Source organism: Streptomonospora sp. PA3 (assembly GCF_009728995.1).
GTDB lineage: Bacteria > Actinomycetota > Actinomycetes > Streptosporangiales > Streptosporangiaceae > Streptomonospora.
The window spans coordinates 57,672-173,014 of the sequence record NZ_VTZW01000008.1 but is presented as its reverse complement, the minus strand read 5'-3'; the positions used below and the strand labels follow the sequence as shown (position 1 = coordinate 173,014).

Sequence of the window (115,343 nt, the reverse complement as noted above, 5' to 3'; positions counted from 1 at the left end):
GCGCGTACCCCCGAGGAGACCGCGGTCTCCATCGCCGCCGAGCTCATCCAGACCCGGTGGGGCGGCAGCGGGCGGCCGCTGTCCGCGACCAGCGGACGCATCCACACCGAACCGATCGCGGCCCGGGGCGCCGCCGGCGCCGACCGGCCCGTGTCGGCGGCGCAGTCGGGGTGACGCCGCCGGCGTCACCCCCGCGCCGGCGCGCTGGGCGACACGCCCGGACGGATCGGGGGCAGACGGCCGGAAGCGGACACCGTCCGGTGTAATCCCCGGTGCCGACCCGCCCGGATCCGCCGCGGCGCCGCCGGTGCCGCGGGGTGTGAGTTTCCTCCGCTCGGAAGTGGCGGACACCGCGAAGGTCCGGCGTGGCATCATCGCGGCATGACGACACGCAAGCGGGGCGAGGGCGCCGAACGCACGGCGCCGGTCGCCGGGCTGCTGCTGGCCGCGGGGAAGGGCAGCCGCCTGGGCCGCCCCAAGGCGCTGGTGGAGATCGCCGGCGAGCGGCTCGTCGACCGGGGCGCCCGGACCCTGCGCGAAGGCGGCTGCGCACCCGTCTACGTCGTCACGGGCGCCGTCGAGGTCGAGACCGCGGGCGCGGCCGCCGTGCACAACCCGGGGTGGCAGGACGGCCTGGGATCGTCGCTGCGGGCGGGGCTGGCGGCCCTGGGCGAGGAGACCGACGCGGTCGTCGTCGCACTGGCCGACCAGCCGCTGGTGACCGCCGCCGCCGTGCGGCGGCTGCTGGCGGCCCACGCCGAGGGGGCCCGCGCGGCCGCGGCCACCTACGCCGGCAACCTGCGCAACCCGGTGCTGCTCGGCCGCGAGCACTGGCCCACCGTCCACGCCCTGGCCGAGGGCGACGTGGGAGCGCGCCCGTTCCTGCGCGCCTACTCCCACCTGGTGACGACCGTGCCCTGCGACGATGTGGCCAGCCCCGACGACATCGACACCCCCGACGACCTCCTGCGCCTGCGCGCCTCCCTCGACGCCGGCTCCGCCGCCCCGCCTCCCGCCTGAGCAGGCGCCGGCCGCGCCGGTTCCAGGAGAAGCCGCGCAGCTCTCCCGAGCGGGCCCGAGACCCGCGACCGCTTACGTCCTGATTAAGAAGACGGTCACCACAGGAGGTTGCGGCAATGGGGCTGTGATGCGCGAAGCGCTGTGCGCCAGCTTGCCGCCGAGCGGCGGTGCACCCTTGTTTCGGAGGCCCGCCACCAATGGTGCGGCTCCATCTGCGAAGAACTGCGGGCCCGGTCGGCCGCAACCGGAGTCAGCACCGCCCCGTCACCGACCACACAATCACTGCCGCAACCCCGATGGCGACCGCCCCAGGCGGTACCCGGTGGGTTCCTGGAACAGCCAGCGCCCCCGCTGTTCTTGAACACGGCCTCTAGAGGCGGGTGATGCCGAACCGCGAACTCGTCTCCTCGCCCGGCTCCAGGACCGTCAGATCGGTGCCGGAGTTGAAGGCGTCGGGCGGGCAGGTCATCGGCTCCACGGCGAGGCCGGTGCGGTGCCGCCCGCCGGGCACACCCTCGGCGCTGAACACCTGCAGCCAGCCCATGGAGGCGTCGGCCCACACCCCCACCGTCTGGCCGCCCGAGCTGAGCACCGTCCAGGCCAACCCGTCGGAGCCGCGCTCCAGGTCCGTGAAGGCGGTGTCGAAGACGGTCGCCCCGATGGGCCGGGACGTGCGGAAATCGTGCTCGGTGCCCTCCACCGGCTCGGGCTCGCCCGAGGGGAGCAGCCGGGCGTCGACGGGCAGCCGCCGGGATGCGGGCAGCTTGAGCACGGCGTCGTCCATGGGCCCGGCCACGGACAGGAACGGGTGGGCGCCGGTGCCGTAGGGGGCGGCGGAGTCGCCGGTGTTGCGCGCCGCCAGCGTCACCGACAAGCCGCCCGAGGCGTCCAGCGCGTACTCGGCGGACAGCTCCAGGCGGAAGGGGTATCCCTCGGCGCCGTCCAGCAGGCAGGTCAGCCGCGCCCGGTCGGCGGAGATCTCCGCCGGCAGCCACGCCTTGGCATAGGCCAGCCCGTGCAGGGCCGCGCCGCGGGAGGGCTCGGTGACCTCCAACCGGTGCTCCACGCCCTTGAAGGAGTAGTGGCCGTCGCGGATGCGGTTCGGCCAGGGCGCCAGCACCAGGCCGTGGGAGGCCGGGGGCGGCTCGTCGGGCGGGACGCTCCAGGTCAGCTCCCGCTCCTTGAAGGCCAGTCGGCACAGCGCCGCGCCCCGGCGGCCCACCGCCGCCCGGTACTCGCCCGCCGCCAACTCGATCGCGTCGCCCACCGGTATGCCGCCCTTTCCACGCCGTTCTGCGGTCCCGGGCGATGATAGTGCCCGCCGCCGCGCCCTCGGCGGTGCGACCCCGCGCGGCCCGGAACCGGGGACGAAGGTCCCTGCGCCGCCGCGGGGCCGGCCCCGCTCAGCCGAAGACGTTGTACAGCGGGATGAGCACGCCGGCGCCCGCCATCAGCAGCCCGCTGGACAGCAGGACCAGGAGCGCAAGCACCGAGCCGGCCACCGCCAGCCGGTAGGCCACCAGCCGCGTGCGCGCCCGCGCCCGGCCCGCAGCCGTGCGGCCCAGCAGCACCAGCAGCGCCCCCAGCACCACCGGAAGCCACCACTGGTCCTCGATCCGCGCCGGAAGCAGCCCGACCACGGCGTCGGCGGCGCCCGCGACCGCGGAGACCACCGGGCTGCGGGAGAAATCCACCACACCGGTGTAGGCGTCGGCGATCGGGCCGGCCTGCTCGGGATAGAAGCCGTCTGCGCGCAGCACGCGGCCCAGGCCGTCCACCAGGCCCGCCACCGCGGCGGGGTAGGCGAACCTGCGGCACCGCCCGGCCCCCTGCGCCCGCTCGATCTGGCGCATGCTGCGGTTGACGCGCCTGCGCTCCTTCTCCTCGCGGCGGCGCGCCCTGCGCTGCTCGGCCTCGGTGAGGGGGCGGCCGTAGGGGGAGCCCGCCCGGCCGTAGGGGGACGTGCCCCAGGGCGGGGCCGCCTGCTCGGGCGGCGGGGCCTGCGGGCCGCCGACGCGCTCGCGCACCCGCTGCCAGCGGTCGGAGGCGGCGTCGGAGAAGGCGGCCCAGCGGTCGCGCCGCCGCGCGCGGTTCTCCTGCTTCTCGCGGTCGCGTTCGGCGGCGCCGAGCCGGGCGGCGACCGGCAGCAGCAGCGATGCGGTCACCAGGGCGGCGTTGGCGGCCAGCGCACCGGAGCGGCGCCGCAGCCCGATGTCGCGCTGCCTGCGCCACCAGTCCACGTGCGGAGCCGGGCTGCGGTGGCGCGGATGCCAGGACTGGGCGCGCAGCCGCCCCCGCTCGCGCCCGGCCGCATCGGGGTCCAGGGCCAGTTCCGCCGCCAGCGCCCAGGCCCCGTCCCAGGCGTGGCGGGGCAGGTCGGCGGCTCCGGCGGCCCCGGCCGGGCCGCCGGAGAGGCCCTGTACCGTGGCCTCGACCTGGCGCATGATCAGCGGCGCCTCGTGCTGGACGTGCTCCAGCAGAGCGCAGCGCCCCGCCCCCTCGGCGCGGCAGCCGGGATGGCCGCACCAGTGCCGCGCCGCCAGGCCCAGCGCCCCCAGTTCCAGGGCCTCGCGCAGCACCGCGTGCCGGCTCGCCCCGCCCCGGGCCAGCGCGAGCACGCCCTCGGCGCTGACGTCCAGGCCCCGAAAGCGCGGCGGCATGCCCGGTACGAACCGGGCCGCCAGCGCGCTGATGGCCAGGTGCACCCGCTCGGGGCGGGCGTCGAGGTCGGTGAGGTAGGTGCGGTCGAAGGTGTAGTCGTTGACCTCCCGGTCCAGCCAGGTGCGCAGGGTCGGCCAGTGGGTGCGCAGCCACACCTCGCCGCGGTCCCACCGGTCCATCAGGTCGAAGGCGAGGCTGGGCGGGTCGTCGTGGGAGGCGTCGGCGAAGCGGATGGGCGCGTACCTGCGGGCCCTGGCGATGCTCGGCCGCTCGCCCGCCAGCCACTGGCGCACCTCGGCATGGCCCCAGCGCGCCGAAGGGGCGGGGGTGAGCAGGCCGCGGACCAGCAGCCGCCAGGACTCGTCGGCGACGGCCGAGACGTCGACCTCGGTGCTGCGCGCCGTCAGCCAGCTCTCGCCGCGCTCTGGGCGCCGCCCGGTCAGCAGCTCGTGCACCATGACACCCAGCGACCACCACGCCGCGGGAGCCTCGCGCCGGCCTTCGACCACCTCGGGGGCGGCGTAGGCCTCGGTGACCGCCAGGCCCCCGTAGACGCGGCTCATCGTGGCCCGCACCGCGCCGCCGAAGTCGGTCAGGGCGAACACGGGCGGGTCGCTGGAGCGGATCAGCAGGTTCTCGGGCTTGACGTCGGTGTGGTTGTGCTGCAGCGCGTCCTGCCAGTGGTGCAGGCACTCGGCGACGGCGGCCACCACGGCTCGGGCGGTCTCCTCGTCGACCGGGGCGCCGTCGATCACCGAGCGCAGCGATCCCTCGGGAAAGTACTCCTGGGCCTCCCAGGCCACGTCCTCGCCCCAGGAGCTGCGCGCGTAGCCGTAGCCGTGGATCGCGGGCGTGTGCGGGTCGCCCTCGCCGCGGGCGCACAGGCGGTCGAGCAGTTCGCGGTTGATGTCGTGTCCGGGGCGGTAGACCTTCAGCGCGACGCGGCGTCCCCGCTCCCGCTGGGCCGCGTTCGTGCGGCCCTGCCTGCGCCCGGCCCCGGCGGGTTCGGCGAGGTAGACGACGGCCTCGCCTCCGGCGCCGATGCGCTCCAGCACGGTGTAGCCGCGCCGCAGCTCGGCGGGCACCGCGTAGTCGATCTCTCCCGCCGGGCCCACCACCACCCGCGCGACCAGCCGCGGGAACCAGGACACCAGGGCGAGCGCCAGGCGGCGCCACCAGGAGGGAGCCGGCCGGGCGGGCGAACCGCCGCCGGCGGCGGGGCCCGTGCGCCTCAGGGCGCGGGTGCGGGCGGCGGGAGCGGCCCCGGCCACAGTGGGGGAGGAGTCGGGCGACCCCGCGTCCTGCGGGCGCAGGACGCGGGTGATCCACCGGGTGCGGGCGCGGTCGGAGTCGAGCCGGGTGGTCGCTGCGGCCGGCTCGATGTTCCGGGTGGGCGAGTCGGGGTCTGCGGACTCGGGATCGACCATCGTGGTGGCGGCGCTCTCAGGGGGATCTCGCTGATGCCCAAACGGCGCCCGAGGGCGCCGGGCCTGTGCCGTCCAGAGTAGGGGAGGCCGGCGGGCCCGAGGGCGCGGCGCGACCCGGATTCGTCCCTGATCCCTGCGGGGCGCCGCAGAGGTCAGTGCCCGCCGTCGTCCTCGCCGACGGGCGCGGTGCCCAGCAGCTCGCAGGCCTCGCGGTACATCCGCACGACCTCGCGGCGGACCTGGGCGCGCTCGACGAGGCGCTGCGACCACGGGATGCGCACCGCGGCCTCGGCACCGTCGACGACGGCGACGTAGTCGCCGCCGGCCTCGTCGACGCCGGTCATCCGCGCCGCGCTCGCCCGGGGCACCCCGCCCAGGGCGCGGCAGATCGCGAGCGTCTCCTGAGGGTGGTCGCGGTTCATGTGGCCGGTGATCGCCGAGACCGCCTCGGGTGTGAACGGTGTATCGGGCACGGCGCTCCTTGGAAACGTGCTGCGGGCCGCGGGAGGCGGGCGCGGGGCCGCCGCCCCGCGGCTCCACGAGCATAGCCCCGGCCGGCGGGCGCGGGCCGGGGCGGCTACTCCTCGTCCAGGGTGAACTCGGCGTCGAGCTCGATCCTGATCCGGTCGGCGACCACCACGCCGCCGCCGTCCATGGGCATCTCGATGTCGACCCCGTATTCGCTGCGGCTGATCTCGGTCTCGGCGTGGAAGCCGACCCGCAGCAGGCCGTAGGGGTCGCGGGTGACGCCGTTGAACTCCAGCCGCAGCTCCACCGGCCGGGTGTTGCCCTTCACGGTGAGGTCCCCGTCCAGCAGGAAGTCCTCGCCGGAGGTGCGGATCCCGGTGGACTCGAAGATCCACTGCGGATGGGTGGCGGTGTCGAAGAAGTCGGCGGAGCGGACGTGGTTGTCGCGCTGCTCGTTGTCGGTGTTGATGGAGTCGGCGTCGATGGTGGCGCGCACCGACGACTGCATCGGGTCCTCCGGCACGGTCAGCACCGCGTCGAATCTCTCGAACCGGCCGCGCACCCGGCTGACCATCATGTGGCGCACCGAGAACCCGATGATCGAATGCGCGGTGTCGATCCGCCAGGTCCCCGGCTTCAGCTCCGCGTCGGACATGTCTCCCCCTGCTTGCGTCATCGCCGATGTTCGTGGCTCAGTGTAGTGACGTGTGCCTGAAGAGCGACGGTCCGTGCGATCGGCGCCGCCCGCGCGCCGCGCCCGTGTCGCCGCCCGACGGCCGCAGCGCTTCACCTAAGCTGGTCACGACGTCCCGACCGGGGCGGCGCACCCCGAGGAGCAGGAGCCTGGACCCGTCGTGACCCGCCCCACCATCACCGGAGCACAGCGTTTCCGCGACGACGACGGTTCGCCCGATCCCAAGGTCGCCGCCCGGCTGGCCGCCTACGCGCGCGGCGAGGCCGGCGACCGGCAGGTGCTCGCCGCGCTCGGCGAGTCGCGCGTGCTGGTGCCGGTGGTGGCCGTGGCCGGCGAGACCGAGGAGGACGACTCCGGCCTCACCCGCGACAAGACCAGCGACATCGCGCTGCCGCTGATGATCGGTGAGGACGGGCGCCGCGGCGTGCTCGCGTTCACCTGCGTGGACTCGGCCCGCGCCTGGCGCGCCGACGCCCGCCCGGTGCCCGTCACCGCGGCCGAGGCCTGCCGCGCCGCCGTGGACGAGGGCGCCGACGCCGTGGTCGTCGACGTCGCCGGACCGGTCACCTACGCCGTCCAGGGCCGGTTCCTGACGACCCTGGCCGAGCACGGCACCGTGCCGGCGCCCAAGGACGACCCCCAGGTGCTCGCGCGGATCTACCGCGTCACCCACACCGAGTTCGGCATCGAACGGGTGCGCGTCCACGAGTCCGACCGCGCCGACCTCGGTATCCGCCTGGAGCTGGAGCGGCGCGACGACGAGTCGCTGCGCCGCGTCGCCGACCGCCTCACCACCGAACTCGCCCCGCTGCTGCCCGGCGGCGTCGAGCTCAGCGCCGTGGTGCGCGCCGACCGCAGGGCCTGAACCGCCGCCCCCGTCCCCAATCCCGCACCCGCACTGGGCGCCGCACCCGGCGATCGGCTAGGTTCCGGCCATGCCCGGATTCGCCGACATAGCGCTGGCGCTGCTGCTGGGGGCCGCGGGCGCGGGGGCGGGCGCGGCGACCGGCCGGATGGTCCCCCTCTTCGCCCGCCACGAGCCCTCGGCCGAGGACGACGACGCCCCGCCGCCCCCGCCCGCCTGCCCCCACTGCGGCGCCGCCATCCCGTTCCTGCCGTGGCTGCCGGCCGTGCGGGTGCGCGGGTTCGCCCGCAGCGGGCGCTGCCCGGCCTGCGGCGAGCGGGTGCCCTCCTCGTTCGGGGCCGCCGCGGCGACCGCCCTGCTCTTCGCCGCGGTCGGGCTCGCCGTCGGGGTCTCCGGCGCGGCGGCCAACCCGCTGTGGACCGCGGCGCTGCTGTTCTTCGCGGCCGTAGGCGTGCCGCTGGCCGCCGTCGACATCCGCGTGCACCGGCTGCCCAACGCGCTCGTCGCACCGGCCTATCCCGTCGCCGTCCCCCTGGTGGCCGGAGCCGCCGTCTGGCGGCACGCCGCCCGCACGCCCGCCGCCCCCGGCGCGCCGGCGCTCGCCGGCACCGACCTGCTCGCCGTGCTCGGTCCGCTCGGCGGCATGGCCGGCCTCGCCGTCCTGTACTGGCTGCTGTGGTTCATCAACCCGGCGGGCATGGGCTGGGGCGACGTCAAGAGCGCCGGGCTGGTCGGGCTGTACCTCGGCTTCGCCGGAGCCGGCGCCGTGGTGGCGGGCACCCTGGCGGCCTTCCTCTGCGCGTCGGTCTTCGGCCTGGTCCTGCTGGCGCTGCGCCGCGCCACCCGCCGCACACCGATCCCCTTCGGCCCGTTCATGCTCGGCGGCGCGCTGGCGGTGCTGCTGGCGGGCGTGCCCTCCGCGCTGACGGGCTGAGGCGGCCGCCTCGATGTGCCTGCGGGCGGCGGCACGTGACATGATCGGAGCATGTTGCGCTGGCTGACCGCGGGGGAGTCCCACGGACCGGCACTCGTCGCGATACTGGAGGGCCTCCCGGCCGGCGTCGCCGTCACCTCGGACGACATCGCCGCCGCGCTGCGCCGCCGTCGCGCCGGGTACGGCCGGGGCGCCCGGATGAAGTTCGAGCAGGACGAGGTGACCCTGGTCGGGGGCATCCGGCACGGCCTGACCCAGGGTGGGCCGGTGGCCGTGCAGGTGGCCAACTCCGAGTGGCCCAAGTGGGAGCGGGTGATGTCGGCCGACCCCGTCCCGGCCGAGGAGTTGGAGGGCGTGGCGCGCAACGCCCCGCTGACCCGGCCCCGCCCCGGCCACGCCGACCTGGTCGGCATGCAGAAGTACGGCCACGACGAGGCCCGGCCGGTGCTGGAGCGCGCCAGCGCCCGGGAGACCGCCGCGCGCGTGGCCATCGGCGAGGTCGCCCGCGCCTTCTGCCGCCAGGCGCTGGGCGTGGAGGTGCTCAGCCACGTCGTGTCGATGGGCACCGTCAGCGTCCCCGACTCGGTCCAGCCCGAGCCCGGCGACCTGGAGCGCATCGACGCCGACCCGCTGCGCTGCTTCGACCCCGACACCAGCGCCCGCATGGTCGCCGAGGTCGACGACACCAGGAAAGCCGGCGACACCCTGGGCGGCGTCGTGGAGGTGCTGGCCTACGGCCTGCCGCCGGGCCTGGGCAGCCACGTCCACTGGGACCGCCGGCTGGACTCCCGCCTGGCGGGCGCCCTGATGGGCATCCAGGCCATCAAGGGTGTGGAGGTCGGTGACGGCTTCCGCACCGCGGCCCGCCGCGGCTCGGCCGCCCACGACGAGATCGAGCCCGAGCCCGGCAGCGCGGGCGTGCGCCGCCGCAGCAACCGCGCCGGCGGCGTGGAGGGCGGCATGACCACCGGCGAGCCGCTGCGGGTGCGCGCGGCCATGAAGCCCATCGCCACCGTCCCGCGGGCGCTGGAGACCGTGGACGTGGCCACCGGCGAACCCACCCGGGCCCACCACCAGCGCAGCGACGTCACGGCGGTGCCCGCCGCCGGCGTGGTGGCCGAGGCCATGGTCGCGCTGGTGCTGGCCGAGGCGGCGGTGGAGAAGTTCGGCGGCGACTCCCTGGCCGAGACGGCCCGCAACGCCCGCGCCTACCTGGATACGCTGGAGATCCGCTAGCAGGCGGGCGCACGGCCGGGCGCGGGGCCCGCCCCGGCCGCCGAGGAACGTCGAGGAGACACCGATGAGCACACCGGTCGCGGTCCTGATCGGCTCGCCGGGCGCGGGCAAGACCACGGTCGGCCGGGCCCTGGCGGAGCGGCTGGGCGTCGCGCTGCTGGACACCGACACCGAGATCGAGGCGCGCGCCGGCAAGCCCGTGGGCGACATCTTCGTCGAGGACGGCGAACCCGCCTTCCGCGCGCTGGAGCGCGAGGTCGTCGCCGCGGCGCTGGCCTCCTGGGAGGGCGTCGTCGCGCTGGGCGGGGGAGCCGTGCTCGACCCCGCCACCGCCGCCGACCTCGCCCACCACCACGTCGTCTACCTGCAGGTGGAGTTCGCCGACGCCGCCAAGCGGGTCGGGCTGGACACCCCGCGCCCGCTGCTGGCCGGCAACCCCCGCACGCGGCTGCGCCGACTGCTGGAGGAGCGGCTGCCGGTCTACGAGGGCCTGGCGCGGGCGACGGTGCCCACCAGCGGCTACCACCCCGAGGAGGTCGTCGACGCCATCGTCGAGGGCCTGCCCCAGCACCACCGGGGCGGCACGCGATGAGCGCCACCCGCATCGCCGTGGGCGGAGCCGCCGAGCCCTACGACGTCGTGGTCGGCAGCGGGGTGTTCGCCGAGCTTCCCGGCCTGGTGGGCGAGCGGGCCGAGCAGGTCGCCGTCGTCCACCCCGAGAACCTCGCCGAACTCGCCCGCCCGGTGGTGGAGGCGCTGGCGAGCGCCGGCCGCACCGCCCACCCCATGCCCGTGCCCGACGGCGAGGCCGCCAAGACGGCCGAGGTCGCCGCCGGGCTGTGGAGCCGGCTGGGCCGGGCCGGCTTCACCCGCAGCGACGCCGTGGTGGGCGTGGGCGGCGGCGCCGCCACCGACCTGGCCGGGTTCGTCGCGGCCACGTGGCTGCGCGGGGTCCGCTGCGTCCTGGTGCCCACCACCCTGCTGGGCATGGTCGACGCCGCCGTGGGCGGCAAGACCGGAATCAACACCCCCGAGGGCAAGAACCTGGTCGGCTCCTTCCACCCGCCCGCCGGGGTGCTGTGCGACCTGGACACCCTGGCCGGCCTGCCCGCGGCCGACTACATCGGCGGCCTGGCCGAGATCATCAAGGCGGGATTCATCGCCGACCCCGCCATCCTCGACCTGGTCGAAGCCGACCCCGAGGGCGCGGCCCGGCCCGGCGGGCCCCACACGCGCGAGCTCATCGAGCGCGCCGTCGCCGTCAAGGCCGAGGTCGTCTCCTCCGACCTGCGCGAGAGCGGCCGCCGCGAGATCCTCAACTACGGCCACACCCTCGGCCACGCCATCGAGCGCGCCGAGCGCTACACCTTCCGGCACGGCTACGCGGTGGCCGTGGGCATGGTCTTCGCCGCCGAGCTGGCCCGGCTGGACGGCCGCATCGACGCCGCCCTGGTCGAGCGGCACCGCAAGGTGCTGGCCTCGGTCGGGCTGCCCACCGCCTACGACGGCGCGGCCTGGCCCGAGCTGCGGCAGAACATGCGCATCGACAAGAAGGCGCGCGGCGCCGTGCTGCGCTTCATCGTGCTCGACGGCCTCGGCGAGCCCGCGGTGCTGTCGGGCCCGCCGCAAGAGCTGCTGGACGCCGCCTACGCGGCCGTCGGCACGACGTGAACCCGGGAAACCCGACGTGAACGCCCCCGCCGGCCAGACCCACTAGACTCGGTGGCGACGACGGCGGCCGACCGCCCCCGCGGCGGCCCGCAGCGGGCACCCGCCCGCCACCGACCAAGCCCGACCCTCTGGAGAGACGACCCAAGTGGCCTCGACGAACGATCTCAAGAACGGCACGACCCTGAAGCTCGACGGCGGTGAACTCTGGAACGTCGTGGAGTTCCAGCACGTCAAGCCCGGCAAGGGCGGAGCGTTCGTCCGCACCAAGCTGAAGAACGTGACCTCGGGCAAGGTCGTCGACAAGACCTTCAACGCCGGCGCCAAGGTCGAGATCGCCAACGTGGACCGCCGCGAGATGCAGTACCTCTACAGCGACGGCGAGTCCTACATCTTCATGGACACCGAGACCTACGACCAGCTGCCCGTCGACGCCAAGGTGGTCGGCAAGAACGCCGACTACCTGCTCGAAAGCGCGATGGTCACCGTCGCCGTCAACGAGGGTGTGCCGCTCTACATCGAGCTGCCCGCCGCCGTGGAGGTCGAGGTCTCCCAGACCGACCCCGGCGTGCAGGGCGACCGCTCCACCGGCGGCACGAAGCCGGCCACCATCGAGACCGGCGCGGTCATCCAGGTCCCGCTGTTCATCACCACCGGCGAGCGCGTCAAGGTCGACACCCGCACCGGCGACTACCTCGGCCGCGTCAACTGATGGCGCCGACTGCGATCGGCGGTCCGGGCGCCCGGGCGGAGAAGCGATGAGCAGCGGTGGCGGCGCGCGGCGCAAGGCGCGCAGACGCGCGGTCGAGATCCTCTACGAAGCCGAGGTGCGCGGCGCGGGCGTGCAGGCGGTCATCGAGCGCCGCCGGGCCCAGACCGAGCCGCCGATCAACGAGTTCACCGAGCAGCTGGCGCTGGCCGTCGACGAGCACCGCGAGCGCATCGACGCCCTGCTGGCGGACTACGCGATCGGCTGGACGCTGGAGCGCATGCCCGTGGTCGACCGCAACATCCTGCGGATGGGCGCCTACGAACTCCTGTGGGCCGACGACATCCCCGACGGCGTGGCCATCTCCGAGGCCGTGGCGGTGGCCCGCCAGCTCTCCACCGACGAGTCGCCGGTTTTCATCAACGGCCTGCTCTCGCGGCTGATGGAGAACAAGGCCCGGCTGGCGCCCTGAGGCCGCGCGGCCTCTGTCAGCAGGCCCGAACAGCAAGCAGGAGGGGAGCCGGTGTGAGCGACAAGCCCCACGGCGCCGTGCGAGGCGAGCACTGCGCGGGCTCCGGCCCGCACCGGGCGGCCAGCGCCGCCCGCACCGAGGTCGTCTGGGAGGTGCTGCGCACCGCGCTGGCGGAGCAGGAGCCCGCCGGCGAGTCCGACGGCCTGGACATCGTCGACGCCGGCGGCGGCACCGGCGGCGCGGCCGTCCCGCTGGCGCAGCTGGGGCACCGCGTCACCGTCGTCGACCCCAGCCCCGACTCGCTGGCCGCGCTGGAGCGCCGGGCCGCCGAGGCCGGGGTGCGGGTGCGCGCGCTGCAGGGCGAGACCGGCGACCTGGCCCACCTGCTGCCCGCCGCCCACGCCCACCTGGTGCTGATGCACAACGTGCTGGAGTACGTCGAGGATCCGGCCGACGCCCTGGCCGACGTCGCCGCGCTCACCCGCCCCGGTGGCGCGGTGAGCGCGATGGCGGCCAACGCCGTAGCGGGCGTGCTGCACCGGGCCCTGACCGGCCATCTCGCCGACGCCCGCCGCCTGCTGACCGACGCCGAGGGCCGCTGGGGTCCCGGCGACCCCATGCCCCGCCGCTTCACCGCCGGCCAGCTGGTCGACCTCGCCGAGCGGGCCGGGCTCGAGGGCGCCGACATCCGCGGCGTCCGGGTCTTCGCCGACCTGCTGCCGGGCCGGGTGCTGGAGAGCGACGCCCATGCCGGCGAGCAGCTACTCGAACTGGAGAAGGCCGCCGCGGTGCACCCGGCGCTGTCCGGCATCGCCACCCAGATCCACCTGCTGGCCCGCAAGCCGCTGTGAAGCCCCGTGAGCGGGGGCTGGGTGGCGCCGGCCGCGGCGGGAGCGGCACACTGGTGGCATGAGCCGACGCCAGCTTGAGCGCGGGCAGGCGCTACGGGGGATGATGGGGCCCGGCGGGGTCGAGCCGCTGCCGGAAGAGGACACCGCGGCCACCGCCGACTGCACCGTCCTGCACATCGACATGGACGCCTTCTTCGCCGGCGTCGAGCGGCTGGAGCACCCCGAGACCCGCGGCAAGCCCATCATCGTCGGCGGCACCGGCCCGCGCGGCGTGGTCTCCTCGGCCGACTACATCGCCCGCTCCTACGGCGTCCACTCGGCCATGCCGATGGTGCGCGCACTGCGGCTGTGCCCCGACGCGGTGGTGTTCCCGCCCGACGGCGCCGCCTACAGGCGCGTCTCCGAGGCGGTCATGGACATCCTGCTGTCGGTGACCCCCGAGGTCGAGCCCGTCTCGCTGGACGAGGCCTACCTGGACGTCTCCGGCGCGCACCGGCGCCTGGGCAGCCCGGTGCGCATCGCCGAGCTGATCCGGCGCCGGGTGCGCGAGGAGCAGAACCTGACCTGCTCGGTGGGCGCGGCGGCCACCAAGTTCGTGGCCAAGCTCGCCTCCACCCGGTGCAAGCCCGACGGCCTGCTGGTGGTGCCCACCGACCAGGTGACCGCGTTCCTGCACCCGCTGCCGGTGGGATCGCTGTCGGGGGTGGGCGACAAGACCGAGCAGACCCTGACCCGGCTGGGCCTGCGCACCGTCGGCGATGTGGCGCGCGTCTCGGCGGCCACCCTGCGCAGCGAGTTCGGCTCGGCGCTGGGGGAGCGGCTGGCGGCGCTGGCCCAGGGCCGCGACGAGCGCCGGGTCGTGCCCTCGGCCCCGGACAAGAGCATCGGGGCCGAGGAGACGTTCCCCCGCGACGTCGACGACCCCGCGGCGATCCGGCGGGAGCTGCTGCGGCTCGCCGAGAAGGTCGCCCGGCGGATGCGCGCCGCCGGGCAGGTGGGCCGCACCGTGGTCGTGAAGCTGCGGAGGGCCGACTTCACCACCGTCACCCGCTCGCGCACGCTGGCCGAGCCCACCGACGTCGCCCACGAGATCAACGCCGCCGCCCGCGAGCTCTACGCCGCCGCGGGCATGGAGCGGGTGCGGCTGCGGCTGGTGGGGGTGCGCGTCGAGGGGCTGGCGCCGGTCTCCGAGGCCCACCGCCAGCTCAGCCTGGACGAACCCGAGACCGGCTGGCGCGAGGCGGAGCGGGCCATGGACGCCGTCACGCGGCGGTTCGGGGCCGATGCCATCCGACCGGCCGCCTTGGCCAAGCGTGAGGAGAATGACGTATAGTACTGCAACTTTCAGGTGATTGAATCTGTTATACGGGGCAGGGAAGCCCAGGCCGGTCGGCCGCCCCGGGTCGGCGGCTTCCCTCGGCAGTGCAGGGGACAGCAGAAGGGCGAGCGCAGCGGTGTTGCGGTTAGACGGTGAGGGTAATGTGGCCCGTGTGGGCCACCCAGACGCTCATCTTTTCTTTTCAGTAGGCGCTAACGCGCCTTATTCTGGGCATACCACTGAACAACGGCCTGTTGGTCAGCACACCTCACCCCACTCAGGGACAGTCATTGGGAGGCGCCGTGCCGCTCTCTGAACACGAGCAGCGTATGCTCGACCAGATCGAGCAGGCGCTCTACGCCGAGGATCCGAAGTTCGCCAACACTGTGCGCCAGACGAACCCCGCTGTGCATTACAAGCGGTCGATCGTCCAGGCCTCGATCGGGTTCGTCGTCGGGATCTCGCTCCTCATGGGCGGCGCGATCTTCCAGCAGGTCATCGTCGGTGTCATCGGATTCATCGTCATGCTGGCCTGCCTGCTGTGGGGGCTGTCCGCCTGGCGCCGGGTCGCCGGCGGCGGCGATGCGGCCCAGGAGCAGTCGGGCAAGGCTGCTGAACCCAAGCAGCGCCGGCGCCAGCAGCGGCCCGGAATGATGCACCGCTTCGAGGAGCGGTGGCGCCGCCGCCAGGAGGGCGGCGACAAGTAGCCGTACCCGCAGGTCGGCCGACCGACCGCGACGCAGCACGAGAACGCGCCCGCCGGAGCCTTCCGGCGGGCGCGTTCTCGTGCGGTGGGGCAGCCGCGCAGGCGCCCGGACGGCCAGGAACCCTCCGGGGCCCACTCGGGGCGGCCACCGCACAGGCTGCGGCAATGGGCGCGTCTCGCGTAGCGCGGTCCGCCCGCCCGTCAGCCCGCCACCACCTCGACGGAGACGCTTCGCGTCGCAGTATTTCTCTGCCGCCGAGCGCACGGCGCGTCTTTCAGGGAGGGCTGGTTCACCGATTGCTGGCCGGGAACCCTCCGGGGACCATTTGGGGCGGCCACGACAGAGGCTGCGGCAATGGGCGCGTCTCGCCTAGCGCGGTCCGCCCGCCCGTCAGCCCGCCACCACCTCGACGGAGACGCTTCGCGTCGCAGTATTTCTCTGCCGCCGAGCGCACGGCGCGTCTTTCAGGGAGGGCTGGTTCACCGATTGCTGGCCGGGAACCCTCCGGGGACCATTTGGGGCGGCCACGACAGAGGCTGCGGCAATGGGCGCGTCTCGCGTAGCGCGGTCCGCCCGCCCGTCAGCCCGCCACCACCTCGACGGAGACGCTTCGCGTCGCAGTATTTCTCTGCCGCCGAGCGCACGGCGCGTCTTTCAGGGAGGGCTGGTTCACCGATTGCTGGCCGGGAACCCTCCGGGGACCATTTGGGGCGGCCACGACAGAGGCTGCGGCAATGGGCGCGTCTCGCGTAGCGCGGTCCGCCCGCCCGTCAGCCCGCCACCACCCCGACGGAGACGCTTCGCGTCGCAGTATTTCTCTGCCGCCGAGCGCACGGCGCGTCTTTCAGGGAGGGCCGCACCGCAGATGGCGCGGCTCCTGCGCCAAGGTGCTGCGTGCGCTCGGCGGCAAGCTGGCTCTGAATAGGTAGGTGGCGCGAAGCGCCTCCGTTGGGGCGGTGGTGGGTGACGGGCGGGCGCTTCGCGCATCACAGCCCCATTGCCGCAGCCCACCCCCTTGGGTCGGCCGTGGCGCGGGGGTTTTCCCCTTGGGGTGGCCGTGGCACGGGTTCCGGGCCGGGCGCGGCGTGACGGGGTGCTAGCCCGCGGCGGGGCCGGGGCGGCGGGACAGCGGGGAGTCGGGCGGGAGCTGCGGGGCGGGCAGCAGCGAGGCGGGCAGGACGCTCGCCCGCAGCGCGGACCGTCGCCCGCGCGACGCCCGCAGCGCGGCGCGCACCCGGCGGCTGTCGGCGGAGGCCGAGCCCTCCTGGACGATCTCGGGCGCGTAGCGGGCGCTCTCCTCGGCCATCGCCAGGCGCCACAGCCCCTCTCGCGCCGGTGCGTCCAGGGCATGGTCGGCTTCCAGCCGCCGGGCCACCGCCCGCGGCGACTCCGCCGGGCTCCAGGCGAGATCCAGATCGCGGCAGTCGTCGCGCAGCTCCCGCCACGCGGCGTGGGCGCGCTTGGCAGGCGAGCCCGCGCGCACCCACCGCACGCGCCGCACCAGCAGACGCGCGAGCGCGGGCAGCACGGCGCCTACCAGGGCCGCGGGGATCAGGGCCGCCCACCACCAGCCCGGGCCGCCGCCGTCCCGCGGACCGCCGGCCAGCCCGCCCTGGTCCTCCTCCTCGGCGGTACCGGGGGTCTCGGACTCCTCGGCGGGCTGCTGCGGCGCACCGGCCGGAGCCGAGGGCGCGGGCCGGCCGTCCTCCTGCAGGCCCTCGGAGCCGGGCGCCTGCTGATCCTGCGGTCCCGAGGAGAGGCCGTCGGCGTAGTCGGGGACCGTGGCCGTGCCCTGACCGCCGGCGGAGGCGGGGGTGGGCTCGAACCGCAGCCACCCGGCTCCCTGGAAGTACAGTTCCGGCCAGGCGTGGGCGTCGGACTCCGTCACCTCCCAGGTCCCCTCGCCGGTGCGGGTGCCGGCGGTGTAGCCGATGCCCACCCGCGCCGGGATGTCCGCCTGCCGCGCCAGCAGCGCCATCGCTCCGGCGAACTGCTCGCAGTAGCCCACCCGGCTCTCGAAGAGGAAGTGGGTCAGCGGGTCCTCGCCCGCCGGGACCGAGGGCGGCGTCAGGTCGTAGGTGAACCGGCCGTCGGTGAACCACTCCTGCAGCGCCATGGCCCGCTCATAGGCCGTGTCGGCGCCGGCGGTGATCGACTCGGCCAGCCGCCGGGTGCTCTCGTCGACCTCCCCGGGAACCTCCAGGTAGCGCTCGTCCAGCTCGTCGCCGGGCTCCAGATCGGCGGCGAGCACATCGGGGTCGGGCTCGTTGACCAGGGTGGTGACCTCGTAGGACTCCCCCCGGGCCGGGGCCTGGGTGGTGAACACCATCAGGGTCGCGTCGTCGGCGTACCACTCGCCGGCGACCGACAGCCGCCGCGGCGGGTAGGGCATCGGCAGGAAGTCCGCCTCGAAGTGGTCGGCCAGCGTGATGCGGGTGGTGGTCCGTTCGCTGCTGATATGGCTCTGGCCCGGCGGCGAGGGCAGCATCTCGTCGTTGAGGTCGCCGTCGCCCTGGGCGCGCAGCCGCGACATGGTCCAGTTCTGCCCGTCGAAGGAGTCCAGGGAGTACATGCGCAGGTAGTCCGGCTGGGCGGCGTCGGTGCGGTAGGTGAGCACCGGGCGGTCCGAGGTCGAGGTCAGATCCCGGCGCAGGCTGACGAGGGGATGGGTGGTGGTGATGGTCTCGCCGCCGAGGCGGCTGCCGTCGGCCAGGGCGTAGAGGGAGTTGGACGACAGGCCCGGCACGGCCGCCGGGACCAGCAGCGCCAGCGCGACCGCGGCCGCGGCCACGCCCGCCGTGGCGGCGATGTGCTGCAGGCCGCCCAGCACCGGCGCGGCGGTGTCGTGGGCCGCGCGCACCGGCACGCCCCACCCGCTGCCGCGCACCCAGCCGTCCACCGCCAGCAGCACCACATAGCCCACCGCGGCGCAGGCGAAGGCGAGGGCGTCCACACCCCGGTCGTCCACCAGCAGCGGAACCAGCAGCAGCCCGGCCAGCGGCAGCGCCATCACCGCGGCCGCCCGTGCGGTCACCGCCAGGAAGTCGGCGACGACGGCGAGTACACCCATCGCCGTCGCGATCACCAGGGCCAGGGCCGGCGTCGCCGGGATGGGCGTGGTCTCCGCGCCGATCTGCATCCGGCCTTCGGCGAACACGGCGAGCAGTTCGCCCAGAGCCGCCGGGGAGGGGACGAAACCCAGGGGCGCGGCGTAGGGCACGAACGTGCCGGTCAGCACGCACAGCACGACCGCGGCTTGGGCGAGGGGGATGAGCACCACCGTCAGCCGCGCGGCCCGCAGGCCCAGGCCCGCCAGGGCGCAGGCGGCCACCGCGGCGGCGGAGGGGCCCCACCACGTGTCTCCCGCGATCACCGGCGCCAGCGCGGGCAGCGCGAGCAGCAGCGCGGCAGCGGTCACCAGGGTGAGGGCGGCCTTTGCGATCATCGTGTGCCGGCGGCTCCGCCGGGTGCGGCGGCGGGGCGTGCGCCGTTCCTCCTAACCGGTGGTGCGGAGCGGACGGGGGACGGTAGGCCGCCTACCCGGGAGCACGGGAAACAAGGGGACGCGGAGCACCCCTGCCGGGGTGGTGGCGGGTGACGGAGGAATCGGTGTATGGCGGGCCGGCCCTCGGCATCGGTGCGCTCCTCTCATCGGCCGGCCGTGTCGGCGCGGCCCAGGGCGGCGGCGCTCCAGGCCCGCGGCAGGTCGTGGAGGGAGCCGATCTCGGCCACCAGCCAGCCCGCCTCGCGCAGCGCGGTCGCCGAGCGGTGCCCGGCCTCGGGATCGGGCCAGGCGGCCCGGGTGCACAGCAGCGCGACGCAGGTCTGCGCCCGGCCGCCGGGCAGCCGTGTCAGCGCGCCGATGTCGGCGGCCGAGAGCGCGCCCAGCACCGCCACCAGCAGGCCCTGGCCGCTGACGTGGGACCGGGCGACCTCCTCGGCGGCGCCGGAGAGATCGGCGGCCGAGGAGGGCGGGGCCACCGCCAGGGCGTCGAGGATGTCGGCCCCGCCCGCGGCCGCGACCTCGCCGCTGTCGGTGTAGAGCCCCGTCTCGTGCCCGCGGCCGGAGAGGTGCAGGGCGACGGACGCCGCCGCGCTGACCGCGGTTTCCTGCGAGGAGTCCGGACCTGCGCCGGCGTGGGCCCGGGCGCGCAGATCGGCCAGCACCGCGCTGCGGTCGCTGAGGCGGTGCTCTTCGCGGCGGACCATCAGTTCGCCGTGGCGGGCCGTGCTGCGCCAGTGCACCCGCCGCATGTCGTCGCCGTGCCGGTAGCCGCGCGGGACCGGGTCGTTGTCGGTTCCTCCGGCCACCGACCGCGTCGCGCTGTCGCCGTCCTCGGCCGCGCCTCCGGGCACGGGGACATGGGGCAGCGCGACCACGGGCGGGGTGACCAGCAGCGTCATCGGGGCGCCGACGGAGCGCCCGCGGCGCAGGCAGTTGAGCGGGTCGGTGACGGTCAGCGCCAGCGGGCCGACGGGATAGGAGCCGCGGACCCGGGTGGGGACCCGGTAGGTCAGGTCGCGCACCGCGCGCGGCCCCAGGAACCCGATGTTGAACAGGGGAGCCCTGCCCAGCGTGCCCGGAAGCGCGTCCTGCACCTGCAGGCCGCCCACCGGCAGCGCGGGAGCCGCGTTGGCGACCCGGACCAGCACGCGCACGTCGGCGCCGGCCGGGGTGCGGGCCGGCTGGAGGGCCCTGCTGTGCACCACCCGGCCGGGCGCGCCCCACAGCGTCAGCGCCGACAGCAGCGGCAGCGCGAACACCAGGACGCCGAACCCCACCAGGTCGCGTTCACCGATGATCAGGCCGCTGGCGATCAGCGCCGCCCCGCCGCTGAGCAGGCCCCAGCCGCGGACGGTGAAGGCCGGCAGCAGTCTCACGAGCGCCCCCGGCCCTCAGCGCGGACTGGGAATGGGCAGGCGGGCCACGATCTCGGACACGACCTGCTCGGGCGCGCGGCGCTCCATGCGGGCTTCGGGGCTGGGCAGCAGGCGGTGGGCCAGCACCGGCACGGCCAGCGCCTGCAGGTCGTCGGGGACGACGTAGTGGCGGCCCTCCAGCGCGGCATAGGCCCGTGCGGCCCGCACCAAGTGGATCGTCGCGCGTGGCGAGGCGCCCAGCCGCAGCGCCGCGGAGGAGCGGGTGGCCGTGACCAGGTCGACGGCGTAGCGCCGGACGCCGGGGGCGACGTGGATGGTCTTGACGTGATCGACCATGGTCCGCACGTCGGCCGCCGAGGCCACCGGTTCCAGCCGGTCCAGCGGCGACTCCGCGCTGTGGGAGTCGATCATGTCCAGTTCGGCCTGCGGCGTGGGGTAGCCCACCGCGATGCGGGCCATGAAGCGATCGCGCTGCGCCTCGGGCAGGGGGTAGGTGCCCTCCATGTCGGCGGGGTTCTGCGTGGCCACGACCATGAAGGGGCGCTCCAGCGGGCGGGTCTCGCCGTCGACGCTGACCTGCATCTCCTCCATGCACTCAAGCAGCGCCGACTGGGTCTTGGGCGAGGCCCGGTTGATCTCGTCGCCCAGGACGATGTTGGCGAAGACGGGGCCGGGGTTGAACTCGAACTCGCGTCGGTCCTGGTGGTAGACGCTGACACCGGTGATGTCGGCCGGCAGCAGGTCGGGCGTGAACTGTACGCGCTGCACCGAGCAGTCGATCGCGCGGCCGAGCGCCTTGGCGAGCATCGTCTTGCCCACGCCCGGAATGTCCTCGATGAGTAGATGGCCCTCGGCGAGCAGGACCGTCAGCGCGATCCGCACGACATCGGGCTTGCCCTCGATCACGGTCTGGATGGCTTCGCGGATGCGCTCCGCGACGGCGATGACGCCGTCGCCGTCCGGGAGTCCGTCTCCCTGCGTGTTCTGCCGCGTGCCCAGTGACACGTGTCCCCTCTCGACAGGAGCCGGAGCCGATGAAACCGAGGCTAGAGCCAAAGTCCGAGAAAGCAAACCAAATCCCAAAAAGTGTGCCGCCTCACGCTGCGTCGACGGCGCCGCACTCCTGTTATCCGCGGGCCTGTGGGGTGCTTCGACGCGCCGTCTTCCCTCCTCGCTCAGGTCGTGTTCAAGAACGCCGGGGGCACCGCTTCCCAGGAACCCACCGGGATGCCACCTGGGGCGGTCACCATCGGGGTTGCGGCAATGGGTGCGCCTCGCGTAGCGCGGTCCGCCCGCCCGTCACCCGCCGCCGCCCCATCGGAGACGCTTCGCGTCACGTGCCCGCCCGCCGGCCCGCCGCCGCCCCATCGGAGACGCTGCGCGTCACGTGCCCGCCCGCCGGCCCGCCACCACCCCAGCGGAGACGCTTCGCGTCACGTGTTTGCTTGCCGCCGAGCGCACGTTGAACTTTTCAGGCGGAGCCGCACAACCCGTGGCGGGCCTCCGGTGCAATGGTGCGCCGTGCGCTCGGCGGCAAGCCGGCTCTGAACAGGTACGTGGCGCGAAGCGCCTCCGTTAGGGGCGGTGGTGGGTGACGGGTGGGATTCGCGCACCCCGGCCCCATTGTCGCAATCTCTGTGGTGGCCGACTTCTTAACCGCTTATGCGGGGGCGGGCGGGCGCGCCCCGGCGGGCGCCCCCGGCCCTCGGCCCTCCACTCCGCACCACCCATGCTGACCTGCGGTTTTCTGCGCGGTTGTGCGCCGCTGCGGCGATTGAAACTGTTGACCGTGGGGAAGAGTGGAGTACAGTGGAGCATCGTGGAGCAGGAGACTGCTCTGCTGGGGGCTTGGGAGGTGGGCCTTGTTCCTCGGGACCCACGAACCGCGCCTCGACGAGAAGGGACGCCTGTTCCTTCCGGCGAAGTACCGCGACGAACTGTCGGGGGGACTGGTGATCACGAAGGGACAGGAGCGCTGCCTCTACGTCTTTCCGATGGCGGAGTTCCAGCGCATCACTGAAGCCCTCCGCTCGGCGCCGGTCACCGCCAAGGCGGTCCGCGACTACAGCCGGGTGTTCTTCGCCAGCGCCTCCGACGAGGTTCCCGACAAGCAGGGGCGCATCACGGTGCCCGCCGGTCTGCGCGCCTATGCCGGCCTGGAACGCGACTGCGTCGTCATCGGGGCCAATACGCGGCTGGAGATCTGGGACGCCGCGGCATGGGCCCGCTACGAAGCCGATCAGGAGCAGGCATTCGCGGATCTGTCGGAGGAGGTGTTGCCGGGGGTGCTGTGACTGGCGCGACCGCGGTGCCGGCATCGACACCCGCGCACACCGGTCCGCCACGCCGCATCGACCAAGTCCTGTCCGGATGTCGGCCTTCAGGTGCGAGCCGCAGTCAGCTGACGCATCTTCCCCGGCGCCAGGTGGCGGCCGCGTCTCGGCGCGGTGGGCGGCCCCGCGCCTGGAGGCCAATCCGGGCCGGTCGTGCATGCGGCCGTGTCCGACGCACAGCACAGGACCTATGGCCGACTCCGGCGACGCAGCCGGCAGCAGAGACGACGGCCGCCGACCGCGCGAGCGCCCCGCAGGGAGCACGGCGGGTCCCGGCGGCAGCAGAACACCCGGTCACCGCGGCACCACGGGGGGAGTCCGCGTGCGGCCGACTCGCGCGGCGGCACCGGGCGGTGAGTGAGGAGGGGGCACTGTGCTCATGGCAGACACCGGCAGCGAGCCCGGAGCGGGCCACACGCCGGTCATGCTCGACCGCATCGCCGACCTCCTGTCTCCCGCCCTGACCGAGCCCGGAGCCGTCCTCGTCGACGGCACCCTGGGGCTGGGCGGCCACGCCGCCGCTCTGCTGGAGGCCCACCCCCGCCTGCACCTCGTCGGCGTCGACCGCGACCCCACCGCGCTGGAGCGCAGCCGCGCCCGCCTCGCCCCATTCGGCGACCGGGTCGAGTTCGCCCACGCCGAGTACGACGAGATCCCCGCCGTCCTCGACGACCTCGGCCACGGCGAGGTCCAGGGCGTGCTGCTCGACCTCGGCGTCTCCTCGCCCCAGCTCGACGAGGCCGAGCGCGGTTTCGCCTACTCCCACGACGCCCCCCTGGACATGCGCATGGACCGCACCCAGGGGCGCACCGCGGCCGACGTCGTCAACACCTACTCCGTCGCCGAGCTGACCCGCATCCTGCGCGAGTACGGCGAGGAGCGCTTCGCCGGCCGCATCGCCCAGGCCATCGCGCGCCACCGCGCCGCCCAGCCCCTCGAATCCACCCGCGTCCTGGCCGAGCTGGTCCGCGACGCGATCCCCGCCGCCACCCGGCGCACCGGCGGCAACCCCGCCAAGCGCACGTTCCAGGCGCTGCGCATCGAGGTCAACGCCGAGCTGGAGATCCTCGCCCGCGCACTGCCGGCCGCCGTCGAGCGCGTCGCCGTGGGCGGGCGCATCGCGGTGCTGTCTTACCACTCGCTGGAGGACCGCATCACCAAGCGGACCCTGACCGGGTTGGCCACCGACACCACCCCCGCCGACCTTCCCGTGCCCCTCCCCGACCACCGCCCCCAGCTGCGGCTGCTGACCCGCGGCGCCGAATCCCCCACCGACCAGGAGAACCGAGCCAATCCGCGCGCCGCCTCTGCGCGGTTGCGGGCCGCCGAACGCATCCGCCGGCCATGAGCGCGGCCGGGGCGGCGCCCGCCGGCCCGCCGCGGACCCAGTGGGAGACACAGCGGGGAGGACCCAGATGAGCAGCGCCACCGAGGAGAGCGCCCGGCGCCGGCGGACCGCCGCCGCGGCCCCGGCGCGCACGCCCGCGCCGCCCCGCAGGCCGCCGGCCCCCGCGCGCCGGACGAAGAAGGGCGCCGCGCCCCGACCCGCGCCCCGCGCCCCGCGCATGCCCTTCGTGCTGCTGGTACTCGGCCTGCTCGGCGGTGCCCTGATCAGCCTGCTGGCGCTGCGCACCGTACTGGTGGCCGACTCCTTCACCATCTCCGAGCTCCAGCAGCACAACGAGCAGCTCGCCCACCAGGAGGAGGCGCTGCGCGAACAGGTCGTGCGCCTGGAGTCCTCCGAGCGCATCGCCGAGGAGGCCGAGGAGATGGGCATGCGGCCGGGCGAGGCGCCGCTCTTCCTGCACCTTGAGGAACGCCGCGTCACCGGCGACGACGGCGGCGCCGACTCCGGCCTGCCCGGCACCGGCCCCCAGCCCGAGGCGGGCGCCCGATGAGCCCGCTGCGCAGACGCCCCGGCGGGGCCGCCCGCGCCCGCGGCTTCGCCCGTCCAGGCCGCGGGGGGCGCGGTTGAGCTCCTCCCGCGACGGCCGCTCCCGTGATCCGCGCCGCCCCGGCTCCTCGCCGCGCCCCGGCCGAGGCCCGGCGCCCCGCGAACGCCCGGCCCGCCCGCGCGGCGGCGAGGGCCGGCGCGCCCCCCGCGAGACCCCGCCGCCGCGGCGTCCGCGCTCGGGCCCGCCGCCCCGGCGCCCGGGCGGCGGGCCGCCCGGACCGCCGCCGCGCCGCCCCCTCAGACGCGGCAACCCCCGGCGCCGCCTCCGGGCCGCCGGGGTCCTCATGACCGTGGTGCTGCTGGTCTTCGCCGGCCGCCTCGTGCAGATCCAGGCGTTTCAGGCCTCCCAATACGCCGCGAAGGCCGAGGAACTGCGGCTGACCACCATCGACATCCCCACCACGCGCGGCGCCGTCACCGACGCCTCGGGCAGCCCCCTGGCCCTCTCGGTCGAGGCGCGCACGGTCTTCGTCGACCCGGTGACCGTCCAGGACGACGAACGCGACCGCGTCATCGACGAGCTGACGGAGCGCTTCGACCTCGACCGCGCCGAGGTCGCCGCGAAGGTCGGCGCCGAACCCAGCCGATACGAGGTGGTCGCCGAGAAGGTGCCGCCCAAGCAGTGGGAGGACCTCCAGGACCTGGGGCTGGCCGGCGTGGGCGCGCTGACCGACTACAAGCGCGTCTACCCCGACGAGACCGGCGCCGCCGACATCGTCGGGTTCACCGGCGCCGACGGCCACGGCCTCGAAGGCCTCGAAGCCGTCATGGAGGACACGCTGGCGGGCGAGCCCGGCAAGCAGCGGGTCGAGGTGGGCGCGTCGGGCGTGCAGATCCCCATGGCCGGCGGGCTCGTCCAGGAGCCGGTCCCCGGCAAGGACGTCCGGCTGACCCTCGACCGCGACATCCAGTGGCACGCCAGCCAGGTGCTGGCCGAACGCGCCGAGGAGCTGGAGGCCCAGGGCGGCAGCGCGATCGTGATGCGCCCTACCGGCGAGATCCTGGCGATGGCCGACTACCCCACCTACGACCAGTCCGACTACGCCGACGCCTCCGCGGGTGCGCGCCTCAACGGCGCCGTGGCCGAGGCGTTCGAGCCCGGCAGCACCAACAAGGTCATCACCGTGGCCGGCGCCCTGGAGGAGGGCCTGACCACCCCCGAGACCGTCTACACGGTGCCCTACTCGATGCGGATCCACGACCGCACGTTCTCCGACAGCCACTTCCACAAGACCCAGCGGCTGACGCTGAACGGCATCATGGCCCAGTCCAGCAACGTGGGCACCATCAAGGTCGGCCAGGAGCTGGGCGCCCAGCGGCTCTACCGGTACCTGCGCAAGTTCGGGTTCGGCGAGCCCACCGGGCTCGACCTGCCCGGCGAGAACGCCGGCATCCTCGCCAAGCCCGAGGACTGGTGGGGCACCCAGCTCCCCTCGATCTCCTTCGGGCAGGGGCTGTCGGTCAACGCCGCCCAGATGGCCAGCGTCTACGCCACCGTCGCCAACGGCGGCGTGCGGGTGGAACCCACCATCGTCGCGGGGACCTCCAGCGATGAGGGCGGTTTCACGCCCTCCCCGGAGCCGCCGCGCGAGCGGGTCATCAGCAAGGAGACCGCCAAGGAGCTCACGCGGATGCTGGAGGCGGTCACCGGCGAGCACGGCACCGCCGAGGCGGCCCAGATCCCCAACTACCGCGTCGCCGGCAAGACCGGCACCGCCAACCGGGTCGACCCCGAGACCGGCACCTACAACGGCGGGCACACCTCGATGTTCGTGGGGTTCGCCCCCGCCGACGACCCCGAGCTGGTGGTCCAGGTGGTGCTGCACGACCCCAAGCACGAGTACTACGGGGGCGAGGCCGCCGCGCCGGTGTTCACCGACATCATGTCCTTCGCGCTGAAGTCGGAGAAGGTCCCTCCCACAGGGACCGAGCCGCCCAACATCCGCCTGTTCGGCGATGGGTGAGCCCGCCGCCCGCGCGCCCCGCCCGCCGCCGGGAGCACGGATTTACCCGTCGACCGCCACAGCCGATAACCTCTCGACGTGCCACCGGTAATGCGACCTGATCAGAACCCGTCCCGCCCGCTGTCCGAGCTCGCCCGGCTGCTGGGGCCCGAGGCGTTCGTCACGTGTGTCGAGGCCGCCGACGCGCCGGGTGCCGGCGGCGACGCACCGGCCGCCGAGGGCACCGACCCCGGCGCCGTCGCGATCAGCGGCATCACCCACGACTCCCGGGCCGTGCGCCCCGGCGACCTCTACGCCGCGCTTCCCGGCAGCCGCGCCCACGGCGCCGACTTCGCCGCGCAGGCGGCCGAGTCCGGTGCGGCGGCGGTGCTGACCGATCCCGCCGGCTACGACCGCGCGGCCGCCACCCGGCTGCCCGTGGTCACCGTCGCCGATCCCCGCGCCGAGCTGGGCCGCGTCGCCGCCTGGGTCTACGGGCGTCCCGGCGACGACCTGCTGCTGATCGGCACCACCGGCACCAGCGGCAAGACCACGGTGACCTACCTGGTGGAGGCGGGCCTGCGCGCGGCCGGCATGGCCACCGGCCTGATCGGCACCGTCGAGATGCGCGTCGGCGGGCGGCGCGTCGCCTCGTCGCTGACCACCCCCGAGGCCACCGACCTGCACGGCCTCTTCGCCCGCATGCGCGAGGAGGGCGTCACCGCCGCCGCCATGGAGGTCTCCAGCCACGCGCTGGCCCTGGGGCGCGTGGGCGGCGCCCACTACGACGTCGCCGTCTTCACCAACCTCTCCCAGGACCACCTGGACTTCCACCGCGACCTGCGCGACTACTTCGACACCAAGGCGCGGCTGTTCACCCCCGAGTACTGCCGCATCGCCGTGGTCAACAGCGACGACCGATTCGGCCGGGTGCTCATCGACCAGGTGCGGGCGCGCGACGACGTGCCGGTGACCACCTTCTCCACCGAAGGCGACCCCGACGCCGACTGGCGCGCCTTCGACGTGCACGTGGGCGCCGAGGGCAGCACCTTCCGCATCGAGGGGCCGGGCGGCATGCAGGCCGACGCCTCGGTGGGGCTGCCCGGAGCCTTCAACGTCTCCAACGCACTCGGCGCCGTCGTGGGACTGGTCGAGGCGGGGATCCCGCTGCACACCGCCATCGAAGGCGTTGCGGCGGCGCCCGGCGTGCCTGGGCGCATGGAGCGCGTCAACGCCGGCCAGGAATTCACCGCGGTGGTGGACTACTCCCACAAGCCCGGGGCGATCGAGGCGGTGCTGACCGCGCTGCGCGGCGTCGCCAAGGGCCGGCTGACCATGGTGCTGGGCTGCGGCGGCGACCGCGACCGCGCCAAGCGCCCGCTGATGGGGGAGGCGGCGGCACGCCTCGCCGACGCCCTCGTCATCACCGACGACAACCCGCGCACCGAGGACCCGGTCGCCATCGCCGCCGCCATGCTCGACGGTGTCGCCAAGGTGCCCCGCGACCAGCGGGCCCGCATCACCGTCGAACCCGACAGGGCCGAGGCCATCGACCTCGCTGTGCGCCGCGCCGAACCCGGAGACGTCGTGGTCGTGGCCGGGAAAGGCCACGAGACCGGCCAGTACGTCGCCGGCGAGGTGCTGCCCTTCGACGACCGCGACGTGCTGCTGGCCGCGCTGCGGCGGCGCACCGCCCACTGAGGCAGGGAGGCGCCACCACGCACGGACGACACAGGCACACCCGCGCGCAGGCAGGTCAGCGCCGGGGCGGCGGGTCCCGCCGCAGCCGCGGGGGCGCCGCCCCCGCAGCGCCGCCGCACCGCCGCGCCGCGGCGGTCCGGCCGCGGACGTGCGCGGCCGCGGACACGCGGCGGGCCCGCCCACTCCGGTCTGCGCACAACGCGGGCAATCAAATGTTCTAAGGTAGGTCCGGCAATCGCAGCCCGGCCCGCGGCACATCCCCGCCGCCTCAGGGTCGACGGATCGCGCCATCCCCTGTAACCGCGCCGTCGCCTTGGTCGAGGCGCTCCTGGCGCAATGGGCCGGGCCAGACATGAGGAGTGGATTTGATCGCGCTGACGCTCGATCGGATCGCTGAGATCACCCAATCCCGGATAAGCGGACCGGCGCGTCCCAGCGACGTCGTGTTCGGACCCGTCGTCATCGACTCCCGGCGGGCCGAGCCCGGTTCGCTCTTCGTCGCCCTCGGCGGCGAACGGGTCGACGGGCACGACTACGCCCGATCCGCTGTCGCCGCGGGCGCCGCGGCCGTCCTGGGATCCCGGCCGGTCGCGGCGCCGCAGTTGCTCACCGACGGAGGCGACGAGGGGGTGATAGCGGCACTGGGCCGCCTGGCCCGGGCCGTGGCCGGCGAGCTGACCGGCGCGGACATCGTCGGGATCACCGGCTCCTCGGGCAAGACCACCACCAAGGACCTGATGGCCCAGGTCCTCGGCGGTCTGGGCCCCACCGTCGCGCCCTCGGGGTCCTTCAACAACGAGATCGGCCACCCGCTGACCGTGCTGCGCGCCGACGCCGACACCCGGTTCATCGTGCTGGAGGTGGCCGCCCGCGGGATCGGCCACATCGCCCATCTGTGCCGCATCGCCCCGCCGCGCATCGGTGTGGTCCTCAACGTCGGCAGCGCCCACATGGGCGAGTTCGGCAGCCGCGAGGCCATCGCCCAGGCAAAGGGTGAGCTGGTGGAGGCCCTGCCCGCGGCCGACGAGGGCGGCGTCGCCGTGCTCAATGCCGACGACGACGCCGTGATCGGCATGGCCGGGCGCACCGCCGCCCGCGTCGTCTCCTACGGGCTGGCGCCCGGCGCGCACGTGCGCGCCGAGGACGTCGAGCTGGACGCCGCCGGGCGGGCCGCCTTCACCCTGCACATCGGCGGGCGCTCGGCCCCGGTCCGGCTCGCGCTCGTCGGCGCCCACCAGGTGCACAACGCGCTGGCGGTGGCCGCCGTCGCCGCCGAGACGGGCATGGAGCCCGCGGACATCGCCGCCGCCCTGGCAGAGGCGGGACCGCTGAGCCGGTGGCGGATGGAGGTCGCCGAGGCCCCGGGCGGCGTCACCGTCGTCAACGACGCCTACAACGCCAACCCCGAGTCCGTCGCCGCGGCCCTGAACACCCTGGAGGCCATCGGCGGCCAGGGCGCGCGCCGCACGCACGCCGTGCTGGGCGTCATGGCCGAGCTGGGCGAGAAGTCGGCCGAGGAGCACCGCCGCGCCGGAGCGCTGGCCGCCCGCAGCGGCGTGGCGACGCTCGTGGTGGTGGGCGAGGAGGCCGCCCCCGCGGCCGAAGGCGCCGGCGCGGAGCCCGACTGGGCGGGGGAGGTGCTGCGGGTCCGCGACGCCGACGAGGCGGCCGCGGCCCTGCGCGCGCGATTGCGGCAGGAAGACGTCGTCATGGTGAAGGGATCGCGCGTGGCAGGGCTGGAGAAGGTCGCCGAGCTGCTGACGGAGGGCGACCCGCCCGCCGAGCCGGCTCCCGGGATGTCCGGGGAGGACGCCAAGTGACCGGCATTCTTGTCGCGGCGGGCCTGTCGCTGCTGGTCTCGCTGCTGATCATGCCGCTGGTGATCCGGATCCTGTTCCGGTTCAAGTTCGGCCAGGAGGTCCGCGACGACGGCCCCGAGGGCCACAAGACCAAGCAGGGCACGCCGACCATGGGCGGCATCGTCATCATCCTCGGCGCCATCATCGGCTACTTCGCCTCGCACCTGGTGCTGATGACCCGGCCCACGGTCTCGGGGCTGCTGGTGATGTTCCTGTTCGTGGGCATGGGCGCGGTCGGCTTCCTCGACGACTTCATCAAGATCTACAAGCGGCGCAGCCTGGGCCTGCGCAGCGGCGCGAAGATGCTGGGCCAGACCATCGTGGGCGTCGGGTTCGCCGTGGGCGTCACCCAGTTCCCCAACGGCTACGGCTACACCCCGGCCTCCCCGCAGCTGTCGTTCCTGCGCGACTTCGGGCCGCCGCTGCTGCTCGTCGTGTTCGTGGCCTGGGCGCTGTTCCTGATCGTGGGCTTCTCCAACGCCGTCAACCTCACCGACGGCCTGGACGGCCTGGCCACCGGCGCCATGATCCTCTCGCTGGTCGCCTACGTGATCATCGGCAACTGGCAGCTGCGCCAGAGCTGCGTGGCCTACCTGGCCCCCAGCTGCTACCCGGTCCGCGACCCGCTGGACCTGGCCGTGGTGGCGGCCGCCTGCCTGGGCGGGTGTATCGGCTTCCTGTGGTACAACGCTCCACCCGCCAAGATCTTCATGGGCGACACCGGTTCGCTGGCCCTGGGCGGGCTGATCGTGGGACTGGCCATCACCACCCGCACCCAGCTCCTGCTGCTGATCATCGGCGGCCTGTTCGTGCTGATCACCCTGTCGGTGATGGTGCAGATCAGCTCCTTCCGGCTGACGGGCAAACGCATCTTCCGCATGGCGCCGCTGCAGCACCACTTCGAACTCAAAGGCTGGGCCGAGACCACGATCGTCATCCGGTTCTGGATCATCCAGGGCCTGATGGTGGGGGTGGGCATCGGCCTGTTCTACCTGGAATGGATGCCGCGATGAGCCCTGCCGGCGGCCCCTCCCGCACGCCCGTCCCCAGCGCCGCGCCGGCCGATCCGGCCTTCGGCGCCGCTCTGGCGGACCTGGACGTGTGCGTGGCCGGGCTGGGGGTCTCCGGCCCCCCGGTCGCCCGCGTCCTGCTGGCCCACGGGGCCCGGGTCACCGTCGTCGACGCGCGCGAGGACGAGGCGGCGCTCGCGCTGGCCCGCGAGCTGCGCGCCGAGGGCGCCCGGGTGCTGCTGGGCGAGCACGGCCCGCCCGAGCCCGCGCGCCTGGTCGTCACCTCGCCCGGCTGGCGTCCCGACGCGCCGCTGCTGGCCGCGGCCGCCGCGGCCGGTACCGAGATCATCGGCGACGTGGAGCTGGCCTGGCGGCTGCGCCCGGCCGGCCAGCGGTGGCTGGCCATCACCGGCACCAACGGCAAGACCACGACGGTGCGGATGCTGGAGGCCATGCTGCGCGCCGACGGGCGCAACGCCATGGCGGTGGGCAACGTCGGCACCCCGATCGTGGAGGCCGTGCTGCCCGGCGGGTCCGGCAGCGCCCCCGAGCTGCTTGCGGTGGAGCTGTCCAGCTTCCAGCTGCACTGGTCCTCCACCGTCGCCCCGCACGCCGCGGCCGTGCTCAACGTCGCCCCCGACCACCTCGACTGGCACGGCGGCCTGGAGCCCTACGCCCAGGCCAAGGGCCGCATCTACGCACCGGGCACCCTGCGTGTCGCCAACGCCGACGACCCCTGGTCGGCGCACCTGGCCCGCAGCGCCGGCGACCCCGGCACGCCCCTGCACGAGTTCACGCTGGGCACACCCCGCGCCGGCCAGCTCGGCGTCGTCGAGGACCTGCTGGTCGACCGCGCGTTCGTGGCCGATCCCCACGGCGGCGCGGCCGAGCTCGCCGCCCTGGCCGACGTGGTGCCCGCCGCCCCGCACAACGTGGCCAACGCGCTGGCGGCGGCGGCGCTCGCGCGCTCGGTGGGCGCCGATCCCGGTTCGGTGCGCGCCGGGCTGGCAGCCTTCGCACCCGAACCCCACCGCATGGCCCGCCTGGGCGCCGTCGGCGGTGTCGACTACGTCGACGACTCCAAGGCCACCAACCCGCATGCGGCCGCGGCCGCCCTCTCGGCGTTCGACTCGGTGGTATGGGTGGCCGGCGGCCTGCTCAAGGGCGCCGAGGTCGACGACCTGGTGCGCCAGGCCGCGCCGCGGCTGCGCGCGGCGGTGCTGCTGGGCCGCGACCGCGACCTGCTGCGCGCCGCCCTGGCCCGCCACGCCCCCGGCTGCGCGGTGGTGGAGATCGGCGAGACCGGCGCCGAGGCCATGGCCCGCGTCGTGGCCGCGGCGGCCGAGGCCGCCCGCCCCGGCGACACCGTGCTGCTGGCGCCCGCCGCGGCGTCGATGGACATGTTCACCGACTACAAGGACCGCGGCCGCCGGTTCGCCGCCGCCGTGGCCGCGCTGGGCTGAGGCCGGGCCGGTGGGGCGGCCGGGCGCCGCCGCTCCACCCCGCCGGGGGCGCTATCGCAGGGTGCCGCCGAGCCGGCGCGCCGCGAAGCACCCGACACGCGCGATATGTCCGGGGCTTCGCGCGCCCGAACCGCCAGACTTGGTCGACGCTGGAGGAACTGCGGCGGGCGGAGGTCGCCAATGGCGGTGTCGACATCGGTCCCCTCGGCCAAGCGGGCCGAAGGGAGCGGGAGTGCACGGGGTGGTGCGCGCTTCTGGCTGCGCGAACTGCCCGGCGTCCTCGACCGGCCGCTGACCTCCTACTACCTGCTGGCCGGGACCACCGCGCTGCTGACCGCCCTGGGCCTGACCATGGTGCTGTCCTCGTCCATGGTCGACTCCTACACCGAGACCGGCTCGGCGTTCTCCCTCTTCCAGAAGCAGGCCCTTGCGGCGTCGATCGGCCTGCCGCTGCTCCTGCTGGCCGCGCACCTGCCCGTGGCCGTGTTCCGGGTCGTGGGCTACCCGGCGCTGCTGATCTCGGTCGGGCTGCTGGTGCTCACCGTCTTCCGCGGCGACGCCTACGGCAGCGGCGCAGTGCGCTGGCTGGAGATCGGCGGCGTGACGCTCCAGCCCTCCGAGCCGGGCAAGCTGGCGTTCGCGCTGTGGGGCGCCAACGTGCTCGCCCGCAAGGAGGAGCTCAAGCAGCTGGCCGACTGGCGCCAGCTGCTGATGCCGCTGCTGCCCGGCTGCGGGACCCTGGTCGTGCTCGTGCTGATCGGCACCGACCTGGGAACCTCCTTCGTGCTGCTGTCGATCTTCCTGGCCCTGCTGTGGGTGGTGGGGGCGCCCGGCAAGCTGTTCGCGGCGATGATGGGGATGGTGGTGTGCCTGGCCTCGATCATGATCGCCGTCGAGCCCTTCCGGGTGGCCAGGCTCATGTCCTTCCTCAACCCCCAGACCGATCCGACCGACTCCAACTTCCAGCTGCTGCACGGCCTCTACGCATTGGGCACCGGTGGCCTGCTCGGTGTGGGCATCGGCGGCAGCCGCGAGAAGTGGGGGTTTCTGCCCCACCCCGAGAGCGACTTCATCTTCGCGATCATCGGCGAGGAGATGGGTCTGATCGGCACCCTCTCCGTCGTGGGACTGTTTGGGGTTCTGGGCTACGCTGGGCTGCGCGTGTCTTCACGCGTCAGCGACCCCTTCGCCCGGCTGGCAGCGGCCGCGATCACCGCCTGGATCGTCATCCAGGCGATGGTCAACATCGGCACCGTCATCGGCGTCATGCCCGTCACGGGAATCCCGCTGCCGCTGGTCTCGGCCGGCGGGTCCGCGCTCATCCCCACGATGATCGCGCTGGGCATCCTGATGGCGCTGGCCCGGTCCGAGCCGGACGCGCGGGCGGCGCTGGCCGCGCGCGGTCCCGGCCGCGTGCAAAGGGCCCTAAGCTGGCTGGGCCTGGACCTCGCGGCATCCGGCGCCGCCCCCAAGCGCCCCGCTGCCGCTGCCCAGGCCGGCAACCGATCGCGCCCGACGCAGGCGCAAGCGAGGAGGAATCGGCGACGATGAGGGTAGCCCTCGCCGGAGGCGGCACGGCCGGGCATATCGAGCCCGCGCTCTCCCTGGCCGATGCGCTGATGCGTATCGACCCGCAGACCCAGATCATGTGCCTGGGGACCGAACGAGGACTCGAGACCCGTCTCGTCCCCATGCGGGGCTATGAGCTGGGCACCATTCCGGCCGTCCCTCTGCCGCGCCGGCTCACCCCCAAGCTGCTGTCGGTCCCCGGCAAGCTGGCCAGCGCCATAAGCGCCGCGGGCGGGCACCTCTCCCGCCTGGGCGCCGACGTCCTGGTCGGGTTCGGCGGCTACGTCGCCACCCCCGGCTACCTGGCCGCGCGCCGGCGGCGCATCCCCGTGGTCGTCCACGAGGCCAACCCGCTGCCGGGCCTGGCCAACCGGCTGGGCGCGCGCCTGACCGGCCACGTCTACACCGGCCACCCCCACTGCGACATCCGCAACGGCCGCTTCATCGGCATCCCCCTGCGCGAGCAGATCTCCTCGCTGGACCGCCTGGCCATGGGCGACAAGGCCCGCGCCCACTTCGGGCTGCGGCCCGAACTGCCGACCCTGCTGATCTTCGGCGGCTCCCAGGGCGCCCAGGCGGTCAACGCCGCCGCCTTCGCCGCCGCCGACCGCTTCACCGCAGCCGGAGTGCAGGTGCTGCACGTGGTGGGCCCCAACAACGCCGACGAGCCCGAAGACCGCACCCGTGACGGCGTGCCCTACGTGGTCGTGCCCTACGTCGACCGCATGGACCTCGCCTACGCCGCCGCCGACGTGGCAATGTGCCGCTCAGGCGCGCTGACCTGCGCCGAACTGACGGCGGTCGGGCTTCCCGGCGCGTTCGTGCCGCTGCCCATCGGCAACGGCGAGCAGCGCCTCAACGCCGAGCCCATCGTCGACGCCGGCGGCGGACTGCTGGTGGAGAACAACGACCTCACCCCCGACTGGATCGGGCAGAACCTCATCCCGCTGCTGACCGACACCGACAAGGTGGTGGCGATGTCGGAGGCCGCCTCGCGGATGGGCCGCCGCGACGCCGACATGGAGCTCGCCCGCGAGGTGCTGGCGGTCGCGCGCGGCGAGCGCGGCGACCCCGCCCCCGAGCCGGTCCCCGACGACATCGAGGCCGACGAGGACGAATCCTTCGTCGACGACGGGAAGGACGCGCGGTGAGCCTGATCCCGCACGCCGACCCGGTGCCCGTGGACAAGCTGGGCCGGGTGCACTTCATCGGCATCGGCGGCGTCGGCATGTCGGGCATCGCCCGGGTGCTGCTGCAGCTGGGCGCCGAGGTGACCGGCAGCGACGCCAAGGACGGTCCGCTGCTGCACGAGCTGGAGGCCCTGGGCGCCGCCACCCACGTGGGCCACGACGCCGCGCACGTGGGCACCGCCGACACCGTCGTGGTCTCCTCGGCCGTGCGCGAGGACAACCCCGAGCTCGCCGAGGCGCGCGAGCGGGGCCTGCGCGTGATCCCGCGGGCCGCGGCGCTGGGCGCCCTGCTGCTGGGGCGCCGCGGCGTGGCCGTGGCCGGCACCCACGGCAAGACCACCACCACCTCCATGCTCACGGTGGTGCTGCAGCACGCCGGCGCCGAGCCGGGCTATGTGATCGGCGGCGCCCTGGTCACCACCGGGACCGGGGCCGACGCCGGCGCCGGAGACGTGCTGGTGGCCGAGGCCGACGAGAGCGACGGCTCGTTTCTGATGCTCTCGCCCGAGATCGCCGTGGTCACCAACGTCGAGGCCGACCACCTGGACAACTACGGCGGCCTGGACGAGATCCACGCCAACTTCGCGGCGTTCGCCGAGCGCGTCGGCGACACCCTGGTCGTCGGCGTCGACGACCCCGGCGCCCGCCGCGTCGCCGAGACCGCTCGCGGCCTGGGCAAGCGGGTGCTCACCTACGGCGAGGCGGCCGACGCCGACTACCGGGTCGCCGGGATCTCGGCCGACGGCTTCCGCACCGCCTTCACCCTCAGCGCCTTCGGCGGCGAGCCGCTTCCCGCCGAGCTGGCGGTGCCCGGACGGCACAACGTGCTCAACGCCGCCGCGGCCGCGGCCGTCGCCGACGTGCTCGGACACGACACCGAGGTGGCGCTGGCGGGACTGGCCTCCTTCACCGGCGCCGCCCGCCGCTTCGAGCTCAAGGGCGAAGCCGGGGGAGTGGCGGTCTACGACAGCTACGCCCACCATCCCACCGAGATCGCCGCCGACCTGCGGGCGGCGCGGGCCGCCCTGGACACCCGCGGCGGCGCGGACGCACCGCCGGGGCGGGTCGTGGCGGTCTTCCAGCCCCACCTGTACAGTCGCACCCGGATCTTCGCCGACGAGTTCGCTTCGGCGCTGTCCTTGGCCGACGAGGTCGTGGTGCTGTCGATCTACGCCGCCCGGGAGGATCCCGAGCCCGGCGTCAGCTCCGAGCTGATCACCCGCGGGATCACCCACGGCAGGGTCAGCCACGAACCCGACCGGGCCGAGGCGGTGGCGCGGGCCGCCGCCGCGGCCGAACCGGGGGACATCGTGCTGACGATGGGCGCGGGCGACGTCACCGAGCTGGGGCCGAGGATCGTCGAGGCGCTGTCGGCACTGGAGCAGGTCGGCGATTAGCGCGCGCGGGCGCGCACCGGGGCGAAGGGCGGCGAGAGCAGCGTGAGCGCGACCACCGAGGAGACCGCCGCACCGCGCGGCGGATCCGCGGAGCGCTCGGGCACCCGCCGCTCCGATCCCTGGAAGATCGCCTTCGTCGTGCTGCTGATCGTGGGCCTGCTGACGGTGGTCACCTGGGTGCTGCTGGGCTCGCGCCTGCTGGTGGTGCGCCAGGTCGAGGTCGCCGGCACCGACCGGCTCGATCCCGACCAGGTGGTGGCCGCCGTGGACGTGGCGACCGGCACCCCGCTGGCGCGCGTCGACACCGGCGCCGCCCAGCGCCGTGCCGAGGAGCTGCGGCTGGTGGAGTCGGCGCGGGTCAGCCGCGGCTGGCCGGCCACCCTGCGCGTGGACGTCGTCGAGCGCACCCCGGTGCTGGGCATGCGCGCCGGCGACGGGTTCCGGCTCATCGACGGCGACGGCGTGCGCATCGCCGACACCGACAAGCGGCCGCGGAACTACCCGCTCATCGGCGTCTCCGGCGAACCCGAGGGCAGTCCGGCCGTGGCGGCGGCGGCCGCGGTCGTCGAACAGGTCCCGGCCGCTGTCGGCGGGCGCATCGACACGATCGACGCGGGCAAGCGGTCGGCGATCGAGCTGACGCTGCAGAGCGGCGCCACCGTCGACTGGGGCACCACCGAGCGATCCGAGCGCAAGAGCACGATCCTGACCATCCTGCTCAACGAGCACCCGCCGGGCCCCGACCGGCACTACGACGTCAGCGCACCGGAAATGGCCGTTGTCGAGTAGGCCGCAGGAGCCCGCGGCGCCGGGGTGCGGTGCGGCCCGCGGGGGCCCGCGCACCCCGACATTCCAGACGCGACGCGCCGGGAGGGGACATCGCCTCGCTGCGCGACACGCCGTTAGGCTGAACTCATGGTTAGTTGCCCGCAGGCAGGCAGCGGCTTACTGTCGGGAAGCAATACCGTTGGTTGACATAAGTATGAACCTGAGACTTTAGGGCGGTTACGGCGGGAGCACCCGGAGGGGGGACCGCCCGGCTGCGAGCCCGAAGCCCTGAATGGGAACCCGATCGGCACCGCGCCGGTCTGAGGGGGCCCAGTGGAAAGACTGTAGAACCGGACGGCCGATCGATCCGTGCGCGCCGCTGACGGCGGGTTCCGCCGAGGTGGGACGGCACGGGCGGCACGATCGGCGGATGCGAGCGGAAAGGCCCCTCGTCGTGGCAGCACCGCAGAATTACCTCGCGGTCATCAAGGTCGTCGGCATCGGCGGCGGCGGCGTCAACGCCGTCAACCGGATGATCGAAGAGGGACTCAAGGGCGTCGAGTTCATCGCCATCAACACCGACGCTCAGGCGCTGCTTATGAGCGATGCCGACGTCAAGCTCGACGTCGGCCGCGAACTCACCCGCGGACTCGGCGCGGGCGCCAATCCCGACGTCGGGCGCAAGGCCGCCGAGGACCACCGCGAGGAGATCGAGGAGGTCCTCAAGGGCGCCGACATGGTCTTCGTCACCGCGGGCGAAGGCGGCGGCACCGGCACCGGGGGAGCCCCCGTGGTCGCCGACATCGCGCGCTCGCTGGGCGCACTGACCATCGGCGTCGTCACCCGCCCGTTCGGGTTCGAGGGCAAGCGCCGCGCCACCCAGGCCGAGTCCGGTATCGCGATGCTGCGCGACGAGGTCGACACGCTCATCGTGATTCCCAACGACCGGCTGCTGTCCATCTCCGACCGCCAGGTCAGCGTGCTCGACGCCTTCAAGGCCGCCGACCAGGTGCTGCTTTCGGGTGTGCAGGGCATCACCGACCTGATCACCACGCCGGGCCTGATCAACCTGGACTTCGCCGATGTCAAGTCGGTGATGCAGGGAGCGGGTTCGGCGCTGATGGGCATCGGGTCGGCGCGGGGCGACGACCGCGCGGTCGCGGCGGCCGAGATGGCCATCTCCTCGCCGCTGCTGGAGGCCAGCATCGACGGCGCCCACGGCGTGCTGCTGTCCATCCAGGGCGGTTCGGACCTCGGCCTGTTCGAGATCAACGAGGCCGCCCAGCTGGTGGCCAACTCCGCCGCGCCCGAGGCCAACATCATCTTCGGCGCGGTCATCGACGACGCCCTGGGCGACGAGGTCCGCGTCACCGTGATAGCGGCCGGCTTCGACGAACCGCGCGGCGAGTCGGCCTCGCCGCCGCAGAGAGCCGCGGCCCCGCCGCCCGAGCCGCCGGTCCGCGAGCAGCCGGCGGCTCCGGCCGCCGAATCGCGGCCGGCCGTGCGCCCGGTCGCCGAGGAGCCGCGGCCGCAGCCCGCGGCGGAGCCGGCGCCCAGGGCGGAGCCGGTCCGCGAAGACCCCGCGCCCCGGTACGAGGCCGCCGCCGAACCCGAGCCCGCGCCCGAGCCCGCCCCGTCCCCGGAGCCCGAGCCCGTGCGTTCGGCCGAGCCCGTCGACGCCTTCCAGCAGCGCGAGCCCGAGCCGGAGCAGGCCGAGACCGAGCCCGAGGTCGAGGAGGGCAACCGCGCCCGCAACATCCGCCCGGTCGGCGAGAACGACTACGGCGAGGTCCGCGGCACCGGGACCGACGGCACGTTCTCGCGCTCGGGCGAGATGCCCGCGCCTCGGCGCCGCGTGGTCTTCGACGACCCCGACGACCTCGACGTACCCGACTTCCTGAAGTAGCGCCGGAATGGCGCACGAGCCGACCGGCGGCGGGGCCACCCGCCGCCGGTACGCTTTTCCGCGTCCCCTCGACACCTGCGGAGGATGCGGAGGAACTGCGCACCGATGAGTGCCGTGATCGAGCTGGGGCCGGGCGTGCGGGCCGGCTTCACCCAGCGCTACGACGGCGGGGCCAGCGCCGCGCCGTTCGACACCCTCAACCTCGGCCGCGGAGTCGGCGACGACCCCGACGCGGTGGCCGAGAACCGCCGGGTGGCCGCCAAGCGGCTCGGATTCGGCCACGAGCGCGTGGTCTGGATGGACCAGGTGCACGGCGCGCAGGTTGCGGTGGCCACCGAGCCCGGCACCGCCGGGCGGGTCGACGCCGTGGTGTGCGACCGCTCCGACCTGGTGCTGGCCGCGCTGGCCGCCGACTGCCTGCTGGTGCTGGCGGCCGACGCCGAGGCCGGCGTGATCGGCGCGGCCCACTCCGGAAGGCTGGGGACGCAGGCCGGCGTGGCGCCGGAGCTGATCGCCGCCATGGCGCGGCTGGGCGCCGACCCCGCCCGCATCAGGGCCCTGCTGAGCCCGGCGATCTGCGGCGGCTGCTACGAGGTCGGCGCCCGGGTCCAGCAGGAGGTGGCGGGCAGCGTTCCCGAGGCGGCCGTCTCCACGCGGGCGGGCACCCCGGGCATCGACATGCGCGCAGCGGTGACCGCCCAACTCCGCGCGGCCGATGTCGGCCACATCGCCTCCGACGACCGCTGCACGCTGGAGAGCCCCGAGCTGTTCTCGCACCGCGGCGGCGCGCCCACCGGCCGGTTCGCCGGTTTCATCTGGCGGCAGCCGTGAGCGCCGGCGGCATCGGGGGCGCGGGCGCGCCCGGCGAGGCGGCCGGCGGCGCGGAGCGCCGCGAGCGGATCCGTGCCAACCTCGCCGCGCTGCGCCGGCGCGTCGACGCCGCCTGCGCAGCCGTCGGCCGCAGCCCGCAGGAGGTGACGATTATCGCGGTGACCAAGACGTTTCCGGCCTCCGACGTGCGCATCCTCGCTGAGCTGGGGATCACCGACGTGGGTGAGAACCGCGACCAGGAGGCGGCGCCCAAGGCGGCCGAATGCGCCGATCTGGGCCTGCGGTGGCACTTCGTCGGGCAGTTGCAGACCAACAAGGCCCGGTCGGTGGCCCGCTACGCGGACGTGGTCCACTCGGTGGACCGCACCCGGCTCGCGGCGGCGCTGGGGGCGCGCGCCCGCGCCGAGGGGCGCGAAGTGGGCTGCCTGGTGCAGGTCAACCTCGACCCCGACTCGGCGGCCGGCGTGCTGGGGCTGCGCGGCGGGGCCGATCCGCGCGACGTTCTCGCCGTGGCCGACGCCGTGGCGGCCGAGGACGGGCTGGCGCTGGGCGGGGTCATGGCGGTCGCGCCGCGCGGGGGCGATCCCGCCGAGGCGTTCGCCCGGCTGAATGCGGTCGCCGCCGAGGTCCGGGATCGCTACCCTCAGGCGGTAGCGGTTTCGGCGGGGATGAGCGGGGACCTGGAAGCGGCTGTCGGCCAAGGGGCGACACACCTGCGTGTGGGAACGGCGTTGCTCGACGATCGCGGCCCGAACGTCGGGTAATGTCCCCACATGGACCTTGGCGCCCAACTGTCGAGTTCGCCCTTCCGGCGAACTTGGGCCGGGCCCGACACGGACTGAGTCATCTGCGGTGCCGCACCACAGGGACGACGGAGGACAAGAGATGGCCGGCGCGATGCGCAAGATGGCGGTCTACCTCGGCCTCGTGGAGGACGACCGCTACGATCACCGCTATGCGGACGAATATGATGACTTCGACGACTTCGACGAAGGCGTTGACGGCCGGCGCGACCGGGATCTCGGTCATCAAGGCGGCGATCCGCGTGTCGACTCCGTGACGGATGCGGATGACTACACCATGTCTCCTGCAGAGAGGCGCACCCCGACGCACACGACCCCTGCTACGGCAGACCTTGCGCGCATCACTACGCTCCATCCCCGGACGTACAACGAGGCGCGTACCATCGGAGAGTACTTCCGAGAAGGTGTACCGGTGATCATGAACCTGACCGAGATGGTCGACAGCGACGCCAAGCGGCTGGTCGACTTCGCGGCGGGCCTGATCTTCGGGCTGCATGGCAGTATCGACCGCGTGACCACCAAGGTGTTCCTGTTGTCCCCGGCCAATGTTGAGGTGACTGCTGAAGACAAAGCACGCATCGCTGAGCGAGGGTTCTTCAACCAGAGTTAGATCATCACAGATGTCCAGAGATTGGGTCGGGGAACGGCCGTGAGTATCGTCCAGTCCGTCGTCATCATCCTGCTGAACCTGTTCATGCTGGTGTTGATCGCGCGGCTCGTCTTCGAGCTCGTGCAGGCGTTTGCGCGGTCGTGGCGACCGACCGGGTTCGTGCTGGTACTCGCTGAGACGGTCTACACGATCACCGATCCGCCCCTGAGGTTCCTGCGTCGGTTCATCCCACCCATACGCCTGGGGGGTTTGGCGCTTGACCTGAGTTTCACCGTGCTCTTCCTCTTCGTGGTGATCCTGCTCCAGATCGTAAGTTCGATCTCGTTCATCTAGAAGGTCACAGATGTCGGAAAGGTCAGCTTTGCTTCCGATATGTGGCCTTGGTCATGATCTGGATTGCCGTAAGGTCACGATCAGGTAGCGTCCCTACGGACACAGTCCAAGCGCGCCAAGGAGACGAACATGCCGCTGACACCCGCGGATGTGCGGAATAAGCAGTTCAGTACCACCCGGCTCCGGCCGGGCTACGACGAGGAAGAGGTCGACGCGTTCCTCGACGAGGTCGAGACCGAGCTCGACCGCCTGATCCAGGAGAACGAGGAGCTGCGCGGCAAGCTCGCCGAGTGCCTGCGCGGCAAGGTGCCCAACGCCGGCATGCAGGACTTCCAGCAGCAGCCCCAGGAGCAGCAGCTCCCGCCGGAGCCCCCGCAGCCCGAGCCTGTACGCCAGGAGCCCCCGCAGCAGCAGCCGCAACAGCAGCAGCCGCTGGAGCAGCAGATCCCGGCCATGGCGGCCAACATGGGCCTGCCCGGCTCCGAAGAGAACATGGACACCGCCGCCCGGGTGCTGGCGCTGGCCCAGCAGACCGCCGACCAGGCGATCTCCGACGCGCGCCGCGAGGCCGACGAGACCCTCGGCCGCGCCCGCCACGAGGCCGACGACATCCTCGGCAAGGCCCGGCGCCAGGCCGAGCAGATCGTCAACGAGGCCCGCGCCCGCTCCGAGAACCTCGACCGCGACGCCCAGGAGCGCCACCGCCAGGTGATGGGCTCCCTGGTGCAGCAGCGCGAGGAGCTGGAGCACAAGGTCGCCGAGCTCAAGGACTTCGAGCGCGAGTACCGCAGCCGCCTGAAGGACTACTTCGAGCGCCAGCTGCGCGAGCTCGCCGAAGGCGCCAACGAGCCCAACTCCGGCCAGCAGAACCCCAACACCACCGGCGGGTTCCAGACCATGTCGCCCTCCGGCGCCAACCCCGGCATGCAGCACGGCGGACCCGGCAACGGCGCACCCGCGGGCAACCCCTTCGCCCAGCCCGAGCCCGCCCAGCACGGCGGCTACCACCCCGGCGAGGTCCCGCACGAGCGCCGCTGACCTCCTCCGGACTCCAGGCGCGCACAGCGGCGATCGGGACTGTGCCGCGACTGAGCCGCAGTGCGGCCGCACACAATTGAACCCTTGAGTTGAAGGCTCTCCTTTTCCGTGTTCATCCTCAGTCTCGCCACCCTGGTGGCGGCTCTGGCGGTCATCGCCTTCGGGGTGGTGTTCGCCGAGACGGCGCTGGTCTACATCGCCCTCGTACTGGGCGGCCTCGGTGCGGTCCTGCTCGTCGCCGAGGCGGTGAGATCACGCGAGCAGCTGGGGTTGGGCTCCCGGAGGGATGCGGTGCCCGGTGCTGCCGGCGCCGGACGGAAGCGGGCATGGACGGGCGGTTTGGGGAAGGCGTCCGTCCCGGCCCCGGCTCCGTCGGGCGCATCGGCCGGATCGGCATGGCAGCGGAGCCCGGGCGGCGAAGGAGACCGGTCGGCCCAAGGGTTCGCGCCCGCGCCGGGGGGTGCCCCGGCGCGGCAGGAGGCCCCGGCACCGGGCGGCCCACCGGCCCCCGGCTACGGCGGTGGCACACCGCCGTCCGAGGCCTTCGGCACCGCGGCGACTCCCGGCCGACCGCCGGAGGAGGCCGCGGAGCGGCCCGGATCGGCGGAGCGGCCGGAGCAGCCGGCCGCAGCCGAGCGGACCGGGCCGCCGGAGAGCGCGGACAGCGCGCAGCCCCCCGGTCCCCGGCCGGTCCGGCCGCGCATCCAGCGGGTCTCCACCGCGCCCGACGACGAGGGCGCGATGCCCACAGGCGCCTCCGACGCGCCGAGCGGCACCGCCGAGGACGCGGCGGCCGCGCAGGAGCCTCCGCAGGAAGAGGAGCCCCTGCAGGAATGGGTCGCCCGGGACTTCGACGACTCCGCCGAACCGGAGCGGCCCGCCGTCGGCACCGGCTCCCAGGACGGACCTCCGGCCGCGCCGGAGGAGGCGGCGGCCGCGGATTCCGCGGGCACCGCCCGTTCCCAGGAGCCCGCCCGCACACCCGAGACCGAGCCCGCGGCGGCCGCGGAGGCGGCCGAGGACGGCACCGTCGATGAATCCGACCGCGACCTGTCCTTCAGCGCGTTCGTGAGCGGCCTGCGCCCGGACACCGAGGGCCGGGACGCTGCAGTGGAGCCGCCCGGTGCGGACGGCGCCGATGCCAATGCTGATTACGTGGCCGAGGAGGAGACCGCTGCCGCCGGAGCGGCAGCGGACGCCTCGGCGAGCCGCGCGCACGACGAGCCGCCGCAGCCGGCCGCCGCGGAGCCGGCCGAGGACGGTGCGCCCCGGGCCGGCGCGGAGCAGGACGGCCGGCCCGGCGGACAGGAGCCGCGGGCCGAACCGGCGTCCGCGTGGAACGCCGCCCCCGCAGCTTCCCAGGACGCGGCCGGCGACCCGGCCACCGAGCCGATCGACCTCCGGGCGGCCATGGCCACCGAGCCCGAGGCCGCGGAACCCGGCACCGGCGGCGAGGACGCGGCCGCCTCCGCCGCCCGCGGCGCCGAAGAGCCGGAGACCGTGGAGCCGGGCACCGGCGGCCCGGACAGGGCGGCGGTGGAGGTGGACGACCGCAGCGCCGACCGGCCGGACGCGATCGAGGGGCACGAGCACGAGGACGCGCCGGAGGCGGACGCCCCCGAGCACTCGGCTTCGGCGGAAGCCCCGGCCGGGCACACCGACCGCGCCGATGCGCCGGCCGAGGAGCAGACCCAGCCGATCGAACGGTCCGCGGCCACGGCCGCCGGCGAGCGCGACCCTGCCCCCGAATCCGCTCCCGTTGCGGATGCCGACCCCGAGGCGGCGGCCCCCGATGACGCCCCGGACGACCGTGAGCCCGGCGCCGCGACCGCCGCCGATGGGCCCGATCCCGACCGGACCGTCGTCCTGCGCCGCGACACCGCCGAGGGCGACGAGGAGGACGACCGCTCCTGACCCGCCGGTGAGGGGCTTGCCGTAGTCGTCATCGCGCACGCCGCGGGAGCGACCGGCGCCGCTTTCGAGGAACCCACCGGGTACCGCTTGGGGCGGCCGCCATCGAGGTTGCGGCGATGGGTGCGCTCCGCGTAGCGCGGCCCGCCCGTCAGCCCGCCGCCACCCCATCGGAGACGCTTCGCGTCACGTGCCCGCCCGTCAGCCCGCCACCACCCCAACGGAGACGCTTCGCGTCACGTGTTTCTTTGCCGCCGAGCGCACGGAGTCCTTTCCAGGTGGAGCCGCATCATCGGTGGCGGGCTTCTGGCGTGAAGGTGTTCCGTGCGCTCGGCGGCAAGCTGGCACGCAGCGCTGCGCGCGAGCCAGCCCCATTGCCGCAGCCTGTGTGGTGCTCGACGTGGATGGTCCCCGGAGGGTTCCTGCTGTTGAAGCCAGGGCAGAGGAGCCCGCCGGATACCGCCTGGGGCGGCCATCCCCGGGGTTGCGGCAATGGGCGCGTCTCGCGTAGCGCGGTGGCAGCTTGCCGCCGAGCGCACGCGGTTCTTTCGAGGTGGAGCCGCATCATCGGTGGCGGGCTTCTGGCGTGAAGGTGTTCCGTGCGCTCGGCGGCAAGCTGGCACGCAGCGCTGCGCGCGAGCTAGCCCCATTGCCGCAGCCTGTGTGGTGCTCGACGTGGATGGTCCCCGGAGGGTTCCTGCTGTTGAAGCCAGGGCAGAGGAGCCCGCCGGATACCGCCTGGGGCGGCCATCCCCGGGGTTGCGGCAATGGGCGCGTCTCGCGTAGCGCGGTGGCAGCTTGCCGCCGAGCGCGCGCGGTTCTTTCGAGGTGGAGCCGCATCATCGGTGGCGGGCTTCTGGCGTGAAGGTGTTCCGTGCGCTCGGCGGCAAGCTGGCACGCAGCGCTGCGCGCGAGCCAGCCCCATTGCCGCAGCCTGTGTGGTGCTCGACGTGGATGGTCCCGGGAGGGTTCCTGCTGTTGCCAGGGCAGAGGAGCCCGCCGGGTACCACCTGGGGCGGCCATCCCCGGGGTTGCGGCAATGGGCGCGTCTCGCGTAGCGCGGTGGCAGCTTGCCGCCGAGCGCGCGCGGTTCTTTCGAGGTGGAGCCGCATCATCGGTGGCGGGCTTCTGGCGTGAAGGTGTTCCGTGCGCTCGGCGGCAAGCCGGCACGCAGCGCTGCGCGCGAGCCAGCCCCATTGCCGCAGCCTCTGTGCCTGTGGTGCCCGACTTCTTGAACAGGACATGAGCGAGGAGGCAAGGCGGCGCCGCAAAGCGCCCACGCCCATCCGCGGGAAAGCACGAGCGGGCGTGCGGCGCGTCCAAGCGCCCCGCACGCCCGCGGGAAAACCCGCCTCAGGCCGGCGGCCGGCCCGTGTCCGCGGTCTTGCGCAGGTGGACCGTCACGCCGAAGTCCGCCGAGGAGACCGTGTGCGCCTCGCCCTGCGGGCTGCCCTCGGTGACGCGCACCGCCAACACCTCGCCGGCGATCGTGCGCTCGTGCTCGGTGAGCGCCTGCGCGGTCATCGGGTCCTCGGCCGACCACCACAGCTCGATCCGGTCGGAGATCTCCAGACCGCTGGACTTGCGGGCGTCCTGGATCAGGCGCACCAACTCCCGGGCCAGACCGGCGCGCTGCAGCTCCGGGGTGATCTCCAAATCCAGCGCGACGGTCTCGCCGCCCTCGGCCGCCACCGTCCAGCCTTCGCGGGGCTGCTCGCTGATCAGCACCTCCTCGGAGCTGATCTCCACCGGCTCGCCCTCGACCTCGACATGCGCCCAGCCGCTGGAGCGGATCTGCTCCACCAGCGCCCGCGCGTCGGCGGCGCCGATCGCCTCGGCCACCAGCGGCGTGCGCTTGGCGAACCGCTTGCCCAGGGCTCGGAAGTTCGGCTTGACCGTGTACTCCACCAGGTCGCCGCCCACCGCCGAGAGCGGGTCGAGCTGCTGCACGTTCAGCTCCTCGGCGATCTGGTCGCGCAACTGTTCGGGCAGCTCGGCGAACCCGGCCGCGCCCACCAGCACCCGCGACAGCGGCTGGCGGGTGCGCACGCCCGAGTCCACCCGGGCGGCGCGGCCCAGCTCCACCAGTCGGCGGGTAAGGGCCATCTGCGCCGACAGCTCGGTGTCGATCAGGTCCTCGCGGGCCTGGGGCCAGCTCGCCAGGTGCACCGACTCCGGCGCCTCCGGCCGGCGCAGCGCCGCCCACACGTGGTCGGTGATGAAGGGCACCAGCGGCGCCATCACCAGGGTCAGCGACTCCAGTGCCTCGAACAGGGTCGCGAACGCCGACGCGCCCTCGGGGGTGTCGGCGCCCGCCCAGAACCGGCGGCGCGAGCGGCGCACGTACCAGTTGGACAGGTCGTCGACGAAGGCGGTCAGCAGCCGCCCGGCGCCTGCGGTGTCGAACCGGTCCAGCGCGTCCCCGACGCCCTGGACGACCCGGTGCAGCTCGGAGAGCAGCCACCGGTCCAGCAGCGGCCGGTCGGCGGGTGCGGGCGCGGCGGCGAGCCGGTCGTGGCTCCAGGCCCCGCCCGCGCCGGCGTAGAGGGTGAAGAAGGAGACCGTGTTGTAGTAGGTCAGCAGGACCTTGCGGACGATCTCCTCCAGGGCCTCGTGGCCCACGCGCCGCGGCATCCACGGCGACCCGCTGGCGGCCATGAACCAGCGCAGCGCATCGGCGCCGTGGCGCTCCATGACCTCCATGGGTTCGAGGACGTTGCCCAGGTGCTTGCTCATCTTGCGGCCGTCCTCGGCGAGGATGTGGCCCAGGCAGACCACGTTCTCGTAGGAGGAGTGGCCGAAGACCAGGGTGCTCACCGCCATCATCGAGTAGAACCAGCCGCGGGTCTGGTCGATGGCCTCGCAGATGTACTGGCCGGGGAAGTTGGCCTCGAACGCGCCCTCGTTGCGGTGCGGCGCGCCCCACTGCGCGAACGGCATCGCGCCCGAGTCGAACCACACGTCGATGACCTCGGGCACCCGCTGGGCGCGGCCGCCGCACTCGGGGCAGTCGAAGGCCACGTCGTCGACGTAGGGCCGGTGCGGATCCAGCGCGCTGAGGTCCCGGCCGGCCAGTTCGCCCAGCTCGCGCAGCGAGCCGACGACGGTGTGGTGCTCCTGCGGGCACACCCACACCGGCAGCGGCGTGCCCCAGTAGCGGCTGCGCGACAGCGCCCAGTCGACGTTGTTGCGCAGCCACTCCCCGTAGCGGCCCTCCTTGACGTTCTCGGGGAACCAGTTGGTGCGCGCGTTCTGCTCCAGCAGCTCGTCCTTGATCGCGGTCGTCTTGATGTACCAGGACGGCAGCGCGTAGTAGAGCAGCGCGGTGTGGCAGCGCCAGCAGTGCGGATAGCTGTGCTCGTAGGGCTGGTTGCGCAGCAGCAGCCCGCGCGCCCGCAGGTCGTCGACCAGGGCGGTGTCGGCGGTCTTGAAGAACACGCCGCCGACCAGGTCCAGGCCCGCCTCGAAGGTGCCGTCGGCGCGCACGGGGTTGACCACGGGCAGCCCGTAGGCGCGGCAGACGGCCATGTCGTCGGCGCCGAAGGCCGGCGACTGGTGGACCAGGCCGGTGCCGTCGTCCACGGTCACGTAGTCGGCCAGCACGATGAAGTGCGCGGGTTCGTCGAAGTCGACCAGCTCGAAGGGGCGCTGGTAGGTCCAGCGCTCCATCTCCGCCCCCTCGAAGCGCTCGCCCGTCAGCGTCCAGCCCTCGCCCAGCGCAGCCTCGACCAGGGGCTCGGCCACAAGCAGGCGCTCGGTGCCGTCGGTGGCCACGACGTAGGCGACGTCGGGGTGCACGGCCACCGCCGTGTTGGAGACCAGCGTCCACGGGGTCGTGGTCCACACCAGCAGGGAGGTGGGGCGCTCGGGGTCGGCCAGCGGCCCGGAGGTGACGGGGAAGCGCACGTAGACCGAGGGGTCCACGACCGTCTCGTAGCCCTGGGCGAGCTCGTGGTCGGAGAGCGTGGTGCCGCAGCGCGGGCAGTAGGGGCTGATGCGGTAGTCCCTCACCAGCAGGCCCTTGTCCCAGATGGCTTTCAGCGCCCACCACACCGACTCCACGTACTCGGGGTCCATGGTGCGGTAGGCCTCGTCCATGTTCACCCAGTAGCCCATGCGCTCGGTCATGGCGGTGAAGGCGCCCACGTTGCGCAGGACGGATTCGCGGCAGCGGGCGTTGAACTCGGCGACGCCGAACTCCTCGATGTCCTTCTTGCCGCTGAGGCCCAGCTCCTTCTCGACCGCGACCTCGACGGGCAGGCCGTGGCAGTCCCATCCGGCCTTGCGGTCCACGTGGTAGCCGCGCATCGTCTTGAAGCGGGGGAAAATGTCCTTGAACACGCGCGCCTCGACGTGGTGCACGCCGGGCTGGCCGTTGGCGGTGGGCGGGCCCTCGTAGAAGACCCAGTTGGGGTTGCCCCGCGACTGCTCCAGGGAGCGTTCGAAGATCTTCTGCTCAGACCAGCGCCGCAGTACCTCGTGCTCGGCGGCGGGCAGGTCGATCTGGGCGGGCAGTGCGGGCAAGGAGCGGGCGGCGCTGTCGTCGGGCATAGTGCCTACCTCTCACCAGGGCATCGGTTGTCCTGATGGAGGGACGAGGCGGTGCGCCCCGCGGTACCACCCTCCTTGGGCGAGGCGGGCCGGCCGCCTCGTTCCCCTCTCATTTGCCGCGGCTGCCGGGTCTACTGAGCCGGCGCGCGCCGTGCGCGTCCGGCCGTTCTTCCGGCGGCTCCGGGGTGATGTTCCCGTCGGGCATGCCCCCGGGCTTCCACCGTCCCCGGGTCGCTCTGGGCTGTTTCCGGCGGTACTCGTCCCCATCCGCGCCGTGCCGTGCATCCGAGGATAGCCGAGATCGCCGCGCCTTCCGCCCGCGAACGGGCGGCGCGACGCCCCCGGTCGGCCCGCCGCCCGCCTCTTCGGAGAGGGGGCCCGGCCCTGGCGTCACCTGCGGCCGGTGGCGGGTGCATACTTGCGTGCCGGGCCGCGCGCACAGGCGCGGCCCGCCGCCGTGCGGGGCGCGGCGGGGCAGTGCGGTGATCGACGAGAGGAGGCCCATGGTGGCCGCGACCGGGCAGGAGGGCACCGTGCTGGTGACGCTCTCCGAGCGGGAGGACGCCGAGGAGCTGGCCGAGCAGTTGCGGGACCAGGGGTATGAGCCCTGCACCGTGCACCGCGACATGCTGGCCGGGGAGGACGACGCCGAGGACGTCGACTGGGTGATCGAGGTGACGACCGGCCCGCACGGCGGCCCGGCCACCTTCGACGAGCCCCACCTGGCGATGCTCGCCCAGGACTACGGCGGATTCGCGGCGGCGCAGTAGTCGGCGGCCGGCCCCCCCGCCCGCGGCGCCGAGCCCGCGGATGCGTTCACCGGTCGCCTACCGGGAACACCTGGGGGAAAGGCGCGGAAAGCCGGGTTGTTCCCCGCTGCGTTGTCGATGGTTGATTCGCTCCCGACGGGCGTTTAAGCTACCCGGCATCTTGTGCGAAGGAACCGTCCGAAGCGGCGAATTCGCACGTCAAAACGGGGTTTCGGCCGCCGCGGGCGGCCGAGGGGGAGGTGCCCGATGGCGTCGACGACCACGGCCGGCAGGTCCGGCGAAGAGTCCCGCGGGGGAGAGGACGAGGGCGGAATGAGCGTGTCGAATGCTGCCGAGCTCCCCGTCCGGCCCGGGGAGGATCCGTGGACCGAATCGGAGCTGGCCGAGGTGCGCAGCGGCCTTGAGGCCGAGATCGCCGGGCTGCGCGACGGGATCGCCGCCGCGGAGTCGCAGCTGGCCGAGCGGCTGACGGACGCGGTCGAGGGCGCCGGCGACGATCCCACCGACACGGGGGCCAAGGCCTACCAGCGCGAGCACCAGCTGGCGCTGAACTACAATAGCCGTGAGCTGCTCGCGCAGAGCGAGCGAGCCATCCAGCGGATGGACGCGGGGACCTACGGGGTCTGCGAGTCCTGCGGCAAGGCCATCGGCAAGGCGAGGCTGCAGGCGTTCCCCCGCGCCACATTGTGTGTGCAGTGCAAACAGCGCGAGGAGCGTCGCTGAGTGACGTCGAGCCCTCCGGGGCCCAAGATCAGACCGTGAACGGATCCGCCGCGCGCAAACCGCGGCGGTTCCTGCTGTTGTCGGCGGTGGCGGCCGCCTGCCTGGCGGCCGACTACGCCACCAAGGAGGCCGCGCTGGCGGCGTTCGCCCCCGGCGAGTCGATGCCGGTGGTCGGCGAGCTGCTGAAGTTCACCCTGGTGTTCAACACCGGCGCGGCCTTCTCCATGGGCCAGGGGCTGCCCTGGCTGTTCTTCTTCATCGCCGTGGGCGTCGTGGTCTACATCCTGTTCCTGGCGCGCAGGCTGGGCAGCACCGCCTGGACGATCGCCCTCGGGATGATCCTGGGCGGCGCCCTGGGCAATCTGGTCGACCGGGCCTTCCGGCCGCCGGCGCCGCTGCACGGCGCGGTCGTCGACTGGATCCAGGTCCCCGAGTTCCCGGTGTTCAACATCGCCGACTCCTGCATCGTCGTGGGCGGCGCGCTCGCGGTGCTGCTGGCCTTCCGCGGCATCAACCTCGACGGCACCCGCGAGCCGGACAAGCACGTCAAGCGGGACAAGCCCGGCGACGCGGAGGAACCCGGCGAGCAGGCCGGTGCCGGCCCCGCCGCGCGGCCGCAGGGCGCAGACCGCGCCGACGCGGGCGGCGGCGCCGCGACCGGGCCCGGCTCGGGCGCCGACTCCGCCGCTCCGGCGCACGAGGACCCGGTTCCGCCCAAGCCGGCGCCGGAGGCGCCGGAGGGCTCGGCGCCCCGGCGCGAGGACGGGGGGCGGTCGGCGTGACCGGGCCCACCAGGACCGGCGACCACCGCGGCATGCCCGTTCCCGACGGCGTCGAGGGCGAGCGCATCGACGCCGCCATCGCCCGCATGTTCGGGCTGTCGCGCACCCGCGCCGCCGAGATCATCGCCGAGGGCAACGTCACCGTCGACGGATCCACCGCCGCCAAGTCCGACCGGCTGGAGGCCGGCACCTGGCTGGAGGTCACCCTGCCCCCGCCGCCCGAGGCGCCCACGGCGCGCCCCGAGCCGGTGCCCGGACTGACCGTGGTGCACGAGGACGCCGACATCGTGGTGGTGGACAAGCCCGTGGGCGTGGTAGCGCACCCGACCGTGGGCTGGACCGGGCACACGGTGCTGCAGGGCCTGCTGGCCTCCGGAGTCGAGCTGGCCACCAGCGGCGCCGCAGAGCGGCAGGGGATCGTGCACCGGCTCGACGCCAACACCACCGGGCTGATGGTGCTGGCCAAGAGCGAGGCGGCCTACAGCGTGCTCAAGCGCGCCTTCAAGGAGCGGGTGGTCGACAAGGTCTACCACTCCCTGGTGCAGGGCCACCCCGACCCGCTGCGCGGCACGATCGACGCGCCCATCGACCGCCACCCCGCCGGCGACGGCCGGTGGGCGGTGGTGGCCGGCGGGCGGCCGTCGGTGACCCACTACGACACCGTCGAGGCGTTCCGCGCCGCCAGCCTGCTGGAGATCAAGCTGGAGACCGGCCGCACCCACCAGATCCGCGTGCACATGGCGGCGCTGCACCATCCGTGCGTGGGCGACCACCTCTACGGCGCCGACCCGATGCTGGCCGAGCGCCTGGGCATCGGCCGCCAATGGCTGCACGCGGTGCGGTTGGGCTTCGAGCACCCCACCCGTGGCGGCCGCGTCGAGTTCGAGAGCCCCTACCCGGCCGACCTGGAGGCCGCGCTGGAGCGGCTGCGCGAGGACTGATCGGGCGCGGGGACCGCGGCGGGCGGGCCGCCGGAGGGCTCAGGAGCCTTCCAGCAGCCCGGCCATGGTGGTCTCCGGGCTGATCACGTCCGGGTCGGTGCGGACGTCGATGAGCATCGGCGCTTCGGCCGACACCGCCTCGGCCAGCGCGTCGGCCAGTTCCACGGGGGTGGCCGCGGTGGCGCCCAGCGCCCCCAGCCCGCGCGCGTAGGCGGCCAGGTCCAGCGGCCCGCTGATGTCGGTGCCCGCGGTGCGCCCCAGCTCCCGGGCCTGGTGCATGGCGATGGTGCCGTACAGCCCGTTCTGGAAGACGACGACGATGATCGGCAGCCCCAGCCGGGCGGCGGTCTCCAGTTCCTGTCCGGTCATCAGCACCCCGCCGTCGCCCGCCGCGGCCACCACCGTGCGGTGCGGCGCGGCGAGCTTGGCCGCCACCGCCGCCGGCACCGCGTATCCCATGGCGCCGCTGGTGGGGGCGAGCTGGGTGCGCGGGTGGCGGTAGGTCCAGCCGCGGTGCAGGAACCCGGCGAAGTTGCCGGCGTCGTTGGTGACGACCGCATCCTCGGGCAGCGCCTTGCGCATCGCCTCGACCACCGCCCAGGGGTGCATCCGGCCGCCCGGGTGGGCCGCCGCGTCGGCGGGCGCGGTCGCGGCGCGCTCCCAGGCGTGGTGGGCCCGGCTGTAATCGCGGTCGGGCGCGGCGGCGGGCAGGGCCGCGAGGGCGTCCAGGGCGAGCCGGGCGTCGGCCACCGCACCCAGCCACACCCCGGTGACGGACCCGATCTGGTCGGGGTCGATGTCGATCTGGGCCACGGGCGAGTCCGGCCCCGGCCCGGCGGCGGTGGGCAGCCGGTAGGTCTGGCTGGTGATCTCGCTCAGCCGCGAACCGACGACCAGCACCGCGTCGGCCTCCTCCAGAGCCCGCAGCACCGGCGCTGGGCAGCCCAGCCCGAGGTGGCCGAGGTAGAGGGGGTGGTCGTTGGGGAACACGTCCTGGCGCCGCCAGGAGGTGTAGACGCCGACGTTGAAGCGCTCCGCCGCGGCCACCAGCTCCTCGCGCGCGGCGCGGGCGCCCCCGCCCGCCACGATCACCGGGCGCTCGGCCGCCACCAGCCACTCCGCCAGCCGGTCGCGGTCGTCCTCGCTCAGCGGCGGGCGCGGCGGCGCGGCCCCGGGAAGCGCGCGCGGGGAGGGGACCCGCTGCCCGAACAGGTCGCCGGGCACGGCGACGGCCACCGGGCCGGGACGGCCGGTGGTGGCCACCCGCAGCGCCTGCGCGGTGACCTCGGCCAGCCGGTCGGCGCGGGTGACCGTGGTGGCCCACTTGGTGATGGGCGCGTAGAAGGCGGTCAGGTCGACCTCCTGGAAGGCCTCGCGCCCCAGGTGGTCGGAGGTGACCTGGCCGAGGAACACCACCATGGGGGTGGAGTCCTGGCGGGCGGTGTGCACGCCCACCGCCAGGTTGGCGGCACCCGGGCCGCGGGTGGCCGCGGCCACGGCGGGCACGTCGGTGAGCTTGGCCTCCGCCTCGGCCATGAACGCCGCGCCGTTCTCGTGGCGGGTGGAGACGAGCCGCAGGTCGCTGTGCTGCTCGACGGCGTCGGCCAGCTCCAGGAAGCTCTCGCCGGGCACGGTGTAGCAGCGGCGGACCCCGGCGGCCGCCAGGACGTCGGCGACCTCCTCGGCGGCGGTGCGCCATACCCGGTCGGCGCCCTCGGCTGCGGCGCCCGTCTCCTCTGTCATCGGCGTCCTCCGGCTCGTGTGATCGGTCACCACTGGCTCCTGCCCGCCCGCGGCCGCTCCCTCACCTGGCGGACGCGGGCAGGAGGCGGTGCGGCCGCTCACGGGCGAGCCCCGGCCGCGGGGAGCGCACCCGCGCCGGCGCAGCGGTTCCCGGCGGCCGTCCGATGGGCGCGGCGGCCGCGCCTCACAGCCCCAGCAGGCGCAGCCCCGCCGCCGTCGCCGCGGCCACCACCAGCACCACCAGGAAGGGGGCCCGCAGCAGGAGGGCGATCGCGGCGGCGGCCACCCCGCCGGCCCGCGCGGGGTCCAAGACCAGCTGCTGCCCGCCGTCGCTGCCGGTCTGCACGGCGATCAGCGCCGCCAGCAGCGCCACCGGGACGGCCGCCGCGAAGCGCCGCACGAGCGGATGGTCCAGCAGCCGCCGCGGCGCCGACAGCCCCGCGAGCTTGAGCAGATAGCACCCCGCGCAGGTACCGATGATCACCAGCCACAGCGTCATGTGCGCACCTCCCCGCGCGCCGGGTCCTCCCCGTCGCCTCCGCTGCCGGCGGCCGCGCCGTCACCGCCGGACCGGCCGGAGGGGCCCCGGCCCGGGACGATCAGCGCCGCCGCGGAGGCGAGCAGCACGGGAACGCCGGGAGGCAGGAACGGCACCGCGGCGAGGGCGATGGCAGCGGCCAGCACCGCCACCGCTCGCTCCCGGTGCCCTTCCCGCAGGCGCGGCGCGATCAGCGCCAGGAACACCGCCGCGCTCATGGCGTCCAGCCCGAAGGCGTCGGTGTCGCCGATCCGCTCGGTCGCCAGCGCGCCGACGAGCGTCATCAGGTTCCAGGTGAGGTAGATCGAGGCGAAGACCGTGACGAAGGACGTGCGCGCCCAGGCCGCGGTGGGCTGGGACAGCGCTCCGGCCGCGGTCTCGTCGATGATGCCGTGCGCCGCCAGCAGGCGCCGCGGTCCGCGCCAGGGCAGCAGATCGGCCATCCGCAGGCCGTAGAGGGTGTTGCGTGCGCCCAGCAGCAGCGCTCCGGCCGCGCCCGCCGCCAGGCTCCCGCCGCCGGCGATCACGCCCACCAGCGCGAACTGCGACGCGCCGGTGAACGCGAACAGGCTCAGCACGCACGCCTGGGGCACCGACAGCCCCGCGGTGACGGCCGCCGCGCCGAAGGCGGTGCCGGACAGGCCCACCGCGACGCCCATGCCCAGCCCGTCGCGGACGGGGGGAGACAGCACTGGAGTTGAGGTGTTCACGTCCGCCGACGCTAACGGCGTCGCCGCGGCGCGGTCTTGAACGTTCTTGCACCGCGCGGATCCCGGTCACCGCCGGGCGCGCGCGGCCGAGCACGGCCTACCCCGCCGCCGGCCGGCCCAGCACGCCCTTCTGGAAGGCGCCGGGCGGCACCCCTGTGCTGCGTTTGAAGTGCCGGGTGAGGTGCGGCTGGTCGGCGAAGCCCAGGGCGGCGGCGACGTCGGCGGGCGGGACGCCGTCGGCCAGCAGGCGGCGGGCGCGCTGCACGCGGACGTTGTTGACGTAGGCGTGCGGCGGCAGCCCGTGGGCCGCGCGGAAGGCGCGCAGCAGCGCGAACGGCGGGGTGTCCACGGCCGCGGCCAGCTCCTCCAGGGCGGGCGGGTCGGTCAGCCGGGTGCGCAGCAGCTCGCGGGCCTGCTCGACGGCGCGGGCGGGGCCGGGCGGCTCCTCGGCCCGTGCCGGGGGGCGGGCCCGGGTGTGGCGGGCCAGCAGCCGGTGCAGGGCCTGGCGGGTGAGCGTCGAGGCGCTGAGGCTGTCGCCCTGCTCGGTGGCGCGGTGGGCGGCGCGCACCAGGTGTGCCGAGGCGGGGTCGCGGATCTCCTCGGGGGTGAAGGGCGGGACCCCGTCCATGCCCAGGTCGCGCGCTGCGGCGGCGACCACGTCGACATCGGGGTAGAGCACCCGGTAGCGCCAGCCTTCGGGGACCCCGGCGTGGCCGGTGTGCACCTCCTGCGGCTCGACGACGACCAGGCCCCCCGCGCCGGCGCTGCGCGTGGCCCCGCGGTAGCTGTAGACCTCCACACCCGACTCGATGAGGGCGAAGGTGTAGGTGTCGTGGGTGTGCCGGTTGAAGGTGTGCCGGACGTAGTGGGCCTTGAGCAGCTCCACCCCCGGCAGGCCGGGATGGCGCCAGAAGCGGGCGCGCTCGCCGGACTCGTCGCTCATGCCGCCAGCTTAGGCGGGTCGCGCCGGGCGCGGGGAGCGGTAGAGCGCGGCCGGTCGGGGACCGGGCTCCGGCGCGCGAGGTCTAGACTTCCCGGCGTGCTGACCATCGATCTCGCCAAGAGTCCCGAGGACCGCGCGGCCGTGTTCACCATCCGGGGCGCCGTCTTCGTCGCCGAGCAGCGGGTGCCCATCGCCGAGGAACCGGACTCCCGCGACGCCGACGCCGACCACCTGCTGGCGCGGATCGACGGCGTGCCGGCGGGGACCGGCCGCCTGGTCGCCGAGGGGGAGCTGGGCGTGCTGGGCCGCCTGGCGGTGCTCCCGGAGGCCCGCGGCACGGGCGCCGGGGCCGCCCTGGTCCGCGCGATCGAGGAGCGGGCGCGCGAGCTGGGGCTCGCCGAGATCGAGCTGCACGCTCAGACCCACGCCCTGGGCTTCTACGAGCGGCTGGGCTACACCGCCCGGGGCGAGGAGTACCTGGACGCCGGGATCCCGCACCGGGACATGCGCAAGCCGCTGCACTGAGCGACGCGGCCACCGGCCTTCGCCGCCGCGCACCGGCTCGACGCGGCCTCCCTCGCCGCTGCCGGAGCCTGCGGCGGCGGTGGACGCAGAGCCGCGATGCCGCGCGGCGATCGTGGTGCGGAGTCTCACGAAATAGCCCTCCGCGGGGTGTTCGTTGGCTGTTGTGACGGTTGTCGCGTTGCTTCCCGCGGGGGAGTGGGCGACGATAAAGCTACCAGCGAGTAACATAACCGCTCGATCGGTGTGCCGGCGCCTGCGGCGGCCCGGCCGAAAGAGCCGCCGGGGGCGCCCGCCGAGCAGAGCCCACCCAGCACAGCAAAGGAAGCCATGACGGTCGACGCGAAGCCGGTTGCCGAACTCCCCGACCCTCGCGACTTCGGTCTCCCCGTCGTCGGCGAGGAGGAGATCCCGGCGGAGTTGACGTCCCTGGTCCAGGAGGTGCGCTCCCTCGTCGACGCCGTCGCCCACACCCGGGCCGGCGGCGAGGAGCTGGCCGCGGCGCGCGAGGCCGTGGCCGCGGCCACCGCCCGCCTGCAGGGCGCCCGGCACGACATCGGCACCATGGTCCGCCACACCTGGCCCGACGGCAGAGTGGAGTACGGCACCCTCACCAACGTGGTCTCGGGTCCCACCAACCCCGCGGCCCTGCCGCTGCGCCTGGAGACGGTGCCCGAGGGCGGCCTGCGCGGCGAGGCGGTGCTGAACGGCGTCTACCAGGGGCCGCCGGGACTCGTGCACGGCGGCTGGCTGGCCGCACTCCTGGACCAGGCGCTGGGCGCCGCGGCGGGGGCGGAGGGCAAACCGGGGCTCACCGCCAACCTCGACGTGGACTACCGCCGTCCCACGCCGCTCAACGCCCCCCTGGAGATCACCTCGCGCGTGACCGGGACCGAGCGCCGCAAGGTCTTCGTCTCCGGCGAGATCCGGCACAACGGCGAGGTGACGGCCGAGGGCACCGCGATCATGGTGCGCATCGACCTCCCCGGCGACGCGGGCGCCTAGGCGCAGCACCCGCGCCCGCGGCCCGGGCACACGAAAGCGCCGCACGGGCGGAGCCCGTGCGGCGCTTGCTCGGTCGATGCTCGATGCACTCAGCGGCGGCGCAGCGCCCTGCGCAGCTGCCGGATACCCCGCTGGACCTCCGGCGGCATTCCGCCGCCCCGCGTCCGGCGACCCGGGCGCGACGCCGAGCCCATACCGCGGCTCATCCGCGCCCGCCGGACGATGCCGCTGAGGCTGCGGGCCTGCGCGGCGCCGCCCGTGCGGTGTGGGCGGTGGGTGCGGGAGACGGGGCTCCCGCTCATTCCGTCGAGCCTGCCACCGATGACCTGGCGAGCCTTGCGTTCGATCCAGTTCCTACGGGTCCCCATGGGATTGCCTCCTCGGGGGATGGGCTCTCTCGTTGTCGTCCTCAGGGAGGGGGTCTTTCGCCTCGTCCCTGTAGTGGTTACTACCCGCGACACGCCCGGTTATGGGGCGCGCGTTCGCCCAGCGGGTGCGGTCGGCACCCGCGCGCGGGCCGCACCCCGGCGGGCGCGCCGCCGGGGTGCGGCGAATCCCCTGTTCACAGCCGCTGCGAGGGGTGGAACCCGGCCAGGCGGTCCTTCGCCGGGCTCGGCCGTCCTGCGCGGACTATGAGCTAGATCATGGCGCGGTACAGCGCCGCATGGGCGGTTCGGTGCCCGATGTCCGATAAACCGGAGGTGTGACGACCAGTATTGCCAATCCCCTGCAGATCGAACTCCCCGCGCGGGGAGGGTTGGCCGACACCCTCTTCGACCGCGCCTCCGGCTTCCCCGACCGGCCCATGCTGAGCCGCCAGGTGGACGGGCAGTGGCGGGACATGTCCGCCGCCGAGGTCCGCGACGAGGTCGCCGCCCTGGCCAAGGGCCTGATCGCGCACGGCGTGCGGGCGGGCGACAGGGTGGGCCTGCTGTCGGGGAACCGCCACGAGTGGACTCTGCTGGACTACGCGATCTGGACGGCCGGGGCCGTCACCGTCCCGATCTACCCCTCCTCCTCGGCCGAGCAGGCCTCGCTGATCCTCGCCGACTCCGGCTGTGTGGCCTGCGTCGTCGACGACAGCGCCCACGCCGCCATGGTCGAGGACCTGCGCGCGGCACCCGGCGGCCCGGCGGAGTTGGCCCACGTATGGTGCTTCGACGGCGGCGCCCTGGACCGGCTCCGCTCGGCCGGCGCCGAGGTGCCCGACAGCGCGGTGGAGGAGCGGCGCGCCGGAGTCGCCCCCGACGACCCCGCCACCATCGTCTACACCTCCGGCACGACCGGACCCCCCAAGGGCTGCGTCCTGACCCACGGCAACTTCCTGGCCGAGACCCGGGCGGTCGAGGCGTCCCTGCCGGCGCTGTTCGAGCCCGAGGCCGACGGCACGCCGCCCTCCACCCTGCTCTTCCTGCCCCTGGCCCACGTGTTCGGGCGCATGGTGCAGGTGGTCGTGATCCACTCCGGCGCCCGGCTGGGCCACACCGACAGCGTCGGCTCGCTCATCGCCGATCTGGGCGGCTTCCGGCCCACCTTCCTGCTCGCGGTGCCCTACGTCTTCGAGAAGATCCACGCCACCGCGCGCAAGGGCACCAGCGGCCTGCGCCGGCGCATCTTCGACGCCGCGACCGAAACCGCGATCGCCTACAGCCGCGCCGTCGACGCGGGAGGCCCCGGACCGCTGCTGCGCCTGCGCCGCCGCGTCTTCGACGCGCTGGTCTACCGCAAGCTGACGGGTGCGCTGGGCGGGCGCTGCCGCCGCGTCATCTCCGGCGGCGGCGCGCTCGACACCCGCCTGCTGCACTTCTACCGCGGAACCGGCCTGGAGGTGTACGAGGGCTACGGCCTGACCGAGACAACCGCCGCGGTGCTGGCCAACACGCCTGGGCGGGTCCGGCCGGGCACGGTCGGCGACCCGCTTCCCGGAGTGGAGGTCCGCCTGGCCGAGGACGGCGAGATCCTGGTGCGCGGCGGCCCCGTCTTCACCCGCTACTGGAACCGGCCCGAGGCCACCGAGGCCGCCTTCGTCGACGGCTGGTTCGCCACCGGCGACCTCGGCGAGATCGACGGCGACGGCTACGTGAGCATCACCGGGCGCAAGAAGGAGATCCTGGTCACGGCCGGGGGCAAGAACGTCGCGCCGGTGCCCGCCGAGGAGCGCGTCTGCGCCCACCCGCTCGTCGAGCAGTGCATGCTCGTCGGCGACGGCCGCTCCTTCGTGACCGCACTGATCACCCTGGAGCCCGACGAGCTGGCCCGGTGGAAGCAGGAGAACGGCTACGGCCCCGAGGATCCGCGCGGGGGCCTGGACGCCGACCCGGCGCTGCGCGCCGAGGTGCAGAAGGCCGTGGACGCCGCCAACGCCGCGGTGTCGCGCGCCGAGTCCATCCGCGAGTTCCGGATCCTGCCCGAGCAGTTCAGCGTGGAGAACGAGACGCTCACCCCGACGTTGAAGCTGCGCCGCTCCCGCATCGCCGGCCGCTACAGCGAGGCGATCGAGGAGATGTACACCAAGCGCTGAGCGCACGCCGCCGGATCGGGGGCCGGAACAGGGCCCCCGAGCACGGCCGCCGCAAACGGGGGCCCGCGGCGACGGGGCGGTGCCGCGCGCAGCCGCGGAATCCGCTTGTCCTCCGCACCCGTCGCCGCGAGGGCGGACGGCCCCGACGCGGGCGGCATCCGGCGGAACCGGTCGGCGCCGGTTCCGCCCGGCGGCCGCGCGCATTCTCGCCGGCCCGGTCGACGAAATTGGCACATAAGGGTTAACCGAAAAACGGGTTCTCGGCGGACCGTAATCGGTTCGTCTCTGTGCTTTCGGGATTACTACTCGTTTAAACGAAGCGGATGCGTTTACCGCGATCTTCCGCCGAATTGGTGGCGTCCATCGCGCCGCCGCGAACGATCATGCACCGCACGCGGCCCGCACCCACTCTGGTGTCGCATGACTCGGGCACCGCTCCACAGACCGGACGAATCCATCCGGTCGTCCGGTGCATCCTCCGGTCACCGAACCGCAAACCCGCCGTGGGTTCAGCCGTCGAGGTCGGATGTCCGTACCCGGCCATCCGCATTGCCGCCGCTTCCCGGCGGGCCGATCGTGCAAGGGACACATCGCTGCGCGAAGGCCTCCCGTGCTCAGCCGCCTTCACGGCGCCGCCACCGCGACAGCGCCATGGGCGGACCGGGCACCGGCGCGGCCCGACCGTCCTCGCGCCGCAGCAGTCCGCACCTTCGACGAGGCAGGATCAGCCAGGAAAGAGGACGCCGCCATGAAGTCGACCGCCGAAACGTCCGTGGTACCCGAGCAGCGCACCGATACCGGCGTCGGGCCCAGCCGGCCCGGACCCCGGCCCCGGCGCAGCCACGGCGCCCTCCCGCGCGGGCTCGGGCACGTGCCCGAGTCGCCGATGTACGAAGGCCGGTTCGGGCGGATGTTCCGCCGCCTGCCCGCGCTCGTTCTCAGCGAAGCCGAGATCGCCGAGCTCGCCCAGCGGATGGTGGAGCGGAACCCCGGGGACGCGGGGCTGGACAACCCGGACATCCCGGCGGGCTACACCTACCTCGGCCAGTTCATCGACCACGACCTGACCCACGACCCGACACCGCTGCAGTTGCGGCGCAACGACCCCGACGCGCTGACCAACTTCCGCTCGCCGTTCTTCGACCTGGACTCGGTCTACGGGCGCGGTCCCGGCGATCAGCCCTACCTCTACGACGACGACAACCCGGGGAGGTTCCTCGTCCAGCGTCGCGACGGCCTGCTCGACCTGCAGCGCAACGCGCAGGAAACGGCGATCGTCGCCGATCCCCGCAACGACGAGAACATCTTCGTCAGCCACCTGCAGCTGACCCTGCAGCTGTTCCACAACACCGTCATGGACCGGCTGCCCCAGCTGCGGGAGTCGGGTAGCGGGCCCGACGAGGACGACTTCACGGCCGCCCAGCGCATCGTGCGCTGGCACTACCAGTGGGTCGTGGTCCACGACTTCCTGCGGCGCATCGTCGGCGAGCAGACGTTCCAGGACGCGCTGCGCAGCACGTCGCCCACCGGGCGGGGCGGCCCCGTCGAACGGCCGGACCTGCGGTTCTACCACTGGCGCAACAACCCGTTCATGCCCGTGGAGTTCTCCGCGGGGGCCTACCGCTTCGGGCACTCCCTGGTGCGCGGCCGCTACAAGCTGAACACCACGGTGCCGCCGCTGCCGATCTTCACTCCCGAGCCGATCTCCGAGAGCGATCCGCTCTCCCACTTCGGCGGCTTCCGGGCGCTGCCGCCCAACTGGCAGATCGAGTGGCGCCGGTTCTTCCCGCTGGACGGCAACGGCAGCGGGCCGCAGCTCTCGCGGGCGATCGACCCGTTCCTCGTGCCGCCGCTGACGGAGCTGCCCGAGGAGGCGGCACCGGGCGTGGGGGCGCTGGCCAGGCGCAACCTGACCCGCGGCGTGAGCCTGGGGCTGCCTTCGGGTCAGGCGGTGGCCCGCGCGATGGGCGTGGAGCCGCTCGCCGACTCCCAGCTGGAGTCGCCGCGGCGCGGGGCCGCGCCGCTGTGGTACTACGTCCTGCGCGAGGCCGAGGTACTGGGCGGCGGCCGCCACCTGGGGCCGGTAGGCGGCAGGATCGTGGCCGAGGTCTTCCTCGGGCTGCTGGCCGCCGACCCGGCCTCCTACCTGAGCCGCGATCCGGGCTGGCGCCCGACCCTGGAGGGATCGGGGGACGGCGAGTTCACGATGAGCGACCTCATCCGGTTCACCGGATTCGGGCTCGCCGAGGCCTAGGCGCTGCACCTTGCACGACCGCACCGCTGCGGCGGCCGCTCGGCCGCCGCAGCGGTCGCGTGCCGCTCACGTGCGTTCCCGCTTGTCCAGCCGCTCGGCCGCCTTGCGCGGCGAGCGGGCGCGGCGGGCCATCTGGCGCCAGGGATCGCCTCCGGCCTCCTCCAGCCGGTCGAGCCGCTCGCCCAGCGTGCGCACCGTCCACTGCCGCGGCGACGCGAGCCCGTCCAGCTCCTCCCAGGCCAGCGGCACGGCCACCGGCGCCTCCGGCAGCGCCCGCACGGAGTAGGGCGCCACCGCGTGCTGGGCGTAGGCGTTGCGCATCACGTCCAGGAACAGCCGGTCGCCGCGCTTGTCCTTGCGGAATTCGGTGGTGTAGGTGTCGGGGCGCCGCCGGGCCACCGCGTCGGCGAGGCGGCGGGCGAACCCGCGCACCGCGTCGAAGGGCTGCTCGGGCCGGATCGGCGCGACGACATGCAGACCCCGCGAGCCCGTGCTCATCAGGAAGCCGACCAGGCCGACCTCCTCCAGGCCCGCGCGGACGTCGCGCGCGGCCTCGCGCACCGGCCCGAAATCCTCGCCCGAGGGGTCGAGGTCGATGACGATGCGGTCGGGCCGCTCCACGTCATCGGCGCGGCTCAGCCAGGGGTGGAGGGTGACCACCGCCTGGTCGGCGAGCCAGAGCAGGCTCGCGGTGTCGTCGCAGACGGCCATGGTGATACTGCCGCCCTGCTCGCGGCGCACCTCGACCCCGCCGATCCAGTCGGGGGCGTGGGCGGGCAGCCGCTTCTGGAAGAAGCCCTCGGTGCCTCCGTCGGCGAAGACGCCGTCGGGGAACCGGTGCAGGGCCAGCGGCCGGTTGCGCACGTGCGGCAGCATCATCGCGGCCACGGCCCGGTAGTGCTCGGCCAGCTCCCGCTTGGTGACGCCGCCCTCGCCGAACAGCTCCTTGTCGGGATTGCCGAGCTCGACCGTGCGCCGACCGGCCTTCAGCCGCACCGGTGCCGCGCTCATCGGCCCCCCTCCTCGCGCGGGCGCCCCTTGAGCGTGCGCCCCTCGGCCTCGGCCACCTCGTCGATGACCCGCCCGGTCCGCACCGACTGCGGCTCGGCCGAGACGGGATCGCGCCGGGGGTCGGCGGCGGCGTCGCGCTGCTTGACCAGCAGCCACGCCTCCTCCTCGCCGTTCTCGCCGGAACGGAAGCGGTTGAGGGCGAAGCGGCCGGTCAGCTTCTGGCCGTGCAGCTCGAAGGAGACGTGGCCGTGCGCCAGGCCCTCGGCCATGGTCATCCGCCGCCCCTTCTTGGCGGTGGTGTTGGCGTAGGTGCCGGTGTCCCAGACGAGCATCGTGCCGCCGCCGTAGTCGCCGGCGGGGATGGAGCCCTCGAACTCGGCGTAGTCGATCGGGTGGTCCTCGGTGGGCACCGCCAGGCGCTTCTCGCCCGGATCGGTGGAGGGGCCCTTGGGCACGGCCCAGGACTTCAGCACGCCGTCGACCTCCAGGCGCAGGTCGTAGTGCTCGCGGCGGGCGACGTGGTGCTGGATGACGAACAGCGGGCCCTCGGGCCCGGCCGGCTCCGCGGAGCCGCCGCGGCCCTCGGGCCCGGCCGGCTCCGCGGAGCCGCCGCGGCCCTCGGGCTCGGCGGTGCGGGCGAAGTCGCGCCGGCGGCGGTACTCGGAGAGCGGGTCCTGCCCGCCTCCCCGCGTCGCCCCGGATCTCGCGGACCCGGCCATGGTCACCCCCGTTGCCGTCCGGCGGCCGCGGTCTGTCTGTGCAGGGCTACCCGCGCGCGGGATCGGTACACGCCGCGGCACTTTGGCCGGCCGGCGTGTACCGCACCGCGCGGTCGATGGGGACTTCCCCGCCCGCCGAATCAGCGCAGGCGCAGATCGAGCCAGACCAGGCGGTGGTCGGACGCCTGCGCGGCGGCCTGGGCACCCGGATCGCCCGCGGCGGGCCAGAACACGCCCGTGCCGCGCACCGGCAGGCCGCGGGAGGGCAGCACATAGTCCACGCGCAGGTTGCCGGGTCCGGGGACGTCGCCGAAGTCGGCGGTGTCGTAGGCCGGGTCTCCCGTGTGCTCGGCGTTGGCGCCGCCCTGCTCCGCGGCGGCCTGCGGCGCGCCCTCGCTGGCGGGCTTCAGCCCGCCGTTGACGCGGTGGGCCTCCATCAGTTGCAGGGTGGCGCGCGGGTGTCCGTCGCCGTCGTTGGGGTCGGCGTTGAGGTCGCCGGCGATCACGAACCGGGCGCCGGGCCGCAGCCCGCCGCGCCGGCCGCGGTCGTCGTAGATGTAGCCGCTGCGGTGCGGGGAGACGTAGTCGGCGAAGAACCGGTTCTCGTCGTGGTTGCGTGCGACGTTGCGCTGCTCGGGGCCGTCGAAGGACGGCGGGGTGGGGTGGGAGGCCAGCAGGTGCACGGGCCTGCCGCGGCCGATGCGGACGGGCACGTCCCAGTGGCTCTTGGAGGACAGCCGCAGCACCCGCTGCTCCTTTTCGGAGTAGAAGTCCTCGCCGGTCGCGGGGTCGGTGGGCAGCATCGCGCCGGGCATGTCGGCCCAGCGGAAGGTCTGGAAGGTGCGCACGGCCTCGCGGTCGACGGGGTACCGGGAGTAGACCGCCATCCCGTACTGGCCGGGGAACGCGCCGAAGCCGTAGGCGTCGTCGCCGTAGCCGGGGGCGCCGGGCTCGGTGACGACGCGGCCGTCGTTGTTCAGGTCCAGCCCGGAGGCCACGCCGGTGTTGCTCGGCGCGGTGTAGCGGTACCGGTAGCGGATGGGCTCGGCGCCGTTCTGCGGCCGGGAGAGGTAGTTGCGCTGGAACAGCTCGGCGGCGCGGCCGCGGGCGTCGTAGTCGAACTCGTTGACCAGCAGCACGTCGGGGCGCGTGCGCTGGATGACCTCGGCGGCGGCCTGGGCCTGCTCGTCGCCGGGCCCCGACAGGTCCGCGATCAGCTCGCCCTGCTCGGATCTGTTCAGCGAGGCGTTGAACGTCGCGAAGCGCACGCCGCCGTCGGCGTGGTCTCCGGGGCCGCCGGGGTCGGCGTGCGCGGCGGGGGAGGCGGCCGGCGTGCAGGCCAGGGCCGCGGAGAGCGCGAGAGCAGCGCAGCGGGTGCGCGAACGGGTGCGGGGCATGCGGGGGTCCTTTCCGAGCCGGGATCGCCGGTGGCGCCGGGCCGTGCGGGCCCGACGCCGTCCCACAGTGCCACCGCCGGGCGTCACCGCGAAGATCGGCGAGTGAACAGTTCCGTAGCGATGCCGGGGCGCGGGTGGCCCCCTCCCGGCTGTTGACCGACCCGAGTTATAAATATATCTTCTAAGTATCTCGATAGAACGATCGGTATCGAGATAGGTTAGACAGTGTCGATTGGTACGGGGAGACGTGATGACTGCGATGTCGATGCCGTGGGGCTGGGGGGAGCGTGCCGGTATGCGCAAGCGCGCCGCCCGCCGCCTCCGCGCGGAGTACGGCGAAGCGGCCGGCGACTGGACCGGCGAGGCCGCGAAGCTCCGCGCCCGCGCCGACTGGTGCGGCCCGCGCGGCTTCCACCGCGGCGAGGGTCCGGAGTCCGAGCCGATGGCGCACTGGGCGCAGGTCCCGCGCGGTCCGGGCGTCCCGCCGCCTCCGATGCCGCCGGGGCCGCCCTGGGGCGCGATGCCGTTCCCGCACGGGCCCTTCGGCCCGTTCGGCGGCGGAGGCGGGCGCCGGCGCCGCGGCGGGTCGCGGGTGCGCCGCGGCGACGTCCGCACCGGAATCCTGCTGCTGCTGGCCGAAGAGCCGCGCAGCGGCTACGAGATCATCCGCGAAGGTCGCGAACGCAGCGGCAACGCCTGGCGCCCCAGCCCGGGATCGGTGTATCCGATGCTGCAGCAGTTGGAGGACGAGGGCCTGGTCCGCCCCGCCGAGAACACCGGTGCGGGCCGGCGCCGCCCCTTCGAGTTGACCGACGACGGCCACGACTACATCGAGCGCAACGCCGCCGGCCTCACCCCGCCCTGGGAGGCGGTGTCGGAGGAGCACGAGGACGCCCAGGCCCGCTACGGCGAGATCAGCTCGCTGGCCTACCAGCTCGCCGCGGCCGCCGCCCAGGTCGCCCAGGCCGGAACCGACGAGCAGGTCGCGCGCGCCAAGCGGCTGCTCGCCGAGAGCAAGCGCGGCCTCTACCGCATCCTCGCCGAGGATGACGAGTCTCCGGAGGACGACGAGTCTCCGCAGGGCGATGAGCCCGCCGACGAGGACGGGGGGCCGGACGGCCCGCGCTGAGCCGCGGGGGCGTCGAGCGCGCGGATTTTGCCGGGTCAAGGGCGGACTCCGGTGATTTCCGCGCGGTCGGTGCCCCCAGCGGCGGTGATCTTGTACCTGTGACCACTTGTGATCGCTAACAATGACTACAGGTGCAAGATTGGCGCGGAGAGTTAGATTAAATCGGGCATGCGGGGTTTCGGTCCGGGAGCTCGGGTGGACGAGGCGCACCCGAACGCCACCCGGACGCGCCGCCCTCGTCGCATGCTGCACCGGCGGGCACCGGTACCGACCCGCGCGGGCTCAGCCCTCCGCCCGTCCTCGCCGCCTTCACTCCCCGGTGGTGCCGTCGGCCAGCTCGCGCAGGAGGTCCAGGTGTCCGTTGTGGCGTGCGGTCTCCTCGATCATGTGCACCAGCACCCAGCGCAGCGTCACGGTACGGCCGTCGAGCGCCCGCCCGGAGTCGTCCATCCCCAGCCGCGCGGTGATCTCCCGCGAGCGCTCGCACTGCTCGGCGTACTCCGCCAGCAGTTCGCCCAGCGGGCGCCGGCCCCCGCGCCACTCCGCGTCGGGGTCGGCGGCGGTGTAGTGTCCCCGGTCGGGGCGGCCCAGCAGGCAGATCTCGAACCAGGCGGCCTCCACCCAGCGCAGGTGGGCGACCACCCCGCCCACAGACATCAGCGGCGAGGTCGGCAGCGGGGTGGACCGAGCGAGGTCGGCGGTGAGACCGGCGCACTTCTCCCATACCGTTGAGCGGTGCCAGTCCAGCCAGGACATGAGCATGGTGCGCTCGTCGGCCGCTGTCGGGGCCGGCGATCTGGGTGCGGGCGGTGCAGGGGTGGCGGCCGCGCTGCCGGCCGGTGCGGATCGGGCCTCGCCCGCAGTCGGTGTCATGCGCGCCATTGTGGGCCGCGCTCCGGCCGGGGCACCAGGGGTTTTCCCGCCGCGGGAGCTGGAAAGGAGCTCAGCGATCGAACCGGACAAGGGGGTGCGGCGCTGGATGCTGCGCCGGAGATTCGCCGTGGGAGGGGCCGTCCTCGGCTGCACGGCGGCGCTCGGTGTTCCGCTGGGCCTGCTGTGGTGGCTGCTGGCCCCGCGGCCGCGGGTCACCGTCGGCCGCGACGGCGGGATCCTGCCCTTTCCCGTCTCCGAGACCAACTTCGCGGTCGACGGCTACTTCACACTGATCATGATGGGCGCCGGGCTGCTGTGCGGCTACGGCGTCTACCTGCTGCAGTACCGGCTGGCCGCGCGCGACGCCACGGACCTGCGGATGGCCTGCCTGCTGGGCATGGCCGCGGGGTCGGCCATCGGCTCGCTCGCCGCCTGGCAGGTGGGCACGCTGATCGACGCCGGCGACTTCCAGCGGGCGGTGGAGGCCGCCGAACCGGGTGAGGTCATCCGCTCGGGGCTGCGGCTGCACGCGCTCAGCGCCCTGGTGGCCTGGCCGTTCGTGGCCGTGCTGCAGTACGGGCTTTTCGACGCGGTGAGCCTGTGGCGCGGTGACCTGCCCGCGCAGCGCCGGTCGACAGCCCAGGACGCGCAGCGCGAGGCCGGCGCGTCCGGTGCCGAGCCGGAGACCGGGGACGGCCGCGCGGCCGAGCCCTCCGAGTCGGCCGGAACCGAACGCCGCGAGGACGGTACCGGCTGAACCCCGCGCCGCGCCGAGCGGCGACTGGCATCGCCCGCCCACGGCGCCTCCGCAGCCCTTGCGGGTGCCGCCGCGGCCGCAGCAGCCGAGCTGCCTGCGAGCACAGCGGTCGCGCACCGTTCAGGCGGCCGGCTCCGCTCCGCCGCCGGGCCGCCGCCGGGCCGCCGGGGGAGCGGCGCCCTCGCCGCCCCAGTCGCCGGTTCCGCCGTCGCCGCCGAAGTTGCCGCCCAGGCCGCTGTTGGGCTGGCCCACGCCGCTGCCGCAGGCCGCCGCGAACGACGCCACCGCGGCGAACTCCGCGCACTCCGGCGGCCGCAGCCGGCGCCCGTAGGCGCGCGGTCCGCGGCGCAGCGCACGGAAGCCCAGCAGCGCCGTGCACCGCAAGGCGGTCTCGGTCGCGCCGGCGCCCTCGGGATCCGCCTCGGCCTCCGCCAGCAGCGCGTCGCCGGCGGCGGTGCGCGGCCCCAGCTTGCCGCCCGTGAGCCGATAGAGGCCGTGGAGCAGCGACCAGCCCGCGAGCAGGCCCAGCCCGGCCGCGAGGATGCGCGGCTGCGGCACCACGGGCACCGCGGCGGCGGTGACCGCGGCCGCCGTGGCGACCGCGCCCTGCATCCCGCCGATGAGCCGCCCCAGCACATAGACCGTGGACGGGTAGACGATGAGCACCGCGGCGAACACCAGCGGCACCGCGTCGATCCGCTCGCCCTCGGGGATCATCGCCCACAGCACCGCGCCGCCGCCGGCCAGCACGCCCACCGCTCCGATGAGCATGTGCAGCCCCCAGGCGGCGTGGCGCACCACGGACACCCGCCCCAGGCGCTCGGGCGCCAGGAACAGCCCCAGGCGGCGCAGCCGCCACAGCACGGACGTGGCCGGATCGGCCTTGGCCGCCAGGCGGACCAGCAGGTCGGCCGCGACCGACCGGGACGATTCCAGGCGGACGTCCAGCAGCCGGGCAAAGGGCGCCGGCGACAGCCGCGCGGCCCGGGGCTCGGCCTGCTGGGGCCGGGACACCAGCCCGTGGCCCCGCGCGACCGCGCGCCCGCTCAGGTACAGTTCCGCCAGCGCCACCTCGCCCATGCGCTGGCGCCCGCCGGCGAGCATGGCCAGGTCGAAGGCGTCGAGGTCCTCGGGACCCACGGGCGGGCGCTGCGGTCCGGCGCGGCGGATGCGCGCATAGGACCAGCGGGTCGCGAGGTAGCAGGCGGCGATGGCCAGGTAGCCCAGCGTCGCGCTCAACACCGTCCCGGCGACCATCGCGCCTCCTTCACGCGCCCCGCTGTATTCACCTCGGTGAGACAACCGTAAGTCCGAAGGCGCACCGAGGAAAGGGGCCGCGGGCCCTCGCCCGCACACCGATCACCGCTGCGGCCGGGGTTGCGCCGGCGGCGGTGCGGGGCGCGGGAGGCCCTCAGCCGGGGGCCGCGATGGGGGCGGTGATGGCGTCGGCCGCGCGGAGCAGGTCGTCGGGGGCCAGCTCCAGTTGCAGGCCGCGGCGCCCGGCCGAGACGAACACGGTCTCGTGTTCGGCTACCGAGGAGTCGACGACGGTACGCAGCCGCTTGCGGCCGCCCAGCGGGCTTATCCCGCCGACCACGTAGCCGGTGGCGCGCTCGGCGTCGCGGGGGTCGGCCATCGCCGCGCGCTTGCCGCCGACCGCGGCCGCCAGGGCCTTGAGGTCGAGTCCGCCCGAGACCGGCACCACGCCCACCGCCAGGCGCCCGTCGACGTCGGCCACCAGGGTCTTGAACACCCGCCGCCGGTCGGCGCCCAGGGCGTCGGCGGCCCCGGTGCCGTAGGAGGAGCCCTGGCCGGCCGCACCGCCGGCCTCGTAGGTGTGGAGCCGGAACCCGATTCCGGCGCGCCCGGCCGCGACCGTGGCCGGGGTCTGCTTGGCGCTCAGCGCGGCCTCCGCTCTGCGGGGGCGGCGGCGCGTGCCGGCCGCCCGGTCGGCGTTTTCAGTTCAGGCTGACCTCGGGCTGCAGCAGGCGCGCGGCCGGGAGGACGGGCAGGGAGGTCAGCACGCGGTTCTCCCGGCGCAGCAGGTCGGCGGCCAGCCGCAGCCGCTCGGCGGCGTGGTCGGCCTCCAGCAGCCGCTGCTTCTCGCCCCGGTCGATGATCATAGCGGCGGAGACCGCGTAGGACAGCGGCAAGGGGGCCGCGGGGGACTCCCGCCGCGGCTCGGCCGAGAGGCCCATGCCGCGCAGGCGCTCGCAGTAGACGCCGAACAGGCGCCCGACCCGCTCGGCGTACTCGTCGGCGCCGTCGCCGACCTCGTCGGGCAGGAACGTGGCCTCGGCCCGCATGTAGCCGTGCTCGCCGCCGGTCTCCTCGACGGCGTCCAGCCGGAAGCGGGAGCCGCCCTCGACCACCAGGTCGAAGGTGCCGTCGGCGTGCCGCCGCGCGGTGCGGATCTCGGCGGTGCAGCCCACCTCCGCGAGCTGGTGCGCGGAGGATTCGCCCACCTCGTGGCCCAGTTCGATGCCCACCACGCCGAAGGTGCCCGCTGCGGCGTCCTCGGGATCGTCGAGCACGTCGGCCATGAGCCGCCGGTAGCGCTCCTCGAACACGCGCAGCGGCAGGGGCGTGCCCGGAAAGAGCACGCTGTTCAGCGGAAAGAGCGGCAACCGGTGTGGCATTGCACAAGTATGCCCGACTCCGCGGCACCCACCCCCGGCGATCCGGGGCGGGCGCCGCCGGGCCGGACCACGCGCCTCCGGCGGCCGGGCGGCCTCAGCCGACCGAGGGGCCCGCGGTCTCGGGGGCGCCGGCGGCGTCGCCGTGGTCCGACAGCTCGCGGTTGACCCAGGTCTCGACGTCGAACATGTTGCCGTTGCCCCGGTCGACCACGTTGAGCAGGGTCGACATGGTCGAGACCTCCTCGACCTGCTCCTGCAGGAACCAGTCGATGAACTGCTCGCCGGTGTAGTCGTGCTCGTCGCGGGCCGCCTTGGCCAGTTGCCGGATCTGCTCGGTCACCTGCTGCTCCTGGCGCAGGGCCAGGGCCACGAGTTCGCGCGGCTCGGTGAAGTCGGTCTGGATCGCGCCCACATCGGGAATGTCGGGGGAGACGTTGTTGTCGAGCAGATAGCGGACCATCATCGTGGCGTGGTCGCGCTCCTCCAGCGACTGGCGGTAGAACACCCGGGCGAGTCCGGGAAGGTCCCTGTCGTCGAACCAGGCCGCCAGCGCGAAGTACTGGTGCGAGGCGGTGAATTCGTGTCCCACCTGGTCGAGGAGGAGGCGGTGGAACTTCGAAAGGCCGTGTTCGGAGGTTCGAGTAGTCGCGTTCATGTCATTGACAATAGCGCCCGGGAATTCCGCTGTCGAATTATTGCGGAGTAATCTCCGGCACTTAGGAAAACCTTGCCCAGGGTGGTTCAGGTTAGGCATTCCGAACTTAGGTGAAGCTAAATTCCGCGGTATTCGGCAGGGCTTTCCGTCGCCCCGGCCGCCCGAACGCCGGCCGGCCCGCGCGAGCGCCCGCGGGCTCCCGGGCGCGGCAGCCGCCGGCCCCCGCACGCCCCCTAGAATGAAGCCGTGATCTCCCGAATCGACCTCCGAGGAAGCGCCGGCGACCCGCGCGCCCTGCTGCCGCGCGCCGAGACCGACGTCGCGGCGGCCCTCGACCGGGTGCGCCCCATCTGCGAGGACGTCCGCGTGCGCGGTACCGAGGCGCTCGTCGAGCTCACCGAGCGCTTCGACGGCGTCCGGCTCTGCGGCATCCGCGTGCCCCGCGCCGAGCTCGACGCCGCCCTGGCCGCGCTGGACCCCGACGTCCGAGCCGCCCTGGAGGAGTCGGTCGAGCGCGCCCGGCGGGTGCACGCCGACCAGCGGCGCCGGGACACCACCACCCGCGTTGTCCCGGGGGGCACCGTCACCGAGCGCTGGGTGCCCGTGGGACGCGTCGGCCTCTACGTCCCCGGCGGCCGCGCGGTCTACCCCTCCAGCGTCGTGATGAACGCCGTGCCCGCCCAGGAGGCCGGCGTCGCCTCGCTGGCCGTCGCCTCCCCGCCCCAGGCCGAGTTCGGCGGGCTGCCCCACCCCACCGTCCTGGCCGCCTGCGCCCTGCTGGGCGTCGAGGAGGTCTACGCGGTCGGCGGCGCCCAGGCCGTGGCCATGTTCGCCTACGGCGCCGGCGAGTGCGAGCGGGCCGACATGGTCACCGGTCCCGGCAACATCTGGGTCGCCGCCGCCAAGCGGCTGCTCAAGGGCGTCATCGGCATCGACGCCGAGGCCGGCCCCACCGAGATCGCCGTCCTTGCCGACGACACCGCCGACCCCGGCTACGTCGCCGCCGACCTCGTCAGCCAGGCCGAGCACGACGTGGTGGCCGCCTCCGTGCTGGTCACCCCCTCGACCGAGCTCGCCGACAAGGTCGAGACCGAGCTGGCCGCCCGCGTGGCCGCCACCCGCCACCGCGACCGCGTCGCCGAGGCATTGGGCGGCCGCCAGTCCGGCATCGTGCTCGTCGACGACATCGCCCACGGGCTGGCCGTGGTCGACGCCTACGCCGCCGAGCACCTGGAGATCATCACCGCCGACGCCGCCGCCCACGCCGCCGCGGTGCGCAACGCCGGCGCCGTCTTCGTGGGCCCCTACTCGCCGGTGTCGCTGGGCGACTACCTCGCCGGCTCCAACCACGTGCTGCCCACCGGCGGCAGCGCCGCGCACACCGCCGGGCTCAGCGTGCAGACGTTCCTGCGCGGGATACACGTCGTCGAATACGACCGCGACGCCCTGGCCGCGGCCGCCCCGCACGTCGTCGCACTGGCCGAGGCCGAGGACCTGCCCGCCCACGGCGAGGCCGTGTCCGCGCGCGTGGGCGGCGGCCGGGAGGGAGCCAGGTGAGCCCCGAGACCGGCGGCCCCTCCGCCCGGGAGCCGATCACCATGGAGGACCTGCCGCTGCGCGAGGACCTGCGCGGGCGCGCCCCCTACGGCGCGCCGCAGCTGGAGGTGCCCGTCGCGCTGAACACCAACGAGAACCCCTACCCGCCCTCGCCCGCCCTGGCGGCGGAGCTCGCCCGCAACGTCGAGCAGGCCGCCGCGGGCCTCAACCGCTACCCCGACCGCGACGCCACCCGGCTGCGCGCCGACCTCGCCACCTATCTCGGCCACGGGCTCGGCGCCGACCGCGTCTGGGCCGCCAACGGGTCCAACGAGATCCTGCAGCAGATCCTGCAGGCCTTCGGCGGCCCCGGCCGCACCGCCATGGGGTTCGAACCCTCCTACTCCATGCACCCGGTCATCTCCCGGGTCACCGCCACCGAGTGGCTGCCCGTGCAGCGCTCCGCCGGCGACTTCGGCATCGACACCGCCGACGCGGTCGCGGCCGTGCGGCGCCACCGGCCCGACGTCGTCTTCCTGACCTCGCCCAACAACCCCACCGGCACCGCGCTGGGGCTGGAGACCATCGCCGCGATCGCCGAGGCCGCCCCGGGCATGGTCGTCGTCGACGAGGCCTACGCCGAGTTCCGCCGCGAGGGCACGCCCAGCGCGCTGACCCTGCTGGAGGAGCACCCGCGGCTGATCGTCTCGCGCACCATGTCCAAGGCCTTCGCGCTGGCGGGAGCCCGCGTGGGCTACCTCGCCGCGCACCCGGCCGTGATCGACGCGCTGCAGCTGGTGCGCCTGCCCTACCACCTCTCGGCCGTCACCCAGGTGGTCGCCGCCACCGCCCTGGAGTACGCCGACGAGCTGCTGGGCCAGGTCAAGCAGCTGCGCCAGGAGCGCGACGCGCTGGTGGAGTGGTTGCGCGAGTGCGGCTTCGCGGTCGCCGACTCCGACGCCAACTTCGTGCTCTTCGGCGACTTCGCCGACCGGTCGGCGGTGTGGCGGGGCCTGCTGGAGCGCGGGGTCCTGGTGCGCGAGGTCGGGCCGCCGCAGATGCTGCGCGTCACCGTGGGCACCGCCGCGGAAATGTCGGCGTTCCGCGAAGCGTTGCTGCAGGTGAGCCCCGAACAGCTGCTGTAAGCCCCAGTGATAGCACGAGCCGGACGCAACGCCCACCGCCACCCTCAGGAGAATCCGCCAGCCATGAGCCGCACCGGCCGCGTCGAACGCGCCACCAAGGAGACCAAGGTCGCCGTCGAGATCGATCTGGACGGCAGCGGGGTCGCCGACATCTCCACCGGTGTCGGCTTCTTCGACCACATGCTCGACCAGCTCGCCAAGCACGGCCTGTTCGACCTGACCGTGCGCACCGAGGGCGACCTGCACATCGACTCCCACCACACCATGGAGGACACCGCGCTGGCGCTGGGCGCCGCCTTCGCCGAGGCCCTCGGCGACAAGGCCGGCATCCGCCGCTTCGCCGACGCCAAGGTGCCGCTCGACGAGGCGCTGGCCGAGGTGACCGTGGACGTCTCCGGGCGCCCCTACCTCGTGCACAGCGAGCCCGAGGGCATGGCGCCGGTGATCGGGCGCGACTACGACACCACGATGACCCGCCACATCTTCGAGTCGTTCGTCGCCCAGGCCCGCGTGGCCCTGCACGTCCGCGTGCCCTACGGCCGCAACGCCCACCACATCGTGGAGTGCCAGTTCAAGGCGCTCGCGCGGGCGCTGCGCCAGGCCTGCGAGCGCGACCCCCGCGTCAGCGGCGTCCCCTCGACCAAGGGCGCGCTGTAGTGACCGAGGTGTGGGGTGTGCTGCTGATCGCCCTGGGCGGGCTGCTGGCCGGGGGCACCGTGCCGATGTGGCGCGTCAACCGCGTGCTGGCGGGCGGCCTCGCGGTGTGTGCGCTGCTGGCGGTGGCGGCCGGTGCGCTGCGCCTGGGCTACCTCGGCGGCTAGGCCATGTTTGGTGGATCACTGTCCTACTGCGCGGCGCCCCAGCACCGCTCTCGCTGCGTTCTCGTCAGTCGACAGGGGGCCCGCCCTGACTCCTTCCTCGGCCTTGCGAGAGCGGCACTGGTCCCTATGGCGGCGCCCCGCGCCGGAGATCGGCGCTTCGCGCGATCGGGCGCGGGGCGCACACGAGTGCGCCGCTCGCTACGGACGGACCCACCAAACACGGCCTAGCTCGACCGGGCGCCCTCCACCCGGACCACGGCGGTCCGCGACCCGAAAGGCGGGATCACCATGACGAAGAGCGTCGTCATCCTCGACTACGGCTCGGGCAACCTGCGCTCGGCGCAGCGCGCCCTGGAGCGCACCGGCGCCGATGTCGCCGTCACCGGCGACCCGCACGCCGCCCTGGAGGCCGACGGATTGGTCGTGCCGGGCGTGGGGGCGTTCGCCGCCTGCATCGAGGGCCTGCGGGCCGCCGGCGGCGACCGGGTGATCGGCAAGCGCCTGGCCGGCGGGCGGCCCGTCCTGGGCATCTGCGTGGGCATGCAGGTGCTCTTCGAACGCGGCGTCGAGCACGGGGCCGCCAGCGAGGGCTGCGGCGAGTGGCCCGGCACCGTGGAGCGCCTGCAGGCCCCCATCGTGCCGCACATGGGCTGGAACACCCTCCGGGCGCCCGAGGGCACCGCGCTGTTCGCGGGCATCCCCGCCGACGAGCGCTTCTACTTCGTGCACTCCTACGGCGTGCTGGACTGGACGCTGCAGCCCGCCTCCAGCCGCATCGCCCCGCCGCTGGTGACCTGGAGCACCCACGGCACCCCGTTCGTGGCGGCCGTGGAGAACGGACCGCTGTCGGCCACCCAGTTCCACCCCGAGAAGTCCGGCGAAGCCGGGGCCCGGGTGCTGGCCAACTGGGTCGGCACCCTGTGACCGGCGCTCGCGGCGCCCATCCGCCCCCGTCCCCGACCCACGAGTAAGGCCGCGCATGTCCTCCACGCTTGAACTGCTGCCCGCCGTCGACGTCGCAGACGGCCAGGCCGTCCAGCTCGTCCAGGGCAAGGCCGGCTCCGGCGGCCGCTACGGCGACCCGCTCCAGGCGGCGCTGGGCTGGCAGGAGGCCGGCGCCGAATGGATCCACCTGGTCGACCTCGACGCCGCCTTCGGCCGCGGCCACAACCGCGACCTGCTCGCCGAGATCGTCGGACGCACCGACGTCCGCGTCGAGCTCTCCGGCGGCATCCGCGACGACGACTCGCTCGACGCCGCCCTGGCCACCGGCTGCACGCGCGTCAACATCGGCACGGCCGCGCTGGAGAACCCCGACTGGTGCGCCCGCATCATCGCCGAGCACGGCGACCGCATCGCCATCGGCCTGGACGTGCGCGGCACCACCCTGGCCGCCCGCGGCTGGACTCGCGACGGCGGCGACCTGATGTCCACCCTCGACCGCCTGGAGGCCGAGGGCTGCGCCCGCTACGTCGTCACCGACGTCACCAAGGACGGCACGCTCAAGGGCCCCAACCTGGAGCTGCTGCGCACCGTCGCCCGCCGCACCGACAAGCCCGTGGTCGCCAGCGGCGGCATCGCCACCCTGGACGACCTCACCGCCATCGCCTCGCTCACCGGCGAGGGCGTGGAAGGCGCGATCATGGGCACCGCCCTCTACGAAGGCGCCTTCACCCTGCAGGAGGCGCTGAAGGCGGTGCGCGAGGCATGACACTGGCCGTGCGCGTCATCCCCTGCCTCGACGTCGACGCCGGGCGGGTGGTCAAGGGCGTCAACTTCCAGAACCTGCGCGACGCCGGCGACCCCGTCGAGCTGGCCGGCCGCTACGACGCCGAAGGCGCCGACGAGCTGACGTTCCTGGACGTCACCGCCTCCAGCGGCGACCGCGAGACCACCTACGAGGTCGTGCGCCGCACCGCCGAGCAGGTGTTCATCCCGCTGACCGTGGGCGGGGGAGTGCGCACCCCCGCCGACGTCGACCGGCTGCTGCGCGCCGGAGCCGACAAGGTCGGCGTCAACACCGCCGCCATCGCGCGCCCCGAGCTGATCCGCGAGATCGCCGAGCGCTTCGGCAGCCAGGTGCTGGTGCTCTCCGCCGACGTGCGCCGCGCCACCGGAGAGCACACCACTCCCAGCGGGTTCGAGGTCACCACCCACGGCGGCCGCCGGGGCACCGGCATCGACGCGGTCGAGTGGGCCGCGCGCGGCGCCGAACTGGGCGCCGGCGAGCTGCTGCTGAACTCCATGGACGCCGACGGCACCCGCGCCGGCTTCGACCTGGAGCTGATCCGGGCGGTGCGCGCGGTGGTGGAGATCCCGGTGATCGCCAGTGGCGGCGCCGGCAAGGTCGAGCACTTCCCGCCGGCTGTCGCCGCCGGCGCCGACGCCGTTCTCGCCGCCAGTGTGTTCCACTTCGGCGAGTTCACCGTCGCCGACGTCAAGGCCGAACTGCGCGCCTGCGGCCACCCCGTCCGGTAGCCGCCTCCGGCCCCGCCTTTCGGGCCGCACCGGGCAGCACCGGGCAGCACCGGGCCGTGCGGTCCGAAAGGCGGGGCGTTGGGGCGGCATGACGCGATACCACGGTCACCGGTTGTCACCGAATCGTTTCGTGACCGACAGTGGCCGATCATGTCGTTTCTGGAAACACCGCAGCTCCCAGGGGCATCCTCCTGTGTGTACGCACCACACGAGACGAAGGAGGAGCGTGCTGATGGCACCCGCAACGGGGGCACGCAGAGTAGCGGCGGTCATCGCCTCGGCCGGGCTCGCACTGGCGGCGGGGTTCGGGGCCGCGCCGGCGGCGTCGGCCGACCGCCTGGGCGAGGACAACCCGCAACTGCAGGCCGAGATCAACGCCCTGCCCTGGCCCACCTACACCGAAGGCGACACCGGTTTCATCGTGCGCGGCATCCAGTACCTGATGACCGGCGCGAACAAGTACGACCCCGGCGGCAACGGCTACGACGGCGTCTACGACACCGGGCTCAGCAAGTCGGTGACGTCCTACCAGAAGAAGAACGACATCCCGCTCAGCGGCGACGTCGGGATCGAGACCTGGGCGCAGCTGCGCGACTGGTACGGCCAGACCCTGCAAGGCAGCAGGGGGCCCAAGGTCGCGGCGGTGCAGAGCATGCTCGTCGAGCGCGGCCACCTGAAGGAGTCGGGCATCGACGGCATCTTCGGGCCCGTCACCGAGCGGGCCGTCAAGCGGTTCCAGCGGGAGACCTGCAACGACCAGGGCGAGTGCCTCGACGACGACGGCATCGTCGGCCCGCTCACCTTCCGCGCCCTCGTGGCGGGCGGCATCTGACCGGCTCCCACCCGGCGTACCCCGAGGGGGCCGGACCGTGCGGGGGCGCGGTCCGGCCCGCGGCGCCCACCCGTCACCCGCCGCCCCGGAGAAGTACCGCACCTACAGCCGTTGAGGGGGTTGGCTGCGGCAATGGGCGCGGTCCGCGTAGCGCGGGGCGCTTCGCGCATCTCAGCCCCATTGCCGCACCCCCGGTGGTGGCCGGCTCCAGTCGGTTCCGGGGGCCGCGGCGCTTGCGGGGCGCTCGCCGCGCGTCCGCATGCGGACACGGGCCGCGCGGGAAACCGCCGCCACCGGGCGGAATAGTCCGTCCGCGCCGACCGCTGAACCTAATCGGCTACGGCCTGCCCGGTACGCCGGAGTAGGTTGTAGCGGCGGTGCCGTCCGGTCATGGGACGGCACACCAACCGCTGCGATTCCGGGCTTACGGGCAGGGGGACCTATGCCGCACGACAGCACGAGCAGCCGCAGACCGGGACAGGCGGTGTTCAGGCGCGGAATGTATGTGCTGTGGGTGGCCATCCGCACCGAACCCCTCGTCTTCCTCGTCGCGGTCGCCGGCGCCGGGCTGCACGCCGCCTTCAGCGTGGGCTCCGCATCGGTGATGGGCGGCATCACCGACCGCGTCGTGCTGCCCGCCTTCGAACACGGCTCCACCACCGCCGCAGCCCTGCTCGCGGCCGGCGGCCTGCTGCTGGGCGTGGGGCTGGCCAAGGCCGTCGGGCTGGCCTTCCGCCGGCTGTTCGCCGGGCTGATGCAGTTCCGCATGCAGGCGCGCTTCCGGCGCTCGGTCGCACGCACCTACCTGCGCCTCCCGCTGTCCTGGCATCACCGCCACGCCACCGGCCAGCTGCTGTCCAACGCCAACGCCGACGTCGAAGAGTCCTGGCGGCCCCTGGCCCCGCTGCCCATGGTGATCGGCAGCATCGCCATGCTCGCCATCGCCGCCGCCGCGATGGTGATCACCGACCCCGTCCTGGCGCTCATCGGGTTCGTGGTCTTCCCCGTCCTGGCCCTGGCCAACGTGGTCTTCCAGCGCCGCGTCTCACCCGTGGCCACCCGGGCGCAGGCGCTGCGCGCCCACGTCAGCGAGGTCGCCCACGAGTCCTTCGACGGCGCTCTGGTCGTCAAGAGCCTCGGCCGCGAGGACACCGAGACCGAGCGCTTCACCGAGGCCGCCCACCGGCTGCGCGACGCCCAGATCCACGTCGGCCGGATGCGCGCCGTCTTCGACCCGGTGATGGAGAACCTGCCCAACTTCGGCATCCTGGCCGTGCTGCTGGTGGGCATGTGGCGGCTGTCCACCGGAGCCATCACCCCCGGCGACCTGGTGCAGGTCGCCTACCTGTTCACGCTGCTCACCCTGCCCATCCGCTCCTTCGGCTGGATCCTGGGCGACCTGCCCCGCACCGTCGTGGCCTGGAACCGCGTCCAGGCCGTCCTCACCGCCCAGGGCACCATGCCCTACGGCGACCGCCGCGTCCCCGAGGGCCGAGGCGGCCTCCGCCTCACCGCCGAAGGCATCGGCTTCTCCTACGAGGACGGCTACACCGGCGGAGGGCGCGACCTGTCCGACACCGAGCACACCGCCGCCGGCCACAGCACCGTGCTGCACGACGTCGGCCTCGACATCGCCCCCGGCCGCACCGTCGCGCTCGTCGGCCCCACCGGCGCGGGCAAATCGACGCTCACCACCGTGCTGATGCGCCTGGTCGACCCCGACACCGGCACCGTCCGCCTCGACGGCGTCGACGTGCGCGAGTTGGCCAAGGGCGAGATCGCCCGCGCCGCCGCCCTGGTGCCGCAGTCGGCGTTCGTCTTCGAGGACACCGTGCGCGGCAACATCACCCTGGGCGCCGGCATCGACGACGCCGAGGTCTGGGCCGCCCTGCGGCTGGCCTGCGCCGACTCCTTCGTCGCCGCCCTGCCCGAGGGCCTCGACACTCCCCTGGGCGAGCGCGGCACCAGCCTTTCCGGCGGCCAGCGCCAGCGGCTGGCCCTGGCCCGCGCCGTGGTCCGCAAGCCGCGCCTGCTCATCCTGGACGACGCCACCTCGGCGGTCGACCCCCAGGTCGAGGCGCAGATCCTCGCCGGCCTGCGCGAGACCGACCTCGCCGCCACCGTGATCGTGGTCGCCTACCGCCGCGCCACCATCGAACTCGCCGACGAGGTCGTCTACCTGGAACGGGGCACGGTCTCCGACCGCGGCACCCACGCCGAGCTGCTGGAGCGCTCCCCGGGCTACCAGCGCCTGGTCACCGCCTACGAGCGCGCCGCCGCCGAGCGGGCCGCCCGGCTCGAACCCGGCGAGGGCGGACCCGAGCCGCACGGCCTGCGCCCCTCCCGCCCCGCCGCGGCCGGCGGCGCGGCCCAGGACACCGACCAGACCCGGGAGACCGTGCGTTGAGCCCGCCGCCGGACGACACCCCGAGGGCCGCCTCGCCGACCGCCCCGCAGCCGCGCCGCGACCAGACCCGCTTTGGAGGCATGCGATGACCGCCCCCGCCGCCCGACCGGAGCACCGCGCATCCGGTGCCGCCCCGCAGGAGGGCTCCGACGCGGGCGGGGCAGGGCTGCAGCGCAGCGAGGACGGCGCCATCGCCACCATCCGGCGCGGCCTGCGGCTGTCCCCGGAGTTCGCCCGCGGGTTGTGGCTGACCCTGCTGCTGGCCGTCGTCGCCACGGCGGGCAAGGTCATCGTGCCCATCGCCATCCAGCAGATCATCGACCGCGGGCTGACCACCGCCGGCGGGCGCCCCGACATCGACTTCGCGGCCGCGGTCGTCGCGGTGTGCGCCGGCACGCTCGCCGTCACCATGGTCTGCGCCTACCTGATGAACGTGCGGCTCTACCGCGCCACCGAGTCCGCGCTGGCCACCCTGCGCCGCAAGGCGTTCCGCCACGTCCACGACCTGTCGGTGCTGACCCAGAACAGCGAGCGCAAGGGAGCCCTGGTCGCCCGCGTCACCGCCGACGTCGACCAGATCAGCACCTTCATGCAGTGGGGCGGCCTCCAGCTGATCGTCAGCGTGGGGCAGCTGCTCGTGGCGACCGTGCTCATGGCCGTCTACTCCTGGGAGCTGACCCTGCTGGTGTGGGTGTGCTTCCTACCGCTGCTGATCGGCGCGCGCTGGCTGCAGAAGCGGCTCTCGCGCGCCTACCTCGCCGTCCGCGAGCGCACCGGCGACATGCTCGGCGCCATCGGGGAGACGGTGATGGGCGCCTCGGTCATCCGCGCGCACTCCACCGAGGAGCGCACCGCCCAACGCGTCGACACCACGGTGCTGGCCACCCGCACCGCCCAGGTCAAGGCGCAGCGGCTGTCCATGGCCGTCTCGCCGTTCGCCGAGATGATCGCGGCGGTGGGCAACGCGGCCGTGGTGATCGCCGGAGTGCTGCTGGGCATCGGCGGCGGCATCACCGCGGGCGAGCTGGTGGCGTTCCTGTTCCTGATGACGCTGTTCGTCGCGCCGATGATGATGGCCACCGAGATCTTCAACGAGGCGCAGAACGCCATCGCGGGGTGGCGCCGCGTGCTGGGCATCCTCGACACCGTTCCCGACATCGCCGACCCCGGCGAGGCGGGCGTCGAACTGCCTCGCGGCGCCGTCCGGGTCCGCTTCGAGGACGTCTCCTACGCCTACCCCGGCGGCCCCACGGTGCTCGACGCCGTCGACGAGGAGATCGCCCCCGGCACCCGGGTGGCCGTGGTCGGCGAGACCGGGTCGGGCAAGACCACCTTCGTCAAACTGCTCACCCGGCTGATGGACCCCGTCGAGGGCCGCGTGCTCATCGACGGCACCGACCTGCGCGACGTGGCCTTCTCCTCCCTGCGCGCCCGGATGGTGATGGTGCCCCAGGAGGGGTTCCTCTTCGACAGCTCGCTGGCGGCCAACATCCGCTTCGCCCGGCCCGAGGCCACCGACGCCGAACTGGAGGCCGCCATCGAGGAACTGGGCCTGGCCGACTGGCTCGGCGGCCTCGCCCACGGCCTGGACACCCCGGTGGGCCAGCGCGGCGAGTCGCTGTCGGCCGGCGAGCGCCAACTGGTGGCCCTGGTGCGCGCCTACGTCGCCGACCCCGACCTGCTCGTGCTGGACGAGGCCACCTCGGCAGTCGACCCCCACACCGAGGTGCGCATCCAGCGCGCCCTGGACCGGCTGACCCACGGACGCACCTCCGTGGCCATCGCGCACCGGCTGTCCACGGCCGAGGCCGCCGACGAGGTGCTCGTCTTCGACGGCGGCCGCATCGTCCAGCGCGGCACCCACGGGGAACTGGCCTCCCGGCCGGGCGTCTACGCCGACCTGTACGCCTCCTGGGTGCGCAGCTCCGCCTGACAGCGGGCCGCCCGGCGCCGGCCGCCCCTCAGCGCGCGGCCGGGCGCCGCCCCCGCTCCCGCTCGGCCCACCAGTGGGCGGCCAGCAGCTCGGCCACGACCGGCTCGGTGAGCAGGCTGACGTCGGGATCGGTGTCGCCGGGGTAGCGCACGCACAGCTGCGCGCCCTTGAGATCGCCGCCCACGGCCACCGCCGCGCCCCGCAGCTCCAGCAGGTGGTCCAGGGTGCGTTCGTCGTAGTGGGAGCCGGCGAACACCAGTGCCCGGTAGTCGCAGACCGCCGCCAGATAGCGGTCGGTGTGCGACCACTCGCCCGACTCCACCGCGTGCGCCGCCACGACCGGGCCCTGCCGCAGCGCCATCGCCCCCTGGTGCGCCGAGCAGAGCCGCTCGGCCGGGGCCACCAGGTGCAGCCCGTGCGTGGAGCCGAGCGCGGCGGCGGCCCCGGGAACCCACTGCGGCGCCTGCTCCAGCAGCCCCGCTGTGGCGTTGGCGCAGCGCCGCAGGCTCAGCGCCACGTCGCCGCCCAGGGGAGGCGCGCCCAGCCGGTAGCCCAGCAGCAGCAACAGCGCCAGCGCGTGCTGGAAGGCGCGGCAGGACAGCCCGCTGCGCTCCTCGCCCGCCAGCAGCGGCACCAGGATGTCGGCGTAGCGCGCCACCGGCCCGTCCAGGGCGTCGGTCAGCACGATGATCGCCGAACGCTCGACGTAGGCGTCCAGCATCGTGCACAGTTCGCGGTTGCCGCCGCCCGCGGCCACCGCCACCACCAGCGTGTCCGGGCCCGGCGGCAGCGACCGCTGCGCCGAGGGGTACTCGGCGACCGCGCCCAGGCCGGCCGTCCGCATCCGCGCGGCCGCCGCGGCGCACGCGTGGCGGGCGGCGCCCACCCCCAGCAGCAGGATCCCCGCCGGCTCGTCGTCCAGCAGCACCGGCAGCGCCCGGTAGGGGTCGCGGCGGGAGAGGCGGTCGGCGAGCGCGGAGAGCGCGTCGGGTTTGCCGGCCAGGTCGGCGGCGAGCAGCTCGGCGGTCACGGCACTCCTGACAACGGGTCCAGCGGGGGTTCTGCGGCGCAAGAAACCTTACGGCCCAGCGAAGGCAGGATGGCAGGCGGCGGAGCCGGCGCGGGCGCGCGGGCCGACCCCGCCGCGGCCGGTGCCGGCGGGCTCATAGGCTGGAACCATGAGCACCAGCCCGCACGCAGGCGCCTCCCACTCCCGGCTGGCACCGGAGATCGCCGCCCGGCTCACCCGCAACGCCGACGGCCTGCTGCCCGCCGTCGTCCAGCAGTACGACACCGGCGAGGTGCTCATGCTCGCCTGGATGGACGACGAGGCGCTGCGCCGCACCCTCGACACCGGCAGCGCCACCTACTGGTCGCGCAGCCGCGGCGAGTACTGGGTCAAGGGCGCCACGTCCGGCAACGTGCAGCGGGTCGTCAGCGCCGCGCTCGACTGCGACGGCGACACCCTGCTGATCCGCGTCGACCAGACGGGACCCGCCTGCCACACCGGGACCCGCACCTGTTTCGACGCAGGCGGTGCGCTGCCCCTGGGCGCCCCGAGCGCGGACGGCGCCGACCGGGAGGCGCGGTGAGTGCCGGGCGGTACCGCGCCGAGTACGCCGCCGTGCTGGCAGCCGTGGCCGCGGGCGCGGGCGCGCTCGCCGGGGCCTCCGGGCGCACCTGGGCGCGCGCCGAGGTCGCGCTGAGCGGCCCGGTGGCGGCCGCACCCGTCGATGTGACCGGCGACGACGTCGCGCCCACCGCCTTCGCCGTGGGGCTGGCCGCCCTCGCGGCGCTGGCCGCGCTGCTGGCCACCCGCGGACTCGCGCGCCGCGTCCTGGGCGCGATCATCGCCCTGTTCGGCACCGCCGGGCTGGCGGCGGTGTGGCGCGGCACCCGCCCCGCCGCGCTGGAGCAGGCGGCCGCCGACCGCGCCACCGCCCACGGCGCCGTCGAGGGGCTGCACCTGGTGGCGCTGTGGCCCGGCATCGCCGCCGCGGGCGCCGCCCTGCTGATCGCCGCCGGCGCCTACACGCTGGTCCGGGGTGCTGCCTGGCCCGCCATGGGCGGCAGGTACGATCGCCACAGCGCGCCGAGCGCCGCCCTCTCCAGCGATCCCGCCGAGCTGTGGAAGTCGCTCGACGGCGGCGCCGACCCCACCCTGGACCCCGGACCCGACACCGACCCCGGTGCCGCGGCACGATCCGGCCGCGCCGCCGGGCGGTCCGCCACCCGCACCGATCACGAGAACCAGAAGGAGCCTTGATGGCCGACGAACACCACGAGGACCACGGCAACACCGTCGCGGGGTGGTTCCTCACCCTGTCCTGGATCGTCGTGTGGACCGCGGCCGGCGTGGCGATCATGTTCGACGAGAACGTGGTCATGTGGTCCGCCGTCGCCCTGGGCGCGAGCGTGGTCTGCGCCGCCGTCGCCGGGATCATGAAGAAGGCCGGGCTCGGCCGCAAGCACCCGCGCACCGCCCCGCCCACCCGCGAGGAGTGGGAGGCCCTCCAGGCCGGCCGCCACAAGCCCGAGCCCGAGCAGGCCGAGGCCGCACAGCCCTCCGGCGGCGACGAGCACGCCGACGAGACCGCTGCGGCGCACTAGGAGCCCCACCGGTCCCACCGGGCCCTTGCGCAGCGGACGGGCCCGGTGCACGCGCTCCGAGCGAGCCTCCCCTGCGGACGTGGACGCTCCCACCCGCGGGGGAGTAGATTACCGGCACACCGCCGCTCGCCCTCGGCCCCGGTGTCGGCGCCGAAGGCACTCATCTGGCATGATGCGACTCTGCCGTGCGCAGCGGCGGTCGGCGCCGGCTGCGGGTTCCTCCGCCCGCCGGCACGCACCCGCACGCCGCACCGCACATCCCGTCCCTGATATTCCAACCCAGGAAGCCGCATCCACATGAGCTACGGTCCTCCACCCGGTCAGCAGCCCCCCAACCAGCCTCCGCCCGGCGGCTACGGCCCGCCTCCCGGAGGCTCGGGGGGATACCCCAGCCAGGCCGGGGCCACCGAACCCCCCAACGACTTCCTGGTCCCCGCGATCCTGTCGATGTTCTGCTGCTGGCCCTTCGCCATCCCCGCCATCCTCTCGGCGGCCAAGGTCAACGCCGAGTGGAACCGCGGCGACTTCGCCTCCGCCCAGGAGCGGGCCGGCAAGGCGAAGCGGTTCACGATCATCGCCCTCATCGTCGGCATCCTCTGCTACGTGATCGGCGGGATCATCTACGGCGTCTCCATCGCGTCGCTGCTGGCGTCGACGCCCACCACCACGACCTACTGATGGCCCCTCAGCAGTCCGCGGGCACGCGGCGCCGCCTCCATCCGGGGGCGGCGCCGCTGCTGCTGGGCGCGGCGGGCATCGCCGGCGCCACCCTCCTGCACTTCGTCGACCCCAACGAACCCGGGCACTACCCCACCTGCCCCTGGCTGCTGGTCACCGGCACCTGGTGCCCCGGCTGCGGCACCATGCGGGCGATCCACGCGCTGACCAACCTGGACGTGGTGGGCGCGGTGCAGATGAACGCCCTGATGACGGCGATCGCGCCGCTCGTCGCCTACAGCTACTTCCGCTGGCTGTACCGGTCCTTCCGCCCGGCTCCGCCGGGCACCGCGCCCAAGCGGGCCGTGCACCCGGCGTGGCTGTATCTGTTCCTCGCCGTCCTGCTGGCCTTCTGGCTGGTCCGCAATCTTCCCTTCGGCGCGTTCCTGGCTCCGGGATAGCGGCCCGCCCCGCCCGGGGCCGGCAATCCGGGGGACGTGGCAACACCCGCGCCCGGACTCGATACGATCGGTAGTACCCGAACGCGGGGACAGGCCCCGCGGTCCGGTGCCCGGCCCCGGCGCGCGACCGCGGCGGGTGCGCCCCGCCCGAGCACGCCGCGACCGCCTCGGCCGCGGGCACCCGGCGACCCCGAGCGCCACCCGCACGCGCGGGGACGGTTCAGGTCCACACACCGGCGACATGAGGGGGCAGTCCCACGTGAGCGTGCTCGACGAGATTGTCGAGGGAGTGCGCGCCGATCTCGCCGATCGGCAGGCGGCCACACCCCTGGAGCGGCTCAAGGAGGCGGCCGAGTCCGTGCCGCGGCCCCAGGACGTGGCCGCGGCGCTGCGCAGCCCCGGTGTCCAGGTCATCGCCGAGGTCAAGCGCTCCAGCCCGTCCAAGGGCGCCCTCGCCACCATCACCGACCCCGCGGCCCTCGCCCGCGACTACGCCGCCGGCGGCGCCGCGCTGATCAGCGTCCTCACCGAGCGCAGGCGCTTCGACGGCAGCCTGGAGGACCTCGACGCGGTCCGCGCGGCCGTGCCCACCCCGCTGCTGCGCAAGGACTTCATCATCAGCTCCTACCAGCTGTGGGAGGCGCGCGTGCACGGCGCCGACGCCGTGCTGCTGATCGTCGCCGCCCTGGACCAGGAGGCCCTGGTCTCCCTGGTCGAGCGGGCGCGCTCGCTCGGCCTGACCCCGCTGGTCGAGGTGCATACCGAAGAGGAGGTCGGCCGCGCGCTGGAGGCCGGGGCCACCGTCATCGGCGTCAACGCCCGCGACCTGAAGAGCCTCCAGGTCGACCGCGACACCTTCTCCCGGCTGGCGCCGCTGATCCCCGCCGACCGGGTGCGCATCGCCGAGTCCGGGGTCCGCGGCCCCCACGACCTGCTCGCCTACGCGGGCCACGGCGCCGACGCGGTGCTGGTCGGCGAGAGCCTGGTCCGCGGCCGCCACCCGCGCGACGCGGTCGCCGACCTGGTCACGGCCGGCGCGCACCCCGCCCTGCGGGACCGGAGCTGACCGTGGAGGCGGCGCGCACCCCCGCCCACCGGAGCGGCCTGCCCGGCCGCGCCGGCGGGCGATGGCCCTAGGGGGCCCTCGCGCATCGGCGCAGCGGCCCCCGCAGTCGTGCCGACCCCCCGGCCGGCGGCCCGGGCGCGCTCGCCCGGCGCCGGCCCCGACCGCAAAGGGCGCGCGCCGCGCGCCGACATGGAGAAGCAGATGCCATCCGCGACACCGGACTCCGTCCGATCCGACCTGCCCGACGCACGCGGGCACTACGGCCGCTTCGGCGGCCGCTTCAGCCCTGAGGCGCTGATCGCGGCCCTGGACCAGGTCGCCCAGGAGTGGGACAAGGCCAAGGCCGACCCCGCCTTCCGCGCCGAGCTCGACGCCCTGCTGCGCGACTACACCGGCAGGCCCAGCCTGCTGACCGAGGCCGCGCGCTTCGCCGAGCACTGCGGCGGCGCCCGCGTCCTGCTCAAGCGCGAGGACCTCAACCACACCGGCTCCCACAAGATCAACAACGTGCTCGGCCAGGCGCTGCTGACCAAGCGCATGGGCAAGACCCGGGTCATCGCCGAGACCGGCGCGGGCCAGCACGGCGTGGCCACCGCCACCGCCTGCGCGCTGATGGGCCTGGACTGCGTCATCTACATGGGCGAGGAGGACACCCGCCGCCAGGCGCTCAACGTCGCGCGGATGCGGCTGCTGGGCGCCGAGGTCGTTCCCGTCTCCGTCGGCAGCCGCACCCTCAAGGACGCCATCAACGAGGCGTTCCGCGACTGGGTGGCCAACGTCGAGACGACCCACTACCTCTTCGGCACCGTGGCCGGTCCCCACCCCTTCCCGGCCCTGGTGCGCGACCTGCACTACGTCATCGGCGAGGAGGCCCGCGCCCAGGTGCTCGACCTGACCGGGCGGCTGCCCGACGCGGTGGCGGCCTGCGTCGGCGGCGGCTCCAACGCGATGGGGATCTTCGCCGCCTTCGTCGGCGACCCCGGCGTCGCCCTCTACGGTTTCGAGGCCGGGGGAGAGGGCGTGCAGACCGCCCGTCACGCGGCCGCCATCACCGGCGGCGCCCCGGGGGTCTTCCACGGAGCGCGCACCTACGTGCTGCAGGACGAGCACGGCCAGACGCTGCCCAGCCACTCGATCTCGGCGGGCCTGGACTACCCGGCGGTGGGGCCCGAGCACGCCTGGCTGGCCGACACCGGCCGGGTCTCCTACCGGGCCGTCACCGACGCCGAGGCCATGGAGGCCTTCCGGCTGCTGAGCCGCACCGAGGGCATCATCCCGGCGATCGAGAGCGCCCACGCGCTCGCCGGCGTGCGCCGCATCGGCGAGCAGCTCGGCCCCGACGGCGTCATCGTCGTCAACCTCTCCGGGCGCGGCGACAAGGACGTCGACACCGCCGCGACCTACTTCGGGCTCGTCGACGGCGAAGGCGAGGAGCAGGCGTGAACGAGCGGACGAACGGCGGCACGGGCGCAGCGCCCGGCGGGGCCGACGAGCAGGGCGCCACGAGCCGGACCGCGCTGCAGGCCGCCCTGGCCCGCGCCGAGGCGGACGGGCGGGCCGCCCTCATCGGCTACCTGCCCGCGGGCTTCCCCGACCCCGAATCCTCCATCAAGGTCATCGAGGCCATGGTCGAAGGCGGCTGCGACGTCATCGAGGTCGGCCTGCCCTACTCCGACCCGACCATGGACGGGCCCACCATCCAGCGGGCCGCCGACACCGCCCTGTCGGCCGGGACCACCCCCGCCGACGTGCTGCGGGTGGTGCAGGCCACCGCCGCCACCGGCGCCGCGGCCCTGGTCATGACCTACTGGAACCCCGTCGAGCGCTACGGTCCGGCGCGCTTCTGCGCCGACCTGGCCGCCGCGGGCGGATCCGGGGTGATCACCCCCGACCTCATCCCGGAGGAGGCCGAGGAGTGGTTCGCCGCCACCGACGCCGCCGGGCTCGACCGGATCTTCCTGGTCGCGCCCTCCTCCAGCGACGAGCGGCTGCGCCTGACCGCGCGCGCCTCGCGCGGCTTCGTCTACGCCGCCTCGCTGATGGGGGTGACCGGCACCCGCGCGCAGGTCGCCGGCACTGCCGAGAAGCTGGTCGCGCGCACCAGGAGCGCCATCCCCGGCGGCGGTCCGGCGGTGTGCGTGGGCCTGGGCATCTCCAACCGGTCCCAGGCCGCCGAGGTGGCCGCCTACGCCGACGGGGTCATCGCCGGAGCCGGGTTCTGCCAGCGCGTGCTGGACGCCCCCGACCTGGAGACCGGCATCAGCGCCGTGCGCTCCTTCGCCGAGGAGCTGGCCCTGGGCGTGCGCGACGGGCGCTCCTAGTACCTGACCTCACTCACTCTCCGCCGCCGATCTTGTACCTGTGGTCATTGTGAGCGATCACAAGGGACCGCAGGTACAAGATCACCGCCGCGGGGGTGCCACCGGCGCCCACCCGCGCGCGAGGCGGCGCCGCGGGTAAAAGTTCGGTGAGAGTGTGCCCCCGGAAGGCGGCCGGGGGCATTAACCCGGTGGTCCGCTCGTTACTGTTCGGCGAGGACGCCGGGCAGTCGCGCACCGTTGCGAAGATGCTCCGACTCAGCGTGTCTCCGTGCTGACGTAGAGTAGTATCCGCACGGCGGGCACCGACCCGGTGCCCGTCCGCAGTGACCGCCACGCCCCCCGGGACACCCTTCAATGGACACCACACACCAGTCGGCCCCCGACGCCGCCGAGCCGGCCGCGGCATCGCGCCGGTGGGCGGCGATCCAGCCGTGGATCACCCTGCTCGCGCGCCTGGGCCTGGCCGCCGTGCTGGCGTATGCGGCAGTGAGCAAGCTGCCGCCGGCCCTGTCGGTGCAGTCCGTCGAGGCTTACCAGCTCTTCTCGCCCGAACTCAGCCGCTTGATCGGTTTCACGCTGCCGCTGCTGGAATTCGCGCTCGCGCTGCTGCTGTTCATGGGGTTGGCCACGCGCTACGTCGGCGCCGCCTCGGGCCTGCTGATGGTGGTGTTCATCGCGGGCATCGTCTCGGCGTGGGCGCGGGGGCTGAACATCGACTGCGGATGCTTCGGCACCGGAGGGCCGGTCGCCGAGGGCGAGACCCGATACGGACTCGACATCGCCCGCGACCTCGGCTTCCTCGCGCTGGCCGCGATCGTCACGATCTGGCCGCGCTCGCCGCTCGCGCTGGACAGGCTGTTCGGCCTCTACCGCTGAGCGGCGCGCCGCGAGCACGCCGGGCGCCGGCGCCTCCCGGGGCGGTGCACACGGGCCGCTCCGCGGCCGCGGCCAGACCAATGAACACACAACGGATCACGGTGATCGGCTGATGGGCAAGGCTGCGCGGGAAGCGTCCCGCGAACGACTCAGGCAGGAACGGGAGCAGGCCAAGAAGAGGGCCGCACGCAACAGGGTGCTGGGCGTCGTCGGCGCCGCGCTGGCCGTGGTGCTCGTCGTGGTGGGCGGCGGCTACCTCTTCTTCGCCCAGCAGAGCGCGCAGGAGCAGGCGTTCGCCGACCGCTACGAGCAGCTGCCCGCGCAGACGCTGCAGGAGGACGGCAGCGTCGTACTGGCGAAGGAGGGCGTCAAGGCGCCCGTGGTCGAGGTCTACGCCGACTTCCAGTGCCCGGCCTGCAAGCAGTTCGAGACCGCCAGCGGCCCCACGCTGCAGCAGCTCGCCAGCGAGGGCAAGGCGATCGTGCACTACCGGCCGGTCAGCATCTTCGCCCAGGCGCAGGAGCCGCTGAGCGCCAACTCGCTGCGCGCCGCGGCCGCCGCCCGCGCGGCCGCCGACCACGGCAAGTTCGTGCAGTACAACGACCTGCTGTTCGAGAACCAGCCCCCCGAGGGCACGCAGGGCTTCGCGACCGGTGACCTCAAGGAGTGGGGCGGCGAGGTCGGTATCGACGACCCCGCGTTCGCCCAGCGGGTCGAGGCCGAGAGCAAGGTCGTCGACACCTTCACCGGCGAGTACCTGCCCCGGCTCACCTCCGCGGCGCAGCAGGAGCTCAGCGGCGCCGAGATCAAGGAGATGGGCCTGTCCGGGCTGATGGAGTGGGGCGACGACAACGGCGTGGACAGCTCGTTCCTCCAGGACACCTATGTCCAGGAGGTGATCGATGCCACGGGCGCGGTCAAGGACAGGTACTCTTCCGGAGCGAACGCGTTCAACGGAACCCCGTCGGTCTACGTCAACGGTGGCAAGATGGGCGACGCCGCCTTCTCCGGCGACGGCGTCCGCGACGCCGTCGAGCGGGCCGAGCCCGGAAAGGTGAGCACCGAACCGCTTGCCGCGGGCGCCGGCGCGACCGCCGACGCCTCGCCCGAGCCCGACGTCTCACCCTGACCCCAAGGACAGATCCGCGCGATGACCAATCCGCTCACCGCCCCCGAGGGCGCGGCCGAGACCGGCCGTGCCCTCGCGGCCTTTCCCAGCCCCGACGTGAGTTCGATCTCGCTCGGGCCCGTCACCATCCACTTCTATGCCCTGTGCATCCTCGCCGGAGTCGTCGCCGCCGTGTTCTGGAGCGAGCGCCGCTGGGCCGCGATGGGGGGCGAGAAGGGCACCATCATCGACCTCGCGGTGCCCGCGGTGCTGCTGGGGCTCGTCGGCGGGCGCCTCTACCACGTCATCAGCGACTACCAGCTCTACTTCGGCCCCGGCCGCAACCCCGTCGAGGCCCTCTACATCTGGAACGGCGGGCTGGGCATCTGGGGCGCCGTCCCGCTGGGCGCGGTGGGCGTGTGGTGGGTGGCCCGGCGCCGCGGCATCTCGCTGTCCAAGCTGTCCTTCGCCATCGCGCCCACCCTGCCGCTGGCCCAGGCCCTGGGCCGCTGGGGCAACTACTTCAACCAGGAGCTGTTCGGCAAGCCCACCGACCTGCCCTGGGCCGTGCACATCTCGCTGGACTACTCCCACAACGCCCAGGGCGTACCGCGTCCGGGCATGCAGCCCATACCCGGCAGCAGCACGGAGTACTACAGCACCTACCACCCCACCTTCCTCTACGAGTCACTGTGGTGCGTGGCACTCGCGGTGCTGCTCGCCTGGCTGGGCAGGCGATACGGCGACCGCCTCGACGGCGGACGGCTCTTCGCGCTCTATGTCATGGGCTACTGTGTGGGTCGGTTCTGGATCGAGTACCTGCGCGTCGACCCTGCGCACGAGATCCTCGGCCTGCGGCTGAACAACTGGACCTCGGTCGCGGTGTTCCTCGCCGCCCTGGCCTACTTCCTCTGGGCCGGGCGGCATCTGGACTCCTTCTCCAGCCGGGTGGTCCCCCCGGGCCACGACGCCGGCACCGAGGTCTTCGACACCGACCCTGCGACCTCTCAGGACAGCGGCGGGGACGGATCCGACGGCGGCGGCACCGGAACCTCCAAGCAGACACCCACAGCCGGACGGCCGGAGAGCAGGGGGACCGCGCCGTCCGAGGACGGATGAGTAGACCGTGACCACATCGGACTCCACCGGGCGCGCCGGCCGAAGGCGCTCGCGCCGGGGCGCGCCGGCCCGCGCGCTCCGGGAGCGCTACGCGGCCGACGACGTGCACACCCAACGCGGCGACGACGCGGGCGAAAGCGGCGGGCGCCGGGGCGACCGGGCCTCGGGGGGCCGCACGGCCACCGCGACCGCCAGGCGGGCCCCGGCCGAGCCGGCCGAGGACCGCGGCGACCGCTCCGACCGCGGACGGCGCGGCGGCGCTGGCCAGAACCGCACCCGCCGCTCCGCGCGCTCGGCGCCCGGCATCGACCCCGTGTCGAAGTTCTCCGCCTCGGCGCTGCGCCGGGTGACGGTCCTGGGCGACCGGTCCAGCCAGATCGTCTACACCCTCGCCGAGCAGAGCACGCGCAAGCGGGGCACCACGATCCTGGCCACCCTGCTGGTGCTGTGCGTCACCGCACTGGTGGCTCTGCTGGGCGTCCTCGCCTACCAGCTGGCGACGGCCTCGCCCGACTCCGCCGACAGCGGCGGCAGCAGCGCCGTGGTCGCCCCTCCCCAGGGGCACTCCACCCTCGTACCCAGGCTCTACCAGGCCCAGCCCCAGGACGACGCGTTCGCGCCCATCGCCGAGCGCGGCGACGGCGGCGGCGCGCTTCCCAAGGACGAGGTCTTCGGCTCCGAAACCGAGGAGCTCAAGCTGGACGGCCACACCCTCGTCCGCGAGCAGGCGGAGGTCACCGACACCTGCACGTCGCTGGTGTGGGGCGACGGGGTCGCCCGGGCGCTCGTCGACGGCGAGTGCACCTCGGCGGCCAGCGCCGTCTACATGGGCGAAGACGACGAGTACGTCGCACAGGTCGCCCTGTTCGACCTCGCCGACGTCGAGTCCTCCGAGGCCGTCGCCCGGTCGCTGGACCCCGGCGTCTCCGCCACCGCACCCGGGTTCCTGCTGCCGCAGAAGAGCGGCATCGAAGGGCTGCACAAGGGCTACAGCCAGGCCACCGCACAGGTCATGGGGCACTACCTCGCGGTGTACTGGGTGGCCCGCACCGACGGCGGCGAACCCAGTGACAGCGACACGCTCTCCACGCTGAACGTGGCGGCGATGAACGCCTCCACCTGGGTCTACCGGCAGGTCGGCGAAGCCGGTCAGTAGGCCGCATCCGGGCACCGCGGCGCACCGCCGCGGTGCCCGTCGCGTTCGGCGGCGACCGGCGCGGGACCCGGCAGCCACCCCGGAACCGGGCGGCGGCGGGAGGGAGGCGGGCACCAGGGACGCCGCGGGTCCGCCCGCAAGCTAGGATTTGCGAACCGGCGGCATGGTCACCCGCGGCTCAGCCGTCCCCCGCCACATGAGAACACAGCCCCGCGACCGTCCGAGAGGTTCTGGTGTCTTCTAAGTCGTCTGTGTCCGGTACCCCCGGCCGGCGGAGGAAGTTCGACGAAGCCGACTCCATCGAGGGTCTGGCCGCGCCTTCCCCCGCCCGCCGCAAGGGAGCCCGCCGCCGGCGCAGGGGCCCCTCCCGCGCGGGGTCGCGCGGCAGGCTGCTGCCGATCCTGCTCGGCGCCCTCGGCGTGGCGGTCGTCGCGCTGGTGGTCGTGCTCGTCGTGCAGTTCACCGCCGGCGGTGCCACCGCACCGGAGAACCCGGTCCCCACCGCCTACGAGGTCCACGACTCCGGCAACGAGGTGCTGGCCACCCGCGAGGCCGACTCCCGGCCGCTGAACAAGGGCGAGCTCTTCGGCGAGGACAGCAAGCGGATCGACAGCGAGAGCCAGGGCATCACCTTCGAGCTGCAGACCTCGTCGCTGACCGACGACTGCGCCTCGGCGGTTTGGGGCGAGCGCGTGAGCGCCGCGCTGGCCGACGCCGGATGCACCCAGGCGGCCCGGGCCGGCTACACCTCCGACGGCTACGTCGGCGCGGTGGCCATGTTCAACCTCCGCGACCAGAAGGCCGCCAACGCCGTGGCGACGGCCCTGCAGCCCCCCAAGGACGCCGCGGCCGAGCCGGCCGGCTTCATCGAGGTCCCCGCCGCCGAGGAGGACCCCTTCTCCAGCCTGGGCGCCGGCTTCAGCGCCGCCGAGGCCACCGTCAGCGGCCACTACCTCACGGTGGCCTGGGTGCAGTCCATCGAGTCCGACGACCCCGCCGAACGCGAGAGCCTCGTCTCCCCCCTGATCACGCTGAACAACTTCCGCGACCCCCTCTACCACCGCGTCGTGCAGCTGGAGAACCTCCAGGAGGCCCAGCAGGGCACCGTCCCGACGGCCTGAGTCCACCGGGGCCGCGGCGGCTCAGCCCCGTTCCGGGCCGCGCGGCGGCCCGGAACCGGCCGCACGAGCGACCAGGTCCGCGGCGACCGCGCGCAGCCGGGGCAGCCGGTGGGCCGGAAGGTCCAGCAGCGTGTGCCCGCTCAGCCACGGTGCGGCGGCGGCGACGGCCTGGCGGGCCGTGCGCTTGTTGACCGGGGTCCCGGCGGCCGCGGCCACCCGCACCAGCCCTTCCCGCAGCGTGGCGGCGAGCCTGCCGTGCGCGCGCCGCTGGCAGTGCAGGAGCAGGTCCTCGGGCGCTCCGCCGCCCGCCGGGCGCTCGGCGGCCCGCACCGTCGTCAGCCGCCGAGCCGGGGTCCCGCGCAGAAAGCGCACCTCGAAGCGCGGCGCCAGCAGGGCGGCCAGCTCGCGCTGGCCCGCCTGGTCGCGCACCTGCGGGTGAGCGGAGCCGACAACGGCGGCGGCCTCGGGGCCGGGTGCGGCCAGCAGGGCCCGCGCCAGCAGGTCGTCCCAGCCCCCGGTCAGGTTCACCGCCGCGGGCCCGGCCTCGGCGGGGCCCTCCAGCCACGTCGCCAGCCGCACGTGCCGGAGCGCGGCCTCCGCGCCCGCGGCGGCGCCCGGTGCCCGGTTGGGGTCCACAGCAGGGCCGGGCCACTCGCCGACAGCGGTCCGGGCCGCGGTCTGGTCCAGGACGGCGCGGGCCTCGGCCTCCTCCAGCGCCCCGGCGGCCTCGGCCGCGTTGGCGCCGCGGCTGTAGACGCGCGCCCGGGCCGCCGGGCCGCGGACGCTCTGCGGCGTGCGGCCGGTGGGCCGCAGCACGTACAGGTCGGCGGCCGCCCCGATCGCCTCGGCGCCCAGGTAGCGGTTGAACTCCGGCCACAGCGCCTCGGTGACCAGCCCCAGCGCGCTCAGCCGCGACTGGGTCTTGGCGGTCAGCGCCGGGGTGGTCTCGCTGGCGCCGTAGGCCAGCAGCACCCGCCCGCGCTGGGGCGCGGCCAGGCCCTCCACGCTGCGGCGCACGAACAGCTCGACGCCCTCGGGCGTGTAGGGCGGGTCGGTGAAGGCGAGGTCGCAGGAGCCGCGCACGGCCTCGGGCAGGCCCAGGCGGAGGTCGGCGAAGTGGCAGCGGACCGGAAGCCCCAGGCGTTCGGCGGCGGCGTCGATGTAGGCCAGCATCCGCTCGTCGATGTCGACCACGACGGCCTCCAGGCCGGGGCAGACCAGGGTGGCCGCCAGGGACGTGAGGTCGTGGTCGCCCGCGCACAGCAGCCGGGCGCCGTCGGTGGCGAAGCGCGACCGCAGCAGCAGGGCGCGGCGCAGCGCGGTGTCGGCGGTGGCGGCCACGTGGTCCAGGTCGGTGCGCGGCGCGGGCGCCTCGTCGATCAGGCGGCGCAGTTCGGCGGCGGCCTCGGGGTGGCCGGCCGCCAGGTGGGCGACCGGGTCGGCGGGTTCGGGGCGGTAGGTGCCGGCGTGGTCGCCCGGCCGCAGCAGGCGAATCCGGGTTCCGCCGGCGTTCCACTCGGTCTCGTCGGCCAGGGCGTCGAGGACCTCCTGGACGACGCGGTGGGCGACCGCGGTGGAGCGCACCAGCTCGCGGGGCGACCACCAGCCTCCCTCGGCCAGGGCCGCCAGGACCCGGTGGACGCGGGGCGCCGCTATCCCGTGTTCGTCCAGCACCGCCTGGAGGGCGGGCGGCGGTTTCGGCGGGACGGGGCGGTCGGAGCCGGGATGATCGTGCACCCCTCGATCATCGCGCACCCGCGGCCGTGCCGGTGCCCGCCCCCGCGGCCTTCCCGAGCCGGCCTCGGCGTCGCGCCGCCGCGGTGTGTGGCGTGGGTCGCAGCCGATTCTGACCGCGGTTTTATGCCGGATCTGCTGCCTGCGGGTACGCTGGGCGGAAACCGGACCCCACCCCCGGTGCGCACCGCCGCGCAGGGGAGGGGGTACTGTGCTTGCGTTCCGCTGCGCCGGTCTCCGCGGAGATCGGCGCAAAAGGGATGTTTGCGGGGTTCGCCGCCTGGAAAGATCACGGCTAGCCCCGAAGGGCGGGTCGATGCCGACCCTCCCTCGGCGGGCGGACTTCCGCACCTTGTGCCGCACTGCGGCGGTACACGGTCTAGACCTTTCGATTTCACGTCGGGGCTGGACCGCCGGTATAACTGACTATTCACGAGTGCGGCCACCGATCTGGTCCGACACCGGTGACCACGAGGACGTGGCCCGTCCCGGCGACCGCGCCGGGTGCGGGACCGGGTGCCGGTCGGGGCCGCCTCAGCGTGCGACGCAGCAGGGCCAATGTCGTCCCGGATGCGCTTTTCCCGAAGCCCAGACGTACGACGACAGGAGGGTAGATGCCTGCTGGCCACGTGCAGCGTTCGTCCGTCCGACCGAGCGCCGAGACCACCCACGAGGGCCTGTACGACAGCGCCTACGAGCACGATGCCTGCGGTGTCGGCTTCGTCGCCGACCTCTCCGGCCGTCGCGGCCACGAGATCGTCGAGAAGGCGCTGACGGTCCTGCGCAACCTCGACCACCGGGGCGCCGCGGGCGCCGACCCCGAGGACGGCGACGGCGCCGGGATCATCACCCAGGTCCCCGACGCCCTCTACCGCGAGGTCTGCGGCTTCGAGCTGCCCGATGCCGGCCGCTACGCCACCGGCATCGCCTTCCTGCCCGCCGAGGAGGCCGAGCGCTCCGCGGCCGTGGCCGCCATCGAGGCCGTGGCCGCCGAGGAGAGCCTGCACGTGCTGGGCTGGCGCGAGGTCCCGGTTGACCCGAACTTCTGCGGCCCGGCGGCCCGCGAGGCCATGCCGCACTTCGCGCAGCTGTTCGTGGCCGGCCGGCAGGGCACCGCGGCCGAGGGCCTCGGCGGCATCGACCTGGAGCGCTACGCCTACTGCCTGCGCAAGCGCGCCCAGCACGAGGCCGGCGTGTACTTCCCGAGCCTGTCCCCGCGCACCATCACCTACAAGGGCATGCTCACCACGCCGCAGCTGGAGCCCTTCTACCCCGACCTGTCCGACCGGCGCTTCGCCAGCGGGCTGGCCCTGGTGCACTCGCGGTTCTCCACCAACACGTTCCCGTCGTGGCCGCTGGCCCACCCGTTCCGCTACATCGCCCACAACGGCGAGATCAACACCGTCAAGGGCAACCGGAACATGATGCGGGCCCGCGAGGCCACGCTGGCCAGCGACCTGCTGCCCGGTGACATCTCCCGCGTGTTCCCCATCATCGACCCCGACGACTCCGACACCGCGTCCTTCGACGCCGCGCTGGAACTGCTCCACCTGGGCGGGCGCTCACTGCCGCACGCGGTCCTGATGATGATCCCCGAGCCCTGGGAGAACCACACCGAGATGGACCCGCAGGTGCGGGCCTTCTACGAGTTCCACTCCATGCTCATGGAGCCCTGGGACGGCCCCGCCTCGGTCTCCTTCACCGACGGCACGCTGGTCGGCGCCGTGCTGGACCGCAACGGCCTGCGCCCCGGCCGCTACTGGGTCACCGACGAAGGCATGGTCGTGCTGGCCAGCGAGGCCGGCGTGCTCGACGCCGACTCCTCGCGCATCGTCCGCAAGGGGCGGCTGCAGCCCGGCCGCATCTTCGTGGTGGACACCGAGCAGGGCCGCATCATCGAGGACGAGGAGATCAAGGCCGGGCTCGCCGCCGAGCACCCCTACGCCGAGTGGCTGGAGCGCGGTGTGGTCTCCCTGTCCGACCTGGAGCCGGGCAAGCCCTCCGGTGTCGAGGACCTGGTCCGCGAGCAGCAGGTCTTCGGCTACACCGAGGAGGAGCTGCGCATCATCCTCCAGCCGATGGCGCGCACCGGCGCCGAGCCGATCGGCTCCATGGGCACCGACACCCCGGTGGCGGCGCTCTCGGCCAAGTCCCGGCAGCTGTTCGACTACTTCTCCCAGGGCTTCGCGCAGGTGACCAACCCGCCGCTGGACGCCATCCGCGAGGAGCTGGTCACCAGCCTGCACACCGCTCTGGGCGCCGAGGAGAACGTGCTCTCGCCCGACCCGGAGGACTGCCGGCGCATCGTGCTGCCCACGCCCGTCCTCGACGAGGCCGGCCTGTCGGCGATCGTGCGCGCCGGGACGGCCGAGGACGGCGACCCCGCCTTCCGCACCTTCGTCGCCAACGGCACCTACGAGGTCGCCGGCGGCGGGGCCGCGCTGTCGGCGCGCCTGGACGAGATCTGCGCCGAGGTGTCGGCGGCCATCGCCGACGGCGCCCACATCGTCGTCCTCTCCGACCGCGGCAGCGGCCCCGACCGGGCGCCGATCCCCTCCCTGCTGCTCACCGGGGCCGTCCACCACCACCTGGTGCGCGAGAAGACCCGCACCGAGGTCGGCCTGGTGGTCGAGTCGGGCGACGCCCGCGAGTGCCACCACGTGGCGCTGCTGCTGGGCTACGGCGCCTCGGCGGTCACGCCCTACGTGACCCTGGCCACCGTGCGCGACATGGTCGAGCGCGGCGTCATCGGCGGCATCAGCGCCGACGACGCGGTGCGCAACACCGTCAAGGCCTTCGGCAAGGGCGTCCTGAAGATCATGTCCAAGATGGGCGTCTCCACGGTCAGCTCCTACACCGGCGCCCAGATCTTCGAGGCCCTGGGCCTGGGCCCCGAGGTCGTCGACCGGTGCTTCACCGGCACGCCCTCGCCGCTGGGCGGGGTCGGGTTCGACGTGCTGGCCGAGGAGGTCCGCATGCGCCACGCCACCGCGTATGCGGCCAACCCCGCCGACCACCGGCGGCTGGCCGTCGGCGGCGAGTACCAGTGGCGCCGCGAGGGCGAGCCGCACCTGTTCAGCCCCGAGACCGTCTTCAAGCTGCAGCACGCCGCGCGCACCCGGCGCTACGAGATCTTCAAGGAGTACACCTCCAAGATCGACGACCAGGCGAGCAGCCTGATGACGCTGCGCGGGCTGTTCCGCCTCAAGGAGGGCGTGCGCGAGCCGGTACCGATCGAGGAGGTCGAGCCGGTCTCCGAGATCGTCAAGCGCTTCTCCACCGGCGCGATGTCCTACGGCTCCATCTCGGCCGAGGCCCACGAGACCCTGGCCATCGCCATGAACCGGCTGGGCGGCAAGTCCAACACCGGCGAGGGCGGCGAGGACCCGGACCGGTTCACCCCCGACGACAACGGCGACCTGCGGCGCAGCGCCATCAAGCAGGTGGCGTCGGGCCGCTTCGGGGTGACCTCGCACTACCTCACCAACGCCGACGACATCCAGATCAAGATGGCCCAGGGCGCCAAGCCCGGCGAGGGCGGCCAGCTGCCCGGCCACAAGGTCTACCCGTGGATCGCCGACACCCGGCACTCCACGCCCGGCGTCGGGCTGATCTCGCCGCCGCCCCACCACGACATCTACTCCATCGAGGACCTCGCCCAGCTGATCCACGACCTGAAGAACGCCAACCCGCAGGCGCGGGTGCACGTCAAGCTTGTCTCCGAGGCCGGAGTGGGCACCGTGGCCGCCGGCGTGTCCAAGGCGCACGCCGACGTGGTGCTGATCTCCGGCCACGACGGCGGCACCGGCGCCTCGCCGCTGACCTCGCTCAAGCACGCGGGCACGCCCTGGGAGCTGGGACTGGCCGAGACCCAGCAGACCCTGCTGCGCAACGGGCTGCGCGACCGCATCGTCGTGCAGACCGACGGGCAGATGAAGACCGGGCGCGACGTTGTCGTGGCCGCGCTGCTGGGCGCCGAGGAATACGGGTTCGCAACGGCGCCGCTGGTGGTCTCGGGCTGCGTGATGATGCGCGTGTGCCACCTGGACACCTGCCCGGTGGGCGTGGCCACGCAGAACCCGGAGCTGCGCAAGCGCTACAACGGGCAGGCCGACTTCGTCGTGAACTTCTTCGAGTTCGTGGCCCAGGAGGTCCGCGAGTACCTGGCCGCCCTGGGCTTCCGCAGCATCGACGAGGCCGTCGGCGCCGTCGAGGTGCTCGACACGACCGAGGCGGTGGACCACTGGAAGGCCGGCGGGCTGGACCTGTCGCCGATCCTGCACGATGTCGAGCCCTGGGGCGGCGACCACCGCCACCGGGTGCGCGGCCAGGACCACGGGCTGGAGAAGGCGCTGGACAACACGCTGATCCAGCTGGCCGAAGGCGCCCTGGAGTTCGGCGAGCCGCTGCGGCTGGAGCTGCCGGTGCGCAACGTCAACCGCACGGTCGGCACCATGCTGGGCCACGAGGTCACCAAGCGCTACGGCGCCGACGGGCTGCCCGACGACACGATCGACGTCACCTTCACCGGGTCGGCCGGCCAGTCCTTCGGCGCGTTCGTGCCGCGGGGCGTCACCCTGCGGCTGATCGGCGACGCCAACGACTACGTCGGCAAGGGGCTCTCCGGCGGGCGCATCACCGTCCGCCCGCCCGAGGACGTGCCCTTCGCACCCGAGCGCCACATCATCGCCGGCAACGTCATCGCCTACGGAGCGACCTCCGGCGAGGTGTTCCTGCGCGGGGTCGTGGGCGAGCGGTTCTGCGTGCGCAACTCCGGCGTGCTGGCCGTCGCCGAGGGCGTGGGCGACCACGGGTGCGAGTACATGACCGGCGGGCGCGCCGTCGTCCTGGGCCCGATCGGGCGCAACTTCGCGGCGGGCATGTCCGGCGGCATCGCCTACGTGCTCGACCTCGACCCCGAGCGGGTCAACCGCGAGATGGTCGACCTCGACCCGCTCGACGACACCGACCGCGGGTTCCTGCGCGATGTGCTGGAGCGCCACCGCCAGGCCACCGGCTCCGGCGTCGCCGCCGAGCTGCTGGCCGACTTCGACACCGCCGTTGCGCGGTTCGGCAAGGTCATGCCGCGCGACTTCAAGCGGGTCCTGGCCGCCCGGGCCGAGGCCGAGCGCGCGGGCCGGGACGTCGGCGAGGCCATCATGGCCGCAGCGCAGTCCTGAGCCGTCGGCCGGATTCGAAAGGAGGGAGAACCGACAATGGCTGACCCGAAGGGGTTCCTCAAGATCACCGAGCGGGAGCTGCCCGCTCGCCGCCCGGTCGACGTGCGCATCCAGGACTGGCGGGAGGTCTACGAAGAGGCCGACCGCGGAACCGTCGTCAAGCAGGCGTCGCGCTGCATGGACTGCGGCATCCCGTTCTGCCACAACGGCTGCCCGCTGGGCAACCTCATCCCCGAGTGGAACGACCTGGTCTACCGCCACGACTGGGGCGAGGCGATCGAGCGGCTGCACGCCACCAACAACTTCCCGGAGTTCACCGGGCGGCTGTGCCCGGCTCCGTGCGAGTCGGCGTGCGTGCTGGGCATCAACCAGCCGGCCGTGACCATCAAGAACGTGGAGAACTCCATCATCGACCGGGCCTGGGAGGAGGGCTGGGTGCGCCCCCAGCCGCCCGAGGTCCGCACCGGCAAGAAGGTCGCCGTGGTGGGCTCGGGCCCGGCCGGGCTGGCCGCCGCCCAGCAGCTCACCCGGGCCGGCCACGAGGTCACCGTCTACGAGCGGGCCGACCGCATCGGGGGGCTGCTGCGCTACGGGATCCCCGAGTTCAAGATGGAGAAGCGCCACATCGACCGCCGGCTGGGCCAGATGCGCGCCGAGGGCACGGCCTTCCGCACCGGCGTGAACGTGGGCGTGGACATCACCGTCGAGGAGTTGCGGGCCGGGTATGACGCCGTGCTGCTGGCCGGCGGCGCCACCGCCTGGCGCGACCTGCCGGTGACCGGCCGCGAGCTGGACGGCGTCCACCAGGCCATGGAGTACCTGCCGCAGGCCAACCGGGTACAGGAGGGCGACTACGAGACGCCCGCCATCAACGCCGAGGGCAAGCACGTCATCGTCATCGGCGGTGGCGACACCGGGGCCGACTGCGTGGGCACCGCCCACCGCCAGGGCGCCCTGTCGGTGACCCAGCTGGAGATCATGCCCAAGCCGCCCCGCGAGCGGCCCGGAAACCAGCCCTGGCCGACCATGCCGATGGTCTACAAGGTCTCCACCGCCCACGAGGAGGGCGGCGAGCGGCTCTACTCGGTCAACACCGTGGAGTTCCTCGGCGACGACCAGGGCCGCGTGCGCGCGCTCAAGCTGGTCGACGTCGAGCGCACCGACTCCGGGTTCGAGCCGGTGCCCGGCTCCGAGCGCGAGATCCCGGCCGGACTGGTCACGCTGGCCATGGGCTTCGTGGGCCCGCAGAAGGCCGGCATGATCGAGGAGCTGGGCGTGGAGCTGGACGGGCGCGGCAACGTCGTGCGCGACGGCGACTACGCCACCACCGTCGAGGGCGTCTTCTGCGCCGGCGACATGGGCCGCGGCCAGTCGCTGATCGTGTGGGCGATCGCCGAGGGCCGCTCGGCGGCGGCGGGCGTGGACCGCTACCTCAGCGGGCAGGGCACGTCGCTGCCCACCTCCATCCCGCCCACGGAGCGCCCGCTGACCGCGAGCTGATACCCCGCGGGGCCGGGGCCCGGGCACCGCCCGCCCCGGCCCCGCGGCATCACCGCCCCGGTGCCGCCGACGCCGCCCCGGCGGCACCGGACGCCCGATTCGGCGGGCATTCCCGACGCGGGCGTGGGTAGAAATTCGATATGGGCTACCGCCTGCTCGCCGATGCGGCAATGCTGCTGCACTTCGGTTTCCTGTGCTATGTGGCCCTGGGCGGGTTCCTGGTGTGGCGCTGGCCGCACGCACTCTGGCCCCACCTGGCGGTGTGCGCTTATGCGATCGGCATCCTCGACTTCCAATGGGGGTGCCCGCTGACGTGGGTGGAGGACTGGGCGCGCGACCGGGCCGGGCTGCAGGGCCTGCCGCCCAGCGGCTTCATCGACCACTACCTGACCGGGGTGGTCTACCCCGCACGGTTCCTGATGGAGGTGCAGGTCGCCGTGGGAGTGGTGGTGGCGCTGTCGTGGCTGGGGGCCGCGGTGCTGCTGATGCGGCGGCGCCGCGCGTCCGGCGGCGAAGGCGGCGAATCCGAGCGCAGCTGAATGCGCGGCGCGTGCGGAATTGCGCGCGCAAAACGCCTGATTCGCGACATCCCACGCGGTAAATATCGCACAAGCGGGGCATACTCGGGCGATTCACCTTTGGTCTCGTCCCGGACCGGAGGCGTACATTCGTGGCATGAGCATGGTGACCCCGGAAGCCCTCCGCTCCGCGGAGCACTTCATCTCGCGCAACGCCCGGCTGATCGACCGCCACCGCTTCGCCTACCACTTCCGCAGCGGGCCTCCCGCCCCTATTCGCTCGGTCCTGGACTCCTACCGCAACGTCGACGGCGGCTTCGGCAACGGCCTCGAACCCGACCTGCGCGGGCACGGCAGCCAGCCGCTCGCGGTGGTCGTCGCCCTGCGCTACCTCGACGAGCTCGGTCACGTCCCCGACGACGTCGCCGAGGGCGTCTGCCGCTACCTCACCAGCATCGCCCGCGACAGCGCGGGCGTGCCGCCGGTGCTGCCCACCGTGCGCCACACCGAGGCCGCGCCGCAGTGGCGCGAGCGCAGCGACTTCGGCGGCGCGCTCGACCCCACCGCCACCCTCGTCGGCCTCATGCACCGCCACCGGATCTGCCACGCCTGGCGCGACCGCGCCACCGCCTTCTGCTGGAGCCGCATCGCCGCTCTGCACTGGACCGACCCCGACGAGGCCATCGCGGTGTGCACCTTCCTGCAGCACGTGCCCGACCGCCGGCGCGCCCACGCCGAGTTCGAGCGGCTGCGGCCGGCCATCCGCGCCGTGATCGAGACCGACCCCGACGCCGGCGGCCACGTGCACAAGCCGCTGGACCTGGCGAGCCACCCCGACCACATCGCCCGGCGGCTGTTCACCGACGAGGAGATCTCCGCCCACCTCGACGCCCTGTGCCGCCGCCGGCTCGACGACGGCGGCTGGGACATCACCTGGGACAGCTGGGCCGTCAGCGCCCACAACGAATGGCGCGGCATCCTCACCGTCCGCCACCTCAAGACCCTGCGCGACTACGGCCGGCTCTCCGCCGACGTCCCCGCACCCCTGCGCATCGGCTGAGGCGGCGGAGCACGCGTAACCCCCCGCATCGTGGGCAGCGGAAACCCAGCGATCCGGTGCCCGCGGACGGGGGTCCGCGGGTGCTCCGGCACAGACCGACGAAAGGGGGATCGACCATGGCTACCGACCTCAACGGCGCCGCCGTCGCCTTCCTCGCCGCTCCGGAGGGAACCGAGCAGGTCGAGCTCACCGAGCCCTGGACGGCGGTGGAGAAGGCCGGCGGGCGGCCGCAACTGGTCTCCACCTCGTCCGGACGGATCCAGGCGTTCAACCACCTCGACCGGGGCGACCACTTCACCGTCGACGCCACCGTGGGCGAGGTGAGCGCCGACGACTTCGCCGCGCTCGTGCTGCCCGGCGGCGTGGCCAACCCCGACTTCATGCGCATGGACCGGCGCGCGGTCGAGTTCACCAAGGGGTTCTTCGACAAGGCCAAGCCGGTCGCCGCCATCTGCCACGCGCCCTGGATGCTCGTCGAGGCCGACGCCGTCTCCGGGCGGCGCCTCACCTCGTTCCCGAGCCTGCGCACCGACATCGCCAACGCCGGCGGCGAGTGGGTCGACGAGGAGGTCGTGGTCTGCTCCATGGGGCCCAACAAGCTGGTTACCAGCCGCAAACCCGACGACATCCCGGCGTTCAACGAGACGCTGCTCAACGTGTTCTCCGAGTAGCGACCCGGAGTACGCCCACTCGCAACCTGGTTTAGACCACTGCACTGCCCAGACGCTTTAGAGTGTTAAGCGTGACACGTCGAGCAAAAATCGTCGCCACTCTCGGTCCCGCGACGTCGAGCCCGGAGAGCATCCGCGCGCTCGTCGACGCGGGACTGGACGTAGCGCGACTCAACCTCAGCCACGGAACGCATGAGGACCACCACGCCAGCTATACCAACGTCCGCGCGGCCGCCGAGGCCAGCGGGCGCAGCGTAGGGATCCTCGCCGACCTGCAGGGGCCGAAGATCCGCTTGGGCACCTTCCCCGACGGGCCGGTCGAACTGGTCGCCGGCGACCAGTTCACCGTGACCGTCGAGGACGTCCCCGGCGACCGGCACCGGGTCTCCACCACCTACAAGGGCCTGCCCGGGGACGTGCGCCCCGGCGACCGGGTCCTGATCGACGACGGCAACGTGGTGCTGGAGTGCACCAAGGCCACCAGCACCGAGGTGCAGACCCGGGTGCTCATCGGCGGCCGCGTCTCCGACCACAAGGGCCTCAACCTGCCCGGCGTCTCGGTCAGCGTTCCCGCCCTCACCGAGAAGGACGAGGACGACCTGCGCTGGGCCCTGGAGGAGGGCGTCGACATGGTCGCGCTCTCCTTCGTGCGCAGCCCGGCCGACGCCGAGGACGTCCATCAGATCATGGACGAGGTCGGCGTGCGGGTCCCGCTCATCGCCAAGATCGAGAAACCCCAGGCGGTCGAGCGGCTCCAGGACATCATCGAGGTCTTCGACGGCGTGATGGTCGCCCGCGGCGACCTCGGCGTCGAGCTCCCCCTGGAGAACGTCCCGATGGTGCAGAAGCGCGCCATCGAGCGCTGCCGCGACAAGGCAAAGCCGGTGATCGTGGCCACCCAGATGCTGGAGTCCATGATCAGCTCGGCCCGGCCCACCCGCGCCGAGGCCTCCGACGTCGCCAACGCCGTCCTCGACGGCGCCGACGCGGTGATGCTCTCGGGCGAGACCAGCGTCGGCCAGTACCCGATCGAGACGCTGGAGACCATGGCCCGCATCGTCGCGGCCGCCGAGCAGGAGTCCCTGCGCGCCTCGCACGTCCTCCAGCGGGTCCCCGAGACCACCGGAGGGGCCATCGCCCGCGCCGCCGCCGAAGTCGGAGCCACCGTCGGCGCCAAGGCCCTGGTCGCCTTCACCATGTCCGGCGAGACCGCGCGCCGCCTGGCGCGCTACCGCTCGCCGATCCCGCTGCTGGCGTTCACCACGCAGGGCGCCACGCGCTGCCAGCTGGCCCTGACCTGGGGGGTCGAGACCTACTGCGTACCGTGGGTCGACCACTCCGACGACATGGTGCGCCAGGTCGAGAGCGAGCTGCTGGATCGCGGCATCTACCAGAAGGGCGACAAGATCGTCGTCGTCTCCGGGAGCCCGCCGGGAACCCCCGGCTCCACCAACTCGCTGCGCGTACACCGCATCGGCGACGCCATCGCCCACGGCGGCTGATCCGCCGCAGGGTCGAGGCGCACGCGCCTCCCCACACCCGGCCCTCACCCCGGCGGGGCCCGCTGGGCTTCACCGGGGAAGGGCCGACCGGGGCCGGGCCCTGCCCGCCCGGCTCAGTTCGGCAGTGCGCTGGGCAGGCCGCCCTCGTAGGGGACCCGGTCCAGCGGCATGTCCCAGGGCAGCCGGTGCCAGGGGCTCGCCGGGTCGAAGGCGAGCAGCCCCAGAGCCGTCCACGTCCGCTCCCACCCCGGTCCCCGTTGGGCGTAGGTGAGCAGGTAGCCGCCGTGGAACGCCTCGGCCAGCTGCTGCCAGCCGGTGTAGCGGCGCTGCAGGTCGGTGGCCGTGCGGCGCAGCAGGCTGCGGGTCTCCACCCGGCTGAGCCACTCCAGACTCGCCCCGCCGCAGGCCAACCGGATGATCTGGGCGGCCCGCCACCACTGGTGGGCGGCGATGACCACGGAGTCGGTGCCCGGCTCCGCGCCGGTCACCGCACGCAGCCGCGCCGCCTGCTCGGGGGAGAGGCGCACCACCCGCTCGCCGGCGGCCCCGGCCCCGGGGCGGCCGCGCAGGGTCGCGGCGGCGAAGTCGACGTGGAGGTCGGCGTCGCCGCCGCTGTGCAGCTCCGCCCAGAGCCGCTCCACGGTCGCCAGCAGCGAAGCGCGGTCGACGACGCCCCACTCGCGCTCCAGTGCGCGCCGGTAGCGCCGCCGCAGCTGCGGGCGCTCCACCTCGTCCCAGGGCTCGGCCAGGGCCGTGCGGAAGGGGGCGGCCACCGCGGCGGCCCAGCGCTCGGTGCTCAGCGGGGCGTCGGGCTCGCCGGTACGCAGGTCCGGGGGCTCGCGCGAACCCACCACGAGTTCGGTGAAGGTGCCGGCCGCCAGCAGCAGTACGGGCAGCAACGACCAGCCCGGCACGCCCAGCACGATCAGCAGCACGGCGGCGACGGCGAGCGGGGCCATCAGCCAGGGCTGCCGGCGCCGGGAGCCCCACGACACCAGCATCCAGGCGCCGATGGTCAGCGCTCCGGCGATCGCCGCCACCGCGGTCAGCACCAGGCACTCCTCTTACTCGCAGCGGACGGCTCCCCGCGGCGGGTCGAGGCGCCGCCCGAGCCGCTGTCTTAGAACCCGCCCTCACCCAGGATCCGCGACCCGCGGGGGTTGTGGCGACCGGACTCACAGGTTGTGCTCGTGTTGTGGCCGCAATGTGACCGGCGGGGGCGCGCCGTGAAGAGGGGCGCACAGCGTGAGACGGGAGCGCGGGAGCCGGGGCGGGGGAGCGGTGAAGGCGGGCCTCCCGGTGCCCGAGAAGCGGGCCCGGCCGCACCGGGAGGCGGCGGCGCGCAAGGCGCGGCGAAGTGCCCTGAGTGGGATTCGAACCCACACTGTACGAGGTTTGAGCTCGCTCGCTCTACCGGTTGGCGTATCAGGGCTGCGCAGCGGGAAGACGCCCGACCCCGGTCTCCAGGCGTGCGAGCCGAGGTCACGCCTTGGCAAGGCTTCCCGTGGCCGCTGCTCTGCATCCTAGCGGATCCCGATACCCTCATGTACGTGACGACGACGCAGAGCCGCGTGGTGATCGCGGAAGACGAGGCCCTGATCAGGCTGGACCTCAAGGAGATGCTTGAGGAGGACGGCTATGCCGTGGTGGGTGAAGCCGGGGACGGCGAGACCGCGATACGCCTCGCCGACGAGCACCGGCCCGACCTCGTCATCCTCGATATCAAGATGCCCGTCCTCGACGGGCTGTCCGCGGCCGAGCGCATCGCGGCCGACCGCATCGCGCCCGTCGTCATCCTGACGGCGTTCTCCCAGCGCGACCTGGTCGAGCGCGCCCGCGACGCCGGCGCGATGGCCTACCTGGTCAAGCCGTTCAACAAGGCCGATCTGGTACCGGCCATCGAGATGGCGGTCAGCCGCTACGCCGAGCTCTCCGCCCTGGAGGCCGAGGTCAGCGGTCTGCAGGAGCGGCTGGAGACCCGCAAACTGGTCGAGCGGGCCAAGGGGCTGCTGCAGAGCCGCCACGGCCTCAGCGAGCCCGAGGCCTTCCGCTGGATCCAGAAGAACTCGATGGACCGCAGGCTGACCATGCGCAAGGTCGCCGAAACCGTCATCGAGACCCTGGGCGACCAGGCGCAGTGACACCCGGCCCGCGGCGAGGCGGGCCCCGGCCCCGGTGCGGGTTTTTCCGCGCCGGGGTTTCGCGTGTTTTTCCGCGGGTGTGCGGGGCGCTTAGGCCGTGTTTGAGAACGGCGGGTGCGCCGCTTTCCAGGAACCCACCGGGTACCCCCTGGGGCGGCCACCATCGAGAATTGCGGCAATGGGGCTGGGTTGCGCGTAGCGCCCGCCCGTCACCCGCCACCGCCCCAACGGAGGCGCTTCGCGCCACGTACCTGTTCAAAGCCGGCTTGCCGCCGAGCGCACGGTGCACCTTCGCGCCGGAGTCCCGCCACTGATGGTGCGGCTCCACCTGGAAAGGGCTGCGTGCGCTCGGCGGCAAGCTGCGACCGCGCTACGCGAGACGCGCCCATTGCCGCAACCGCTGTGGTGACCGACTTCTTACACAGCACGTAGACGCCCCGCACGCTCGCTGACACTCCGCGCCGGGGTTTCCCATTGCCGGCTCCGCTCCTGAGCGTCGGCCTGCCCGGTGCCGGCGCGGTGCCGCCGCGGGCCGCGATCACCCGCCCGTTCCCGCCGCCGGCGTCGCGCACGGTGACGGCCTCCCCGCGCCGGGTCGCGCCCGCACGGCCCGCCGTAGCGGGGGTGCGCCCCGTCAACAGGGGGACCGTCCCGGTTTGATCACGGATGCGCACAAAGCAATGACGTTTGGATCACGCGGCATTAGACGTGCTGAATGACCTGCGTAAAGCGGGCTAAACTCGCGCCACCGAACAGCAAACACCCGGAATCGGACACAGCCGTTTCCGGCCACTGACGAATGAGCGCAAGGAGCGCACGTGCGCACACGCCTCGTGACGGTGCTGCTCGCCCTGATCGCCGCCACCCTGGCGATCCCGGGGACGGCAGCAGCAGACACCCAGGGCGGTGCGTCGCTCTTCGGCCAGATCCGCCAACCTGACAGCGACGAGGGTGTCGAGGGCATCGACATCACGGTCTCCCAGGACGGCGAGCAGATCGGCGAGGCGACCACCGACTCCGACGGCAATTGGGAAGTGGAACTGCCCGGCGCGGGCACCTACCACGTGGTGCTCGACGAGGAGTCGGTGCCCGAAGACTACGACGCCATGCAGGTCCCCGCCGGACCCGAGCGCGACGTGGAGGTCCGGGAGGACCAGCGGTTCGCCGTGGTCTTCCAGCTCGTGCCCGCCGGGCAGGGCCAGGCCTCGGCCTCGCCGAGCGAGTCGGAGTCCGCCGAAGAGGACGAGGAGTCCCAGCAGGACTCCGGCTCCGCCGGAGGCGGCGAAGAGGAGGGCGCCATCGAGGCGCCGGAGGCCGCCTCGGGCTCGGGCATGTTCGGCCAGGTCGTCTCGCTGGTGGTGGCCGGCCTGCTCTTCGGCCTGATCATCGCCATCTCCTCGGTGGGGCTGTCGCTGATCTTCGGCACCACCCGGCTGATCAACTTCGCCCACGGGGACATGGTCACCTTCGGCGCGATCATGGCGATGATCTTCAGCGGGACCTCGACGCTCGCCGCGCTGCACGCGCCCTTCGAGGGGATCCCGGGGCTCGGCTTCGCCACCAACCCCTTCGTCGTGGCCACCGTGCTCGCCGTGGTCTGCGGCGGTCTGCTCGGCTGGCTCATGGAGCGCTTCCTGTGGCGGCCGCTGCGCCGCCGCAACGTCGCGATGATCCAGATGTTCATCGTGAGCATCGGCTTCGCCCTGCTGCTGCGGCACGTGCTGCTGGTGGTCTTCGACGCCAACCGCCGCAAGTACGTGCAGTTCCGCATCCAGGACATGATCGAGATCGGCCCGATCGCCATCACGCCCCGGGACCTTGGAATCCTGGTGCTGTCGATCGTGGTCCTCGTCCTGGTCGCGAGCATGCTGCAGTTCACCCGCATCGGCAAGGCGATGCGCGCGGTCTCCGACAACCGCGACCTCGCCGAGTCCTCCGGCATCGACGTCGCCCGGGTCACCGTCTACGTCTGGGTGCTGGGCGGCTCGCTCTCGGCCCTGGGCGGGGTCTTCCTCGGCCTGAACCAGTCGGTGTACTGGCAGATGGGCTTCCACCTGCTGCTGCTGATGTTCGCCGCGGTGATCCTGGGCGGCCTGGGCACGGCCTACGGAGCCATGGTCGGCGGCCTGGCGATCGGCCTGGTGGCCCAGCTGTCGACGCTGTGGTTCTCGTCGCAGCTCATGAACGTGTGGGCGCTGCTCATCATGATCGTCGTGTTGTTGTTCCGGCCGCAGGGCATCCTCGGCCGGCGCGAACGGGTCGGCTAGGGGAGACGGACGATGGACACAATGACGATCCTCTCCCTCTCGGTGGAGACGGCGATCGGGCCCGTCGCGGCCATCTACGTACTCGCGGCCATCGGGCTGAACATGCACTTCGGCTACACCGGGCTGCTCAACTTCGGCCAGGTCGGCTTCATGCTCGTGGGCGCCTACGGCGTCGCCGTGAGTGTGGCGACCTTCGGACTGCCGCTGTGGATGGGCTTCCTGGTCAGCCTGGCCTGCTCGGTGGTGCTGGCGCTGGTGCTGGGCATCCCCACCCTGCGGCTGCGCTCGGACTATCTGGCGATCTCCACCATCGCGGTGGCCGAGGTGCTGCGGCTGGTCTACCGCGCCGAATTCGCCCGCCCGGTGACCGGCGGCGTCTACGGCAGGCAGAGCTTCGCCGACGCCTTCTACGACGCCAACCCCCTGCCCGAGGGCTCCCTGGGCGTGGGCCGCGTCGACTTCTCCTCCGACGAGCTGTGGCTGATGCTGGTCTGCTGGCTGCTGGTCGCGGCCGGACTTGCCATGATGGCCCTGCTGATGAACAGCCCGTGGGGCCGCGTCATCAAGGGCATCCGCGAGGACGAGGACGCCGTGCGCAGCCTCGGCAAGGACGCCTTCACCTACAAGCTGCAGAGCCTGGTCTTCGGCGGCGTCTTCGGCGGACTGGCCGGTGCGATGATCGCGCTGAACCAGCAGAACATCACCCCCGACCAGTTCATGCCGCAGGTCACCTTCTACCTGTGGGCGATGCTGCTGCTGGGCGGCGTCGGCACGATCTGGGGCCCGGTCATCGGCCCGGTCATCATGTGGTTCATGCTCACGCTCTTCGACGAGACCCTGCGCGGCATGGCCTCCACGGGCGTGCTGCCGTTCCTGGCGACCTCCGACTCCGGGCCGCTGCGCCACGCACTCGTCGGGGTGGGCCTGATGCTGCTGATCGTCTACCGGCCGCAAGGCCTCGTCGGCAACCGCAAGGAGATGCTGGTCAATGTCAAGTGACGCGACGCCCGGCGCGCCCGAGGCGGGCCAGGACCGGATGGCCGGCACCGCGCCCGAGACCGGTTCCGCCAAGACCGACCCGATCCTCAAGGCCGACGGCATCCGCCGCTCCTTCGGCGGCCTGACCGCTGTGGACGTGGAGCACCTGGAGGTCCAGCGCAGCACCATCACCGCGCTGATCGGCCCCAACGGAGCGGGCAAGTCCACCCTGTTCAACCTGCTGACCGGCTTCGACCGGGCCGACGCGGGGGAGTGGTCCTTCCAGGGCCGCCGGATCGACCGCATGGCCGGGCACAAGGTCGCGCGGCAGGGCATGGTGCGCACCTTCCAGCTCACCAAGGCGCTCACCCGCCTGACGGTGCTGGAGAACATGCTGCTGGCCGCGCCCGGCCAGCGCGGCGAGCGCTTCCTCGGCGCTTTCGGCCGCTGGCTGTGGACCGGCCAGGAGGCCGCCAACCGCGAGCGGGCGATGGAGCTGCTGGCCCGGTTCAAGCTCGACGCCAAGAAGGACGACATCGCCGGCAGCCTCTCCGGCGGCCAGCGCAAGCTGCTGGAGATGGCGCGCTCGCTCATGGTCGAACCGTCCATGGTGATGCTCGACGAACCGATGGCGGGAGTGAACCCCGCGCTCGTGCAGTCGCTGCTGGAGCACATCACCGCCCTGCGCGACGAGGGCACCACCGTCCTGTTCGTCGAGCACGACATGGACGTGATCATGGGGATCAGCGACTGGATCGTGGTCATGGCGCAGGGGCGGGTCATCGCCGAGGGGCGACCCGCCGACATCCGCTCCAACGAGCACGTCATCGACGCCTACCTGGGGGCCCACCACGACGAGCCGGGCCAGGGCGCGCAGCAGAAGGAGGAGGGGCCGTGAGCGGATCCGAGGCAGCGGGCGCACCCGGCGGGGAGCAGCGCCGCGACGGCCAGGGCGGCGCCGCCGAACAGGCCGCGGACGCGGCCGGGCGGCACGACCGCATCGACCACCCGCCGGAGAACCGGGAGGAGGCGAGCCTGCTCCAGGAGCACCGCGAGGAGGCGCTCGAACACGCCGGACCCGCGGAGCGCGTGACCGACCCCTCCCGGTACCTGCTGGTCGCCGACAGCGTCACCGCCGGCTACGTCCCCGAGGTCAACATCCTCGACGGCTGCACGCTGACGCTGGGCGAGGGCGAGGTCGTGGGCATCATCGGCCCCAACGGGGCGGGCAAGTCCACGCTGATCAAGACGATCTTCGGGCTGCTGCCCGTGCGCGGGGGCACGATCACCCTGCGGGGCGAGAGCATCGTGCGCCGCAGCGCCCACGAGCTGGTCTCCAGCGGAGTGGGCTATGTGCCCCAGACCCAGAACGTGTTCCCGAGCCTGACGGTCGAGGAGAACCTGGAGATGGGCGTGTTCCTGCGCCCGAAGATCTTCCAACGGCGCATGTCGGCCGTCGCGGAGCTGTTCCCGCTGCTGGGCGAGCGCCGCAAGCAGAAGGCCGGCGCGCTGTCGGGCGGCGAGCGCCAGATGGTCGCCATGGGGCGCGCGCTGATGATGGAGCCCTCGGTCCTGCTGCTGGACGAGCCCACCGCCGGCCTCTCGCCGATCTTTCAGGACGAGGTGTTCCACCGCGTTCGCGAGATCAACGCGACGGGCGTCTCGGTCATCATGGTCGAGCAGAACGCCCGGCGCTGCCTGCAGGTCTGCGACCGCGGCTACGTGCTCGACCAGGGGCGCAACGCCTACACCGGCACCGGGCGCGAGCTGCTGGACGACCCCAACGTCATCGAGCTCTACCTGGGCACCCTGGCCCAGACCGGGTAGCGGCGCGGGTTCTCCCGCAAGGGGGCGGCGCCGCGGCGCCGCCCCCTTTTTTCCGCCGGATGCGCTCGGCCCGAGGCACCCTCCGGGAACCCGAGGAACGGGCCACGGCAGAAGGCTGCGGCAATGGGGCTGTGCTGCGCGAAGCGCTGTGCGCCAGCTTGCCGCCGAGGGCACGCTGCATCTTTTCCGCAGAGGGGCGACCGGTGGTGGGGCTCTGGCTGGGAGGTGTGCACCACCGCTCGGCGGCAAGCAAACACGTGACGCGAAGCGTCTCCGATGGGGTGGCGGCGGGCTGACGGGCGGGCGGATCGCGCTAGGCGAGGCGCGCCCATTGCCGCAACCCCGGTGGTGGCGGCTTCCAAGCGGTTCCCGGTGGGTTCCTTTGACCCCCAGCCGGGAGGAACCCACCGGGGGCCGCCCAGGGCGGGCACCATAGGGGCTGCGGCAATGGGGCTGTGCTGCGCGAAGCGCTGTGCGCCAGCTTGCCGCCGAGGGCACGCTGCATCTTTTCCGCAGAGGGGCGACCGGTGGTGGGGCTCTGGCTGGGAGGTGTGCACCACCGCTCGGCGGCAAGCAAACACGTGACGCGAAGCGTCTCCGATGGG

The 115,343-nt window shown here is 73.9% G+C and carries 98 protein-coding genes and 1 tRNA gene (1 of these 99 only partly in view); 75 read left to right on the top strand and 24 right to left on the bottom strand.

What is annotated here, in order from left to right:
• Both FZ103_RS06665 and FZ103_RS06660 read left to right on the top strand, forming a co-directional pair.
• A protein-coding gene (locus tag FZ103_RS06665) for an XdhC/CoxI family protein (RefSeq protein WP_186355915.1) crosses the window boundary here: on the top strand, window positions 1-174 show its end. Its footprint begins 990 nt before the window's first position; 174 of the gene's 1,164 nt are visible here — the last part of the coding sequence; its start codon lies off the left edge, out of view; it ends in the stop codon at window positions 172-174.
• Window positions 175-381: 207 nt separating this feature from the next.
• The gene (locus tag FZ103_RS06660) at window positions 382-1,020 is read left to right on the top strand and encodes an NTP transferase domain-containing protein (RefSeq protein ID WP_155999654.1); all 639 of its coding nucleotides are present in this window, start codon (window positions 382-384) and stop codon (window positions 1,018-1,020) included.
• Between the two features lie 370 nt (window positions 1,021-1,390).
• Here FZ103_RS06660 and FZ103_RS06655 read toward each other — a convergent pair whose 3' ends face one another.
• The 4 genes from FZ103_RS06655 to FZ103_RS06640 all read right to left on the bottom strand — a co-directional run bounded on the left by FZ103_RS06655 (window position 1,391) and on the right by FZ103_RS06640 (window position 6,231).
• Window positions 1,391-2,287 (bottom strand): aldose 1-epimerase family protein, encoded by an 897-nt coding sequence (locus FZ103_RS06655; protein WP_186355914.1) that lies wholly within the window; start codon window positions 2,285-2,287, stop codon window positions 1,391-1,393.
• A gap of 136 nt (window positions 2,288-2,423) precedes the next feature.
• Window positions 2,424-5,108: a protein kinase gene (locus FZ103_RS06650; protein WP_155999651.1), complete on the bottom strand. Its 2,685-nt coding sequence runs from the start codon at window positions 5,106-5,108 to the stop codon at window positions 2,424-2,426.
• Window positions 5,109-5,260: 152 nt separating this feature from the next.
• On the bottom strand, window positions 5,261-5,581 hold the full coding sequence (locus tag FZ103_RS06645; RefSeq protein ID WP_343233414.1) for a DUF2470 domain-containing protein: 321 nt from the start codon (window positions 5,579-5,581) through the stop codon (window positions 5,261-5,263).
• A 104-nt stretch (window positions 5,582-5,685) separates the two neighbouring features.
• Window positions 5,686-6,231 carry a YceI family protein gene (locus FZ103_RS06640; protein WP_155999648.1) on the bottom strand — a complete coding sequence of 182 codons (546 nt, stop codon included), beginning with the start codon at window positions 6,229-6,231 and terminating at the stop codon, window positions 5,686-5,688.
• Window positions 6,232-6,430: 199 nt separating this feature from the next.
• Between FZ103_RS06640 and FZ103_RS06635 the strand changes: the two genes are divergently transcribed.
• The 10 genes from FZ103_RS06635 to FZ103_RS06590 all read left to right on the top strand — a co-directional run bounded on the left by FZ103_RS06635 (window position 6,431) and on the right by FZ103_RS06590 (window position 15,030).
• Window positions 6,431-7,135, top strand: coding sequence for an SseB family protein (locus tag FZ103_RS06635; RefSeq protein ID WP_186355913.1), 705 nt, complete (start codon window positions 6,431-6,433; stop codon window positions 7,133-7,135).
• 70 nt (window positions 7,136-7,205) lie between these two features.
• Window positions 7,206-8,069 (top strand): A24 family peptidase, encoded by an 864-nt coding sequence (locus tag FZ103_RS06630; protein ID WP_155999645.1) that lies wholly within the window; start codon window positions 7,206-7,208, stop codon window positions 8,067-8,069.
• Window positions 8,070-8,120: 51 nt separating this feature from the next.
• Window positions 8,121-9,305, top strand: a complete 1,185-nt coding sequence (aroC, locus tag FZ103_RS06625; protein WP_155999642.1) for a chorismate synthase — start codon at window positions 8,121-8,123, stop codon at window positions 9,303-9,305.
• Between the two features lie 64 nt (window positions 9,306-9,369).
• The gene (locus FZ103_RS06620) at window positions 9,370-9,897 is read left to right on the top strand and encodes a shikimate kinase (protein ID WP_155999639.1); all 528 of its coding nucleotides are present in this window, start codon (window positions 9,370-9,372) and stop codon (window positions 9,895-9,897) included.
• Window positions 9,894-10,976, top strand: a complete 1,083-nt coding sequence (gene aroB / locus FZ103_RS06615) for a 3-dehydroquinate synthase (RefSeq protein ID WP_155999636.1) — start codon at window positions 9,894-9,896, stop codon at window positions 10,974-10,976. Before FZ103_RS06620 ends, aroB begins: the two co-directional genes overlap by 4 nt.
• Before the next feature lie 145 nt (window positions 10,977-11,121).
• Complete coding sequence (gene efp / locus FZ103_RS06610; protein WP_186355912.1) at window positions 11,122-11,685, top strand: elongation factor P; 564 nt, start codon at window positions 11,122-11,124, stop codon at window positions 11,683-11,685.
• Window positions 11,686-11,731: 46 nt separating this feature from the next.
• Complete coding sequence (nusB, locus tag FZ103_RS06605; protein WP_155999633.1) at window positions 11,732-12,154, top strand: transcription antitermination factor NusB; 423 nt, start codon at window positions 11,732-11,734, stop codon at window positions 12,152-12,154.
• Between the two features lie 53 nt (window positions 12,155-12,207).
• Window positions 12,208-13,005 (top strand): methyltransferase, encoded by a 798-nt coding sequence (locus FZ103_RS06600; RefSeq protein ID WP_343233413.1) that lies wholly within the window; start codon window positions 12,208-12,210, stop codon window positions 13,003-13,005.
• 58 nt (window positions 13,006-13,063) lie between these two features.
• Window positions 13,064-14,338, top strand: a complete 1,275-nt coding sequence (locus FZ103_RS06595) for a DNA polymerase IV (protein WP_186355911.1) — start codon at window positions 13,064-13,066, stop codon at window positions 14,336-14,338.
• Between the two features lie 287 nt (window positions 14,339-14,625).
• Entirely contained in the window at window positions 14,626-15,030 is a 405-nt protein-coding gene (locus FZ103_RS06590) for a DUF3040 domain-containing protein (protein WP_186355910.1), read from the top strand.
• A gap of 1,096 nt (window positions 15,031-16,126) precedes the next feature.
• Here the strand turns inward: FZ103_RS06590 and FZ103_RS06585 are convergent.
• The 3 genes from FZ103_RS06585 to FZ103_RS06575 form a co-directional block, all read right to left on the bottom strand.
• The gene (locus FZ103_RS06585; RefSeq protein ID WP_155999630.1) at window positions 16,127-18,475 is read right to left on the bottom strand and encodes a DUF3488 and transglutaminase-like domain-containing protein; all 2,349 of its coding nucleotides are present in this window, start codon (window positions 18,473-18,475) and stop codon (window positions 16,127-16,129) included.
• A gap of 203 nt (window positions 18,476-18,678) precedes the next feature.
• Entirely contained in the window at window positions 18,679-19,911 is a 1,233-nt protein-coding gene (locus FZ103_RS06580; RefSeq protein ID WP_343233412.1) for a DUF58 domain-containing protein, read from the bottom strand.
• 15 nt (window positions 19,912-19,926) lie between these two features.
• Window positions 19,927-20,916, bottom strand: coding sequence for a MoxR family ATPase (locus tag FZ103_RS06575; RefSeq protein ID WP_186355909.1), 990 nt, complete (start codon window positions 20,914-20,916; stop codon window positions 19,927-19,929).
• An 857-nt stretch (window positions 20,917-21,773) separates the two neighbouring features.
• On the opposite strand from FZ103_RS06575, the gene mraZ reads away from it, so the two are divergent.
• From mraZ to FZ103_RS25855, 19 genes are all read left to right on the top strand, one after another.
• Entirely contained in the window at window positions 21,774-22,205 is a 432-nt protein-coding gene (gene mraZ / locus FZ103_RS06570) for a division/cell wall cluster transcriptional repressor MraZ (RefSeq protein ID WP_155999628.1), read from the top strand.
• Window positions 22,206-22,623: 418 nt separating this feature from the next.
• Window positions 22,624-23,592 (top strand): 16S rRNA (cytosine(1402)-N(4))-methyltransferase RsmH, encoded by a 969-nt coding sequence (gene rsmH, locus FZ103_RS06565; protein WP_156000028.1) that lies wholly within the window; start codon window positions 22,624-22,626, stop codon window positions 23,590-23,592.
• A gap of 67 nt (window positions 23,593-23,659) precedes the next feature.
• Complete coding sequence (locus FZ103_RS06560; RefSeq protein ID WP_155999625.1) at window positions 23,660-24,142, top strand: hypothetical protein; 483 nt, start codon at window positions 23,660-23,662, stop codon at window positions 24,140-24,142.
• A 73-nt stretch (window positions 24,143-24,215) separates the two neighbouring features.
• Complete coding sequence (locus FZ103_RS06555; protein WP_155999622.1) at window positions 24,216-26,162, top strand: penicillin-binding protein 2; 1,947 nt, start codon at window positions 24,216-24,218, stop codon at window positions 26,160-26,162.
• Between the two features lie 90 nt (window positions 26,163-26,252).
• Complete coding sequence (locus FZ103_RS06550) at window positions 26,253-27,842, top strand: UDP-N-acetylmuramoyl-L-alanyl-D-glutamate--2,6-diaminopimelate ligase (RefSeq protein ID WP_155999619.1); 1,590 nt, start codon at window positions 26,253-26,255, stop codon at window positions 27,840-27,842.
• 365 nt (window positions 27,843-28,207) lie between these two features.
• Window positions 28,208-29,662, top strand: a complete 1,455-nt coding sequence (gene murF / locus FZ103_RS06545; protein WP_155999616.1) for a UDP-N-acetylmuramoyl-tripeptide--D-alanyl-D-alanine ligase — start codon at window positions 28,208-28,210, stop codon at window positions 29,660-29,662.
• Entirely contained in the window at window positions 29,659-30,714 is a 1,056-nt protein-coding gene (mraY, locus tag FZ103_RS06540) for a phospho-N-acetylmuramoyl-pentapeptide-transferase (protein WP_186355908.1), read from the top strand. Before murF ends, mraY begins: the two co-directional genes overlap by 4 nt.
• The gene (gene murD / locus FZ103_RS06535; RefSeq protein ID WP_155999613.1) at window positions 30,711-32,174 is read left to right on the top strand and encodes a UDP-N-acetylmuramoyl-L-alanine--D-glutamate ligase; all 1,464 of its coding nucleotides are present in this window, start codon (window positions 30,711-30,713) and stop codon (window positions 32,172-32,174) included. The genes mraY and murD overlap by 4 nt, the downstream gene beginning before the upstream one ends.
• A gap of 180 nt (window positions 32,175-32,354) precedes the next feature.
• Window positions 32,355-33,725, top strand: coding sequence for a putative lipid II flippase FtsW (gene ftsW / locus FZ103_RS06530; RefSeq protein ID WP_155999610.1), 1,371 nt, complete (start codon window positions 32,355-32,357; stop codon window positions 33,723-33,725).
• Window positions 33,722-34,894 (top strand): undecaprenyldiphospho-muramoylpentapeptide beta-N-acetylglucosaminyltransferase, encoded by a 1,173-nt coding sequence (gene murG, locus FZ103_RS06525; protein WP_155999607.1) that lies wholly within the window; start codon window positions 33,722-33,724, stop codon window positions 34,892-34,894. The genes ftsW and murG overlap by 4 nt, the downstream gene beginning before the upstream one ends.
• Window positions 34,891-36,330, top strand: coding sequence for a UDP-N-acetylmuramate--L-alanine ligase (gene murC / locus FZ103_RS06520; protein ID WP_186355907.1), 1,440 nt, complete (start codon window positions 34,891-34,893; stop codon window positions 36,328-36,330). Before murG ends, murC begins: the two co-directional genes overlap by 4 nt.
• A gap of 42 nt (window positions 36,331-36,372) precedes the next feature.
• Complete coding sequence (locus tag FZ103_RS06515; RefSeq protein WP_186355906.1) at window positions 36,373-37,119, top strand: FtsQ-type POTRA domain-containing protein; 747 nt, start codon at window positions 36,373-36,375, stop codon at window positions 37,117-37,119.
• A gap of 433 nt (window positions 37,120-37,552) precedes the next feature.
• Window positions 37,553-39,004, top strand: coding sequence for a cell division protein FtsZ (gene ftsZ / locus FZ103_RS06510; protein WP_186355905.1), 1,452 nt, complete (start codon window positions 37,553-37,555; stop codon window positions 39,002-39,004).
• Between the two features lie 105 nt (window positions 39,005-39,109).
• On the top strand, window positions 39,110-39,835 hold the full coding sequence (gene pgeF / locus FZ103_RS06505) for a peptidoglycan editing factor PgeF (RefSeq protein ID WP_155999602.1): 726 nt from the start codon (window positions 39,110-39,112) through the stop codon (window positions 39,833-39,835).
• Window positions 39,832-40,599 carry a YggS family pyridoxal phosphate-dependent enzyme gene (locus FZ103_RS06500; RefSeq protein WP_343233411.1) on the top strand — a complete coding sequence of 256 codons (768 nt, stop codon included), beginning with the start codon at window positions 39,832-39,834 and terminating at the stop codon, window positions 40,597-40,599. Before pgeF ends, FZ103_RS06500 begins: the two co-directional genes overlap by 4 nt.
• Window positions 40,600-40,720: 121 nt before the next feature.
• Entirely contained in the window at window positions 40,721-41,248 is a 528-nt protein-coding gene (locus FZ103_RS06495; RefSeq protein ID WP_155999600.1) for a cell division protein SepF, read from the top strand.
• 39 nt (window positions 41,249-41,287) lie between these two features.
• Entirely contained in the window at window positions 41,288-41,581 is a 294-nt protein-coding gene (locus FZ103_RS06490; protein ID WP_186355904.1) for a YggT family protein, read from the top strand.
• A gap of 129 nt (window positions 41,582-41,710) precedes the next feature.
• Window positions 41,711-42,619, top strand: coding sequence for a DivIVA domain-containing protein (locus FZ103_RS06485; protein ID WP_155999598.1), 909 nt, complete (start codon window positions 41,711-41,713; stop codon window positions 42,617-42,619).
• A 108-nt stretch (window positions 42,620-42,727) separates the two neighbouring features.
• Window positions 42,728-44,533 (top strand): hypothetical protein, encoded by a 1,806-nt coding sequence (locus tag FZ103_RS25855; protein WP_155999596.1) that lies wholly within the window; start codon window positions 42,728-42,730, stop codon window positions 44,531-44,533.
• Between the two features lie 1,350 nt (window positions 44,534-45,883).
• Here FZ103_RS25855 and ileS read toward each other — a convergent pair.
• Window positions 45,884-49,081 (bottom strand): isoleucine--tRNA ligase, encoded by a 3,198-nt coding sequence (gene ileS / locus FZ103_RS06475; RefSeq protein WP_155999594.1) that lies wholly within the window; start codon window positions 49,079-49,081, stop codon window positions 45,884-45,886.
• A gap of 503 nt (window positions 49,082-49,584) precedes the next feature.
• On the opposite strand from ileS, the gene FZ103_RS06470 reads away from it, so the two are divergent.
• The 4 genes from FZ103_RS06470 to FZ103_RS06455 all read left to right on the top strand — a co-directional run bounded on the left by FZ103_RS06470 (window position 49,585) and on the right by FZ103_RS06455 (window position 52,297).
• Complete coding sequence (locus FZ103_RS06470; RefSeq protein WP_155999592.1) at window positions 49,585-49,851, top strand: hypothetical protein; 267 nt, start codon at window positions 49,585-49,587, stop codon at window positions 49,849-49,851.
• Between the two features lie 312 nt (window positions 49,852-50,163).
• Complete coding sequence (locus tag FZ103_RS06465; protein ID WP_156000022.1) at window positions 50,164-50,574, top strand: TraR/DksA C4-type zinc finger protein; 411 nt, start codon at window positions 50,164-50,166, stop codon at window positions 50,572-50,574.
• Window positions 50,575-50,609: 35 nt separating this feature from the next.
• Complete coding sequence (gene lspA, locus FZ103_RS06460) at window positions 50,610-51,356, top strand: signal peptidase II (protein ID WP_186355903.1); 747 nt, start codon at window positions 50,610-50,612, stop codon at window positions 51,354-51,356.
• A gap of 32 nt (window positions 51,357-51,388) precedes the next feature.
• A complete protein-coding gene (locus tag FZ103_RS06455) occupies window positions 51,389-52,297 on the top strand; it encodes an RluA family pseudouridine synthase (protein ID WP_155999590.1) in 909 nt (302 codons plus the stop codon).
• Between the two features lie 39 nt (window positions 52,298-52,336).
• On the opposite strand, the gene FZ103_RS06450 is transcribed toward FZ103_RS06455, so the two are convergent.
• The 4 genes from FZ103_RS06450 to FZ103_RS06435 all read right to left on the bottom strand — a co-directional run bounded on the left by FZ103_RS06450 (window position 52,337) and on the right by FZ103_RS06435 (window position 56,231).
• The gene (locus FZ103_RS06450) at window positions 52,337-54,040 is read right to left on the bottom strand and encodes a thiamine pyrophosphate-dependent enzyme (RefSeq protein WP_155999588.1); all 1,704 of its coding nucleotides are present in this window, start codon (window positions 54,038-54,040) and stop codon (window positions 52,337-52,339) included.
• 184 nt (window positions 54,041-54,224) lie between these two features.
• Window positions 54,225-54,539, bottom strand: coding sequence for an AzlD domain-containing protein (locus tag FZ103_RS06445; protein WP_155999586.1), 315 nt, complete (start codon window positions 54,537-54,539; stop codon window positions 54,225-54,227).
• A complete protein-coding gene (locus FZ103_RS06440; protein ID WP_156000020.1) occupies window positions 54,536-55,237 on the bottom strand; it encodes an AzlC family ABC transporter permease in 702 nt (233 codons plus the stop codon). Before FZ103_RS06440 ends, FZ103_RS06445 begins: the two co-directional genes overlap by 4 nt.
• A 148-nt stretch (window positions 55,238-55,385) precedes the next feature.
• Window positions 55,386-56,231 (bottom strand): AraC family transcriptional regulator, encoded by an 846-nt coding sequence (locus FZ103_RS06435; protein WP_155999584.1) that lies wholly within the window; start codon window positions 56,229-56,231, stop codon window positions 55,386-55,388.
• 96 nt (window positions 56,232-56,327) lie between these two features.
• Here FZ103_RS06435 and FZ103_RS06430 point away from each other — a divergent pair, with 96 nt between their 5' ends.
• From FZ103_RS06430 to FZ103_RS06415, 4 genes are all read left to right on the top strand, one after another.
• Window positions 56,328-56,756 carry a GNAT family N-acetyltransferase gene (locus FZ103_RS06430; RefSeq protein WP_343233410.1) on the top strand — a complete coding sequence of 143 codons (429 nt, stop codon included), beginning with the start codon at window positions 56,328-56,330 and terminating at the stop codon, window positions 56,754-56,756.
• Between the two features lie 327 nt (window positions 56,757-57,083).
• On the top strand, window positions 57,084-57,758 hold the full coding sequence (locus FZ103_RS06425; RefSeq protein WP_155999580.1) for a PaaI family thioesterase: 675 nt from the start codon (window positions 57,084-57,086) through the stop codon (window positions 57,756-57,758).
• 703 nt (window positions 57,759-58,461) lie between these two features.
• Window positions 58,462-60,279, top strand: coding sequence for a long-chain fatty acid--CoA ligase (locus tag FZ103_RS06420; RefSeq protein ID WP_343233409.1), 1,818 nt, complete (start codon window positions 58,462-58,464; stop codon window positions 60,277-60,279).
• Between the two features lie 748 nt (window positions 60,280-61,027).
• The gene (locus FZ103_RS06415) at window positions 61,028-62,533 is read left to right on the top strand and encodes a heme peroxidase family protein (RefSeq protein WP_186355901.1); all 1,506 of its coding nucleotides are present in this window, start codon (window positions 61,028-61,030) and stop codon (window positions 62,531-62,533) included.
• Window positions 62,534-62,599: 66 nt separating this feature from the next.
• On the opposite strand, the gene ligD is transcribed toward FZ103_RS06415, so the two are convergent.
• The 3 genes from ligD to FZ103_RS06400 form a co-directional block, all read right to left on the bottom strand.
• Complete coding sequence (gene ligD / locus FZ103_RS06410) at window positions 62,600-63,544, bottom strand: non-homologous end-joining DNA ligase (RefSeq protein WP_155999578.1); 945 nt, start codon at window positions 63,542-63,544, stop codon at window positions 62,600-62,602.
• The gene (locus FZ103_RS06405; RefSeq protein WP_155999576.1) at window positions 63,541-64,263 is read right to left on the bottom strand and encodes a DNA polymerase ligase N-terminal domain-containing protein; all 723 of its coding nucleotides are present in this window, start codon (window positions 64,261-64,263) and stop codon (window positions 63,541-63,543) included. The genes ligD and FZ103_RS06405 overlap by 4 nt, the downstream gene beginning before the upstream one ends.
• Before the next feature lie 140 nt (window positions 64,264-64,403).
• A complete protein-coding gene (locus tag FZ103_RS06400; RefSeq protein ID WP_155999574.1) occupies window positions 64,404-65,660 on the bottom strand; it encodes an endonuclease/exonuclease/phosphatase family protein in 1,257 nt (418 codons plus the stop codon).
• A gap of 250 nt (window positions 65,661-65,910) precedes the next feature.
• Between FZ103_RS06400 and FZ103_RS06395 the strand changes: the two genes are divergently transcribed.
• Window positions 65,911-66,789 carry a PadR family transcriptional regulator gene (locus tag FZ103_RS06395; RefSeq protein ID WP_155999572.1) on the top strand — a complete coding sequence of 293 codons (879 nt, stop codon included), beginning with the start codon at window positions 65,911-65,913 and terminating at the stop codon, window positions 66,787-66,789.
• A gap of 309 nt (window positions 66,790-67,098) precedes the next feature.
• On the opposite strand, the gene FZ103_RS06390 is transcribed toward FZ103_RS06395, so the two are convergent.
• Entirely contained in the window at window positions 67,099-67,662 is a 564-nt protein-coding gene (locus FZ103_RS06390) for a DinB family protein (RefSeq protein WP_155999570.1), read from the bottom strand.
• A 106-nt stretch (window positions 67,663-67,768) separates the two neighbouring features.
• Between FZ103_RS06390 and FZ103_RS06385 the strand changes: the two genes are divergently transcribed.
• Complete coding sequence (locus tag FZ103_RS06385) at window positions 67,769-68,419, top strand: hypothetical protein (protein WP_155999568.1); 651 nt, start codon at window positions 67,769-67,771, stop codon at window positions 68,417-68,419.
• 120 nt (window positions 68,420-68,539) lie between these two features.
• Here FZ103_RS06385 and FZ103_RS06380 read toward each other — a convergent pair whose 3' ends face one another.
• From FZ103_RS06380 to FZ103_RS06365, 4 genes are all read right to left on the bottom strand, one after another.
• Entirely contained in the window at window positions 68,540-69,676 is a 1,137-nt protein-coding gene (locus FZ103_RS06380; protein ID WP_155999566.1) for a TIGR04222 domain-containing membrane protein, read from the bottom strand.
• Window positions 69,677-69,830: 154 nt separating this feature from the next.
• Entirely contained in the window at window positions 69,831-70,322 is a 492-nt protein-coding gene (gene ybaK / locus FZ103_RS06375) for a Cys-tRNA(Pro) deacylase (protein WP_155999564.1), read from the bottom strand.
• A 55-nt stretch (window positions 70,323-70,377) separates the two neighbouring features.
• On the bottom strand, window positions 70,378-71,058 hold the full coding sequence (locus tag FZ103_RS06370) for an LON peptidase substrate-binding domain-containing protein (protein ID WP_155999562.1): 681 nt from the start codon (window positions 71,056-71,058) through the stop codon (window positions 70,378-70,380).
• Between the two features lie 94 nt (window positions 71,059-71,152).
• A complete protein-coding gene (locus tag FZ103_RS06365) occupies window positions 71,153-71,713 on the bottom strand; it encodes a ferritin (RefSeq protein ID WP_155999561.1) in 561 nt (186 codons plus the stop codon).
• A gap of 246 nt (window positions 71,714-71,959) precedes the next feature.
• Here FZ103_RS06365 and hisD point away from each other — a divergent pair, with 246 nt between their 5' ends.
• The 10 genes from hisD to FZ103_RS06315 all read left to right on the top strand — a co-directional run bounded on the left by hisD (window position 71,960) and on the right by FZ103_RS06315 (window position 82,865).
• A complete protein-coding gene (hisD, locus tag FZ103_RS06360) occupies window positions 71,960-73,270 on the top strand; it encodes a histidinol dehydrogenase (RefSeq protein WP_186355900.1) in 1,311 nt (436 codons plus the stop codon).
• Window positions 73,271-73,311: 41 nt separating this feature from the next.
• Window positions 73,312-74,394: a histidinol-phosphate transaminase gene (locus tag FZ103_RS06355; RefSeq protein ID WP_156000016.1), complete on the top strand. Its 1,083-nt coding sequence runs from the start codon at window positions 73,312-73,314 to the stop codon at window positions 74,392-74,394.
• Between the two features lie 63 nt (window positions 74,395-74,457).
• Complete coding sequence (hisB, locus tag FZ103_RS06350; protein WP_155999560.1) at window positions 74,458-75,051, top strand: imidazoleglycerol-phosphate dehydratase HisB; 594 nt, start codon at window positions 74,458-74,460, stop codon at window positions 75,049-75,051.
• Window positions 75,051-75,215, top strand: a complete 165-nt coding sequence (locus FZ103_RS06345) for a hypothetical protein (RefSeq protein WP_155999559.1) — start codon at window positions 75,051-75,053, stop codon at window positions 75,213-75,215. Before hisB ends, FZ103_RS06345 begins: the two co-directional genes overlap by 1 nt.
• A 288-nt stretch (window positions 75,216-75,503) precedes the next feature.
• The gene (hisH, locus tag FZ103_RS06340; protein WP_155999558.1) at window positions 75,504-76,139 is read left to right on the top strand and encodes an imidazole glycerol phosphate synthase subunit HisH; all 636 of its coding nucleotides are present in this window, start codon (window positions 75,504-75,506) and stop codon (window positions 76,137-76,139) included.
• Window positions 76,140-76,194: 55 nt separating this feature from the next.
• Complete coding sequence (priA, locus tag FZ103_RS06335) at window positions 76,195-76,926, top strand: bifunctional 1-(5-phosphoribosyl)-5-((5-phosphoribosylamino)methylideneamino)imidazole-4-carboxamide isomerase/phosphoribosylanthranilate isomerase PriA (RefSeq protein ID WP_155999557.1); 732 nt, start codon at window positions 76,195-76,197, stop codon at window positions 76,924-76,926.
• Window positions 76,923-77,693 (top strand): imidazole glycerol phosphate synthase subunit HisF, encoded by a 771-nt coding sequence (gene hisF / locus FZ103_RS06330; protein WP_155999556.1) that lies wholly within the window; start codon window positions 76,923-76,925, stop codon window positions 77,691-77,693. The genes priA and hisF overlap by 4 nt, the downstream gene beginning before the upstream one ends.
• A 232-nt stretch (window positions 77,694-77,925) precedes the next feature.
• Window positions 77,926-78,525, top strand: coding sequence for a peptidoglycan-binding protein (locus FZ103_RS06325; protein ID WP_186355899.1), 600 nt, complete (start codon window positions 77,926-77,928; stop codon window positions 78,523-78,525).
• Between the two features lie 442 nt (window positions 78,526-78,967).
• Entirely contained in the window at window positions 78,968-80,932 is a 1,965-nt protein-coding gene (locus FZ103_RS06320) for an ABC transporter ATP-binding protein (RefSeq protein WP_155999552.1), read from the top strand.
• Between the two features lie 85 nt (window positions 80,933-81,017).
• Window positions 81,018-82,865 carry an ABC transporter ATP-binding protein gene (locus tag FZ103_RS06315; protein WP_155999550.1) on the top strand — a complete coding sequence of 616 codons (1,848 nt, stop codon included), beginning with the start codon at window positions 81,018-81,020 and terminating at the stop codon, window positions 82,863-82,865.
• A gap of 28 nt (window positions 82,866-82,893) precedes the next feature.
• On the opposite strand, the gene FZ103_RS06310 is transcribed toward FZ103_RS06315, so the two are convergent.
• Window positions 82,894-83,895 carry an SIS domain-containing protein gene (locus FZ103_RS06310; RefSeq protein ID WP_186355897.1) on the bottom strand — a complete coding sequence of 334 codons (1,002 nt, stop codon included), beginning with the start codon at window positions 83,893-83,895 and terminating at the stop codon, window positions 82,894-82,896.
• A gap of 148 nt (window positions 83,896-84,043) precedes the next feature.
• On the opposite strand from FZ103_RS06310, the gene hisI reads away from it, so the two are divergent.
• The 13 genes from hisI (at window position 84,044) to FZ103_RS06245 (ending at window position 95,360) form a co-directional block, all read left to right on the top strand.
• On the top strand, window positions 84,044-84,457 hold the full coding sequence (gene hisI, locus FZ103_RS06305; RefSeq protein ID WP_155999546.1) for a phosphoribosyl-AMP cyclohydrolase: 414 nt from the start codon (window positions 84,044-84,046) through the stop codon (window positions 84,455-84,457).
• A complete protein-coding gene (locus FZ103_RS06300) occupies window positions 84,454-85,131 on the top strand; it encodes a Trp biosynthesis-associated membrane protein (protein ID WP_186355896.1) in 678 nt (225 codons plus the stop codon). Before hisI ends, FZ103_RS06300 begins: the two co-directional genes overlap by 4 nt.
• Window positions 85,131-85,475: an HGxxPAAW family protein gene (locus FZ103_RS06295; protein ID WP_155999544.1), complete on the top strand. Its 345-nt coding sequence runs from the start codon at window positions 85,131-85,133 to the stop codon at window positions 85,473-85,475. Before FZ103_RS06300 ends, FZ103_RS06295 begins: the two co-directional genes overlap by 1 nt.
• Before the next feature lie 297 nt (window positions 85,476-85,772).
• A complete protein-coding gene (locus FZ103_RS06290; RefSeq protein WP_155999543.1) occupies window positions 85,773-86,153 on the top strand; it encodes a CD225/dispanin family protein in 381 nt (126 codons plus the stop codon).
• A complete protein-coding gene (locus FZ103_RS06285) occupies window positions 86,153-86,593 on the top strand; it encodes a DUF2752 domain-containing protein (RefSeq protein ID WP_155999541.1) in 441 nt (146 codons plus the stop codon). The genes FZ103_RS06290 and FZ103_RS06285 overlap by 1 nt, the downstream gene beginning before the upstream one ends.
• 259 nt (window positions 86,594-86,852) lie before the next feature.
• On the top strand, window positions 86,853-87,659 hold the full coding sequence (gene trpC / locus FZ103_RS06280) for an indole-3-glycerol phosphate synthase TrpC (protein WP_186356004.1): 807 nt from the start codon (window positions 86,853-86,855) through the stop codon (window positions 87,657-87,659).
• Between the two features lie 201 nt (window positions 87,660-87,860).
• On the top strand, window positions 87,861-89,102 hold the full coding sequence (gene trpB, locus FZ103_RS06275) for a tryptophan synthase subunit beta (RefSeq protein WP_155999537.1): 1,242 nt from the start codon (window positions 87,861-87,863) through the stop codon (window positions 89,100-89,102).
• A gap of 74 nt (window positions 89,103-89,176) precedes the next feature.
• Entirely contained in the window at window positions 89,177-89,980 is an 804-nt protein-coding gene (gene trpA, locus FZ103_RS06270) for a tryptophan synthase subunit alpha (RefSeq protein WP_156000014.1), read from the top strand.
• Window positions 89,981-90,334: 354 nt separating this feature from the next.
• Window positions 90,335-90,856: a MauE/DoxX family redox-associated membrane protein gene (locus FZ103_RS06265; protein WP_155999535.1), complete on the top strand. Its 522-nt coding sequence runs from the start codon at window positions 90,335-90,337 to the stop codon at window positions 90,854-90,856.
• Window positions 90,857-90,968: 112 nt separating this feature from the next.
• Entirely contained in the window at window positions 90,969-91,985 is a 1,017-nt protein-coding gene (locus FZ103_RS06260) for a thioredoxin domain-containing protein (RefSeq protein ID WP_155999533.1), read from the top strand.
• A gap of 21 nt (window positions 91,986-92,006) precedes the next feature.
• Window positions 92,007-93,083, top strand: a complete 1,077-nt coding sequence (gene lgt / locus FZ103_RS06255; RefSeq protein WP_155999531.1) for a prolipoprotein diacylglyceryl transferase — start codon at window positions 92,007-92,009, stop codon at window positions 93,081-93,083.
• Between the two features lie 7 nt (window positions 93,084-93,090).
• On the top strand, window positions 93,091-94,239 hold the full coding sequence (locus tag FZ103_RS06250; protein ID WP_186355895.1) for a hypothetical protein: 1,149 nt from the start codon (window positions 93,091-93,093) through the stop codon (window positions 94,237-94,239).
• A 251-nt stretch (window positions 94,240-94,490) separates the two neighbouring features.
• Window positions 94,491-95,360 carry a hypothetical protein gene (locus tag FZ103_RS06245; protein WP_155999529.1) on the top strand — a complete coding sequence of 290 codons (870 nt, stop codon included), beginning with the start codon at window positions 94,491-94,493 and terminating at the stop codon, window positions 95,358-95,360.
• A gap of 21 nt (window positions 95,361-95,381) precedes the next feature.
• Here FZ103_RS06245 and FZ103_RS06240 read toward each other — a convergent pair whose 3' ends face one another.
• Complete coding sequence (locus FZ103_RS06240; RefSeq protein ID WP_186355894.1) at window positions 95,382-97,097, bottom strand: bis-aminopropyl spermidine synthase family protein; 1,716 nt, start codon at window positions 97,095-97,097, stop codon at window positions 95,382-95,384.
• 611 nt (window positions 97,098-97,708) lie between these two features.
• Here FZ103_RS06240 and gltB point away from each other — a divergent pair.
• From gltB to pyk, 6 genes are all read left to right on the top strand, one after another.
• On the top strand, window positions 97,709-102,274 hold the full coding sequence (gene gltB / locus FZ103_RS06235; protein WP_155999527.1) for a glutamate synthase large subunit: 4,566 nt from the start codon (window positions 97,709-97,711) through the stop codon (window positions 102,272-102,274).
• A gap of 36 nt (window positions 102,275-102,310) precedes the next feature.
• The gene (locus FZ103_RS06230; RefSeq protein ID WP_155999525.1) at window positions 102,311-103,774 is read left to right on the top strand and encodes a glutamate synthase subunit beta; all 1,464 of its coding nucleotides are present in this window, start codon (window positions 102,311-102,313) and stop codon (window positions 103,772-103,774) included.
• Window positions 103,775-103,914: 140 nt separating this feature from the next.
• Window positions 103,915-104,313: a DUF2784 domain-containing protein gene (locus tag FZ103_RS06225; protein ID WP_155999523.1), complete on the top strand. Its 399-nt coding sequence runs from the start codon at window positions 103,915-103,917 to the stop codon at window positions 104,311-104,313.
• A 145-nt stretch (window positions 104,314-104,458) separates the two neighbouring features.
• Entirely contained in the window at window positions 104,459-105,352 is an 894-nt protein-coding gene (locus tag FZ103_RS06220) for a prenyltransferase (RefSeq protein ID WP_186356003.1), read from the top strand.
• Window positions 105,353-105,468: 116 nt separating this feature from the next.
• Window positions 105,469-106,023: a type 1 glutamine amidotransferase domain-containing protein gene (locus tag FZ103_RS06215; protein ID WP_155999519.1), complete on the top strand. Its 555-nt coding sequence runs from the start codon at window positions 105,469-105,471 to the stop codon at window positions 106,021-106,023.
• Window positions 106,024-106,094: 71 nt separating this feature from the next.
• Window positions 106,095-107,525, top strand: coding sequence for a pyruvate kinase (gene pyk / locus FZ103_RS06210; RefSeq protein ID WP_186355893.1), 1,431 nt, complete (start codon window positions 106,095-106,097; stop codon window positions 107,523-107,525).
• 113 nt (window positions 107,526-107,638) lie between these two features.
• On the opposite strand, the gene FZ103_RS06205 is transcribed toward pyk, so the two are convergent.
• Together FZ103_RS06205 and FZ103_RS06200 are read right to left on the bottom strand one after the other, a co-directional pair.
• Window positions 107,639-108,577, bottom strand: a complete 939-nt coding sequence (locus FZ103_RS06205) for a DUF1266 domain-containing protein (protein WP_186355892.1) — start codon at window positions 108,575-108,577, stop codon at window positions 107,639-107,641.
• A 306-nt stretch (window positions 108,578-108,883) separates the two neighbouring features.
• A tRNA-Leu gene (locus tag FZ103_RS06200) sits at window positions 108,884-108,957 on the bottom strand.
• Between the two features lie 139 nt (window positions 108,958-109,096).
• Between FZ103_RS06200 and FZ103_RS06195 the strand changes: the two genes are divergently transcribed.
• From FZ103_RS06195 to FZ103_RS06175, 5 genes are all read left to right on the top strand, one after another.
• Window positions 109,097-109,666 carry a response regulator gene (locus tag FZ103_RS06195; RefSeq protein WP_186356002.1) on the top strand — a complete coding sequence of 190 codons (570 nt, stop codon included), beginning with the start codon at window positions 109,097-109,099 and terminating at the stop codon, window positions 109,664-109,666.
• Window positions 109,667-110,484: 818 nt separating this feature from the next.
• Window positions 110,485-111,933, top strand: coding sequence for a branched-chain amino acid ABC transporter permease (locus FZ103_RS06190; protein WP_186355891.1), 1,449 nt, complete (start codon window positions 110,485-110,487; stop codon window positions 111,931-111,933).
• A 12-nt stretch (window positions 111,934-111,945) separates the two neighbouring features.
• Window positions 111,946-112,932: a branched-chain amino acid ABC transporter permease gene (locus FZ103_RS06185; protein ID WP_155999513.1), complete on the top strand. Its 987-nt coding sequence runs from the start codon at window positions 111,946-111,948 to the stop codon at window positions 112,930-112,932.
• A complete protein-coding gene (locus FZ103_RS06180; RefSeq protein ID WP_255429801.1) occupies window positions 112,922-113,809 on the top strand; it encodes an ABC transporter ATP-binding protein in 888 nt (295 codons plus the stop codon). The genes FZ103_RS06185 and FZ103_RS06180 overlap by 11 nt, the downstream gene beginning before the upstream one ends.
• 101 nt (window positions 113,810-113,910) lie before the next feature.
• The gene (locus FZ103_RS06175) at window positions 113,911-114,738 is read left to right on the top strand and encodes an ABC transporter ATP-binding protein (RefSeq protein ID WP_186356001.1); all 828 of its coding nucleotides are present in this window, start codon (window positions 113,911-113,913) and stop codon (window positions 114,736-114,738) included.
• Window positions 114,739-115,343 lie beyond the last annotated feature (605 nt).

What these genes read in the sequence shown, in the direction of transcription:
- FZ103_RS06395 (WP_155999572.1), top strand. Translation starts at nt 65,911, where the DNA reads ATGACTGCGATGTCGATGCCGTGGGGCTGGGGGGAGCGTGCCGGTATG.
- FZ103_RS06630 (WP_155999645.1), top strand. Translation starts at nt 7,206, where the DNA reads ATGCCCGGATTCGCCGACATAGCGCTGGCGCTGCTGCTGGGGGCCGCG.
- FZ103_RS06215 (WP_155999519.1), top strand. Translation starts at nt 105,469, where the DNA reads ATGGCTACCGACCTCAACGGCGCCGCCGTCGCCTTCCTCGCCGCTCCG.
- FZ103_RS06660 (WP_155999654.1), top strand. Translation starts at nt 382, where the DNA reads ATGACGACACGCAAGCGGGGCGAGGGCGCCGAACGCACGGCGCCGGTC.
- gltB (WP_155999527.1), top strand. Translation starts at nt 97,709, where the DNA reads ATGCCTGCTGGCCACGTGCAGCGTTCGTCCGTCCGACCGAGCGCCGAG.
- aroB (WP_155999636.1), top strand. Translation starts at nt 9,894, where the DNA reads ATGAGCGCCACCCGCATCGCCGTGGGCGGAGCCGCCGAGCCCTACGAC.
- FZ103_RS06415 (WP_186355901.1), top strand. Translation starts at nt 61,028, where the DNA reads ATGAAGTCGACCGCCGAAACGTCCGTGGTACCCGAGCAGCGCACCGAT.
- FZ103_RS06450 (WP_155999588.1), bottom strand. Translation starts at nt 54,040, where the DNA reads ATGACAGAGGAGACGGGCGCCGCAGCCGAGGGCGCCGACCGGGTATGG.
- FZ103_RS06230 (WP_155999525.1), top strand. Translation starts at nt 102,311, where the DNA reads ATGGCTGACCCGAAGGGGTTCCTCAAGATCACCGAGCGGGAGCTGCCC.
- FZ103_RS06485 (WP_155999598.1), top strand. Translation starts at nt 41,711, where the DNA reads ATGCCGCTGACACCCGCGGATGTGCGGAATAAGCAGTTCAGTACCACC.
- aroC (WP_155999642.1), top strand. Translation starts at nt 8,121, where the DNA reads ATGTTGCGCTGGCTGACCGCGGGGGAGTCCCACGGACCGGCACTCGTC.
- nusB (WP_155999633.1), top strand. Translation starts at nt 11,732, where the DNA reads ATGAGCAGCGGTGGCGGCGCGCGGCGCAAGGCGCGCAGACGCGCGGTC.
- ftsW (WP_155999610.1), top strand. Translation starts at nt 32,355, where the DNA reads ATGGCGGTGTCGACATCGGTCCCCTCGGCCAAGCGGGCCGAAGGGAGC.
- FZ103_RS06470 (WP_155999592.1), top strand. Translation starts at nt 49,585, where the DNA reads ATGGTGGCCGCGACCGGGCAGGAGGGCACCGTGCTGGTGACGCTCTCC.
- FZ103_RS06465 (WP_156000022.1), top strand. Translation starts at nt 50,164, where the DNA reads ATGAGCGTGTCGAATGCTGCCGAGCTCCCCGTCCGGCCCGGGGAGGAT.
- trpB (WP_155999537.1), top strand. Translation starts at nt 87,861, where the DNA reads ATGCCATCCGCGACACCGGACTCCGTCCGATCCGACCTGCCCGACGCA.
- lgt (WP_155999531.1), top strand. Translation starts at nt 92,007, where the DNA reads ATGACCAATCCGCTCACCGCCCCCGAGGGCGCGGCCGAGACCGGCCGT.
- hisH (WP_155999558.1), top strand. Translation starts at nt 75,504, where the DNA reads ATGACGAAGAGCGTCGTCATCCTCGACTACGGCTCGGGCAACCTGCGC.
- FZ103_RS06640 (WP_155999648.1), bottom strand. Translation starts at nt 6,231, where the DNA reads ATGTCCGACGCGGAGCTGAAGCCGGGGACCTGGCGGATCGACACCGCG.
- FZ103_RS06495 (WP_155999600.1), top strand. Translation starts at nt 40,721, where the DNA reads ATGGCCGGCGCGATGCGCAAGATGGCGGTCTACCTCGGCCTCGTGGAG.
- FZ103_RS06455 (WP_155999590.1), top strand. Translation starts at nt 51,389, where the DNA reads ATGCCCGTTCCCGACGGCGTCGAGGGCGAGCGCATCGACGCCGCCATC.
- FZ103_RS06550 (WP_155999619.1), top strand. Translation starts at nt 26,253, where the DNA reads ATGCGACCTGATCAGAACCCGTCCCGCCCGCTGTCCGAGCTCGCCCGG.
- pgeF (WP_155999602.1), top strand. Translation starts at nt 39,110, where the DNA reads ATGAGTGCCGTGATCGAGCTGGGGCCGGGCGTGCGGGCCGGCTTCACC.
- priA (WP_155999557.1), top strand. Translation starts at nt 76,195, where the DNA reads ATGTCCTCCACGCTTGAACTGCTGCCCGCCGTCGACGTCGCAGACGGC.
- FZ103_RS06295 (WP_155999544.1), top strand. Translation starts at nt 85,131, where the DNA reads ATGGCCGACGAACACCACGAGGACCACGGCAACACCGTCGCGGGGTGG.
- FZ103_RS06595 (WP_186355911.1), top strand. Translation starts at nt 13,064, where the DNA reads ATGAGCCGACGCCAGCTTGAGCGCGGGCAGGCGCTACGGGGGATGATG.
- hisF (WP_155999556.1), top strand. Translation starts at nt 76,923, where the DNA reads ATGACACTGGCCGTGCGCGTCATCCCCTGCCTCGACGTCGACGCCGGG.
- FZ103_RS06355 (WP_156000016.1), top strand. Translation starts at nt 73,312, where the DNA reads ATGGAGGACCTGCCGCTGCGCGAGGACCTGCGCGGGCGCGCCCCCTAC.
- hisI (WP_155999546.1), top strand. Translation starts at nt 84,044, where the DNA reads ATGAGCACCAGCCCGCACGCAGGCGCCTCCCACTCCCGGCTGGCACCG.
- FZ103_RS06620 (WP_155999639.1), top strand. Translation starts at nt 9,370, where the DNA reads ATGAGCACACCGGTCGCGGTCCTGATCGGCTCGCCGGGCGCGGGCAAG.
- FZ103_RS06385 (WP_155999568.1), top strand. Translation starts at nt 67,769, where the DNA reads ATGCTGCGCCGGAGATTCGCCGTGGGAGGGGCCGTCCTCGGCTGCACG.
- FZ103_RS06185 (WP_155999513.1), top strand. Translation starts at nt 111,946, where the DNA reads ATGGACACAATGACGATCCTCTCCCTCTCGGTGGAGACGGCGATCGGG.
- FZ103_RS06315 (WP_155999550.1), top strand. Translation starts at nt 81,018, where the DNA reads ATGACCGCCCCCGCCGCCCGACCGGAGCACCGCGCATCCGGTGCCGCC.
- FZ103_RS06365 (WP_155999561.1), bottom strand. Translation starts at nt 71,713, where the DNA reads ATGAACGCGACTACTCGAACCTCCGAACACGGCCTTTCGAAGTTCCAC.
- FZ103_RS06560 (WP_155999625.1), top strand. Translation starts at nt 23,660, where the DNA reads ATGAGCAGCGCCACCGAGGAGAGCGCCCGGCGCCGGCGGACCGCCGCC.
- FZ103_RS06285 (WP_155999541.1), top strand. Translation starts at nt 86,153, where the DNA reads ATGGCCCCTCAGCAGTCCGCGGGCACGCGGCGCCGCCTCCATCCGGGG.
- FZ103_RS06585 (WP_155999630.1), bottom strand. Translation starts at nt 18,475, where the DNA reads ATGATCGCAAAGGCCGCCCTCACCCTGGTGACCGCTGCCGCGCTGCTG.
- FZ103_RS06290 (WP_155999543.1), top strand. Translation starts at nt 85,773, where the DNA reads ATGAGCTACGGTCCTCCACCCGGTCAGCAGCCCCCCAACCAGCCTCCG.
- FZ103_RS06225 (WP_155999523.1), top strand. Translation starts at nt 103,915, where the DNA reads ATGGGCTACCGCCTGCTCGCCGATGCGGCAATGCTGCTGCACTTCGGT.
- FZ103_RS06370 (WP_155999562.1), bottom strand. Translation starts at nt 71,058, where the DNA reads ATGCCACACCGGTTGCCGCTCTTTCCGCTGAACAGCGTGCTCTTTCCG.
- murD (WP_155999613.1), top strand. Translation starts at nt 30,711, where the DNA reads ATGAGCCCTGCCGGCGGCCCCTCCCGCACGCCCGTCCCCAGCGCCGCG.
- FZ103_RS06400 (WP_155999574.1), bottom strand. Translation starts at nt 65,660, where the DNA reads ATGCCCCGCACCCGTTCGCGCACCCGCTGCGCTGCTCTCGCGCTCTCC.
- FZ103_RS06445 (WP_155999586.1), bottom strand. Translation starts at nt 54,539, where the DNA reads ATGACGCTGTGGCTGGTGATCATCGGTACCTGCGCGGGGTGCTATCTG.
- FZ103_RS06380 (WP_155999566.1), bottom strand. Translation starts at nt 69,676, where the DNA reads ATGGTCGCCGGGACGGTGTTGAGCGCGACGCTGGGCTACCTGGCCATC.
- FZ103_RS06440 (WP_156000020.1), bottom strand. Translation starts at nt 55,237, where the DNA reads ATGGGCGTCGCGGTGGGCCTGTCCGGCACCGCCTTCGGCGCGGCGGCC.
- ileS (WP_155999594.1), bottom strand. Translation starts at nt 49,081, where the DNA reads ATGCCCGACGACAGCGCCGCCCGCTCCTTGCCCGCACTGCCCGCCCAG.
- FZ103_RS06650 (WP_155999651.1), bottom strand. Translation starts at nt 5,108, where the DNA reads ATGGTCGATCCCGAGTCCGCAGACCCCGACTCGCCCACCCGGAACATC.
- FZ103_RS06425 (WP_155999580.1), top strand. Translation starts at nt 57,084, where the DNA reads ATGACGGTCGACGCGAAGCCGGTTGCCGAACTCCCCGACCCTCGCGAC.
- rsmH (WP_156000028.1), top strand. Translation starts at nt 22,624, where the DNA reads ATGGCAGACACCGGCAGCGAGCCCGGAGCGGGCCACACGCCGGTCATG.
- FZ103_RS06265 (WP_155999535.1), top strand. Translation starts at nt 90,335, where the DNA reads ATGGACACCACACACCAGTCGGCCCCCGACGCCGCCGAGCCGGCCGCG.
- FZ103_RS06435 (WP_155999584.1), bottom strand. Translation starts at nt 56,231, where the DNA reads ATGAGCGACGAGTCCGGCGAGCGCGCCCGCTTCTGGCGCCATCCCGGC.
- FZ103_RS06405 (WP_155999576.1), bottom strand. Translation starts at nt 64,263, where the DNA reads ATGGCCGGGTCCGCGAGATCCGGGGCGACGCGGGGAGGCGGGCAGGAC.
- FZ103_RS06260 (WP_155999533.1), top strand. Translation starts at nt 90,969, where the DNA reads ATGGGCAAGGCTGCGCGGGAAGCGTCCCGCGAACGACTCAGGCAGGAA.
- FZ103_RS06320 (WP_155999552.1), top strand. Translation starts at nt 78,968, where the DNA reads ATGCCGCACGACAGCACGAGCAGCCGCAGACCGGGACAGGCGGTGTTC.
- FZ103_RS06390 (WP_155999570.1), bottom strand. Translation starts at nt 67,662, where the DNA reads ATGACACCGACTGCGGGCGAGGCCCGATCCGCACCGGCCGGCAGCGCG.
- FZ103_RS06180 (WP_255429801.1), top strand. Translation starts at nt 112,922, where the DNA reads ATGTCAAGTGACGCGACGCCCGGCGCGCCCGAGGCGGGCCAGGACCGG.
- ligD (WP_155999578.1), bottom strand. Translation starts at nt 63,544, where the DNA reads ATGAGCGCGGCACCGGTGCGGCTGAAGGCCGGTCGGCGCACGGTCGAG.
- FZ103_RS06325 (WP_186355899.1), top strand. Translation starts at nt 77,926, where the DNA reads ATGGCACCCGCAACGGGGGCACGCAGAGTAGCGGCGGTCATCGCCTCG.
- hisB (WP_155999560.1), top strand. Translation starts at nt 74,458, where the DNA reads ATGAGCCGCACCGGCCGCGTCGAACGCGCCACCAAGGAGACCAAGGTC.
- murG (WP_155999607.1), top strand. Translation starts at nt 33,722, where the DNA reads ATGAGGGTAGCCCTCGCCGGAGGCGGCACGGCCGGGCATATCGAGCCC.